The organism is Microbacterium meiriae, assembly GCF_032364335.1.
Classification (GTDB): Bacteria; Actinomycetota; Actinomycetes; order Actinomycetales; family Microbacteriaceae; genus Microbacterium; species Microbacterium meiriae.
Map to the genome: position 1 here is coordinate 1,131,854 of NZ_CP133984.1, position 112,380 is coordinate 1,244,233.

The 112,380-nt window shown below is 70.8% G+C and carries 114 protein-coding genes, 1 tRNA gene and 2 riboswitches (2 of these 117 only partly in view); of the genes, 66 read left to right on the forward strand and 49 right to left on the reverse strand.

Translation table 11 applies throughout. The annotated features are described in order from the left end of the window. Both gdhA and RI211_RS05380 read right to left on the reverse strand, forming a co-directional pair. A protein-coding gene (gene gdhA, locus RI211_RS05375) for an NADP-specific glutamate dehydrogenase (RefSeq protein WP_071328131.1) crosses the window boundary here: on the reverse strand, positions 1-775 show its 5' portion. 596 nt of this gene lie to the left of the window's left edge; 775 of the gene's 1,371 nt are visible here — the first part of the coding sequence; its start codon is at positions 773-775; its stop codon lies beyond the left edge, outside the window. A 132-nt stretch (positions 776-907) separates the two neighbouring features. After that, positions 908-3,538 carry a phosphoenolpyruvate carboxylase gene (locus RI211_RS05380; protein WP_396654935.1) on the reverse strand — a complete coding sequence of 877 codons (2,631 nt, stop codon included), beginning with the start codon at positions 3,536-3,538 and terminating at the stop codon, positions 908-910. 174 nt (positions 3,539-3,712) lie between these two features. Here RI211_RS05380 and nhaA point away from each other — a divergent pair, with 174 nt between their 5' ends. The 4 genes from nhaA to RI211_RS05400 all read left to right on the forward strand — a co-directional run bounded on the left by nhaA (position 3,713) and on the right by RI211_RS05400 (position 7,743). Then, a complete protein-coding gene (gene nhaA, locus RI211_RS05385) occupies positions 3,713-4,879 on the forward strand; it encodes a Na+/H+ antiporter NhaA (protein ID WP_259952122.1) in 1,167 nt (388 codons plus the stop codon). A 19-nt stretch (positions 4,880-4,898) separates the two neighbouring features. Then, the gene (locus RI211_RS05390) at positions 4,899-5,561 is read left to right on the forward strand and encodes a nucleoside triphosphate pyrophosphohydrolase (protein ID WP_315637505.1); all 663 of its coding nucleotides are present in this window, start codon (positions 4,899-4,901) and stop codon (positions 5,559-5,561) included. A gap of 67 nt (positions 5,562-5,628) precedes the next feature. Continuing rightward, entirely contained in the window at positions 5,629-6,879 is a 1,251-nt protein-coding gene (hisS, locus tag RI211_RS05395; protein WP_315637518.1) for a histidine--tRNA ligase, read from the forward strand. Between the two features lie 60 nt (positions 6,880-6,939). Continuing rightward, positions 6,940-7,743, forward strand: coding sequence for an SGNH/GDSL hydrolase family protein (locus RI211_RS05400; RefSeq protein WP_315637506.1), 804 nt, complete (start codon positions 6,940-6,942; stop codon positions 7,741-7,743). On the opposite strand, the gene RI211_RS05405 is transcribed toward RI211_RS05400, so the two are convergent. Further along, a complete protein-coding gene (locus RI211_RS05405) occupies positions 7,712-8,239 on the reverse strand; it encodes a VOC family protein (RefSeq protein ID WP_315637507.1) in 528 nt (175 codons plus the stop codon). The two genes, RI211_RS05400 and RI211_RS05405, sit on opposite strands and share 32 nt — an antisense overlap. Before the next feature lie 93 nt (positions 8,240-8,332). On the opposite strand from RI211_RS05405, the gene RI211_RS05410 reads away from it, so the two are divergent. Further along, on the forward strand, positions 8,333-9,112 hold the full coding sequence (locus RI211_RS05410) for an AraC family transcriptional regulator (RefSeq protein ID WP_268777797.1): 780 nt from the start codon (positions 8,333-8,335) through the stop codon (positions 9,110-9,112). A gap of 6 nt (positions 9,113-9,118) precedes the next feature. Here RI211_RS05410 and RI211_RS05415 read toward each other — a convergent pair whose 3' ends face one another. Beyond that, positions 9,119-10,357, reverse strand: coding sequence for an APC family permease (locus RI211_RS05415; RefSeq protein WP_315637508.1), 1,239 nt, complete (start codon positions 10,355-10,357; stop codon positions 9,119-9,121). A 41-nt stretch (positions 10,358-10,398) separates the two neighbouring features. Further along, entirely contained in the window at positions 10,399-10,869 is a 471-nt protein-coding gene (locus RI211_RS05420; RefSeq protein WP_187663573.1) for a PaaI family thioesterase, read from the reverse strand. A gap of 99 nt (positions 10,870-10,968) precedes the next feature. Between RI211_RS05420 and RI211_RS05425 the strand changes: the two genes are divergently transcribed. From RI211_RS05425 to RI211_RS05475, 11 genes are all read left to right on the forward strand, one after another. Next, the gene (locus RI211_RS05425) at positions 10,969-11,376 is read left to right on the forward strand and encodes a GntR family transcriptional regulator (RefSeq protein WP_187663574.1); all 408 of its coding nucleotides are present in this window, start codon (positions 10,969-10,971) and stop codon (positions 11,374-11,376) included. Beyond that, on the forward strand, positions 11,363-12,418 hold the full coding sequence (locus tag RI211_RS05430; protein WP_315637509.1) for a DUF1648 domain-containing protein: 1,056 nt from the start codon (positions 11,363-11,365) through the stop codon (positions 12,416-12,418). The genes RI211_RS05425 and RI211_RS05430 overlap by 14 nt, the downstream gene beginning before the upstream one ends. Continuing rightward, a complete protein-coding gene (locus RI211_RS05435) occupies positions 12,415-13,383 on the forward strand; it encodes a CPBP family intramembrane glutamic endopeptidase (protein ID WP_315637510.1) in 969 nt (322 codons plus the stop codon). Before RI211_RS05430 ends, RI211_RS05435 begins: the two co-directional genes overlap by 4 nt. A 4-nt stretch (positions 13,384-13,387) precedes the next feature. Then, a complete protein-coding gene (locus tag RI211_RS05440; RefSeq protein ID WP_315637511.1) occupies positions 13,388-14,047 on the forward strand; it encodes an O-methyltransferase in 660 nt (219 codons plus the stop codon). Positions 14,048-14,159: 112 nt separating this feature from the next. After that, positions 14,160-15,440 carry a phosphopyruvate hydratase gene (eno, locus tag RI211_RS05445; protein WP_187663578.1) on the forward strand — a complete coding sequence of 427 codons (1,281 nt, stop codon included), beginning with the start codon at positions 14,160-14,162 and terminating at the stop codon, positions 15,438-15,440. Between the two features lie 182 nt (positions 15,441-15,622). Then, a complete protein-coding gene (locus tag RI211_RS05450; RefSeq protein ID WP_259952142.1) occupies positions 15,623-16,051 on the forward strand; it encodes an FtsB family cell division protein in 429 nt (142 codons plus the stop codon). Positions 16,052-16,099: 48 nt separating this feature from the next. Continuing rightward, the gene (locus tag RI211_RS05455) at positions 16,100-16,642 is read left to right on the forward strand and encodes a DUF501 domain-containing protein (RefSeq protein WP_187663580.1); all 543 of its coding nucleotides are present in this window, start codon (positions 16,100-16,102) and stop codon (positions 16,640-16,642) included. Beyond that, positions 16,639-17,958, forward strand: coding sequence for a S8 family serine peptidase (locus RI211_RS05460; RefSeq protein WP_187663581.1), 1,320 nt, complete (start codon positions 16,639-16,641; stop codon positions 17,956-17,958). Before RI211_RS05455 ends, RI211_RS05460 begins: the two co-directional genes overlap by 4 nt. A gap of 25 nt (positions 17,959-17,983) precedes the next feature. Further along, positions 17,984-19,495, forward strand: coding sequence for an NAD(P)/FAD-dependent oxidoreductase (locus RI211_RS05465; protein WP_315637512.1), 1,512 nt, complete (start codon positions 17,984-17,986; stop codon positions 19,493-19,495). Between the two features lie 163 nt (positions 19,496-19,658). Continuing rightward, a complete protein-coding gene (locus tag RI211_RS05470; RefSeq protein ID WP_313366439.1) occupies positions 19,659-20,741 on the forward strand; it encodes a hypothetical protein in 1,083 nt (360 codons plus the stop codon). A 199-nt stretch (positions 20,742-20,940) separates the two neighbouring features. Then, positions 20,941-21,795 carry a cation-transporting ATPase gene (locus RI211_RS05475; protein ID WP_315647706.1) on the forward strand — a complete coding sequence of 285 codons (855 nt, stop codon included), beginning with the start codon at positions 20,941-20,943 and terminating at the stop codon, positions 21,793-21,795. A 4-nt stretch (positions 21,796-21,799) separates the two neighbouring features. On the opposite strand, the gene RI211_RS05480 is transcribed toward RI211_RS05475, so the two are convergent. Next, positions 21,800-21,872 (reverse strand) — tRNA-Leu (locus RI211_RS05480). A gap of 64 nt (positions 21,873-21,936) precedes the next feature. Here RI211_RS05480 and RI211_RS05485 point away from each other — a divergent pair. The 3 genes from RI211_RS05485 (at position 21,937) to RI211_RS05495 (ending at position 25,146) form a co-directional block, all read left to right on the forward strand. Beyond that, on the forward strand, positions 21,937-23,181 hold the full coding sequence (locus RI211_RS05485) for an alanine racemase (protein ID WP_315638503.1): 1,245 nt from the start codon (positions 21,937-21,939) through the stop codon (positions 23,179-23,181). After that, positions 23,178-24,491 carry an FAD-linked oxidoreductase, L-gulonolactone oxidase family gene (locus tag RI211_RS05490; protein WP_315638502.1) on the forward strand — a complete coding sequence of 438 codons (1,314 nt, stop codon included), beginning with the start codon at positions 23,178-23,180 and terminating at the stop codon, positions 24,489-24,491. Before RI211_RS05485 ends, RI211_RS05490 begins: the two co-directional genes overlap by 4 nt. A gap of 88 nt (positions 24,492-24,579) precedes the next feature. After that, entirely contained in the window at positions 24,580-25,146 is a 567-nt protein-coding gene (locus RI211_RS05495; RefSeq protein WP_136051621.1) for a LemA family protein, read from the forward strand. A gap of 9 nt (positions 25,147-25,155) precedes the next feature. Here the strand turns inward: RI211_RS05495 and RI211_RS05500 are convergent, their stop codons facing one another. Continuing rightward, a complete protein-coding gene (locus tag RI211_RS05500) occupies positions 25,156-26,055 on the reverse strand; it encodes a hypothetical protein (RefSeq protein WP_315638500.1) in 900 nt (299 codons plus the stop codon). Beyond that, positions 26,052-27,311: a winged helix-turn-helix domain-containing protein gene (locus tag RI211_RS05505; protein ID WP_315638499.1), complete on the reverse strand. Its 1,260-nt coding sequence runs from the start codon at positions 27,309-27,311 to the stop codon at positions 26,052-26,054. The genes RI211_RS05500 and RI211_RS05505 overlap by 4 nt, the downstream gene beginning before the upstream one ends. An 85-nt stretch (positions 27,312-27,396) precedes the next feature. Here RI211_RS05505 and RI211_RS05510 point away from each other — a divergent pair, with 85 nt between their 5' ends. Both RI211_RS05510 and ilvA read left to right on the forward strand, forming a co-directional pair. Beyond that, positions 27,397-28,593 (forward strand): AI-2E family transporter, encoded by a 1,197-nt coding sequence (locus RI211_RS05510; RefSeq protein WP_315638498.1) that lies wholly within the window; start codon positions 27,397-27,399, stop codon positions 28,591-28,593. After that, complete coding sequence (ilvA, locus tag RI211_RS05515; protein ID WP_187663590.1) at positions 28,590-29,819, forward strand: threonine ammonia-lyase; 1,230 nt, start codon at positions 28,590-28,592, stop codon at positions 29,817-29,819. Before RI211_RS05510 ends, ilvA begins: the two co-directional genes overlap by 4 nt. A 65-nt stretch (positions 29,820-29,884) precedes the next feature. On the opposite strand, the gene greA is transcribed toward ilvA, so the two are convergent. After that, positions 29,885-30,376, reverse strand: coding sequence for a transcription elongation factor GreA (gene greA / locus RI211_RS05520; RefSeq protein ID WP_136051615.1), 492 nt, complete (start codon positions 30,374-30,376; stop codon positions 29,885-29,887). Positions 30,377-30,473: 97 nt separating this feature from the next. Beyond that, positions 30,474-30,860 carry a DUF4307 domain-containing protein gene (locus RI211_RS05525; protein WP_187663591.1) on the reverse strand — a complete coding sequence of 129 codons (387 nt, stop codon included), beginning with the start codon at positions 30,858-30,860 and terminating at the stop codon, positions 30,474-30,476. Positions 30,861-30,928: 68 nt separating this feature from the next. On the opposite strand from RI211_RS05525, the gene RI211_RS05530 reads away from it, so the two are divergent. Then, a complete protein-coding gene (locus RI211_RS05530; protein ID WP_315638497.1) occupies positions 30,929-31,216 on the forward strand; it encodes a hypothetical protein in 288 nt (95 codons plus the stop codon). A gap of 7 nt (positions 31,217-31,223) precedes the next feature. Here the strand turns inward: RI211_RS05530 and trhA are convergent, their stop codons facing one another. Further along, on the reverse strand, positions 31,224-31,955 hold the full coding sequence (trhA, locus tag RI211_RS05535) for a PAQR family membrane homeostasis protein TrhA (protein WP_268777787.1): 732 nt from the start codon (positions 31,953-31,955) through the stop codon (positions 31,224-31,226). Between the two features lie 96 nt (positions 31,956-32,051). Here trhA and RI211_RS05540 point away from each other — a divergent pair, with 96 nt between their 5' ends. The 3 genes from RI211_RS05540 to phoH2 all read left to right on the forward strand — a co-directional run bounded on the left by RI211_RS05540 (position 32,052) and on the right by phoH2 (position 35,537). Further along, positions 32,052-32,831: an isoprenyl transferase gene (locus RI211_RS05540; RefSeq protein WP_187664116.1), complete on the forward strand. Its 780-nt coding sequence runs from the start codon at positions 32,052-32,054 to the stop codon at positions 32,829-32,831. 34 nt (positions 32,832-32,865) lie between these two features. Then, positions 32,866-33,996 (forward strand): aminotransferase class V-fold PLP-dependent enzyme, encoded by a 1,131-nt coding sequence (locus RI211_RS05545; RefSeq protein WP_280566561.1) that lies wholly within the window; start codon positions 32,866-32,868, stop codon positions 33,994-33,996. Between the two features lie 158 nt (positions 33,997-34,154). Beyond that, entirely contained in the window at positions 34,155-35,537 is a 1,383-nt protein-coding gene (gene phoH2, locus RI211_RS05550) for an RNA 5'-3' helicase PhoH2 (protein ID WP_396654914.1), read from the forward strand. 464 nt (positions 35,538-36,001) lie between these two features. Here phoH2 and RI211_RS05555 read toward each other — a convergent pair whose 3' ends face one another. From RI211_RS05555 to xseA, 6 genes are all read right to left on the reverse strand, one after another. Next, positions 36,002-36,838: a type IV toxin-antitoxin system AbiEi family antitoxin domain-containing protein gene (locus RI211_RS05555; RefSeq protein ID WP_315638496.1), complete on the reverse strand. Its 837-nt coding sequence runs from the start codon at positions 36,836-36,838 to the stop codon at positions 36,002-36,004. Positions 36,839-37,091: 253 nt separating this feature from the next. Beyond that, on the reverse strand, positions 37,092-38,486 hold the full coding sequence (locus RI211_RS05560; protein WP_315638495.1) for a class II fumarate hydratase: 1,395 nt from the start codon (positions 38,484-38,486) through the stop codon (positions 37,092-37,094). Next, on the reverse strand, positions 38,483-39,157 hold the full coding sequence (locus tag RI211_RS05565; protein ID WP_268777783.1) for a carbonic anhydrase: 675 nt from the start codon (positions 39,155-39,157) through the stop codon (positions 38,483-38,485). Before RI211_RS05565 ends, RI211_RS05560 begins: the two co-directional genes overlap by 4 nt. Further along, entirely contained in the window at positions 39,154-39,798 is a 645-nt protein-coding gene (locus tag RI211_RS05570; RefSeq protein WP_315638494.1) for a DUF4245 family protein, read from the reverse strand. Before RI211_RS05570 ends, RI211_RS05565 begins: the two co-directional genes overlap by 4 nt. Then, positions 39,795-40,028: an exodeoxyribonuclease VII small subunit gene (locus tag RI211_RS05575; RefSeq protein ID WP_187663600.1), complete on the reverse strand. Its 234-nt coding sequence runs from the start codon at positions 40,026-40,028 to the stop codon at positions 39,795-39,797. The genes RI211_RS05570 and RI211_RS05575 overlap by 4 nt, the downstream gene beginning before the upstream one ends. Before the next feature lie 36 nt (positions 40,029-40,064). Further along, complete coding sequence (gene xseA, locus RI211_RS05580) at positions 40,065-41,342, reverse strand: exodeoxyribonuclease VII large subunit (protein WP_315638493.1); 1,278 nt, start codon at positions 41,340-41,342, stop codon at positions 40,065-40,067. Positions 41,343-41,442: 100 nt separating this feature from the next. Here xseA and RI211_RS05585 point away from each other — a divergent pair, with 100 nt between their 5' ends. From RI211_RS05585 to RI211_RS05595, 3 genes are all read left to right on the forward strand, one after another. Continuing rightward, positions 41,443-42,489, forward strand: a complete 1,047-nt coding sequence (locus RI211_RS05585; RefSeq protein WP_315638507.1) for a 4-hydroxy-3-methylbut-2-enyl diphosphate reductase — start codon at positions 41,443-41,445, stop codon at positions 42,487-42,489. A 2-nt stretch (positions 42,490-42,491) separates the two neighbouring features. Continuing rightward, positions 42,492-43,283, forward strand: a complete 792-nt coding sequence (locus RI211_RS05590) for an IclR family transcriptional regulator (RefSeq protein WP_315638492.1) — start codon at positions 42,492-42,494, stop codon at positions 43,281-43,283. A 232-nt stretch (positions 43,284-43,515) separates the two neighbouring features. Continuing rightward, positions 43,516-44,049, forward strand: coding sequence for a DUF6264 family protein (locus RI211_RS05595; RefSeq protein ID WP_315638491.1), 534 nt, complete (start codon positions 43,516-43,518; stop codon positions 44,047-44,049). A gap of 64 nt (positions 44,050-44,113) precedes the next feature. Here the strand turns inward: RI211_RS05595 and fbaA are convergent, their stop codons facing one another. Next, the gene (gene fbaA / locus RI211_RS05600) at positions 44,114-45,142 is read right to left on the reverse strand and encodes a class II fructose-bisphosphate aldolase (RefSeq protein WP_187663604.1); all 1,029 of its coding nucleotides are present in this window, start codon (positions 45,140-45,142) and stop codon (positions 44,114-44,116) included. 187 nt (positions 45,143-45,329) lie between these two features. Between fbaA and glpX the strand changes: the two genes are divergently transcribed. Both glpX and RI211_RS05610 read left to right on the forward strand, forming a co-directional pair. Beyond that, entirely contained in the window at positions 45,330-46,316 is a 987-nt protein-coding gene (gene glpX, locus RI211_RS05605; RefSeq protein ID WP_060922697.1) for a class II fructose-bisphosphatase, read from the forward strand. Between the two features lie 171 nt (positions 46,317-46,487). After that, positions 46,488-46,775, forward strand: a complete 288-nt coding sequence (locus RI211_RS05610; protein ID WP_187663605.1) for a hypothetical protein — start codon at positions 46,488-46,490, stop codon at positions 46,773-46,775. 36 nt (positions 46,776-46,811) lie between these two features. On the opposite strand, the gene RI211_RS05615 is transcribed toward RI211_RS05610, so the two are convergent. Both RI211_RS05615 and RI211_RS05620 read right to left on the reverse strand, forming a co-directional pair. After that, the gene (locus RI211_RS05615; protein WP_315638489.1) at positions 46,812-48,080 is read right to left on the reverse strand and encodes a DNA recombination protein RmuC; all 1,269 of its coding nucleotides are present in this window, start codon (positions 48,078-48,080) and stop codon (positions 46,812-46,814) included. 51 nt (positions 48,081-48,131) lie between these two features. Continuing rightward, entirely contained in the window at positions 48,132-48,725 is a 594-nt protein-coding gene (locus tag RI211_RS05620) for an exonuclease domain-containing protein (protein WP_315638487.1), read from the reverse strand. Positions 48,726-48,784: 59 nt separating this feature from the next. Here RI211_RS05620 and RI211_RS05625 point away from each other — a divergent pair, with 59 nt between their 5' ends. Then, positions 48,785-49,525: a class I SAM-dependent methyltransferase gene (locus RI211_RS05625; RefSeq protein WP_315638486.1), complete on the forward strand. Its 741-nt coding sequence runs from the start codon at positions 48,785-48,787 to the stop codon at positions 49,523-49,525. 210 nt (positions 49,526-49,735) lie between these two features. Here RI211_RS05625 and RI211_RS05630 read toward each other — a convergent pair whose 3' ends face one another. Further along, positions 49,736-50,140 (reverse strand): hypothetical protein, encoded by a 405-nt coding sequence (locus tag RI211_RS05630; protein WP_315638484.1) that lies wholly within the window; start codon positions 50,138-50,140, stop codon positions 49,736-49,738. Positions 50,141-50,280: 140 nt separating this feature from the next. Between RI211_RS05630 and ychF the strand changes: the two genes are divergently transcribed. Beyond that, positions 50,281-51,357, forward strand: a complete 1,077-nt coding sequence (gene ychF, locus RI211_RS05635; protein WP_315638483.1) for a redox-regulated ATPase YchF — start codon at positions 50,281-50,283, stop codon at positions 51,355-51,357. A 98-nt stretch (positions 51,358-51,455) separates the two neighbouring features. Here the strand turns inward: ychF and RI211_RS05640 are convergent, their stop codons facing one another. Next, positions 51,456-52,085 (reverse strand): DUF4386 domain-containing protein, encoded by a 630-nt coding sequence (locus RI211_RS05640; protein ID WP_315638482.1) that lies wholly within the window; start codon positions 52,083-52,085, stop codon positions 51,456-51,458. A 69-nt stretch (positions 52,086-52,154) separates the two neighbouring features. On the opposite strand from RI211_RS05640, the gene RI211_RS05645 reads away from it, so the two are divergent. Beyond that, positions 52,155-52,823 (forward strand): TetR/AcrR family transcriptional regulator C-terminal domain-containing protein, encoded by a 669-nt coding sequence (locus RI211_RS05645; RefSeq protein ID WP_315638481.1) that lies wholly within the window; start codon positions 52,155-52,157, stop codon positions 52,821-52,823. A gap of 8 nt (positions 52,824-52,831) precedes the next feature. On the opposite strand, the gene RI211_RS05650 is transcribed toward RI211_RS05645, so the two are convergent. The 6 genes from RI211_RS05650 to RI211_RS05675 all read right to left on the reverse strand — a co-directional run bounded on the left by RI211_RS05650 (position 52,832) and on the right by RI211_RS05675 (position 58,387). After that, positions 52,832-53,116: a hypothetical protein gene (locus tag RI211_RS05650; RefSeq protein ID WP_315638480.1), complete on the reverse strand. Its 285-nt coding sequence runs from the start codon at positions 53,114-53,116 to the stop codon at positions 52,832-52,834. Further along, positions 53,113-53,595 (reverse strand): BLUF domain-containing protein, encoded by a 483-nt coding sequence (locus tag RI211_RS05655; protein ID WP_315638479.1) that lies wholly within the window; start codon positions 53,593-53,595, stop codon positions 53,113-53,115. Before RI211_RS05655 ends, RI211_RS05650 begins: the two co-directional genes overlap by 4 nt. A gap of 8 nt (positions 53,596-53,603) precedes the next feature. Then, positions 53,604-53,861: a hypothetical protein gene (locus RI211_RS05660; protein ID WP_315638478.1), complete on the reverse strand. Its 258-nt coding sequence runs from the start codon at positions 53,859-53,861 to the stop codon at positions 53,604-53,606. An 84-nt stretch (positions 53,862-53,945) separates the two neighbouring features. Continuing rightward, on the reverse strand, positions 53,946-56,306 hold the full coding sequence (locus RI211_RS05665) for a glycoside hydrolase family 65 protein (RefSeq protein WP_315638477.1): 2,361 nt from the start codon (positions 56,304-56,306) through the stop codon (positions 53,946-53,948). Between the two features lie 157 nt (positions 56,307-56,463). Further along, positions 56,464-57,504 carry an SDR family oxidoreductase gene (locus RI211_RS05670; protein ID WP_315638475.1) on the reverse strand — a complete coding sequence of 347 codons (1,041 nt, stop codon included), beginning with the start codon at positions 57,502-57,504 and terminating at the stop codon, positions 56,464-56,466. A 1-nt stretch (position 57,505) separates the two neighbouring features. Then, on the reverse strand, positions 57,506-58,387 hold the full coding sequence (locus tag RI211_RS05675) for a manganese catalase (protein ID WP_315638474.1): 882 nt from the start codon (positions 58,385-58,387) through the stop codon (positions 57,506-57,508). 201 nt (positions 58,388-58,588) lie between these two features. Here RI211_RS05675 and RI211_RS05680 point away from each other — a divergent pair, with 201 nt between their 5' ends. Together RI211_RS05680 and RI211_RS05685 are read left to right on the forward strand one after the other, a co-directional pair. Further along, positions 58,589-59,986 (forward strand): M20/M25/M40 family metallo-hydrolase, encoded by a 1,398-nt coding sequence (locus tag RI211_RS05680; protein WP_315638473.1) that lies wholly within the window; start codon positions 58,589-58,591, stop codon positions 59,984-59,986. A 144-nt stretch (positions 59,987-60,130) separates the two neighbouring features. Then, the gene (locus RI211_RS05685; protein ID WP_315638472.1) at positions 60,131-60,700 is read left to right on the forward strand and encodes an alpha/beta fold hydrolase; all 570 of its coding nucleotides are present in this window, start codon (positions 60,131-60,133) and stop codon (positions 60,698-60,700) included. Positions 60,701-60,764: 64 nt separating this feature from the next. Here RI211_RS05685 and RI211_RS05690 read toward each other — a convergent pair whose 3' ends face one another. After that, complete coding sequence (locus RI211_RS05690; RefSeq protein ID WP_060921362.1) at positions 60,765-61,064, reverse strand: hypothetical protein; 300 nt, start codon at positions 61,062-61,064, stop codon at positions 60,765-60,767. A 107-nt stretch (positions 61,065-61,171) separates the two neighbouring features. After that, positions 61,172-61,660, reverse strand: a complete 489-nt coding sequence (locus tag RI211_RS05695) for a GNAT family N-acetyltransferase (protein WP_187663617.1) — start codon at positions 61,658-61,660, stop codon at positions 61,172-61,174. Between the two features lie 119 nt (positions 61,661-61,779). On the opposite strand from RI211_RS05695, the gene RI211_RS05700 reads away from it, so the two are divergent. Next, complete coding sequence (locus tag RI211_RS05700) at positions 61,780-62,340, forward strand: Dps family protein (protein WP_187663618.1); 561 nt, start codon at positions 61,780-61,782, stop codon at positions 62,338-62,340. Positions 62,341-62,374: 34 nt separating this feature from the next. On the opposite strand, the gene RI211_RS05705 is transcribed toward RI211_RS05700, so the two are convergent. Continuing rightward, on the reverse strand, positions 62,375-62,920 hold the full coding sequence (locus tag RI211_RS05705) for a DUF6328 family protein (RefSeq protein WP_315638471.1): 546 nt from the start codon (positions 62,918-62,920) through the stop codon (positions 62,375-62,377). 81 nt (positions 62,921-63,001) lie between these two features. On the opposite strand from RI211_RS05705, the gene RI211_RS05710 reads away from it, so the two are divergent. Continuing rightward, entirely contained in the window at positions 63,002-63,205 is a 204-nt protein-coding gene (locus RI211_RS05710; RefSeq protein WP_187663620.1) for a hypothetical protein, read from the forward strand. 4 nt (positions 63,206-63,209) lie between these two features. Here RI211_RS05710 and RI211_RS05715 read toward each other — a convergent pair whose 3' ends face one another. After that, positions 63,210-63,794, reverse strand: coding sequence for a 1-acyl-sn-glycerol-3-phosphate acyltransferase (locus RI211_RS05715; RefSeq protein WP_187663621.1), 585 nt, complete (start codon positions 63,792-63,794; stop codon positions 63,210-63,212). Positions 63,795-63,817: 23 nt separating this feature from the next. Beyond that, entirely contained in the window at positions 63,818-64,411 is a 594-nt protein-coding gene (locus RI211_RS05720; RefSeq protein WP_315638470.1) for a carboxymuconolactone decarboxylase family protein, read from the reverse strand. Between the two features lie 126 nt (positions 64,412-64,537). Between RI211_RS05720 and RI211_RS05725 the strand changes: the two genes are divergently transcribed. Beyond that, a complete protein-coding gene (locus RI211_RS05725) occupies positions 64,538-64,684 on the forward strand; it encodes a hypothetical protein (RefSeq protein ID WP_187663623.1) in 147 nt (48 codons plus the stop codon). Positions 64,685-64,714: 30 nt separating this feature from the next. Here RI211_RS05725 and RI211_RS05730 read toward each other — a convergent pair whose 3' ends face one another. Beyond that, a complete protein-coding gene (locus tag RI211_RS05730) occupies positions 64,715-66,190 on the reverse strand; it encodes an MDR family MFS transporter (protein WP_187663624.1) in 1,476 nt (491 codons plus the stop codon). A 167-nt stretch (positions 66,191-66,357) separates the two neighbouring features. On the opposite strand from RI211_RS05730, the gene RI211_RS05735 reads away from it, so the two are divergent. Then, entirely contained in the window at positions 66,358-68,433 is a 2,076-nt protein-coding gene (locus RI211_RS05735) for an ABC transporter ATP-binding protein (RefSeq protein ID WP_315638506.1), read from the forward strand. Between the two features lie 12 nt (positions 68,434-68,445). Here the strand turns inward: RI211_RS05735 and RI211_RS05740 are convergent, their stop codons facing one another. The 7 genes from RI211_RS05740 to RI211_RS05770 are packed head-to-tail and all read right to left on the reverse strand — an operon-like array spanning position 68,446 to position 75,787. Beyond that, the gene (locus RI211_RS05740) at positions 68,446-69,219 is read right to left on the reverse strand and encodes an SDR family NAD(P)-dependent oxidoreductase (protein ID WP_136050923.1); all 774 of its coding nucleotides are present in this window, start codon (positions 69,217-69,219) and stop codon (positions 68,446-68,448) included. Positions 69,220-69,241: 22 nt separating this feature from the next. Beyond that, the gene (locus RI211_RS05745; protein WP_315638469.1) at positions 69,242-70,189 is read right to left on the reverse strand and encodes a glycosyltransferase family 2 protein; all 948 of its coding nucleotides are present in this window, start codon (positions 70,187-70,189) and stop codon (positions 69,242-69,244) included. A gap of 23 nt (positions 70,190-70,212) precedes the next feature. After that, positions 70,213-71,349, reverse strand: coding sequence for a cysteine desulfurase family protein (locus RI211_RS05750; RefSeq protein ID WP_315638468.1), 1,137 nt, complete (start codon positions 71,347-71,349; stop codon positions 70,213-70,215). A 4-nt stretch (positions 71,350-71,353) separates the two neighbouring features. Then, positions 71,354-72,205, reverse strand: a complete 852-nt coding sequence (nadC, locus tag RI211_RS05755) for a carboxylating nicotinate-nucleotide diphosphorylase (RefSeq protein ID WP_315638467.1) — start codon at positions 72,203-72,205, stop codon at positions 71,354-71,356. Beyond that, on the reverse strand, positions 72,205-73,740 hold the full coding sequence (gene nadB, locus RI211_RS05760; protein WP_315638466.1) for an L-aspartate oxidase: 1,536 nt from the start codon (positions 73,738-73,740) through the stop codon (positions 72,205-72,207). Before nadB ends, nadC begins: the two co-directional genes overlap by 1 nt. Further along, positions 73,737-75,074 (reverse strand): quinolinate synthase NadA, encoded by a 1,338-nt coding sequence (gene nadA / locus RI211_RS05765; protein WP_315638465.1) that lies wholly within the window; start codon positions 75,072-75,074, stop codon positions 73,737-73,739. Before nadA ends, nadB begins: the two co-directional genes overlap by 4 nt. After that, positions 75,071-75,787 carry an NUDIX hydrolase gene (locus tag RI211_RS05770; protein ID WP_187663631.1) on the reverse strand — a complete coding sequence of 239 codons (717 nt, stop codon included), beginning with the start codon at positions 75,785-75,787 and terminating at the stop codon, positions 75,071-75,073. The genes nadA and RI211_RS05770 overlap by 4 nt, the downstream gene beginning before the upstream one ends. A gap of 266 nt (positions 75,788-76,053) precedes the next feature. Between RI211_RS05770 and RI211_RS05775 the strand changes: the two genes are divergently transcribed. From RI211_RS05775 to RI211_RS05835, 13 genes are all read left to right on the forward strand, one after another. Next, the gene (locus RI211_RS05775) at positions 76,054-77,754 is read left to right on the forward strand and encodes an ABC transporter substrate-binding protein (RefSeq protein WP_315638464.1); all 1,701 of its coding nucleotides are present in this window, start codon (positions 76,054-76,056) and stop codon (positions 77,752-77,754) included. 43 nt (positions 77,755-77,797) lie between these two features. Further along, on the forward strand, positions 77,798-78,793 hold the full coding sequence (locus RI211_RS05780) for an ABC transporter permease (protein ID WP_280568520.1): 996 nt from the start codon (positions 77,798-77,800) through the stop codon (positions 78,791-78,793). After that, a complete protein-coding gene (locus RI211_RS05785; protein WP_259962736.1) occupies positions 78,786-79,766 on the forward strand; it encodes an ABC transporter permease in 981 nt (326 codons plus the stop codon). Before RI211_RS05780 ends, RI211_RS05785 begins: the two co-directional genes overlap by 8 nt. Next, a complete protein-coding gene (locus tag RI211_RS05790; RefSeq protein WP_268777760.1) occupies positions 79,763-80,617 on the forward strand; it encodes an ABC transporter ATP-binding protein in 855 nt (284 codons plus the stop codon). Before RI211_RS05785 ends, RI211_RS05790 begins: the two co-directional genes overlap by 4 nt. Next, on the forward strand, positions 80,614-81,471 hold the full coding sequence (locus tag RI211_RS05795) for an ABC transporter ATP-binding protein (RefSeq protein WP_187663636.1): 858 nt from the start codon (positions 80,614-80,616) through the stop codon (positions 81,469-81,471). Before RI211_RS05790 ends, RI211_RS05795 begins: the two co-directional genes overlap by 4 nt. A gap of 49 nt (positions 81,472-81,520) precedes the next feature. Continuing rightward, positions 81,521-81,615: riboswitch (glycine riboswitch) on the forward strand. A gap of 1 nt (position 81,616) precedes the next feature. After that, positions 81,617-81,715, forward strand: a riboswitch (glycine riboswitch). 51 nt (positions 81,716-81,766) lie between these two features. Continuing rightward, a complete protein-coding gene (gcvT, locus tag RI211_RS05800; RefSeq protein ID WP_315638463.1) occupies positions 81,767-82,882 on the forward strand; it encodes a glycine cleavage system aminomethyltransferase GcvT in 1,116 nt (371 codons plus the stop codon). Further along, positions 82,879-83,256, forward strand: coding sequence for a glycine cleavage system protein GcvH (gcvH, locus tag RI211_RS05805; RefSeq protein WP_060923660.1), 378 nt, complete (start codon positions 82,879-82,881; stop codon positions 83,254-83,256). Before gcvT ends, gcvH begins: the two co-directional genes overlap by 4 nt. Positions 83,257-83,317: 61 nt before the next feature. Next, the gene (gcvP, locus tag RI211_RS05810) at positions 83,318-86,158 is read left to right on the forward strand and encodes an aminomethyl-transferring glycine dehydrogenase (protein WP_396654933.1); all 2,841 of its coding nucleotides are present in this window, start codon (positions 83,318-83,320) and stop codon (positions 86,156-86,158) included. Positions 86,159-86,373: 215 nt separating this feature from the next. Then, positions 86,374-88,008: a peptide ABC transporter substrate-binding protein gene (locus tag RI211_RS05815; RefSeq protein WP_315638461.1), complete on the forward strand. Its 1,635-nt coding sequence runs from the start codon at positions 86,374-86,376 to the stop codon at positions 88,006-88,008. 101 nt (positions 88,009-88,109) lie between these two features. After that, positions 88,110-89,036 (forward strand): ABC transporter permease, encoded by a 927-nt coding sequence (locus RI211_RS05820; RefSeq protein ID WP_312673215.1) that lies wholly within the window; start codon positions 88,110-88,112, stop codon positions 89,034-89,036. After that, positions 89,029-89,973 carry an ABC transporter permease gene (locus RI211_RS05825; protein WP_312673214.1) on the forward strand — a complete coding sequence of 315 codons (945 nt, stop codon included), beginning with the start codon at positions 89,029-89,031 and terminating at the stop codon, positions 89,971-89,973. The genes RI211_RS05820 and RI211_RS05825 overlap by 8 nt, the downstream gene beginning before the upstream one ends. Continuing rightward, positions 89,970-91,643: a dipeptide ABC transporter ATP-binding protein gene (locus RI211_RS05830; RefSeq protein ID WP_315638459.1), complete on the forward strand. Its 1,674-nt coding sequence runs from the start codon at positions 89,970-89,972 to the stop codon at positions 91,641-91,643. Before RI211_RS05825 ends, RI211_RS05830 begins: the two co-directional genes overlap by 4 nt. A gap of 1 nt (position 91,644) precedes the next feature. Continuing rightward, positions 91,645-92,211 (forward strand): PH domain-containing protein, encoded by a 567-nt coding sequence (locus RI211_RS05835; protein ID WP_315638458.1) that lies wholly within the window; start codon positions 91,645-91,647, stop codon positions 92,209-92,211. Positions 92,212-92,218: 7 nt separating this feature from the next. On the opposite strand, the gene RI211_RS05840 is transcribed toward RI211_RS05835, so the two are convergent. Then, positions 92,219-93,052 (reverse strand): CPBP family intramembrane glutamic endopeptidase, encoded by an 834-nt coding sequence (locus tag RI211_RS05840; RefSeq protein WP_396654913.1) that lies wholly within the window; start codon positions 93,050-93,052, stop codon positions 92,219-92,221. A 101-nt stretch (positions 93,053-93,153) separates the two neighbouring features. On the opposite strand from RI211_RS05840, the gene typA reads away from it, so the two are divergent. The 4 genes from typA (at position 93,154) to RI211_RS05860 (ending at position 98,914) form a co-directional block, all read left to right on the forward strand. Next, the gene (gene typA / locus RI211_RS05845; protein WP_315638457.1) at positions 93,154-95,067 is read left to right on the forward strand and encodes a translational GTPase TypA; all 1,914 of its coding nucleotides are present in this window, start codon (positions 93,154-93,156) and stop codon (positions 95,065-95,067) included. 186 nt (positions 95,068-95,253) lie between these two features. Then, positions 95,254-96,138 carry an aggregation-promoting factor C-terminal-like domain-containing protein gene (locus RI211_RS05850; protein ID WP_315638456.1) on the forward strand — a complete coding sequence of 295 codons (885 nt, stop codon included), beginning with the start codon at positions 95,254-95,256 and terminating at the stop codon, positions 96,136-96,138. Between the two features lie 107 nt (positions 96,139-96,245). Then, positions 96,246-97,292 (forward strand): glutaminase A, encoded by a 1,047-nt coding sequence (gene glsA, locus RI211_RS05855; protein ID WP_315638455.1) that lies wholly within the window; start codon positions 96,246-96,248, stop codon positions 97,290-97,292. After that, positions 97,289-98,914 (forward strand): MFS transporter, encoded by a 1,626-nt coding sequence (locus RI211_RS05860; protein WP_315638454.1) that lies wholly within the window; start codon positions 97,289-97,291, stop codon positions 98,912-98,914. Before glsA ends, RI211_RS05860 begins: the two co-directional genes overlap by 4 nt. A gap of 3 nt (positions 98,915-98,917) precedes the next feature. Here the strand turns inward: RI211_RS05860 and RI211_RS05865 are convergent, their stop codons facing one another. Continuing rightward, complete coding sequence (locus tag RI211_RS05865; protein ID WP_187663649.1) at positions 98,918-99,466, reverse strand: type II toxin-antitoxin system RelB family anti-toxin; 549 nt, start codon at positions 99,464-99,466, stop codon at positions 98,918-98,920. 105 nt (positions 99,467-99,571) lie between these two features. On the opposite strand from RI211_RS05865, the gene RI211_RS05870 reads away from it, so the two are divergent. From RI211_RS05870 to RI211_RS05895, 6 genes are all read left to right on the forward strand, one after another. After that, the gene (locus tag RI211_RS05870) at positions 99,572-100,282 is read left to right on the forward strand and encodes an AzlC family ABC transporter permease (protein ID WP_315638504.1); all 711 of its coding nucleotides are present in this window, start codon (positions 99,572-99,574) and stop codon (positions 100,280-100,282) included. Beyond that, positions 100,279-100,593: an AzlD domain-containing protein gene (locus tag RI211_RS05875; protein ID WP_315638453.1), complete on the forward strand. Its 315-nt coding sequence runs from the start codon at positions 100,279-100,281 to the stop codon at positions 100,591-100,593. The genes RI211_RS05870 and RI211_RS05875 overlap by 4 nt, the downstream gene beginning before the upstream one ends. A gap of 40 nt (positions 100,594-100,633) precedes the next feature. Further along, positions 100,634-101,044 (forward strand): histidinol dehydrogenase, encoded by a 411-nt coding sequence (locus RI211_RS05880; RefSeq protein WP_232089204.1) that lies wholly within the window; start codon positions 100,634-100,636, stop codon positions 101,042-101,044. A gap of 9 nt (positions 101,045-101,053) precedes the next feature. Next, positions 101,054-101,374 (forward strand): ferredoxin, encoded by a 321-nt coding sequence (fdxA, locus tag RI211_RS05885; RefSeq protein WP_017203330.1) that lies wholly within the window; start codon positions 101,054-101,056, stop codon positions 101,372-101,374. A gap of 9 nt (positions 101,375-101,383) precedes the next feature. Further along, entirely contained in the window at positions 101,384-102,496 is a 1,113-nt protein-coding gene (gene dapC / locus RI211_RS05890) for a succinyldiaminopimelate transaminase (RefSeq protein ID WP_280568564.1), read from the forward strand. A gap of 190 nt (positions 102,497-102,686) precedes the next feature. After that, positions 102,687-103,976: a citrate synthase gene (locus RI211_RS05895; protein ID WP_259953090.1), complete on the forward strand. Its 1,290-nt coding sequence runs from the start codon at positions 102,687-102,689 to the stop codon at positions 103,974-103,976. 79 nt (positions 103,977-104,055) lie between these two features. Here the strand turns inward: RI211_RS05895 and RI211_RS05900 are convergent, their stop codons facing one another. Together RI211_RS05900 and dapD are read right to left on the reverse strand one after the other, a co-directional pair. Further along, a complete protein-coding gene (locus RI211_RS05900; protein WP_315638452.1) occupies positions 104,056-105,429 on the reverse strand; it encodes a DEAD/DEAH box helicase in 1,374 nt (457 codons plus the stop codon). Positions 105,430-105,666: 237 nt separating this feature from the next. After that, positions 105,667-106,620, reverse strand: coding sequence for a 2,3,4,5-tetrahydropyridine-2,6-dicarboxylate N-succinyltransferase (gene dapD, locus RI211_RS05905; RefSeq protein ID WP_315638451.1), 954 nt, complete (start codon positions 106,618-106,620; stop codon positions 105,667-105,669). Positions 106,621-106,686: 66 nt separating this feature from the next. On the opposite strand from dapD, the gene dapE reads away from it, so the two are divergent. From dapE to RI211_RS05920, 3 genes are all read left to right on the forward strand, one after another. Beyond that, a complete protein-coding gene (gene dapE, locus RI211_RS05910; protein ID WP_315638450.1) occupies positions 106,687-107,760 on the forward strand; it encodes a succinyl-diaminopimelate desuccinylase in 1,074 nt (357 codons plus the stop codon). After that, positions 107,742-108,959 carry a hypothetical protein gene (locus RI211_RS05915; RefSeq protein WP_315638449.1) on the forward strand — a complete coding sequence of 406 codons (1,218 nt, stop codon included), beginning with the start codon at positions 107,742-107,744 and terminating at the stop codon, positions 108,957-108,959. The genes dapE and RI211_RS05915 overlap by 19 nt, the downstream gene beginning before the upstream one ends. Before the next feature lie 92 nt (positions 108,960-109,051). Next, complete coding sequence (locus RI211_RS05920) at positions 109,052-109,225, forward strand: DUF3117 domain-containing protein (RefSeq protein ID WP_071328210.1); 174 nt, start codon at positions 109,052-109,054, stop codon at positions 109,223-109,225. An 81-nt stretch (positions 109,226-109,306) separates the two neighbouring features. On the opposite strand, the gene RI211_RS05925 is transcribed toward RI211_RS05920, so the two are convergent. Then, positions 109,307-109,945 carry an O-methyltransferase gene (locus RI211_RS05925; protein WP_315638448.1) on the reverse strand — a complete coding sequence of 213 codons (639 nt, stop codon included), beginning with the start codon at positions 109,943-109,945 and terminating at the stop codon, positions 109,307-109,309. An 89-nt stretch (positions 109,946-110,034) separates the two neighbouring features. Between RI211_RS05925 and RI211_RS05930 the strand changes: the two genes are divergently transcribed. Beyond that, positions 110,035-110,409 (forward strand): twin-arginine translocase TatA/TatE family subunit, encoded by a 375-nt coding sequence (locus tag RI211_RS05930; RefSeq protein ID WP_268777749.1) that lies wholly within the window; start codon positions 110,035-110,037, stop codon positions 110,407-110,409. A gap of 10 nt (positions 110,410-110,419) precedes the next feature. Here the strand turns inward: RI211_RS05930 and RI211_RS05935 are convergent, their stop codons facing one another. The 3 genes in view from RI211_RS05935 to RI211_RS05945 are tightly spaced (at most 22 nt apart) and all read right to left on the reverse strand, a layout consistent with a single transcriptional unit that may run on beyond the window. Continuing rightward, positions 110,420-110,914, reverse strand: coding sequence for a YcxB family protein (locus RI211_RS05935; RefSeq protein ID WP_187663658.1), 495 nt, complete (start codon positions 110,912-110,914; stop codon positions 110,420-110,422). A 22-nt stretch (positions 110,915-110,936) separates the two neighbouring features. Further along, entirely contained in the window at positions 110,937-112,058 is a 1,122-nt protein-coding gene (locus RI211_RS05940; protein WP_315638447.1) for an Mrp/NBP35 family ATP-binding protein, read from the reverse strand. Next, a protein-coding gene (locus RI211_RS05945) for a DUF1003 domain-containing protein (RefSeq protein WP_315638446.1) crosses the window boundary here: on the reverse strand, positions 112,055-112,380 show its 3' portion. The gene runs 196 nt beyond the window's last position; only the last 326 of its 522 coding nucleotides appear in the window; its start codon lies off the right edge, out of view; it ends in the stop codon at positions 112,055-112,057. Before RI211_RS05945 ends, RI211_RS05940 begins: the two co-directional genes overlap by 4 nt.

The following is a 112,380-nucleotide window of genomic DNA, read 5'->3' on the forward strand; positions in this document are numbered from 1 at the left end:
GGATCGCGTAGATCGCCACGTTGCCGGAGCCAGAGATGCCGACCCGCTTGCCGTCGAGGGAGTCGCCGTGCACGCCGAGCATCTCCTGCGCGAAGAACACCGCGCCGTAGCCCGTGGCCTCCGTCCGCACCTCGGCGCCGCCCCAGCCGGTGCCCTTGCCCGTGAACATGCCGGACTCGTGGCGGTTGGTGACCTTGCGGTACTGGCCGAAGAGGTAGCCGATCTCGCGGCCGCCGACGCCGATGTCACCCGCGGGGACGTCGGTGTGCTCGCCGAGGTGCCGGTAGAGCTCGTTCATGAAGGACTGGCAGAACCGCATGACCTCGGCGTCGGACTTCCCGTGCGGGTCGAAGTCGGAGCCGCCCTTGCCGCCGCCGATGCCCTGACCGGTGAGCGCGTTCTTGAAGATCTGCTCGAAGCCGAGGAACTTGATGATCGAGAGGTTGACCGACGGGTGGAACCGCAGGCCGCCCTTGTACGGGCCGAGCACGGAGGAGAACTGGATGCGGTACCCGCGGTTGACCTGCAGCTTTCCGGCATCGTCGACCCACGGCACGCGGAACATGATCTGCCGCTCCGGCTCGACCAGGCGCTCCAGGATCCCGCCGTCCACGTATTCCGGGTGGCGCTCCAGCACCGGGGCGATGGAGTGCAGCACCTCGTGGACGGCCTGGTGGAACTCCGGCTCGTGCGGGCTGCGTGCCAGCACCGTGTCGAAGACGGGCTGCACGGAGTCGGCGAGCGGGTGGAAGTCGGTGGGGGTGGTGACGGTCACGCGGGAGGGCTTTCTGATGGGGGATGGGGTGCGGGCGATCGTGTCGCGCGCGAAAGCAGAGCCGGGTGAGGCGGAGGTTTCACTCTAGCGTCGGCGACGAGGGCCTCCGCGCACGCGGCGGGAGGGCTCGGGTCACCCGGTGTTCTGCAGGCCGGCGGCGACCCCGCTGACGGACAGGAGGAGCAGGCGCTGCTGTTCGGCGTCGGCCCCCGATCCCTCCGGCTGCTCCGGCGCCGACCGGAGAGCGCGGAGCGCCCGCAGCTGCAGGAGCGAGAGGGCGTCGACGTACGGGCTGCGCAGCTGCACGGCCCGCTGCAGCACGGGCTTGTTCTCCAGCAGGCCCTCGCCACCGGTGAGGCGGATGACCCAGCGGCGGGTGAGCGCGAGCTCGTCGAGCACCAGGGCGGCGAGGTCGTCGCGGTCGCCGAGGGCGAGGTACTGCCGGGCGATGCGCTCGTCGGTCTTGGCGAGGCTCATCGCGACGTTGTCGACCATCGTGCGCAGCAGCGGCCACTCGCGGTAGGCCTCCGCCAGCAGCTCCTCGTCGCCGACGGCCTCGAGCGCGGTGCCGAGCCCGAACCAGCCCGCGAGGTTGATGCGGGCCTGCGTCCACGCGAACACCCAGGGGATGGCCCGGAGGTCCTCCAGCGACTCGACCGAGAGGCCGCGGCGGGCGGGTCGCGAGCCGAGCGCGAGCAGGCCGATCTCCTCCATCGGGGTCACGGTGGCGAACCACGGGGCGAAGCCCTCGGCCTTGACGAGCGCGAAGAACCGCTCGCGCGAGGCGGCGTCCATGGTCGCGGCGACATCGGCGTAGCGGGCTGCTGCGCTGCTGGTGCGTTCCTCGACCGTGGGGGACGAGGCGAGCAGCGTCGCCGCGGCGACCTGGTCGATGTGCCGCATCGCGATCGCGGGCTCGCCGTAGCGGGCGAAGATGACCTCGCCCTGCTCGGTGAGCTTGAACCGGCCGTCGACCGAGTGCGGGGGCTGCGCGAGGATCGCCGAGTTCGCGGGACCGCCGCCGCGGCCGAGCGCACCGCCGCGGCCGTGGAAGAGGGTCAGTTCGATGCCGGACTCCTGCGCCCAGCGGGCGATCTTCTCCTGCGCCGTGTACAGCGCCAGGTTCGCGGCGACGGGCCCGACGTCCTTGGAGGAGTCGGAGTAGCCGAGCATGACCTCCAGCCGGTTCCCTGTTGCGGCCATCCGCTCGCGGAACTCGGGGAAGGTGACGGCCTCGGCGAGGATCTCCGGGGCGGCCTGGAGGTCGGCGAAGGTCTCGAACAGGGGCACGACGTCGAGCACCGGGGCGTCGTCGCCGAGCGCGTGGCGGGCGAGGCGGTGCACGTTCGCGAGGTCGGAGGCCGCCTGTGTGAAGGAGACGACGTAGCGGCCCGCGGCGCGAAGCCCCCGGTCGCGCTGGATGTCCGCGATCGCGCGGAACACCTCCAGCACCTCCTCCGTCTGCGTGCTGATCGCCCCGCCGGCCTCCAACTCGGCCAGAGCCTTCGCGTGCACCTGGGAGTGCTGGCGCACCTCGAGCTCCGTGAGGTGGAAGCCGTAGGTCTCGACCTGCCAGATCAGGTGCTGCACGCCCCCGAAGGCGTGGCGGCGGGCTCCGGCGGCGACGAGGGAGGACTGCACGGCGCTCAGCTCCGCGAGCAGCTCTTCCGGACCGGTGTAGCCCTCGTCGTCTCCGCGGCGGGTGGCCGCCACGCGGCGGGCCATGACGAGGACGACGCGGCGGTGCGGCTCGTCGGGCGAGCGGGCTGCGAGTTCGTCGGCGACCGCCGGCTCTGCGGCCGCGAAACGCTCCCAGAGCGCGATGACGTCGGTGCTGGGCGGGGTGTCGTCGGCGGCGAGCGTGAGGGTGCGGCCGATCCGGTCGAGTGCCCGCTCGAGCCCACGGAGCACGTGGTCGGAGGCGATCTGCGACGCCTCACGGGTCACGGCGGCCGTGACGAACGGGTTGCCGTCGCGGTCGCCGCCGACCCAGGAGCCGATACGCACGAACGCGGGGACGACCGGAGCGCTGGCGCCGGACTCCTCACCGCGGAGGGCGTCGTCGATGCGGCGGTAGACATGCGGGACCGTGGTGAACAGCGTCTCGTCGAAGACGCCCATGACGGTGCGCACCTCGTCGGTCGGGGAGGGCTTCTGTGCCCGCAGCGGCGCCGTCCGCCAGAGGGTGTCGATCTCCTCGAGCATCCGGCGGCGGGCCCGGTGCTCCTCGGAGCCGCCGACGCTCGCCGCGTCGTGCTGGGTGAGCAGCTCGGAGAGGCGGCGGATGCTCGACGATACGGCGCGTCGACGGGCCTCGGTCGGGTGCGCCGTGAAGACCGGGTGGAAGCGCAGGCCGTCCAGACGCCGGCGGGCCTCGTCGTCGCCGACCTCCTCGCGCAACCGCGCGTACGCCCCCGCGACCGTGTCCGTCGCCTGGGTCCCTGAGCCTGTCGAAGGGCCCGAGCCTGTCGAAGGGCTCGGCTGTCCCGCCCGCTCCCGGAGCACGCGCACGCGCTGGTGCTCCTCGGCGAGGTTCACGAGGTGGAAGTAGCAGGTGAACGCCCTGGCGACCTCGTCGGCGCGGGCGATCGTGAAGGAGTCGGCGATCGCCGCGGCGCGGTCGAACGCGTCGGAGCTGTGGTCCTCGTAGGCCTGGATCGTCGCGAGGCGCAGGCGCTCGACGTCCTCGAAGAGGTCGTCGCCGCCGGCTTCGCGGAGCACCTGGCCGAGGAGCTGGCCCAGCATCCGCACGTCGGAGCGCATGGCATCGGGGATGCCGCGACCGGCTTCGAAACGACCGATCACGCGGATGGCCTCGGTGGGCGTCGGCTCGGAGAAAGCGGGGGAATCGGGGGTCACCCTCCGAGAGTAGCCGGGTGGATCGGGGTGTCCCGCACGCATGACGACCGTGTGACATCCCGGCCTACGATGGACGGGATGCGCATCACAGCGAACCCCCTCCGCGGGCAGCAGTTCCCCGCCGTCCTCCTGCTCGTGGCCGCCGGCCTCGGCCTCCTCTTCGCGAACCTGCCCACGCACGACGCGATCGCCGGACTGCTGGAGACGCATCTCGCGGTCCCGGGGACGGCGCTGGACCTCTCGATCGCGCACTGGGTGTCGGACGGCCTGCTCGCGATCTTCTTCCTCGTCGTGGCGATCGAGCTGCGGCACGAGCTCACCCACGGCGAGCTCGACTCCCCGCGGAAGGCTGTGCAGCCGGCCATCGCGGCGACCGGCGGCGTGCTCGTGCCGATCCTCGTGTACCTGCTGATCGCGGGCGGGCCGGAGACGGCGTCGGGCTGGCCGATCCCGACCGCCACCGACATCGCCTTCGCACTCGGCGTGCTGGCGATGTTCGGTCGCGGACTGCCCTCCCGGGTGCGGGTGTTCCTGCTGGCCCTTGCGATCCTCGACGACATCATCGGCATCATCTTCATCGCGGTGCTCTTCGCGCACGACGTGCAGTGGCTCCTCTTCGGTCTCGCGATCGTCGGGGTGGCCGTGTTCTGGTTGCTGAGCCGCCTGCTGCATGCCACCGGCCACACACTCGTCGCGGTCGCGATGGCCGTCGTCGGCGTCGTCACGTGGGGCCTCGTCGCCTCGTCCGGCATCCACGCGACCATCGCCGGCGTGATGCTCGGCCTCGTCATGGCGCCGGTACCCGCCGGACGCACCCGGCATGCGCTGGAGCCGACCGTGAACGGGGCGATCCTGCCGCTGTTCGCGTTCGTGGCGGCGTTCGTCGTGATCCCGGCGGTCTCGCCGACGGCTCTGTCCCCGGCGTTCTGGGCGATCGTCGTAGCGCTGCCGGTCGGGAAGATCATCGGCATCTCCCTGTTCGGCTGGCTCGCCATGCGCATCCGGCCGAAGGGCGCCGACCCGGCGCTGCCCTTCGCGGACATCGTCGCCGCTGGCGCCCTGGGCGGTATCGGATTCACCGTCTCGCTCCTGCTCGCGAATCTCGCGTTCGAGGGCGATGCGGTCATCCGGGACCAGGCGATCCTCGGCGTCCTCGTGGGCTCGCTGCTCGCGCTCATCCTGTCCGGCATCGTCGTCACCCTGCGCGCCCGGTGGTACCGTCGCGCTGCGCCCATCCCCGCGTGAGCCGGAGTCCGGAGGAAGCATGACCAGCGAGCAGCGAGGACCCGAGGGCATCGATGATCCCCTGCGTGCGGCCGCGGAGACCATGCGCACGGTGCGGGAGCGGTGCGTGTGGTCGCAGCGCATCACGCATCGCGATCTCGTGCCGTACCTCATCGAGGAGTCCCACGAGGTGATCGACGCGGTCGAGGACGGGTCTCGCGCCGACCTCCGCGAGGAACTCGGCGATCTGCTGTGGCAGGTGCTCTTCCACGCCGCCATCGCGGCGCAGGATCCGGACGACCCCTTCGACATCGACGATGTGGCCCGCACGCTCACCGAGAAGATGGTGCGGCGGCACCCGCACGTGTTCGGCGACGAGGTCGCGGAGACGCCGGAGGAGGTGCTCGTGCACTGGAACGCCGCCAAAGCGGCGGAGAAGCGCACCCGCCGCAGCGTGCTCGACGGGATCCCGCGCGCGATGCCGGCCCTCGCCCGCGCCCAGAAGATGTCGGGCCGTGCCGCCGGTGCCGGCGTGGTGCCCACGCATCCGTCCGCCATGCGCCCGTCTTCGGAGGAGGAACTCGGCGATGCCCTGCTCGCACTCGTGGACACCGCCAGGGCCGAGGGCTGGGACGCGGAGCGCGCGCTCCGGGAACGGCTGACGCGCCTGGAGGACGAGGTCCGCGCCGCCGAGGCCGGCTGACGCGACGCGGACACCGCCGCCGACCTGGGAAGATGGACGGGTGGCTACCGTGAACGCGCCGCGCGGTATGCGCGACTTCCTCCCCGCCGACAAGGCCCGCCGTGAGCGGGTGCTCTCCGTCATCCGCGACCGCTATCGCGCGCACGGATTCGATGAGATCGAGACCCCCGTGGTCGAGGAGTACGACCGGCTGCATGCCGGCATCGGCGGCGACAACGAGAAGCTGTCGTTCAACATCCTGCGCCGCGGCCTGGATGCGGAGGCCATCCGCGCCGCTGCCGATGACCCCGCCGAGCTCTCCGATCTCGGCCTGCGCTACGACCTGACGGTGCCGCTCGCCCGCTTCTACGCGAGCAACCGCGGGCAGCTCCCCGGTGTCTTCCGGTCCATCCAGATCGGGCCCGTGTGGCGGGCCGAGCGCCCGCAGAAGGGGCGCTACCGCCAGTTCGTCCAGTGCGACATCGACATCATCGGCGACGCGTCGGCGCGCGCGGAGGCCGAGCTGCTGGCGGCCTCGCTCGACGCCGTCGACGCGCTGGGTCTGGAGGGCGCGAGCGTGCGGATCAACGACCGCCGCGTCCTGGAGTGGATGCTCGAGCACTTCGGCTTCACCGAGGACGAGCGCCCGCAGGTGCTGATCACGATCGACAAGCTCGACAAGATCGGACCGGAGGGCGTGGCCGCCGAGCTCCGCGAGCGGGGGGCGACGGCCACGGCGGTCGACGCGTTCCAGGCCTTCCTCGGTCGCCCGCAGACGCTCGAGTACCACCCGTTCGGCGACAGCCAGATCCGCAAGGCGCTCCCGGACGGCGCGCCGGACGAGCTCGTCGCCCACCTCGTCGGCATCGGCGAGGCGGTCGCGGCGGGGCGCGGGCAGGACGACATCCCTCTCGTGTTCGACCCCTTCCTCGTGCGGGGCATGGGCTATTACACGGGGACCATCTTCGAGCTCGCGCACCCCTCCGTGACGTACTCGCTCGGCGGCGGTGGACGGTACGACGGCATGATCGGCCGGTTCCTGCAGCAGGAGGTCCCCGCGGTGGGCTTCTCCCTCGGCTTCGAGCGCCTGGTCGACCTCGTCTCGACGGATCCGGCGACCGCCGCGCAGGCCATCGTGCTCGTCCACGACGCCGCCGTCCCCGTGGCGGAGCTCGTGGCGCACAAGACGGCTCTCGTCGCCAAGGGCGCGCGGGTGCGACTCGAGCAGCGGACGAAGAACCTCAAGGCGCTGCTGGAACGGTCGGCGGCGGACGGGTACACGCACTTCGCGAGCGTGCGACCGGGAGACGACGAGCTCGAGGTCAAGACGCTGGCCTGAGTCGCCCCCGTCGGAAGACGCGTTCACCGGGCGTTCACGACGGTCGGCTCGAATCGGGCCGTGCGCCGCCTGCCTCTCCTCACCGTCATCGCGCTCGCCGCGGTCCTGCTCGTGGGCGCCCGCGCGGTCCTCGACCGGCAGGCCGCCGTCGCGCGCCGGCGCATCGGGAAGCCGCTGCGGGAGCAGTCGCTCGACGCCGACCGGGTCTGGCGCCCAGGGCTCGAGGGCGAGCCGCTCGACCTCCTGCTGCTGGGCGACTCCCTCGCCGCCGGGCTGGGAGCGGCACGGCGGAAGGAGACCCTCGGGGCGCGGCTCGCGAAGGCGACGGCACGCCGACTCGGGCGTCCGGTGCGGCTGCGCACCGCCGCGGTCGTGGGCGCGGAGTCGCGGGATCTCGCCGGGCAGATCTCCCGGCTCCCCACGGACTATCGCCCCGACGTCGCCGTGATCGTGGTCGGCGGAAACGACGTCACCCACCGCCTCCCGCCCGCGGAGTCGGCACGGCATCTGCGCGAGGCCATCGTCCGCCTGCACGCGCTCGGCGCCCGCGTCGTCGTCGGCACCTGCCCCGACCTCGGCGCCCTGCGTGCCGTGCCCCAGCCGCTGCGCCGCATCGCCTCCGGTCTGTCCCGGCGGCTGGCCGAGGTGCAGGCGGAGGCGGCAGGCCGAGAGGGCGCGGAGACGGTCGACCTGCGGCGCGCCGTGGGGCCGATGTTCTTCGACGAGCCCGAGGAGATGTTCAGCCTCGACCGCTTCCATCCGAGCGCCCTCGGCTACCGCCGCACCGCGGAGGCGCTGCTGCCCGCGGTCGAGCGCTCCGCCGTGGCCGCTTTCAGCTCTCGGCGCCCTCCGGTGCCGCAGTGAAGGAGGCAGCCCACGCGGCCACCCGTCGGGCGCTCTCCTCGTCGGACAGATCCTCCACGCGCGTCATGATCGACCACCGCACGCCGAACGGGTCGCGGATGCTCGCGTAGCGGTCGCCGGAGACGAACAGGGACGGCGCCTCGCGGACGGTCGCCCCCGCCGCGACGGCGCGCGCGACGACGGCGTCCACATCCGGGACGTAGAGGCCCATCGAATAGCAGTCGTCGTCGCCGGAGGGGGCGGGCACGAGGTGGTACTCGGGACTGGGTTCGCCGAGCTGCAGCCGGCCGAGTCCGAAGTCGAGGTCGGCGTGCGCGACGGTGCCGCCGAACTCCGTGACGTCGACCACGCGGGCGCCGAAGACGTCCCGGTAGAACTCGACGGCGCGGGCGGCGTCGGGGATCGCGAGGAAGGGGGTCAGCGAGGTCGCGCTGTGGGGGCGGCCGTCGGTCGTGTGCGCGCCGGTCACGCCGGCCGGAGGTGTCTGATCCGTCATGTCGCCACGGTAGGACGGGGAGGGCGACAGCCGCTTGAAGATCCGCGACACGTCCTCGACGACACGTCGGTGGCGCGCTCTACGCTGGGGGCCATGGTGGACCGGACGCGCGGAGTGCTCTACCCCGCGCGGCTGCCCGCGTTCCATCGGCTGCCCCCGCCCGAAGACGCCGCCGCGCTCGTCGCCTGGTTCTGGATCCCGGAGTGGAGCCTTCCGGAGGGCGAGGTGTCCCGGCAGGAGATCGTCGCGTATCCGGCCGTCAACCTCGTCGTCGCCCCCGAGGGCGTGTCGATCTCGGGCGCCACGACACGGGCGTCGACCAGGGAGCTGCGGGGGTCGGGGTGGGCTGTCGGCGCTCTCCTGCGCCCGGCGGCCGTCGTGGCCCTCACCGACGACCCGCCGGGTCTGATCGACGCGGAGCGGTCCTTCGACGCCCCCGATCTGCACGAGGGGGTGACGGCGGCGATGCGGTCACAGCCCGGGCGACGGGAGCGCGCCGTCGCGGTCTTCTCCGCGTGGCTGTCTCAGCGCGTCGGCCCGGTCGGCGCGGTGGGGCGGCAGGCCAACGCGATGCTCGACGTGCTGCTGGGGGAGGGGGCGGCGCTGACTCCGGAGGAGGCGGCGACCCGACTCGCGGTCTCGGTGCGCACGCTGCAGCGGCTCACGCACCGCACCGTCGGGCTCTCGCCGGGCGCGATCATCCGCCGCCGCCGGTTGCAGGAGGCGGCACAGCGTCTCCGCGAGGAGCCGGAGACGGATCTCACGTCGCTCGCCGCCGCGCTGGGGTACGCCGACCACGCCCATCTCACGCGCGACTTCGCGGCCGTCCTCGGTCTGCCACCCCGCGACTATCGCGCGGGTGTCTCCGGCTGAGACCGATCAGGGCCGCCCGCGCTGCGGCCACCGCATCCGCAGGGCCCGTCCGGCGATGCCGAGCAGCACGACGCCTGTGCCGAGGAGCGAGGCGAGGACGGGGAGCGTGCTCACCAGCACGAGACAGCCGAGCGCTCCTCCCACCTGCAGCATCCGCGGGTAGCGTCGGGCGGCCCCCTGCTGGCGGAACGCGGCGGCGTTCGCGATGAGGTAGTACAGCAGCACGCCGAAGGACGAGAACCCGATCACCTCCCGGAGGTCTCCCACGAGCACCAGCCCGATCACGATGACGGCGAGGGTGATCTCGGCACGGCGCGGCACCTGGTGCCGGTCGTCGATACGGGCGAGGACCCGAGGGAGATCGCCTTCCCGCGCCATGGCGAGCGTCGTGCGGCCGATGCCGGTGAGCAGGGCGAGCAGCGCGCCGAGGGAAGCGGCCGCCGCGGCGATCCGCACCACGGGGGCGAACGCCGACCAGCCGGCCGCGGTCAGGACGTCGGCCAGGGGCGCGGCCGCTCCCCGCGCGTCGCCGCCGAGGACGAGGAGCACCACGAGGCCCACGAGCGCGTAGACGACGACGGCACCGCCGAGAGCGAGCACGATCGCGCGCGGGATCGTCCGCGCGGGGTCCACCACCTCCTCACCCATCGTCGCGATCCGGGCGTAGCCCGCGAAGGCGAAGAAGAGCAGTCCGGCGCCCTGCAGCACCCCGTAGACGGTCGCGTCAGGCAGCGGTGCGGGCGAGGCGGTCGGGGCGGCGCCGAAGCCGACCGCCACCACGACCGCGAGCCCGAGGAGGGAGCACGCCACGAGGATGCGGGTCGCCAGCGCCGTCCGGGTCACGCCCAGGCAGTTCACGACCGCGAGGGCGGCGACGGCGATCACGGCGACGGGGGTCTGCCATCCCGCCGGCGCGGCGTAGGCGGCGAAGGTCATGGCCATGGCGGCGCAGCTCGCGATCTTGCCGATCACGAAGCTCCATCCGGCGACGAAGCCCCACCACGGTCCGATCTCCGCCCGCGCATAGGCGTACGTGCCGCCGGCGACCGGGTGCACGGCGGCGAGCTGCGCGGAGGCGGTGGCGTTCGCGTAGGCGACCGCGGCGGCGATCGCGAGGGCGACGAGCGTCGCGTTTCCGGCGACGTCGACGGCCGGACCCCAGACCGCGAACACGCCGGCGCCGATCATCGATCCGAGGCCGATCGCTACGGCGTCCGGCAGCGTCAGGCGGCGGGCGAGGGGCATCCGGTCATCGTCCCACGCCGGGGTGAACGGCGGGTGACGGGTCATCCCCGCGCGGCGGTGACGCGCTTCTTCTCGCGGATGTAGACCTCGCGGCGCACCTTCGCCACGACGTCCCCGTGGCGATCGGTGATGACGGTCTCGAACCACTCGAGCACCTTGGCCCCGCCGTGGGCGCGCTGTCGCAACTCCTCGGCCTTCTCCCGCGTCACCTCGAACTCCGCGGTCAGCACCCCACGCCCCGGCTTGAGGAACTCGATCTCGCCGCGCGTGTCCCATACGACGTAGTCCCGCCCGAGCTGGTGCATGACGAGCATGAAGAAGTAGGGGTCGGTCATCGCCGACATCGACCCGCCGAACGCGGTCTTCACATAGTTGCGGGTGAGGAGGTTCACGTGCAGCTCCACGGTCGCGCGCGTCCAGTCGTCGCTGAACCGGCGGACACGGATGCCGCTGCACAGGTTGGGGATCCAGAGGCTCATGCCGAGGGCGAGGCGGCGGGGCGTGATGCGCATGAGGTCAGTGTGGAGGATGCGCGCGGCTGCGACGAAGACGACTGGAGGGTTGGCACAGTTGTTCTAGTTCACATAGAATAACTAGAGAAGGGAGGCGCCATGCTCATCCGCGTCGATGTCGACAGTCCGCACGCGCTCTACGACCAGGTGGCCGCTTCGGTGCGCGCGGACATCCTCTCCGGCGCCCTCGCGCCCGGCGATCGTCTGCCGGCCGCCCGCGACGTGGCGGCCGCGCTCGACATCAACCAGCACACCGTCCTGCACGCCTACCAGCGCCTGCGCGACGAGGGCCTGGTCGACCTCCGGCGGGGCAGGGGCGCCGTGATCGCCGCCTCCGCCGCGCCCCTCGCGGAGCTCTCGCACGAGATCGACGGGCTGATCCGACGGGCCGCCGCCCTGGGGGTCTCCGCCGACACTCTCGCCGGAATCGTCCGCACGCACCGCGCAGAAGCCGAACCGCCCACTCCCGCCGCGACTCCCCAGGAGGCCCCCGATGACGACGCCTGACCCCACTCGCACCCCTCCGGCCACCCTGCGCCGCGCGCGACGGGCCTTCGTCCTCGTGGCGTCGGTCCTCCCCGTGCTCATCGTCGCGATCTCCGCTCTCGTGCTGATGACCTGGCTGCCGTCATTCCCCGCCGACGTCGCGATCCACTGGGGCGTCGACGGGGCGGACGGGTTCGGCCCGGCAACCATCTACCTCTGGGTGCTCCTCGGGGTCGGTCTCGGCATCCCGGTGCTCCTGACCATCACGACGCTCGTCGCCGTCGGGGCGCACTGGGGCGCCACCGCCCGGCTGCTCGGGGCGACCGCAGCCGGCATGTCGGCGTTCGCGGCCGTGATCTGCCTGGGTTCCCTCGCGATCCAGCGCGACCTGCCGCCCGCCGGTGACGTCCCTGGCATCGCGGGGGTGATGGGGCTGGCCTTCGCGGCCCTGCTCGGCGTGGGCGCGATGGCGTGGTTCGTGCAGCCGCGCGTCCGTGCGATCCCCGGCGCCGCCCTCACGCCGCGACACGACGTGCGGGTCGGCGAGGGGGAGCGCGTCGTGTGGGTGGGGACGACGACCATGCCCACCGGTGCTCTCGTCTTCCTGCTGCTCGTGCTGCTCGGGCTCGTGGCGCTCGCCGTGATCATGGTCGTCACCCGAACCCCGATGGCCTGGGTCTCGGCCCTGGTGGCGCTCGTCGTCGGATTCGCGCTGGCGGCGACCACGTCGTTCCGGGTGCGTGTCACGCCGGACGGCATCGACGCCCGCGCCGTGATCGGGTGGCCTCGCAGGACCATCCCGGTGGCGGAGATCGTCTCGGTCCGGGCCGTGCGCATCTCGCCCTTCGGGGAGTTCGGCGGCTGGGGCTGGCGTCTCGCCCCGGACGGCCGCAGCGGGATCGTGATGCGGCAGGGGCCGGCGATCGAGGTGCATCGCCGCGACCACGGTCCCTTCGTCATCACGATCGACGGCGCGGAGGAGGCGGCAGCGCTCCTGCAGACGTACGTGGACCGGTCTGCGGGGCCTGCAGTCTCCGGGGAGACGGAGAGGACGGAGCGATGACCACCACGACACCGACGCGTGTCCCGTGGCGCGCCGTCCTCATCTTCACCCTCACGGCCTGCGGGCTCGCCGCTCTCGTCTGCCTGCCCCTCTGGCTCGGCGACGGCCTCGCCGAGCCCTTCGCGGGGGCGATCCTTCCCGTGATGATGTTCACCCCGGCGGCCGCGGTGCTCGTCGTCATGCTCACCACGGGCGTGCCGGAGAAGGGCGTCCGCGCGCGCTTCCTCGGGATGTGGCCCCTGCGGCCCGCGAAGCGCGTCGTCGGGCTGCTGGTCGCGGCCTGGCTCGTGCCGCCGGTGCTCGTCGCCCTCGGCATCCTCCTCGCGGCCGTGCTCGGGTGGGTGCGGCTCGACCTCACCTTCTCGGCCTTCGCGGATCAGCTCGCCCAGGCTCTTCCCCCGGGGACGCCGGTGCCGCCGGTCGGCGTGGTCGTGTTCGCGCAGCTCGCGGCGATCCCCGTCGGCGCCCTCGTGAACAGCGTGCTCGCCTTCGGGGAGGAGCTCGGGTGGCGCGGCTGGCTGCTCCCGGCGCTTCGTCCGCTCGGCACCTGGCCGGCGCTCCTGCTCACCGGAGCGATCTGGGGGCTGTGGCACAGCCCCGTCATCCTGCTCGGCTACAACTTCGGCCGGACGGACGTCACCGGCGTGCTGTTCATGATCGGCGGCTGCGTGGCGTGGGGGGTGCTGTTCGGCTGGCTCCGGCTGCGCTCCGGCTCGCTGTGGCCGGCGGTCGTGGCGCATGGATCCCTCAACGCCGCCGCGGGCATGATCATGATCGTCGCCGCCGTGCAGCCCGACCTCGCCCTGGCCGGGCCGCTCGGCGTGGCGGGCTGGATCGTCGCCGCCGTCGTGGCCCTCGTCCTGGCGCTCACCGGGCAGTTCCGCCGTCAGCCGGAGCTCGCCGCGCCGCGGACCCCTCCGGCCCCGCCGACGCTTGACGGCCGACCGGCGCCGGGGGTTGGCTGAGCACATGGAATCCACTCCCGCCGCCTGGGCCCGCGCCGACACCTTCCTCGCCGACACGCTCGTGGGCACGGACCCGGCCCTGGAGGCGACGCTCGAGGCGCAGCGGGCCGCGGGGCTCCCCGAGATCGAGGTCGCCCCGGTCGCGGGGAAGCTGCTGAACCTCCTCGTGAGGATGAGCGGTGCGCGCCGCGTGCTGGAGATCGGCACCCTCGGCGGCTACTCGACGATCTGGATGGCGCGAGCGGTGGGACCGGACGGACGAGTGGTGACGATCGAGGCGGAGGCCGACAACGCCGCCGTCGCCCGCGCGAGCATCGATGCCGCCGGGGTGGGGGATCGGGTCGACATCCGGATCGGGCGCGGAGCCGACGTGCTCCCGACCCTCACCGGCGCCTTCGACCTGGTCTTCATCGACGCCGACAAGGAGTCGAACACCGTCTACCTGGACTGGGCCGCGAAGCTCGGTCACCCCGGCACCGTGGTCGTGCTCGACAACATCGGCCGCGACGGCGAGATCGTCCGCGACGACTCGATGGACTCCAAGGTCAACGGCACCCGCGCGGGCCTGCGGATGCTGGGGGAGGACCCGCGCTTCGACGCCACGGCGCTGCAGACGGTCGGGATCAAGGGGTGGGACGGCATCGCGCTCGCCCTCGTCGTGTGACTCCGGTGCATCGCCCCGCTTCATCTCCGGGAGCCGTCCGATGCCGGGGATAGACTGGGCGCGGATCGACGACGCTCCACACACCCTTCCATCCTGAACAAGGAGCACATCAGTGGCACTGATCGAGGCTGTAGGCGCACGCGAGATTCTCGACTCGCGCGGAAACCCGACCGTCGAGGTGGAGGTGCTCCTCGACGACGGCATCGTGCAGCGCGCGGCCGTCCCCTCCGGCGCCTCGACCGGCGCCTTCGAGGCATATGAGCTGCGCGACGGCGACAAGAGCCGCTACTCGGGCAAGGGCGTGCTCAAGGCCGTCGAGGCCGTCATCGACGAGCTCGGCCCGGCCATCGAGGGCGTGGAGGCGAGCGAGCAGCGCATCGTCGACGAGATCCTCATCGAGGTCGACGGCACGGACAACAAGAAGCGCGTCGGCGCCAACGCCATCCTCGGCGTGAGCCTCGCCGTGGCCAAGGCGGCCGCCGACTCCGCCGACCTGCCGCTGTTCCGCTACCTCGGCGGTCCCAACGCGCACGTGCTGCCCGTGCCGCTGTTCAACGTCATCAACGGCGGCGAGCACGCCGACAACGGCATCGACATGCAGGAGTTCTTCCTCGCGCCCATCGGCGCGGAGACCTACTCCGAGTCGCTGCGCTGGGGCGTGGAGACCTACCACGTGCTGCGTGCCGAGCTGAAGGCCGCGGGCTACGCGACCGGTCTCGGCGACGAGGGCGGCTTCGCCCCCGACCTGCCCAGCAACCGCGAGGGCCTCGACTTCCTCGTCAAGGCGATCGAGAAGGCGGGCTTCACCCCCGGCACCGACATCGCGCTCGGCCTCGACGTCGCTGCCACCGAGTTCTTCACCGACGGCGTCTACCGTCTCGACAACAAGGACTGGGACGCCGAGGCGCTCACCGAGTACTACGTCGGTCTCGTCAACGACTTCCCGATCGTCACGATCGAGGACGCCCTCGCGGAGGACGACTGGGACAACTGGAAGCACCTCACCGACGCCCTGGGCTCGAAGGTGCAGCTCGTCGGCGACGACCTGTTCGTCACGAACCCGCAGCGTCTGGCCGACGGCATCACGCGCGGCGTCGCCAACTCGCTCCTGGTGAAGGTCAACCAGATCGGCACGCTCACCGAGACGTTCGACGCGGTGAGCCTCGCGCAGCGCTCGGGCTACACCGCCATGCTCTCGCACCGTTCGGGTGAGACCGAGGACACGACGATCGCGGACCTCGTGGTCGCGACGAACGCCGGCCAGATCAAGGCGGGCGCCCCGGCGCGCAGCGAGCGCGTCGCGAAGTACAACCAGCTGCTGCGCATCGAGGAGGAGCTGGGCGACGCGGCGGTCTTCGCCGGCCGCTCGGCCTTCCCGCGCTACCGGGCCTGAGCGCCCGAGACAGCGACGCCGCTTCCGCGGCACGACCGCGCCGCCCGGAAGGCGGCAGAGACGAAGGAGGAGCCGTGGCACGACGACCGGCTCCTCCTTCGCCGTCTCCCGGGGCGGCCCCTGCCCGCCCCGCATCGTCCAGGTCGCGACGGCCCCGCGAGGCCGCCACGACCGCGCCACGCGTGGACGTGCGCGAGTGGGCATCCGGCATCCGGCTGTCCGCGTTCTCGGTGATCATGCTGTCCCTCGTCGTGCTGGGCGCCTGGGTGCTCGTCCCCACGCTCGGGACCTTCATCGACCAGCGGCAGAAGATCGCCGCGCTGGAGCAGTCCGTGCAGGTGAGCGAAGACGAGATCGCGGCGCTGACCGCGGAGCGGGAGCGGTGGGACGACCCCGCGTACATCACGACGCAGGCCCGTGAGCGGCTCTACTACGTCAAGCCGGGCGAGGTCGTGTACCTCATCGACAACGACCTCGATCCTTCCGCCCTCCCGCGGGAGCAGGAGCCGGTGAGCGACACGCTCGAGGAGAAGCCGGCCGACTGGATGCCGCAGCTGCTGCGCACCCTCGTCTCCGCGGGCCTGAGCGACACCGCTGCCACCGCCGGCTGAGGGTCCGGCTCCGAGCATCCTCCCGGACGGCTCCCCTACGCTGGTGGGGTGACCACTCCGCCGTTCCCCGCGCCCACTTCCGCCGAGCTCGCCGTCGTGTCGACCCAGCTCGGGCGGCCCGCCCGCGGAGTCGTCGGCATCGCGGCCCGTTGCCGGTGCGGCAACCCGACGGTGGTGGCCACCACTCCGCGCCTGCCGGACGGCACGCCGTTCCCCACCTTCTACTACCTGACGCACCCGGCCGCGACGGCGGCGATGTCCACGCTCGAGGCGAACCAGGTCATGCCCGAGCTGGCGGGGCTGCTCGCCGAGGATGAGACCGTGGCCGCGGCCTATCAGGCGGCGCACGAGGCCTATCTCGCGGACCGGGCGCAGTTCGGCGAGGTGCCCGAGATCGACGGGATCTCTGCCGGAGGCATGCCCACGCGGGTGAAGTGCCTGCACGCGCTCGCCGGGCACGCCCTGGCGGCGGGTGCCGGTGTGAACCCGATCGGCGACGCCGCGCTCGCCCGCAGCTCCTGGTCTCCCGAGGTGTGCCGCTGCGAGGAGCCCGGCGCCGCCCTCCGCGACGATCCGGCACGCTCGGCATGACGCGGCGGCGGGTGCTGCGCGGCGCCGTCGCCCTCGTGGCGGTGGCGGCATCCGTCCTGCTCCTCGGGTCGACCGCCACGCCGACCCCCACGCCGCCGCCGGTCGCCGACGACCCCGCCGACCCGATCCGCGCGGCGGAGTACTGGCTGGACGGCGCCGGCATCAGGGAGGCCTGGCAGACCACGCGCGGCGAGGGCGTGACCATCGCCGTCATCGACACGGGCATCGGCAAGGTGCCGCAGGTTTTCGGCGAGGCGGTCGTCGGCGGCACCGACGTGTCCGGAGCCGGCACCCCCGACGGCCGCACGCCGCTCGGTGCGGTGGACGGCAACCACGGATCCTGGGTCGCGTCGCTCGCGGCCGGGCGAGGCAAGCCCGACGGCACCGGGATGATCGGCGTCGCCCCGGAGGCGGACCTGCTCTCGGTCTCGGTCGGCTTCGGCGCCGCGGCGGCCGTGCCGTTCACCGAGCAGGTGGCCAAGGGCATCCGATGGGCGGTCGATCACGGCGCCGACATCATCAACCTGTCGTTCACGACGAACACCCTCGACTGGGACGAGAGCTGGGACGACGCGTTCCTCTACGCCTTCGAGCACGATGTCGTGGTCGTCGTCGCGGCCGGCAACCGGGGGAGCGGCACGAACATCATCGGCGCTCCCGCCACGATCCCCGGCGTGCTCACGGTCGGCGGTGTCGACCAGACCGGAACGGCCAGCATCGAGGCCTCGACCCAGGGCATCACCATCGGCATCTCGGCGCCGAGCGAGGGCCTGCTCGGCGTGTCCGCGGACGGCGAGGTCGTCTCCTGGAGCGGGACCAGCGGCGCTGCCCCCATCGTGGCCGGTGTCGCCGCACTCATCCGCTCGGCGCATCCCGACATCTCGGCCAACGACGTCATCAACCGCATCATCAAGACGGCGATGCCGGTGGCCGATGCGCAGAAGCCACGGGACCCGCTGTACGGTTTCGGGCTCGTGGACGCGGACGCGGCGATCTCGGCGAACATCCCGACCGTCAGCGAGAACCCGATGGGCGACCTGGCCGAATGGGTGCGGCTGTTCCGCCGCGCGGACAGCGCGCCGACCCCCGAGCCCACCCTCGCCCCCGTGGACATCCCGCCGCTGCCGGATGCGGATGCACCGACCGAGCCCGGTTCACCGCTGCTTCCCAGCGCCGATTCCCTGCGCTACGGTACCCTGCCGCTCATCGCCCTCACGGTCCCTGGTATCCTGGTAGCGCTTGGCGTCACCGCAGCTGCCCGGCGCATCCGATCGGCGCGCGTTCCCGTACGCCACAATCCCGACTCCGAGGAGTAGTTCTTCTGTGCCTCAGAACAGCACTGTGCCCAAGATCCTGATCGTCGGCGGAGGGTACGCGGGTTTCTACACCGCGTGGAAGCTCGAGAAGCACCTGCGCAAGGGCGAGGCCGATGTGACCATGGTCGACCCGCTGCCGTACATGACGTACCAGCCGTTCCTCCCCGAGGTCGCCGCCGGATCGATCGAGGCCCGGCATTCGGTCGTCGCGCACCGCCGTCACCTGAAGCGCACGCACGTGCTCACCGCCAAGGTCACGAACATCAACCACGCGCAGAAGGTGGCCACCATCACGCCGCCCGTCGGCGAGCCGTACGAGTTCGCGTACGACCAGATCGTCGTCACCGCGGGCGCCGTCTCGCGCACGTTCCCGATCCCGGGCATCGCCGACAACGCCATCGGGCTCAAGACGATCGAAGAGGCCGTCGCGATCCGCGACAAGGTCATGTCGAACTTCGACAAGGCCGCCTCCCTCCCGGCCGGCCCCGAGCGCGACCGCCTGCTGACCGTCGTCGTCGTCGGCGGTGGCTTCGCGGGTATCGAGGTCTTCGCGGAGCTCCGCTCGCTCGCCTCCTCGCTGGTGAGCAAGTACCCGCAGCTGAGCTTCGAGGACACGCACTTCCACCTCATCGAAGCCATGGGGCGCATCATGCCCGAGGTCTCGCTGAAGACGAGCGAGTGGGTTCTCAAGGACCTCGCCAAGCGCGGCGCGAACGTCCACCTCGACACACAGGTCACCGGTGCCATCGACGGCAACGTCGAACTCTCGACCGGCGAGGTCATCCCGACGGACGTCATCGTCTGGACCGCCGGTGTCATGGCCAACCCGACCGTCGTGCGCGGCGGCGATCTGCCGGTGGAGGAGCGCGGTCGCATCCAGACCCGTGCCGACCTCCGCGTCGGTACGCCCGAGGCGTTCGTCGAGGGCGCCTGGGCCGCCGGTGATGTCTCGGCCGTCCCCGACCTCTCGGGTGGCGGCGTGGGCGGCTTCTGCGTCCCGAACGCCCAGCACGCCGTGCGTCAGGCGAAGCTCCTGGCCAAGAACGTCGTCGCCGTGCTCCGCGGCGAGAGCCCCAAGGAGTACTTCCACAAGAACCTCGGCGCTGTCGCGGGCCTCGGTCTGTACAACGGCGTCTTCCAGTCCGGCAAGATCGCGCTCAAGGGCTTCATCGCCTGGCTCGCGCACCGCGGCTACCACGGCCTCGCGATGCCGACGTGGGAGCGCAAGTGGCGCGTGCTCTGGGGCTGGTGGAACAACCTGTGGCTGGGCCGTGACCTCGTGAACCTGCAGACGGTGCAGAACCCTCGCTACGTCTTCGAGGAGTTCGCCGCCCGCCCGCGTCCCGCCGCACCCGCGGACACTGCTCCGGCGTCTGGTGCCCCGGCGGCGAAGGCTCCGGCCGCCGAGAAGCCGGCCGCTGCCCCCGCGGCCGAGACGCCTGCAGAGATCAAGAAGCCGGCCGCGAAGCGGCCCGCAGCCAAGAAGGCTCCGGCCCCTTCGTCGAAGGACTCCGCGGAGACCGCCGCGGCGAAGTGACCACCCGGTTCTGAGGAGAAGGCCCTGAGCGCGTGAGCGCCGGGGCCTTCTTCCGTTCGCGGGGCGGCGAGAGTTGGCGACGTAACATCTCACATTGTACGCTCGCAGAGTGCTCGGGAAGGGCGTGTGCACGCACCCCCGGACGACGCTGGGAGGAGGTCCGGTGAGCGCGCACGGGGGAGAGTCGCCGACCGTCAGTGTGTCGATCCGGACGGCTGCGGGCGACGAGGAGCGGGCGGAGCGGCTCGCGGAACAGCTCGACGGCGCGCTCGTCCGCATCAGCCGCACGAACACGGAGGCGGGTGTCGGCGCCGAGGCCGGGGCGTGGCAGCCATGGACACGACGAGCCACCCACCATCTGGTACTCGACGCCGCGGTGCGCCCGCACCCGCGTCTCATCGCGCAGGTGCACGAGGCGATCGCCGGACGGCCCGGGGCGGCCCTGAGACTCTTCACCCCCGGAGACGGCTACGCCTCGCACGCCCTCCGGGTGGCGGCGTTCTCCGGCCGCCCGTGGCTCATGCCGCCCGGACCCGACCCGTCGGCGGTCGCCGTGGTGCTCCCGCTCCCCGAGGCCGCGGAGTTCGCGCGTTCCCTCCAGGTCGGCGAGGTCGCCCCTGCGGGAGTGCTGCTGCATCGGTTCGCGAGGGAACGCGGCCTCGCTCTGCTCGCCAGTACCGCCGATCTCGTGCAGCCCGACCGGCCGGGGACGCACGCTCCGGGCACCGCCTTCCTCCCCGCCGCGGTCGCTCCCGCGGACTGGTGGCAGCGCGAGACGCTCCTCGCGCCGCCCTCGATCCCGGTGGTGCATCTGCGGGATGGAGAGCCGCTCTCCTACGAGGCCGTGCCGGGCGCGGCGGACAGCTGGCGCCTTCGCGCGCGGCGAGACGTTCCGACGCCGCATGCCCGCCGATTCGCACGCATGATGCACGACCGCCTTCTCGGCACGGAGGTCGCTCGCAGCCACCTGCGCGCGGCCGCCGTGCTCCTCGGGGTGGCGGGAGTGCTGCGCGACCAGCTCGTCCTGGCATCGGATCGGGGGCGGCCGTCCGACGGCTTCGGCGCGGCGGCGGCACGGGAGGCGGCGGCGACCCTCGCCCTCGGGACGCTGCCGGAGGCGGTACCGGCCGCGGGGCGACCGGATGGCGCTGCGGAGCTCCGGGACGCGTTCCAGACGCTGTATGAGGAGATGACCGGGATCCTCGGCGGCTCCCTCCCCGTGCCGGAGCATGGAGCCGATCCATAGGCCGCCTCGCTAGCGTGTCGAAGGCAAGGGGAGTACTCCCGTCTGCAGCGACGTCGTCATGACGGGCATGTCATCGTGCCCCGGCCCGCTGGCCCGCGAGGGTGGAGGAGACCTTGGCACCCGAATCGCGGGCTGCCCGGAACCCTTGTCGTCGCCCGACGTCGCGGAGAACGGCGGCCCGTCCCACGAAGGGACCCCCATGTCGAAGCTCTCCCGCCTGATCCGCCTCGCCACCGATGCCATCGATGCGAAGGGCGGAAGCCCCGGTGCGCGTGCCGGCGACGGCACTCGCCCCTCGACGGACTGGAGCGGGATGATCCGGGGCGCGGTGGACGCCGTCCGAGCCCAGGACCCCCAGCCGCAGCGCCCGACCACGCCTCCTGCCGCCTCCTCGGCTGCGGACGCCCGTCCCGGTGGCGCACGAGCGTCCACCTCGGGCACGTACGCCCCACCCCCGGCCCCCGGTGCCGCCGGCGGGCGCGACGTCGCCGCGGCGGACCGTGCGGCCATCGCCCGCTACGACTACCTCCTGCAGACGGCCGACCCCCACTGGATCGAGCAGATCCATCGCGAGGCCTTCACGCGCCTCACGCCGACGCAGCGGGAGCACGTCGAGGCCCGCATGCGGGCCGAGCTCCCCACGGAAGAGCGGCCGCGCTCGTCCTCCCCTGACGACCTCGCCCGCGCGGCCGGACGGGCCGAGGCGATGCGACCGGGCCGTCTGCGCGGACTCCTCTCCCGTGTCCGCGGCGGCGGTGCGGGCGGGGCCGCGGTCGCTGCGGGCGGCGCGGCGGTCGGCGTGCTGGGCGTCGTGGCCGGCGGCGCCGTCGTGAGCACCGTGGCCGCACCGCTCCTGGAGCAGGCGGCGGGGCTCGGCGTGGACTTCGAGGCCCTGGCCTCCGGCGCCGACCTCGATGCTCTGGCCGGCGGCGCCGACGAGATCCTCGGCTCGGCCGGCGAGGCCGTGTCGGGGCTCGGCGAGGCGGCGACCGGTTGGGGGGAGCGGCTCGGTGATCTCGGCATCCCCGGGATCGGCGACATCCTCGGACGGTGACGGGTGCCCCCGCTGGGACTCGAACCCAGACTGAAGCGATTTTAAGTCGCCTGCCTCTGCCATTGGGCTACGGGGGCCGCGCGGCCAGCCTATCGTCGGCGGGGTCGTGACCCGGCGGGGCTCAGGCCATAGGGTGGGGGAGTGCTCGACCTCACCGACGAACTGAGCCCCGTCCCGGGCGGCCCCGCGGTCGCCCCCGAATGGGAGGACCCGGGCCGCTACTGGCCGCGCTTGTCGGCGGCGACCGGGCATCTTCCGGCGCCGGTCGCGGTGATCGATCGCGAGGCCCTCCGCTACAACGCGATGGACCTGCTCGTCCGTGCGGGCGGTCTGCCGATCCGGGTGGCGTCGAAGTCGGTGCGGGTGCGTGCGGTCCTCGATGCCGTGCTGCGCCTCCCGGGTTTCCGCGGCATCCTCGCGTTCACGCTGGAGGAGGCCCTCTGGCTCGCGGAGACGCACGACGACATCGTGCTGGGCTACCCGACGGTCGACCGGGCCGCCCTCGAACGGCTCTGCGCCGACGAACAGGCGGCGCAGCGCATCACCCTCATGATCGACGACCCGGTGCACCTCGATCTCGTCGACAGCGTTGCGGCTCCTTCGGCGCGGCCCGAGCTCCGGGTGGCGATCGACGTCGACGCGTCCTGGCGATCGGCGCTGCTCGGACACATCGGCGTCCGCCGCTCGGCCCTCTTCTCGGCCGGTGAGGTCGCGGCGTTCGCTCGGAAGGTCGCGGCGCGCCCCGGCTTCCGCCTCGTGGGGCTGCAGATGTACGACGCGCAGATCGCGGGACAGGGCGACGCCGGCCCCGATGGGCCGCTCATCCGTCGAGTCCAGGCCCGGTCGCGTGATGAGCTGCGGGAGCGGCGAGCGGCGATCGTCGAGGCGGTCGGCGCGGTGACGCCGCTCGAGTTCCTCAACGGCGGGGGGACCGGCTCCCTCGAGTTCAGCGGCAGCGACGAGTCCCTCACCGAGGCCAGCGCGGGCAGCGGCCTGCTCGGGGGACACCTGTTCGACGGGTACCGGTCCTTCCGGCCCGCACCGGCCGCCGCGTTCGCCTTCGACGTCGTGCGCCGTCCCGCGGTGGACATCGCCACCGTGCTGGGCGGCGGCTGGATCGCCTCCGGTCCCGCGGTCGCCTCGCGGCAGCCGCGCCCGGTGTGGCCGGCGAACCTCCGCACGCTTCCGCGGGAGGCGGCCGGAGAGGTGCAGACGCCGGTGCAGGGGCCGACCGCCGCGACCCTGGGCGTCGGCGATCGCGTCTGGTTCCGTCACGCCAAGAGCGGCGAACCGGCAGAGCGCATCGCCGCCTACCACCTCGTCTCCGGCGACGAGGTCGTCGACGAGCTGCCGACGTATCGCGGCGAGGGGAAGGCGTTCCTGTGACGAGGATCGGCGGCACCTGGCAGAACTGGGGCCGATCGGCGTCCGTCCGCCCGGTCCGGGTCGAGCGCCCGCGCAGCCCCGAAGGCGTGCAGCGCGCCGTGCGGGCAGCGGCGCGGCAGGGGCTGACGATCAAAGCGGTCGGCGCCGGTCACAGCTTCACCGGGATCGCCGTCGCGCCCGGTGTGCTCCTCGAACTCGACGATCTCCAGGGCCTCGTCTCGGCGGACGTCGCGAGCGGACACGTCACGCTCCTCGCCGGCACGCGGCTGCATCGCATCCCCGGGCTGCTCGCGCGCTACGGTCTCGCGATGGAGAACCTCGGCGACATCGACCGGCAATCCATCGCGGGCGCGATCTCCACGGGCACGCACGGGACCGGCGCCGGCTTCGGCGGTCTCGCCACGCAGGTGGTGGGGGTGACCCTCATCACCGCGGACGGGGAGTTCCTCCGCATCGATGAGGCGCACAGTCCCGAGCTGCTGCCGGCGGTCGCCCTGGGGCTGGGTGCGCTCGGCATCATCGTCGAGGTGACGCTGCAGTGCGTGCCGACGTTCGTGATGCATGCGATCGACGAGCCGGTGCCCCTGGACGATGTGCTCTCCACGATCGACGAGCGCGTCGCCGCGGCCGACCACTTCGAGTTCTACTGGTTCCCGCACACCGACGTGGCACTGACCAAGCGGCAATCGCGGCTGCCCGAGTCGACGCGGAGAAAGCCTCTGCCGATCGTGGGCCGGTGGGTGGACGAAACCCTTCTCGCCAACGGCGTGTACCGCGTCGTCTGCGCGGCGGGACAGGCCGTCCCGGCGATCACGCCGCCGTTCAACAGGCTCGCCGTGCGGCTCACCGGGGACCGCGAGTACACCGACCTGTCGAACCGCGTGCTCACCCAGAGTCGGACCGTGCGGTTCCGCGAGATGGAGTACGCGCTGCCGGCCGCCGAGGTCGTGCCGGCGTTCCGCGCCCTCCAGGAGCTCATCGCACAGCGCGGCTGGCGCATCGAATTCCCCGTGGAGGTGCGGTTCGCGGCGGCGGACGACCGCTGGCTCTCGACGGCGCACGACCGCGCGACCGCGTACATCGCGGTGCACCGGTACTGGCGGGCGGACCCGACCGTCTACTTCGGCGCGGTGGAGGAGATCATGCTGGCGCACGGCGGCCGCCCGCACTGGGGCAAGCTGCACACGCTGACGCACGAGACCCTGCGTGACCGGTATCCGCGCTTCGACGACTTCGTGGCAGTGCGCGACCGCCTCGATCCGGAGCGCCGGTTCACGAACCGGTACCTGGAGCGGGTTCTGGGCAGCTGATGCGCGGGCCGGCGAGCTGCCGAGTCCCCAGTCCACGTGCAGGCACCGCGTCTAGGATGAGAGAAACACGGGAAAGGGTGGGGCACTGATGGAATGGCTCGTGCCGGTACTGATCGTCGTCGGGGTGATCCTGCTCGTCGGCGTCTATCTCTGGGCGACGTACAACTCGCTGGTGCAGCTGAACGTCCGCGTGGACGAAGCCTGGAGCGGCATCACGGTCCAGCTCAAGCGCCGTGCCGACCTCATCCCGAATCTCATCGAGACGGTCAAGGGCTATGCCTCGCACGAGAAGGCGGTGTTCGAGAACGTCACCCGCGCCCGTGCCGAGACCCTCTCCGCCGGCAGCCCCGGTGAGGCGGGGATCGCCGAAGGGCACCTGCAGCAGGCGCTGCGCAGCCTCTTCGCCGTGGCCGAGGCCTACCCCCAGCTTCAGGCGAGCCAGAACTTCCTGCAGGTGCAGCAGGCCCTCGTCGACACCGAGGACAAGATCCAGGCCGCGCGGCGCTTCTACAACGGCGGGGTGAGGGAGCTGAACACGAAGATCAAGGTGTTCCCCAACAACCTCTTCGCCAAGGGGCTCGGCTTCACGGAGCGCGAGTTCTTCGAGGTCGCCGACAGCGGCGCCATCTCCGAGCCGCCGCGCGTGCAGTTCTGATCCTCGCCCTCACCACACGGTGAGGGCGAGTTCGTCTGCGGTGATCTCGACGCCTCCGCGCACGCTCCATGCGGTACTGCGATAGGTGACCGACCGCGTCGTCCCGTCCTGTCCGGTGCCGGTCACGGTCGCCTCGAGGACGCCGTCGTCGGCGGCGAACGTCGTCGGGGTGAGGGTCACCATCGGGAACCGCTCGACGAGGAAGGCGACATCGGAGACCTCTCGGAACTCCGTGCCCCAGGGGATCCGGATGCCGCAGTTCTCGGGAATCGCGCTTCCACCGGCCGTGCAGGTCTCCAGGTAGGCCTCGAGCTGCGACTGCGCGGCCTCGGTCGCCTCGGGGCGGAGCGCGGCGGTCACTGGCGCCGTGGCGTCGCCTCCGGGCAGCACGACGGCCTCGGTCGTCCCCGTCAGCAGCGCCAGGGGCGCGGCCGCCACGGGATACACGGCAGGCAGCAGCGCCGCATCCTCCGCCTCCGGGAGGACGGCGTCGCCGACCTGCACGGCCGTCCCGACCGTCGTCGTGGCGCGGAGCGTGCCGAGACCGGAGGCGTCGACGACCCAGCGCCCGTCCTCCTGATCCAGCCTCAGCCGTGCCTCGTGCTCGTCACCGTCGAGCCGGAACGTCACGGTCGCTGACACCTCGCCGTCGCGGTCGCGGACCCCCGTGACCTGAGCGTCCTCGATGGTCGAGGCGGCCCCGGCGAACGCGGCGAGGGCGCGGTCGGACACCGCCGTCCCGGTCGCCGTGACCGCCTCCGGATCGCCGGTCTCCAGTGCCCGGACGTAGTCCCGCGCGGCCTCCTCCGGTGTGGGCGAGCGGAGCGTGGAGACGCCCCACCACACCGCTGCGGCCACGGCGACGACCGCGACGAGACCCGCCAGGAGCCACCGGCGACGACGGGTCATGCGACACCCTCGCGTACGTGGATATGACGCTGCACCACGCCCGGCGCGGTCGAGGCGAGCGCCGCGTGGACGGCTGCGGTCGCGTCCCCCCACCCGGAGACCGACACCTGCTCGAGGCCCTGCCACTGCGCGGCCCGCAGGAGCTCCGCGGCGATCGGCTCGGCGTCACCAGGGCGTGCCTGCGGCTCCCACCACGCCGACTGCACCTGGAGGGTCGAGGCGCCGCGGTCCGCCTTGAGGTCGACCCGCGCCCCGATCCGGTCGCCCACGAGCACGGGCAGCGAGTAGTAGCCGTAGCGGCGCTTCGCGGCCGGCACGTAGATCTCGATGCGGTAATCGAGTTCGAACGCGCGCAAGGCGCGTTCCCGGAACCACACCACCGGATCGAACGGGGTCAGCAGGGCGGCGGTCTCGACCCGGCGTGGGAGCACGGCGGCCCGGTGCCGCCAGGCGGGGAGAGGTCTGCCACCACGCTCCCAGCCGCGGACGCTCACCGGCTGCACCTCTCCGGTGTCCACGAGGTCGGCGATCGCCGCCGTCACCGCAGCGCGGTCGCGGAGACGGTAGTAGTCCGCGAGATCGGCCGCGGTGCCGACGCCGCTGGAGCGCGCCGCACGCCGGACGAGCTCGCGGATGGCGTCCTCCCGCGGGATCTCCCGGGACCGGATGCCGTCCGGGATGACCTGCTCGGCGAGGGCGTACGTGCGTTCGAACCCCCGGCGCCCGCTCACGGCCACATCGCCCGTGCGCCACAGATGCTCGAGAGCGAGCTTGACCTCGTCCCAGTCCCACCAGGTGCCGCGCTCGCGCGGGGCATCGGCACGGAGGTCGACGGGGCGCAGGGGTCCGCGCGCGCGAAGCTCGTCCTGGACCCACTCCACCGTCCGGGCATTCGAGCGGAGCCAGGAGTCCTCCGCGGACCAGCGTCGCCGGAAGTCGTCCATGCGGAACCGCCACAGGGGCCAGTCGTCGACGGGGATGAAAGTCGCCTCATGAGCGAGATACTCCACGTAGTGGGTCGTGCGGGACAGGAAGAGGCGGTCGAGGAGCGCGGGATCATAGGCGCCGAGACGGGAGAACAGCGGGAGGTAGTGCGACCGGGCGAACACGTTGACGGAGTCGATCTGCAGCACGCCGAGCCGGTCCATCACGCGGTGCAGATGGCGCCCGGAGACGGTGGCCGGACGTGCGCGGGTGAAGCCCTGGGCGGCGAGGGCGATCCGGCGTGCCTGAGCGGGACTGAGGGTGTCGGTCACGCCGCCAGCGTATCCCCGGTATCCGACATCGTCGCCGCGCGCAAGATGCGTCGAACGGCATACGGCATGACCGTAGACTGAGGCGATGAGCGAGGACCAGCAACCCCGGCTGCGCGATCTGTTCCGTCCGCGCCCCGTGGTGACCGATCGGACCGTGACCACCGAAGCCGACGAAGCGGTGCCGCTGCCTCTGCGCATCACGGCGAGCTACGCCTGGCGCCTGCTGCTCATCGCAGCGGCCATCGGCGTCTTCATCTGGCTGGTGATGCTGCTCAAGCTCCTCGTCATCCCGCTCATGGTCGGGATCCTCATCACCGCCCTGCTGTGGCCGGCGTTCTCCTGGATGCTGCGCCACGGGTTCCCGCGCTGGCTCGCGATCGCCGTCTCGCTCATCGGCACCGCGGCGATCGTCACGGGACTCATGTGGCTCGTGGTGTGGCAGGTGCGCGCCCAGCTCCCCGACGTGCAGCAGCGCACGACCGAGGCCTTGGACCAGTTCCAGGTCTGGCTGCACGAGGGCCCGCTGAGTCTGTCGGACACGCAGATCGCGGACTATCTGCAGCAGGGCCTCGACTTCATCAGCGAGCAGGCACAGGTCCTCTGGACAGGGGCCCTCGCGATCGGGACCACCGTGGGGCACGTCGCCACGGGAGCGCTGCTGTCCCTGTTCATCCTCATCTGCCTCCTCGCGGACGGCGCCGGCATCTGGCGCTGGACGCTCCGGATCTTCCCCCGGAAGGCCCGTCCCGCTGTCGACGGTGCCGCGCGCAACGGCTGGACGACGATCGTCAACTACGCCAGGACGCAGCTGTTCGTGGCGACGATCGACGCGATCGGCATCGGCCTCGGTGCCTTCCTGCTCCAGGTCCCGCTCGCGCTGCCCGTCGCCGTCCTGGTGTTCCTCGGTTCGTTCATCCCGATCGTCGGTGCGGTCGTGACCGGTGCGGTCGCCGTGTTCCTCGCGCTCGTCTACAACGGCCCGTGGATCGCCCTCTGGATGCTCGTGGTCGTGCTGGCCGTGCAGCAGATCGAGGGTCACATCCTGCAGCCGATCATGATGGGCTCCGCCGTCAAGGTGCACCCGCTCGCCGTCGTCCTCGTGGTCGCGGGCGGCGCGATGATCGCGGGGATCCCCGGCGCCCTCTTCGCCGTCCCGCTGGCCGCGTTCGTGAACGTGGCGGCGGTGACCATCAGCTCGGGATCCTGGCGCACCGGCGTCGGGCCGAGCGGAGACCTGATCTGGAGCACAGTTCCGCGCGAGCGGAGACGGAGGAATCGATGAGCGCAGTCCCCAGCCTGACCGAGTTCCAGGACGCGGCTCGAAGTCTGGCTGAGGTGATCTCGCACACCCCGACCCTGCCCTCGCGGGCGCTGTCCGATGCGCTCGGCGCCCCGGTGCTGCTGAAGATGGAGAACCTGCAGCGCACGGGCTCCTTCAAGATCCGCGGTGCGGCCTACCGCCTCTCCCGGCTCAGCGCGGAGGAGCGCTCCCGCGGCGTCGTGGCGGCCTCGGCCGGGAACCACGCACAGGGCGTCGCCCTGGCCGCCCAGGCACTCGGGATCCCCGCGACGATCTTCATGCCGCTCGGGGTCCCGGTTCCGAAGCTCCTCGCCACACGCGGGTACGGCGCGGACGTGGTGCTCGAGGGGGAGACGGTCGCCACCTCGCTGCGCCTGGCCGCCGAGTTCTCGGAGCGCACCGGTGCCGTGCTCATCCATCCCTTCGATCACCGTGACATCGTCATCGGGCAGGGCACGCTCGGCCTGGAACTGCTGGAGGACGCGCCCGAGATCGACACCGTCGTCCTCGGGATCGGCGGCGGCGGGCTGATCGCCGGCGTCGCCGCAGCGGTGAAGGCCAAAGCCGCGGAACTCGGTCGCACGATCCGCGTGATCGGTGTGCAGGCGGAGAACGCGGCCGCCGTCCCGCCGTCGCTGGCGGCCGGGGAGCCGGTCGACATCGTCACGCGCCCCACCATCGCGGACGGCATCCTCGTCGCGCGACCGGGCGCCGTGCCGTTCGAGATCATCAAGGAGCTCGTCGACGAGGTCGTCACGGTCTCCGACGACGACCTCGCGCGCGCGATGCTCGTGCTCCTGGAACAGGCGAAAGTCGTGGTCGAGCCGGCCGGTGCGGCAGGCGTCGCCGCCATCCTCTCCGGACGCGTGTCGGCGACCGGCACGACGATGGCGGTGCTGTCCGGCGGCAACATCGACCCGCTCCTGCTGCAGCGGGTGGTGTCGCACGGCCTCGCGGCCTCCGGGCGGTACCTCACGATCCGCATCCCGCTACCCGACCGTCCGGGTCAGCTCGCCCGCGTGTCCGAGCTCATCGCGGAGGCGGGAGCGAACGTCATCGAGGCCATGCACACCCGTCACGGCCACGGACTCCAGATCAGCGAGGTCATCCTCGAACTGAGCGTGGAGACCCGCGGGGCGGAGCACTCGGCCCACACGCTGGACACCCTCCGTCGCGCCGGGTTCGCGCCCATCGTCGTCCCGGACTGAGTCCGCCCGATACGACGCACCCCCCGACCGTCGCGGTCGAGGGGGTGCGTCGTGAAGAAGAGGCGTCAGCCCGTGTAGGTCTCGACCTTCACGATCTCGACGCTGATCGAGCGGCCGTTCGGCGCCTCGTACGACGAGGACTCACCGACCTTGAGGCCGAGGATCGCCTGGCCCAGCGGGCTGGCCTCGCTGTAGACGTCGAGGTCGCTGCCGGCGGCGGCGATCTCGCGGCTGCCGAGGAGGAAGACCTCCTCGCCGCCCGCGACGACCGCGGTCACGACAGTGCCCGGCTCGACGATGCCGCGGCTGGCGGGAGCCTCGCCCACCTTCGCGGTCTTCAGCAGCGCCTCCAGGGTGCGGATGCGCGCCTCCTGCTTGCCCTGCTCGTCCTTCGCCGCGTGGTAGCCGCCGTTCTCCTTGAGGTCGCCCTCCTCGCGGGCCGCCTCGATGCGCTTGGCGATCTCGTCGCGGCCGACGGTGGAGAGGTGTTCCAGCTCGGCGACGAGCCGGTCGTAGGCTTCCTGCGTGAGGAAGGGGACCTGAGCATCGGTGGACATGACGAAGCTCCTTCTATCGGGATCCCGCCGAGATGCCGCGGGGGATATGCCAAGACGCCCCGGCACGGTGCCGGGGCGTCGTCTGTCTGGCATCAGTCTAGGCGACCCAGCAGGTGTTCACCAAACCTGTCGTGGCCTCCGCGACGGTCGGGATGCGCTCCGCACGGGTGAGCGAGTGGGCGTCTCCGGCCGGGATCTCCACGATCTTCCAGCCCACGACACCGAACTCCTCGTCGAGGGCTTCGAGCACGCAGACGACGTCCTTGCCCTGGACGCCGGTGACCTGGAAGCGGAGGTCGACGGCATGCTCGTCCACGAGTTCGAAGCCCAGATCGTCGGCATCGACGGAGCTCATCGACTGACTCACGGTGGACCAGGCGAGGGCGGCGAGGAGGAGCAGGGCGACGGCCCCGGCGAGGAACCACGGCCACCGGCGGCGGCGGGTGCGGCCATAGCGTTCGTCGAGCTGGAGGGCGGTCGTCACAGGTGGGGTCTTCCGGTCGTTAGGCTGGAGTTACCAGGTTATGCGACCTGCGTACGAAAGGCCGATTCATGCGCTTCCTCTCCGAGACTCCGATGCCGACACCGTCGATGACGGTGGCTCCGGAGTCGGTCACGCCGGGCTTCGCCGGCTTCGCGGTGATCGTCTTCGTGCTCATCGCCGTGATCCTGCTGATCTGGGACATGAACCGCCGGATCCGCCGGGTGCGGTACCGCGAAGAGGTCCGCGAGGAGCTCGACGCCGAAGAGGCCGCCCGCGCCGCCGAGAACGCCGCGGACGACGGTCGCACCGCACCGGAAGGTCCGGCCGCGTCCGATGAGGAGCCGCGCGAGCGCTGACCCCGGCTCAGGGCGCGCCGAGCGACGGCGACAGCGGGTGCAGGGCGATCAGCAGGCACGCCGTCCAGTGGCACAGGAACGCCAGAACAGTGCACACGTGGAAGATCTCGTGGAAGCCGAAGTGTCCGGGCCAGGGGTTCGGCTTCTTCAGCGCGTAGACGATGGCGCCGCCCGTGTAGAGCAGACCGCCGACGATCACGAGGACCATCATGGCGACGTTGGCGTCGAGCAGGTCGACGATGTACATCACCGCGGCCCAGCCGAGCAGCAGGTACAGCGCGACGTAGAGCCAGCGCGGCGCGTGGATCCAGAACACCCGGAAGAGGATGCCGAGCAGGGCTCCGCTCCAGACCAGCGTCAGCAGCAGGACGCCCTTCGCCGGCGGCAGCGCCAGGGTCGCGAGCGGCGTGTACGTGCCGGCGATGAGCAGCAGGATGTTCGCATGGTCGATCCGCTTGAGGATGCCCTTGACCCGCGGCCGCCAGTTGAAGCGGTGGTACACGGCCGAGTTCCCGAACAGCAGCAGCGAGGTGGCCATGAAGACCACCGCGGCCCACTTCGCCGCGGCGCCCTGCGACACGGCGACGAGGACGATGCCGGCGACGAGCGCGACGGGGAACGTGCCGGCGTGGATCCAGCCGCGCCATGTCGGTTTGATCTCGGTCGCCGCATCGGCGGCCGCCGCTTCGAGCAGCGGCAGCTGTGGGACGTCGGCGCCGGTCTGGTCGGAAGTGCTCACGTGCTCACTCTAAGCGGCTGCGCATGCCCCGCCCCGTACATGTCCCCAGGTTCTGCACCGGCGCGGAAGACCGGGGCAGGGTAGCGTAGGTGGGTGATGTCACGCGAGAGCCCGGGGCGGGGACCGCTGTACCGGCTGTACACCAGCCGGCTGCGTCGTCAGCTCGATCCGGCCTCCGTTCCGCACCATGTCGCGATGATGATCGACGGCAATCGCCGGTGGGCGCGGCAGCTCGGATTCGACACCCCGGCCGAAGGGCACCGTGCGGGGGCGGCCAAGATGCAGGAGTTCCTCGGCTGGTGCGATGAGCTCGGGGTACGGGTCGTCTCGCTCTACCTCCTGTCCAGCGACAACCTCCGCAAACGGGACTCGGCCGAGCTCGCCGACCTCATCGAGATCATCGCGGAACTCGCGGAGGCCCTCTCGCAGAAGGGGAACTGGCGGGTCAAGCACGTCGGCCGCTCCGACATCCTCCCCGTCGAACTGGCACGGGTGCTCGCCGACGCGGAGGAGCGGACGAAGGACCACACCGGACTGCACGTGAACCTCGCGGTCGGCTACGGCGGCCGGAACGAGATCGTCGACGCGGTGCGCAGCATCATCACGAAGCATGAGGCATCGGGTGGCACGCTGGAAGACCTCGCGGCGCACCTCACTCCGGAGATGATCGGGGAGCACCTCTACACGGGCGGCCAGCCCGACCCCGACCTCGTGATCCGCACGAGCGGCGAGCAGCGGCTGAGCGACTTCCTGCTGTGGCAGAGCGCGCACAGCGAGTTCTACTTCGTCGAGGCCCTGGGGCCGGACCTCCGCCAGGTCGACTTCCTCCGCGCGATCCGCGACTACGCCGACCGCGACCGCCGATTCGGACGCTGATCCGGGAACCGCGCGCGCGTGTCACAATGACGCAGTGAGCTCCTTCGACGACTACATCGGAACGTTCGACGCCGAGCCCGGGTACCTGAACTGGGCGGCGTTCGGCCCCGTGTCACCCTCGGTCCGTGCCGAGGTGTTCGCGGACGCGGACCTGCTCGGCAGCGGGCGGCCGTCGTCGCTGGCCCTCGTGGGAGAGCGGATCGGGCAGGCGCAGGAGGTCATCGCCGAACTCCTCGGCGCCGACGCCGCGGAGGTCACGCTGCAGCCGTCGTCGACGCACGGCCTCATGCACGCGCTCTACGGGGTCTCCGGCGCGGTCGTCGCGAGCACGGCGGAGTTCCCGAGTGTGAGCCTCACTCTGGAGCGCGCGGCGACCGCGTCCGGCCGCGCGGTCACACCACGGTGGATCACGCCCGAGGACGGACGGGTCACTCCCGACGCCGTCAGTGCTGTCCTCGACGACGAGGTCGTCGCCCTCGCCGTCAGCCACGTCGACTTCCGCACCGGCTACCGTGCCGACCTCGCCGCGCTGCGTGACGTCCTCGGCCCGGACCGCCTCCTCATCGTCGACGCCGTGCAGTCCTTCGGTGTGATCGACGCCGACTACAGCGTCGCGGACGTCGTCGTCGGGCACGGGTACAAGTGGCTGCGCGCGGGCCGGGGCACCGGGTTCGCCTGGTTCTCGCCGCAGGCGCGCGAGCGCATCGCGCCCGTGCTCTCCGGCATCACCGGGACGACGGCGAGCGGACTCTTCGTCGACGAGCTGCCCGCCCCGGCACCGGACGCGAAGGCGTACACGATCAGCGTGCCGGACACGCTCGCCGCCGGCCGGCTCTCAACCGGCGCACGTGATGTCAGGGACGCCGGCGTCGCGGCCATCGAAGAGCGGGTCTCCGCGCAGGTGGACGCGGTGATCGAGACCGCCGACCGCCATGGGATCGCCGTCGTCTCCCCGCGCGACCGCACCGAGCGCGCGGGGATCGTCGCCCTCGCACCGGAGGAACCCGCTCGGCTCGCGGCGGCCCTCGCGAACGCCGGACTGGTCGTCACGGCGCGTGGCGAGTCGATCCGCGTCGCACCGCACGCGGGCACCGACGCCGAGACCCTCGCACTGCTCGATGAGACCCTCGGCGCGTTCGGCAAGGAATCGTTCATCGTCCCGTAACGAATCGCTGGCGTGTCTTGTCCGTGGAAAACGCCCGGGCGGTCGTACCTTCAAGGCATCGGGCAAGGCGCCCGGTCGGGTCGGCCTCAGGTTCGCGACTCGTGACCCCCTGGTCGACTCGTTCGAATAGCCGGGAATCCCCGGGTCGGGAGTGGGTCGTGACCACACGTTCAGCGCAGCAGTCCACCAGCACCGCGCAGCAGTCCACCCGTCAGACGACGAGACAGGCCGCGGCCGTAGAACCCGATCAGGATCTGCGCACCTACGTCCTCGACACCTCGGTCCTGCTGAGCGATCCGCAGGCGCTCTTCCGCTTCGCGGAGCATTCCGTGGTGCTCCCGGTGGTCGTCATCACCGAACTCGAGGGCAAGCGGCACGACCCGGAGATCGGCTACTTCGCCCGCCAGGCGCTGCGTCACCTCGACGACCTCCGCGTCGAGCACGGCCGCCTCGACTTCCCGGTGGAGGTCGGCGAGGGCGGCACCCTCCGCGTGGAGCTCGGCAACGCCGACCTCTCGGTGCTCCCGGCCGGCATCCGCCTCAGTGACAACGACAGCCGCATCCTCTCCGTGGCGATGCACCTCGCGCAGGACGGCCAGGACGTGACCATCGTGTCGAAGGATCTCCCGATGCGGGTGAAGGCGGCGTCCCTCGGGCTGCGTGCCGAGGAGTATCTCGCGGAGCAGGCCGTCGACTCGGGCTGGACCGGCATCGCCACCCTCGACCTCTCCGGCGATGACATCAGCGACCTCTACGAGAGCGAGGTCGGGATCAGTGAGGACGTGCACGGGCTCCCCGTCAACACCGGCCTCATCATCCACTCCGAGCGCGGATCGGCCCTCGGCCGGGTCACCGGCGACGGCGAGTTCCGGCTCGTCCGCGGGGACCGGGACATCTTCGGCATGCACGGGCGCTCCGCCGAACAGCGCATCGCGATCGACCTGCTCCTCGACCCCGAGGTGGGCATCGTGTCGCTGGGCGGACGCGCGGGCACCGGCAAGTCCGCGCTGGCGCTGTGCGCGGGTCTGGAGGCCGTGCTGGAGAGGCAGCAGCAGAAGAAGATCATCGTGTTCCGTCCGCTGTTCGCCGTCGGAGGCCAGGAGCTCGGATACCTCCCGGGCGACCAGGGGGAGAAGATGAACCCCTGGGGCCAGGCGGTGTACGACACCCTCGGCTCCGTCGTCTCCGGGAACGTCATCGACGAGGTCGTGGAGCGCGGGTTGCTGGAGGTCATGCCGCTCACCCACATCCGCGGACGGTCCCTGCACGACGCCTTCGTGATCGTGGATGAGGCGCAGTCCCTGGAACGGAACGTGCTGCTCACGGTGCTCAGCCGGATGGGCCAGAACTCCCGAGTGATCCTCACCCACGACGTCGGGCAGCGCGACAACCTCCGGGTCGGTCGGCACGACGGCATCGCGAGCGTCATCGAGACCCTCAAGGGACACGGCCTCTTCGGACACGTCACGCTGACCCGCTCGGAGCGCTCCGCCATCGCCGCCCTCGTCACGGACCTCCTGGAGGGCGGCGAGCTCAGCTGACCCGATCCGTGCGGGCGGGCTCTGCACGACCCGGGCCCGCCCGCACGATCGCGTCCCGGCCGCACGATCTCGTCCCGCCTGTTGGCCCCACCGGCCTCTTCGATCGTGCACCCATGTCGGGCTCGTGCACCTGGAGGTCCAGACCCCACGTCACACGAGCCGGTGGATACACGGTCCCGTCGGGATACACGATCTCCCGGATGCACGATCGACGACAGTGGTGGGTCGATCAGGGGTGTTCCGTCGTGCAGGCGTACCCAGCTCGTGCATCCGTCCCGCGGGCCCTCGGACGTCGGTAGCGACACCTGCACGATCCTGCACCGTCGGCCGGCTGCCGGGGCCAGAGGGGTCGTGCACGCGGAACGGGGTCGTGCAGGTGGAACGGGGTCGTGCACGCGGAACGGGGTCGTGCAGGTGGAACGGGGCCGTACGGGCGGAACGGGGCCGTGCGGGCGGAACCGCGGTCAGACGCGGTCGCGGGCCCGGCGCAGAGCCCCTTCGATCGCAGCCTGAACCATGGGCCAGTCGTGCACGACCTGGGCGTAGTCGAAGCGCAGCGTCTCGTACCCGAGTCGCGATGCCGCAGCATCGCGGGAGAGATCGCGGTGACGCATCTCGGGAGCACCGTGGTGCTCGCGGCCGTCGACCTCGATGATGAGGCGACCGTCGACAACGAAATCGACGCGGCCGACACCGGGGATCGAGACCTGCGTCGCGAGGTGGACGCCGAGGATGTGGAGACGGAGGCGCAGGAGGGATTCCAGACCGCTGTCCGCGTCGGAACGGGCGAAGTCCACGAGCCAACGCGCGGACCGGGGCAGCGCGGCGCGGATCCGGGCTCGTGCGGTCCGCCCGATCAGTCCCTGCCGCCAGGCCGACTCGAAGGACACGAAGAAAGCCTCGTCACCCTCGCACACGTGCAGGTGCCGGAGCGCGTCCTCGACAGCCACGATGCCGAACCGGGTGCGCCCCTTGAAATGATGCGGGATGCACCTGCACTCGATGTGCGGGTGCGCGCGGCCGTTGCGACCGAGCCAGACGTGCGGCGCATCGCTCTCCGATAGCACCCAGACTCCGTGGGCACGTAGCGCGGGGCCGCAGCTGATGGCCCCTCCGTGGGCAGCCGCCGTGAGCACCGTCGCGTCGAGGTCGTGGGTTGCGAACACCCCCGCGCGGACCCGATGGATCCGGCCGGCGCGCACCGCGCGGGACAAGGCGGAGCGAGAGATTCCGAAAGCCCCGAGGTCGCGACCGCGGGCGATGCCTCCGAGACGGTGAAGGGTCGAGACGGGATCGAGCATTCGCCGATTCTGCGTCCTCCGGCGTCACGGCGGGGCCCGAAGGACGTCGTGGGGACGAGTCGGGGTGTCCGCGGATCCGTGGAGGAAGAGTCACCTGCACGATCCGGAGCCGCGGGTAGTCCTGATCCGGGGATTCCGTCGTGCAGACGGAACGTGGTCGTGCATCCGAGGTGGGAACGGGGCCGGGACGGGGCCGGAAACGACGGATGCCGCGGGGACCGAGGTCCTCGCGGCATCCGTCGTCGAGCGTGGATCAGCCCGGGTGGGTCATCGATAGCAGGTCGAGCTTCTCGTCCAGCTGCTCGAGGGTGAGCTCGCCGCGCTCGACGTAGCCGAGGTCGATCACGGCGTCGCGCACCGTGATGCCCTTGGCGACCGAGTGCTTGGCGATCTTCGCCGCGGCTTCGTAGCCGATGAGCTTGTTCAGGGGCGTCACGATCGACGGGCTCATACCCGCGAAGGCCGCGGCGCGGTCCAGGTTCGCCTGCAGGCCGTCGATCGTCTTGTCCGCGAGCACCCGCGAGGCGTTCGACAGCAGACGGATCGACTCGAGCACCGCGGTGCCCATGACCGGGATGGCGACGTTCAGCTCGAACGAGCCGGAGGCGCCGGCCCAGGCGACCGTGGCGTCGTTGCCGATGACCCGCGCGCACACCATGAGCACGGCCTCGGGCACGACGGGGTTGACCTTGCCCGGCATGATCGACGACCCCGGCTGGAGGTCGGGGATGTGCAGCTCGCCGAGACCGGTGTTGGGGCCGGAGCCCATCCAGCGCAGGTCGTTGTTGATCTTCGTGAGCGACACGGCGATCGTGCGGAGCGTGCCGGAGGCCTCGACGAGACCGTCGCGGTTCGCCTGCGCCTCGAAGTGGTCCTTCGCCTCGGTGATCGGCAGCTCGGTCTCGGCCGCGAGCAGCTCGATGACCTTCTGCGGGAATCCGAGGGGAGTGTTGATCCCGGTGCCGACGGCGGTGCCGCCCAGGGGCACCTCGGCCACGCGGGGGAGCGCCGACTGCACGCGCTCGATGCCCAGACGGATCTGGCGGGCGTAACCGCCGAACTCCTGGCCGAGCGTGACGGGCGTCGCGTCCATGAGGTGCGTGCGACCGGACTTGACCGCGTCCTTCCAGAGCTCCGCCTTGGCCTCGAGCGCGACCGCGAGGTGGTCGAGCGCGGGGATCAGGGTGTCGATGAGCGCCTGGGTGACGGCGATGTGCACCGAGGTCGGGAACACGTCGTTCGACGACTGCGAGGCGTTCACGTGGTCGTTGGGGTGCACGGTCGAGCCGAGGATGCGGCTCGCGAGCGTCGCCAGGACCTCGTTCATGTTCATGTTCGACGAGGTGCCGGAGCCGGTCTGGTAGGTGTCGACCGGGAACTCGCCGTCGTGTGCGCCGGATGCGACCTGGTCGGCGGCCTGCGCGATGGCATCGGCGATGGCGCCGTCGAGGGTGCCGAGCTCCTTGTTGGCCAGGGCGGCGGCCTTCTTGATACGCGCGAGTGCGGCGATCTGCGTCGACTCCAGGCCCTTGCCGGAGATCGGGAAGTTCTCCACGGCGCGCTGCGTCTGCGCCCCGTAGAGCGCGTTCACGGGCACTCGCACCTCACCCATGGTGTCGTGTTCGATGCGGTACTCGGTGTCGGTCATTCCGAACCCTCCTTGGTTGCGGGGTCGATCCCCTCGGCTTCGATGCCGACCGTGACGACGGGCGCTGCCTCGCCCTCGGCCAGACGATAGTTGGCGCCGACGATGCCGAGACGGCCTTCGGCGACGGCGTTGCTGATGATCTCGGACGACTGCAGCAGGTCGTTGACGGTGTTGCGCAGGTGCTCGCGGCCGACGAGCTCCGCATCGATGTCGGCCACCGTGCCGCCGCCGCTCTCCGCGAGGACCTTGCGGGCGGCAGGGACGATCGGCGCGATGAGCTTCCAGATGTGCGGGGGGAGCGGCTCGGCGTCGATGGCCGTGCCGTCGATGGCGGCACGCACCGCACCGCAGGAGTCGTGCGCGAGGACCACGATGAGCGGCACCTCGAGAACGGCGACCGCGTACTCCAGGCTCGCCACGATCGACTCGCCGATCACCTGTCCGGCGTTGCGCACGACGAACAGGTCGCCGAGGCCGAGGTCGAAGATGATCTCGGCGGCGAGACGGGAGTCCGAGCAGCCGAACAGCGTCGCGACGGGGTGCTGGGCCGCGGTGAGGTCCTTGCGACGGTCGACGTTCTGGTTCGGGTGCTGGGGCTCGTCGCGGACGAAGCGACGGTTGCCGTCCTGCATCTGCTTCCAGGCGGCGGCGGGGGTCAGCGGGTGGGTCATCGGGCCTCCGAGACGGTGCGGATCTGGGGGATGAGCGACTCCGCGAGATCGGCGGTGGAGTCCGCCGACCGGGAGCCGTAGAGGAGCACGTAGTCGTCGCCGGCCTGGGTGCCGAGGGCATAGGTGACGTTCGCTTCTGCGCCGGCGGAGCCGGGCTGGTAGACGTCCCACTCCCGGCCGCCGATGCGCACGGTGTCGGTCGGGGCGACGCCGTTCAGCCGCTGCGGGGCCCAGGAGGCATCGGCGTCGAACGCCTGGGCGAGCTTGATGAATCCGCGCTCATCCTGCGCCGCGGGCGCGAGGGTGACCTCCCAGACCACGGGGGCTCCGCTCTGGAGTTCCGCCGCGTTCACCCGCCAGAACTCGTCCGTCTCGGGAACGATCGCCGGGCTGCCCATGGACGACTCGACGTCGGCGGCGATGGCGGCCACGTCGATCGGCTTCGCCGCGACCGGCTCGCCGCGGGGAACGAGCGCGATGATCACGACGACGACCGCGAGGGTCACCACGAGGGCGGCGACGAGATTGCGGACCGTCTGGCTCGACCGATAGGCCTTGCTCGACGCGGCCTTGCGCGCGGCGGTCTCGTCAGGTGTCTCCGGCCGACCGAGGTCGGCGTTGATCGCGGGGCCCTTGCTCATGACGCGTCGCTCTCGTCGGCGGTGGCGGTGCGAGCGGCCTCGAGCCGGCGCTTCGCGCCGAGCAGCCACTCCTCACAACGGGCGGCCAGGGCCTCGCCGCGCTCCCAGAGTGCGAGCGAGTGCTCGAGGGTCGGTGCCCCCTGTTCGAGCTCGGCGACGACCCGCACGAGCTCGTCACGGGCCGCCTCGAACGACAGCGTGTCCACGGGGGTGTCGTTCACGGCGCTCACTCCTCCATCCTACGTCGTGCCTCGGACACCTCCCGCTCAGGCGTCCTCCGCGATCTCGCCCTCCGAGCGCACCGCCAACGACCCTCGGTCCACCGTGAGCGTCAGCGCACTGCCCGCGGGCGCATCGGCTGCATCGCGGAGGATGACACCGCCCTCGAGGTGTGCGATCGCGTAGCCGCGGGCCAGGGTCGCGGCGGGGGACAGGGCGCGCAGTGAGGCGCGCAACTCGCTGGTCCGGCGACCGGCGTCATCGAGCTGCCGGGTGACCGCGTCGCGGCCACGGGCGAGGAGCAGGAAGGTCTCCTGCGCGCGCGTGTCGATGATCGGAGCGGGCGAGCGCAGCACGGGACGGGACCGCAGCTGCTCCAGCTGGGCGATGTCGTGCGAGAGGCGCTGGGTGAGGCGCGTCGTGGCGCGGGACCGGAGCTGCGCGATGAGCGCGCGCTGCTCCCCGACGTCCGGAACGACGCGCTTGGCGGCGTCGGTCGGCGTCGACGCGCGCAGATCGGCGACGTCGTCGAGGAGGGGATGGTCGTTCTCATGGCCGATGGCGCTGACCACCGGCGTGGAGGCCGCCGCGACGGCGCGGACCAGGCGCTCGTCGCTGAAGCCGAGGAGGGTCTGCGGGTCGCCGCCGCCGCGCGCGATGATGATGACGTCGACCTCGGGGTCTGCGTCGAGACGGGCCAACGCGGCCAGGGTGTCCGGCACGCAGCGGTCGCCCTGCACGGCGGCGTACGCGGTCTTGAACCGTACCTGCGGCCAGCGCAGCTCGGCGTTGCGGTGCACGTCCTTCTCGGCGTCGGAGCGCTCGCCGGTGATGAGGCCGATGACGTGGGGGAGGAACGGCAGGCGCTTCTTGCGGGCGGGGTCGAAGAGGCCCTCCTGGCGGAGCTGCACGCGCAGCCGCTCCAGGCGTTCGAGCTGGTCGCCGAGCCCGACGTGCTTCATGGCGGAGACCGCGAAGCTGAAGTCGCCGGAGCGGACGAAGTAGTCGGCCTTGACGGCGGCGACGACGTGATCGCCCACACCCAGGTCGGCGGGGATGCGGCCGCGCACGCTCGACCAGACGCGGATGGAGATCTGCGCGTCGGAGCGGGTGTCCTTGAGGCGGGCGAAGACGTTCCCGGCGCGGACGTTCCACGAGGTGATCTCGCCCTCGACCCAGACCGTGTTCCAGCGGGCCACGAAGTCGCGGATGGTGGCGTTCAGTCGGGCCACGGACGTCGGCGCCTGGGCGGTGGAGTCGCGCGGGGCCACGGCATCCGCCGGCGGCGTCTCGCCCGGTCCTGTCGCCGCTTCGAAGACTGTCATCTGCTCCCGTTCCTGCCCGCGCGCTCACCGGCCCCGTCCAGCCGCGCGACGGTAGAATCGAGGGGTGACTTCGACTGCCGTTCATCTTCCCGCTCCTCGCATCCCACGAGTGCGCGCCGCGGCCGGGCGGCTTCAGGATAACCCGGTGCCCGGACACAAGCGCGTCCTGCTCGCCGCCCCCCGCGGATACTGTGCAGGGGTGGACCGCGCGGTGGTCGCTGTGGAGAAGGCGCTCGAGCGCTACGGCGCCCCCGTGTACGTCCGCAAGCAGATCGTGCACAACATCCACGTCGTGACGGAGCTGGAGGCCAAGGGGGCCGTCTTCGTCGAAGAGGTCGACGAGGTGCCCGAGGGGGCGCACGTCGTCTTCAGCGCGCACGGCGTCTCCCCGGCCGTCGTCAATGCCGCATCGGACCGCGGCCTGCACGCGATCGACGCGACCTGTCCGCTCGTCACCAAGGTCCACCGCGAGGCCGTGCGCTTCGCCCGGGACGACTTCGAGATCCTGCTCATCGGCCACGACGGCCACGAGGAGGTCGAGGGAACCGCGGGGGAGGCCCCGGACCACGTCACCGTCGTGAACTCGCCGGAAGAGGCCGACACCGTGCAGGTGAAGGACCCGTCGAAGGTCGTGTGGCTGTCGCAGACGACGCTCTCGGTCGACGAGACGATGGAGACGGTGAACAGGCTCCGCACCCGCTTCCCCGAGCTACACAACCCGCCGTCCGACGACATCTGCTACGCCACGCAGAACCGGCAGGTCGCCATCAAGAAGGTCGCCCAGGGCGCCGATCTCGTGATCGTGGTCGGATCGGCCAACTCGTCCAACAGCGTCCGGCTCGTCGAGGTCGCCCTCGAGTATGGCGCCAAGGCCGCCTACCGCGTGGACTACGCCGAGGAGATCCGCCAGGAGTGGCTCGACGGGGTGGAGACCGTGGGCGTCACCAGCGGTGCGTCGGTGCCCGAGGTTCTCGTGCGCGAGGTGCTCGACGCGATCGGCGATGCCGGGTACCGCGACGTGGAAGAGGTCAAGACGGCGGAGGAGGACCTCATGTTCTCGCTGCCGAAGGAGCTCCGTCAGGATGCCGCGGGTCAGCGCGACGCGCGCGCCCTCGGCGGCCGCGCCTCCGCTGGAGGGGGTGCGTAGCGGTGAACGCCGCGGAGGCGGAGCCGACCCTCATCGGGTCCGTGCAACGCGCGCTCCGCCTCGTCGACATCGTCGCCAACTCCCCACGGCCTCTTCCGGCCAAGATACTCTCGTCGATCACGGGACTCACGCCGGGAACGACCTACAACCTCGTGCGCACGCTGGTGCATGAGGGGTATCTGAGCGCAGAGCCGGACGGACTCGTGCTGGGAGGCCGATTTCCGTCGTTCCAGCAGCAGATCGACTCGCGCGGGGTGTTCCTGGCGCGGGTGCGCGCCGCGCTGCGCGCAGTGACGGAGGACGTCGGCGCCACGGCCTACCTCTCCCGATACGCGGACGGGGAGATGCACCTCGTCGACATCGTGGACTCCGTGCGGAATCCGCGCATCGAGCTCTGGGTGGGACTGCACGCCAGTGCCCACGCCACCGCGCTCGGCAAACAGATCCTCGCGGCGCTCTCCGAGGAGGATCGCCTGGACTACCTCTCCCGGCACCGGCTCGAAGAGCTCACGCCGCGGACGATCAGCGATCGGCGGACCCTCCTCACCCAGCTCGAGCAGACGCCGGGGTGGGTGGTCGACCGGGAGGAGTACGCGATCGGCGCGACGTGCGTCGCGGTGCCCGTCATCGCGCCCGGTGTCACGGCGTCGCTGGCGGTCTCCCTGCCCGCCGACCGGGCCGTCGTCAACCGCCGACTGGTGTCGAACCTGCAACGCACGGCGCGGCGGCTCTCGCTGCAGCTGGGGGCGGATGCCCTCGACACCGACGGGCCGGACGCGGAGTTCACCATCTGAATTCCGGGGCCTGGTGCGGGCATCGCGGGTTCCCTATGATCGAAGACGTAGTGGCTGACAACGCCCTACTGATCGCCTACGGCGTCCCCAGCGCCGGCGACCAACGGGATGAGGAGCGTCCCCAGCGCTCCACGTCCGCGGCCCCGAGAAGTCCCCACTTCTCCGGGGCCGCTATCGGTTGGGGCCCGGTTTCCTGAACGGCCCGCTGAGCCCCTGCCGATACCATGGCGGGATGACCGACCAGCGCCCCCGCTACGGGGAACTCGCCACGCCAGAGGAGCAGCGGAGGGCCGCGGGTCTTCCACCCCTGGCGGAGGTGGTCGCACCGACGGCGCCGTCCCCGGCGCCGGCGCCGTCGGCCGCACCGCAGACGTCCGCTCCGGCGCGCCCCCACCCTGTGGACCGGTTCGCGACGATCGCACTCCTCGCCTACGGCCTCGTCAACGTCGTGGTGACCGGTCTGTCCTACCTCGACATCGTTCCCGTCATGAACCAGACCATGGGCATGCTGGGCATCGAGGGCGAGTTCACGAATTACGCCGCGGGCCGCATGTGGGGGACCATGGCCGCCGTGGTGCTCGCTGTCGGCTGGTGCGTCACCGCGGCGCTGTCCATCCGCCGCCTGCGCCGTGGCCGCGTCACATGGTGGCTCCCGGTCGTCGGGGCGGTGGTCACGGTGGGCATCGCCGCCTTCTGTCTCGTCGTACCGATGATGGGCGATCCGGCCTTCATCGCCTACCTCGACCAGGCGACCGGGACCCGCTGACGCCGCGCGCAGACACGAAAGGGGCCCGGCATGATGCCGGGCCCCTTCGTGTGCGTGCGGACGGTCAGCTCTTCGACTGGCCGTACGAGCCGAGCTGACGGGTCGACTCGACCACGCGGGCGGCCATGGCCGTCTCGGCGATCTTGCCCCAGGCGCGCGGGTCGTACTGCTTCTTGTTGCCGACCTCGCCGTCGACCTTCAGCACGCCGTCGTAGTTCTTGAACATGTAGTCGGCGATGGCACGGGTGTAGGCGTACTGCGTGTCGGTGTCGATGTTCATCTTGATGACACCGTTGGCGACCGCGAGCGCGATCTCCTCGTCGGTCGAACCGGAGCCGCCGTGGAAGACGAGGTCGAGGGGCTTGGCGCCGGTGTTGTACTTCGCGGCGACCTCGGCCTGGATCTCGCCGAGCAGCTCGGGCCGCAGCTTCACGCCGCCCGGCTTGTACACGCCGTGCACGTTTCCGAAGGTGAGGGCGGCGATGTACCGGCCCTGCTCGCCGAGGCCCAGTGCCTGCACGGCCTGGTCCACGTCGGCGAAGGTCGTGTAGAGGGCCTCGTTCGAGCCCTCGTGCTGCACGCCGTCCTCCTCGCCGCCGACGACGCCGATCTCGACCTCGAGGATGGCGTTGATGGCCTTCATGCGGGGGAGCAGCTCCTTGGCGATCTCGATGTTCTCGGCGAGCGGGACCGCCGAGCCGTCCCACATGTGGGACTGGAAGATCGGGTTGCGGCCGGCCTTGACCTCTTCCTCCGAGGCGGCGATGAGCGGCTCGACGAAGCCCGCGAGGGCGTCCTTCGGGCAGTGGTCGGTGTGCAGGGCGACGGTGACCGGGTAGTTCTTGGCGACCTCGGTGGCGTAGCGGGCGAAGGCGAGGGCGCCGGTCGCGCGCGCCTTGACCGTGTGGCCGGCGAAGTAGTCGGCGCCACCGGTGGTGACCTGGATGATGCCGTCGGAGCCGGCCTCGGTCAGGCCCTGGAGGACGGCGTTGATCGTCTGCGAGCTCGAGACGTTGAACGCGGGGTACGCGAAGCCGCCTGCCTTCGCGCGGTCGAGCATGTCGGCGTACTGATCCGGGGTGGCGACGGGCATGAGAACTCCTGCGGTAGGTGAAGCCGGGACAGCTGCCACTCTATCGGGGCGGGTGTGCGGCGTCGGCAGGGCGAGGCACGCCGTGGCGGTGGGTCTCCTTCGTCGGTGTTAAGAACCGCGATTTCTTCATAGCCTGCGAGCGGAAAACGAGCCGATCGGTGCCCTCCTCGCGGCTAGGCTGGGAATCATGGTGAGTCTGACTGCCGACCTGAGTCCGCTGCGTCCCGACCGCAACCTCGCGATGGAGTTGGTGCGCGCGACCGAGGCGGCGGCGATCCGAGCCGTGCCGTTCATCGGCCGCGGTGCGAAGGAGGCCGCTGACGGTGCGGCCGTCGACGCCATGCGAGCCTTCCTCGGGACGGTCGACTTCCAGGGCCGCGTGGTGATCGGCGAGGGCGAGAAGGACAACGCCCCGATGCTCTTCAACGGCGAGGTCGTCGGGACCGGTCGCGGACCCCTCTGCGACATCGCGGTGGACCCCATCGACGGCACGTCGCTGACCGCCGCCGGGCGGCAGAACGCCCTCTCGGTGATCGCCGTGTCCGACCGCGACACGATGCTCGACGCCTCCAGCGTCTTCTACATGGACAAGCTCGTCACGGGGCCCGCCGGTGTCGGTGTGGTGGACATCCGTCTCCCCATCGGCGAGAACATCCGCAAGCTCGCCGGTGCGCTGGACAAGCCGGTGGACGAGATCGTCGTGTCGGTGCTCAACCGCCCCCGGCACGAGCAGCTCATCCAGGAGATCCGCGATGCCGGGGCCGGGACCCGCCTCATGAGCGACGGCGATGTCGCCGGCGGCATCAACGCCGCCCGGCACGACGCCCGTACCGACATGTGCGTGGGGGTCGGCGGCAGCCCCGAGGGCATCGTCACCGCGTGTGCGATCAAGGCCCTCGGCGGTCATATCCAGGGTCGGCTCTGGCCGCGGGACGACGACGAGCGCCAGCGCGGCATCGACGCGGGGCTCGACATGGACAAGGTCTACGAAGCCGACGACCTGGTGCAGGGGAACAACACGATCTTCGTCGCAACGGGTGTCACGGACGGCCAGCTCGTGGCCGGTGTGCGGCGCGAGCGCGGCTACGTCTACACCGAGAGCGTGGTCCTGCGAGGAGCCTCCGGAACTCTGCGCCGCATCGCGTCGGAGCACCTCGTCTCGAAGTGGCTGTGAGGCCTCTCCCGCGGTGATGATCGTGGGCAGGATTCCCGCCATCGTTACCGACCCGGTATCGCCTCCTCCACGGGTCGGCCCCGGTTCGGCGAGCCGTCGTGTCACAATTGTCACTGGGTTTGTCGCCGTCGACGGAGCCGCCAGGCACCGCAGGCACAGGAGGGCGAACGCATGACAACGCAGCACACGAGCGGCTCGAAGAGCGCCGCGCCGACCAAGATCATCACGACGAACACCGGACGCATCCTCCGGGTGAGCGCCGATGCCGAAGCGGCGGCCGTGGCCCCGCCGGCACCCGTCGCGCAGCCGGCCGTCGACCCGGCTCGGCGCGCCGACGTGCTGTTCCGCGTCCGCCGTGCCGAGGGGCACGAGGTCAGTGCCTGGTGGATGATCGGCGCCTTCCTCGCTACGAGCGGCCTCGTCATCCTGCTGCTCAGCGGCGTTCCCGGCGTCGCCTGACGCCCTCGCGGCCGGTCGATCCGGTCGCTCCCGCTGTCAGTCCTCCCGGTCGGGAAGCGCGGCGGCATGATCCAGACGCGCGCGGACCTCGCCGACATCAGCCTGCATCGCGTCGGCGGCGTCTTCGGCCTCGGTCGGGACCAGGAGCTCCGGCGCGGTGAAGCGCCGTCCGTCCGCGGTGATCGCCGGCACCGGTGCCAAGGCCTCCGCATCGACGCCGGGGAACTGGCGGGCGGTGACGAGAACCCGGGACTCCAGCGATCCGGCGAAGCGGTTGTAGCTGTCGACCGTGCGCTCGATCGCCCGACGGAGGTCGTCGGCATGACCCGCGAGCGTGCCGAGGCGCTCGTACAGCTGTGTGCCGAGTGCCAGCAGTGACCGGGCCTCGGTGGACACCTCCTGTTGGGTCCACGTGTAGGCGACCGTCTTGAGGACCGCCCAGAGGTTCACGGGGGAGGCGAGCGCCACGCGGCGGCTGAAGGCGTAGTCGAGCAGCGTCGGGTCCTCGTCGATGGCGGCGGCCAGCAGCGACTCGCTCGGCAGGAAGCAGATGACGAACTCCGGGCTCGCGTCGAGGCCTGACCAGTAGGCCTTCTTGGCGAGGGCGTCGACGTGCGCGCGGACCGCACGGACGTGTTTCTGCATGTGGGCACGACGCTGCGGTTCGTGGGCGTCGCCTGCGGGCAGCGCCGACGCCTCGAGATAGGCGTCGAGCGGCACCTTCGCGTCCACGGCGATCGACGTGCCGCCCGGCAGGCGGACCACCATGTCGGGGCGCCCCTGGCCGCGGTCGGAGGTGATCGTCGCCTGCAGGTCGAAGTCGACGTGCCTGGTCAGCCCCGCGGCCTCGACGACGCGTCGCAGCTGGGTCTCGCCCCAGACGCCGCGCGTGGAGGTGGATCGCAGCGCGCCGGCGAGCGACTCGGTGGTGGCACGGAGCGCTTCATCGGACTCCTGGGCGCGCCGGAGCTGCTCGGCGAGCGTGCCGAACTGCGCCTGCCGCTCGCTCTCGATCGCGGCGACCTTGGACTGCATCTGCTGGAGGCTCTCGCGCACCGGCGCCAGAGCCTGCAGCACGGCGTTCTGCTGCTGGACGCGCTGCGCTTCCGCGCGCTGCTCCGAGCGGGCGTGTTCGACCGCGTCCCGGTAGAGGTCGTACTGGCGGTCGCGGTCGTCTCGCGCGGCCGCGAGCTCAGCCTGCATGCGCGCGATGTCGGCGGCGCTCCGTCCGGCTCGGAGGAACCAGCCGAGAGCGACACCCGCGGCGAGGGCCACGAGCAGGAGAACGATCGACAGGGCATCCATGGCTCCATGATGCCGAGGGCCTCCGACATCGCCGGGAGGCGGCGAGGCGCGTCAGGCGACGGCGCGCTCCAGCGCCGGCACGGCGGGCTCGGTGACGCGCAGACCGAGGGCGTCGGCGAGCCCGAAGACGTCGAAGGCGCCGGCGCGGGCGGCCGCGTCGACGATGATCTGTGCGCAAGCGAGCGCATCCGCGAGCGCGTCGTGATGCGAGAACTCCGCGTACCCGGCCGCCGCGGCGGCGAGCGGAAGGCGGTACGAGTCGAGCTGATAGGTCTTCCGCGCCACCTGAAGGCTGCACAGCGAACGGTACGGCGGGCAGATCTGGCCCGTGACCTCCGTCGCCCGACGCAACACGTTGAGGTCGAAGCCGGCGTTGTGGGCCACGAGCACGTCGGCTCCGGCGAAGGCGCAGAGCCGGTCGAACTGGTCGACCCACGTGGCCGCCGAGAGCACGTGCTCGGGGCGGATGCCGTGGATGCGGACGTTCCACTCCTGGAACTCGTCGTGCCCGGGCGGAGGCTGGATCAGCCAGTTCGCGGTGGCGACGACCTTCCCGTCCCGCACCCGCACGAGTCCCACGGAACACGCGGATGCCGGGCTGGAGTTCGCGGTCTCGAAGTCGATCGCAGTGAAGTCCAGTGGCACGTCCTCACTCTCTCCCGGGCCTCCGACGTCGCTGTGCAGGCTCGCCGTATGCTGGCCACATGGCGGACGAACTGGCGAGGTCCTTCGGTGCGGCGGCCGGAAGCTACGAGGCCGGACGGCCCGAGTACCCGTTCGAGGCGGTCGCCTGGATGTTGGAACCGATGGCGGACGGTGCGCGTCGGGTCGCCGACGTCGGCGCCGGGACCGGCAAGCTCACGCGGGCGCTCGTCGCGGCTGCGGACGCCGAGGTCGTGGCGATCGACCCGGACCCCGCGATGCTCGCCGCGCTTCGCGAGGCCGTACCAGGGGTCCCCACGTTCGTCGGGACCGCCGAGGAGCTCCCACTGCCGGACGCGAGCGTGGACGCCGTGGTGCTCGGCCAGGCATGGCACTGGGTCGAGCCCGTCGCCGCATCCGCGGAGATCGGTCGTGCGGTGCGGCCGGGCGGTGTACTGGGACTCGTCTGGAATCTCCGCGACGAGCGCGTGGACTGGGTGCGGCGGCTCACCGACATCATGCATGGCAGCAATGCCGAGATCATGCTCGCGGCCGGCGACCCCGTGGTGGCGGAGCCGTTCGGCTCCTTGGCCCAGGAACGCTGGGAGTGGTCGCGCCCCATGACGCGGGAGCTCCTGCACCGCATGGCCGCGTCACGCAGCGCCGTGATCACCGCCGACGAGGCCGAGAAGGACCGGATCCGTGGCGAGATGGACGCGCTGTTCGACGAGCTCGGCCTGCACGGGGACGACACGGTCGAGGTGCCGTACGTGACGAGGGCGTTCCGCGCGACCCGCGGCTGAACAGGCACCCGCGCCGCATCAGGCGCTTTTCGCGCACTCCCGCCTGATCCCGCGTGAGCGCTTGCCCTCCGCGGGGGTGAGGCGGGGGAGGGCGGCGTAGGTAGACTCATACCCCGTGGCTCTCACTATCGGAATCGTCCGTGGCGGCAACGTCTAAGTGGGGCAAACGGCCATCTGATTCAGGCGCTCGCGGTTACGCCGCCAGAATGCTCACTCCTCGATGGAGCAGCGAGTGCCGGTGCCAAACCACCCATCTGTGTTCCAGTGCCACTCGTCAGGTGTATAGCTGTCGAAGTGGATCTTTACCGATGCGAAGACGGACGCACCGATGACGAGCGAGTCCCAATCTTGAGCAGGCGGGGCGAAGTGCACCACGGCGCCCTCGGAGGAGGCGGCGAGGGCCTCGGTCGGCTGCAACTCGATGGCCTCGTCTTCGTCTTCGGAGGCATAGAAGTAGGCGTCCCAGTCATCCGCGTCCGGCCTGCAGGTGACGTAGTCTAGTGAGCCATCCGAGTTGACTCGCACAGCGGAGGCATCCGTGACAGTGCAGCCCGCGAGGGCGAGCGCACCACTGACCGCGCCGGATGCAACGGCGAGTCCTCTGCGCTTTTGCATGAAGATCACGGTACCCGGGCCGACGTCACCTCCCGTCTGCCGATGCTCGATCGTTACGACGTAAGGCCAGTCGGCGCTCAGTGCTTGTCCCGCGAACCCGTCAGAGACCCGCGGCATGACCTCGTAAACTGAGGATCACCATGCCAAACTTATCGATCGGTATCGTCGGCCTGCCCAACGTCGGCAAGTCCACCCTCTTCAACGCCCTCACCAAGAACGACGTGCTCGCGGCGAACTACCCGTTCGCGACGATCGAGCCGAACGTCGGCGTGGTGAACCTGCCCGACCCGCGGCTCGAGAAGCTCGCCGAGATCTTCGGGAGCGAGCGCATCCTGCCCGCCGCCGTGTCGTTCGTCGACATCGCGGGCATCGTCCGAGGGGCGAGTGAGGGGGAGGGGCTGGGCAACCAGTTCCTCGCGAACATCCGGGAGGCCGACGCGATCGCCCAGGTCGTGCGTGGGTTCTCCGACGACGACGTCGTGCACGTCGACGGTGCCGTGAACCCGGCGTCGGACATGGAGACCATCAACGCGGAGCTCATGCTCGCCGACCTGCAGACCGTCGAGAAGGCCATCACGCGGTACGAGAAGGAGGTGCGGGGCAAGAAGATCGACCCGTCGGTTCTCGAAGCCGCGAAGGCCGCCAAGGAAGCGCTGGAGCGCGGGATTCTGCTCTCCACCAGCGGCCTCGATCTCGAGCCGATCCGCGAACTCGGACTCCTGACGGTCAAGCCCGTCATCTTCGTCTTCAATGTCGACGAGTCCGTGCTGACCGACGACGCGCGCAAGGCCGAGCTCGCCGCCCTCGTCGCGCCGGCGCAGGCGATCTTCCTCGACGCGAAGATCGAGTCCGAACTCAAGGACCTCGACCCCGAGGACGCCGCCGAGCTCCTCGCTTCGACGGGGCAGGACGAGTCGGGCCTCGACCAGCTCGCCCGCATCGGCTTCGACACGCTCGGCCTGCAGACCTACCTCACCGCAGGTCCGAAGGAAGCCCGCGCCTGGACCATCCCCAAGGGGTCGAAGGCTCCGCAGGCCGCCGGCGTCATCCACACCGACTTCGAGAAGGGCTTCATCAAGGCCGAGATCGTGTCGTTCGACGACCTCGTCGAGACCGGTTCCGTGCAGGAGGCCCGTGCCAAGGGCAAGGCGCGCCTGGAGGGCAAGGACTACGTCATGCAGGACGGCGACGTCGTGGAGTTCCGCTTCAACAACTGAGGCAGCCGGGCCGGGCGAACACCGCTCAGCCATCGAACCGCCCCGGCGAGCGGCTCGAGCTGTCAGCAGCGGACCGGGACGCGGCGAGGCGCCCAGGGTCAGAGGGCTGATCGGGAGAGAGCACGGACCGACGCGCGCGGTCGGAGGCCCACCGTGATGAGGTGGATCGCGAACCAGATCTCGAAGGCGAAGATCGGCAGGGCGCAGAGCCCGGCGACCGTCCCACCCTGCGGGATCATGTCGAACAGCTGTGCGGAGTTGCTCGCGAGTACCAGTGTGCCGCCGATGAGACCGAGCGCCGCCAGCGCGCGCGGGACGAGGCCGGTGGTGAACAGCAGCCACCCCAGGATGATCGTGTTCGCGCTGATCACCAGCCCCTGACCGACGAGGAAGGCGGCAGTGTGGAGCGCGACGAGTGTCTCCGCCATCGGTCCGGTCGCGGTCGTCGCCTGCAGCGCGAGCATCGGGAGTGTACCTGCCGCGATGAGGGCGGCTTCGAGGGCTCGCAGCGCAGCGAAGGCGGCCGCCCGGGCGGTACCGACCTGGCCCAGCAGGAGCCACAGGAGGATGCCGGTTCCGAGACATCCGCCGGCGAGGAGGAGCTCCACAGCGACGCCTCCGGTCAGTGCGCCCCCCGCGTATGCCGCGACCGCTGCGATCGAGGTGGCGTGGGTAACGAGGTAAAGGATGCCCGCGATGCGAGCGTATGTGCGGGAGCGGTCGGGCATGACATTCCTTGAGCTAGAGGTATACGCCGTACACCGACGCGCTCCTCACCCTAGGTATACGCTGTAGACGTGTCAAGTTCTCCCGTCCGCCGCCCGCTCGACCGCGAGCAGGTCCTGGCTGCGGCCGCCGCCCTGGCGGACGAAATCGGTCTCGAGCGCACGAGCATGAGGCGGGTCGCGGACGAGCTCGGGGTCACCGCGATGGCGCTCTACAAGCACGTCGCGAATCGCGAGGAGCTGATCGACGGCATGCTCGACAGGCTCGTGGCGAGCATCGGCGTCCCGGCGGGTGGTCTTCCATGGCAGGACGCGCTCCGGGAGCGCATCGGCTCGGCCCGCATGGTGATGGGCGCGCACCCATGGGCGCAGGCGGCGATCGAGACCAGGGCGGCGGCGACACCGACGGTGCTGGGGTACATGGACTCGCTCATGAACATCATGTTCGACGGGGGGCTGTCCGCGGACCTCGTGCATCACGCCATGCATGCGTTGAGCACGCGGATGTGGGGGATCACGCGGGACGTGCTGCCCACCCCCGAGGTCCCGGCGGATCCTGCGGTGCGTGCCCGGGCTCTTTCGGAGTTCGCCGTCTCATACCCCGCGATCGTGAGGATGGCGACGACCGCCCCGCACGCCGGCGCCGCGTGTGACGACGACGCGGAGTTCGCCTTCGCGCTGGACCTCCTGATCGACGGATTCGCGCGACTGCATGAGCAGGGGTGGAGTTCCGCTCGCTGAACGCCCCGCTAGTGCCGGACCCCGGCTCCGGGCCCGTGGCGATCCTCGAACTCACGGAGCGCGCGCCTTGCGCGGCGGGTCTCGACGATACCGACGATGATCCCCGCGGTGAACACGATGATGCTGAGAACGCGCCACAACCCGGCGGGCGCGTCGAGGAGGAAAGCGACCGTCCAGCCGACCGTCATCACCGAGGAGAACACGATCGCGTAGACGCCCCAGTTCCGCCGCCGCTCCAGCGCCATGCGCTGCTGGATGAGCGACGGCTCCGGTCCGCCCGCGGGCCGGCTCATACCCGGAGCGAGGCGCCCTCGCCGCTGCCGGCAGGGATCGGGACCGCAGCGCCGGAGCGGGTGCGGAACCACAGGGTGAGTTCGAACAAGGCGCGCTCCATGGTGGAGGAGTCCGCGCCGTCGACGAGGTCGTCGAAGGAGTCGCGGAAGCCTGTGGGGGCGGCCGCGCTCCCACCGCGGAACGACCGGTAGCCCATCGACCAGTCGGAGAAGAGCCGGGTGGTGATCGGCGTCTCCAGGAGGATGCGCATCGCGCGGTGACGCGGATCGTCCGCGATCGTGTCGACGAGTCGGCGTACGGCCTCGACCGGTCCTTCGAGGACCTGGAGGAAGCGTCCCTGACGGAACAGGAGGAGACCGGTGATGTCGCGGGCCGCATTCGACCGACGGCACTGCTCCAGAAGCTGCTCCAGGGCGGTCTCACGGAACGGCTGCGCCGCCGTGCTGGTGTAGACGAGGCGGAGCAACCCGTCGGTCATGGCCGCCGTCACCCCTGCACCAGCTCCGGGGTTCCGAGGGCGGCATCGCCCTCCGAGGGGCCGGCGTGGGCGACGACCTCCGTGGTCGCGTCGCTCAACGTGGAGTGCAGGCCGAGCGGCTGCGCGGACGCGGAGAACGCGGCGAAGCGGCCGTCCGGCTGACGGTCGACGTAGCCGAGGAAGTCTCCGCCGCGGCTTCCGACGTGGAAGCCGTCCTCGACGCACGCCCAGAGGACATCCGATGCGGGGTGGGGGGAATCAGGCACGGCTCCACCCTACGGTGGACGGCCGACATCGCCGCGGGCCTTGCGCGCACCCGCCTCGATATGGCACACGGACCCGGCGCGGCCTCAGTCGCCGGCGCGCGGGCGTCCCGGTTCCCGCCAGCGCGGCGGCACAGGTGCCGGGGTGAGCGGCTCGACGCGGTCCGGCGTCGGCAGGCACACGGGAACCCCGGCGTGCAGGACGAGCTCCTCGTCGGCGTGCCGGATCGTCACCGGCTCCCCGGCGCTCAGTCGATAGGTCGTCTCCGTCGGTGCGATGTCGACGTGCAGGATGCAGCCGTGCAGCCGGACTCCGAACGCGAGGCGGGTGACGCCGTCCGGAAGCTGCGGCCGGAAGGACAGGCCGTGGTCTCCCTCCCGCATACCCCCGTAGCCGGCCGTCACGCACGTCCAGATGCCGGCGAGTGCCGCGATGTGCAGCCCCTCGTCGGTGTTGCCGTGGAGGTCGTCCAGGTCGAGGGCCGCGAGCTCGGCCAGATAGGCCGATGCCAGTTCGAGATGCCCGACCTCGGCGGCGATCACGGCCTGAGCGGCCGCGGAGAGCGAGGAGTCTCGCACGGTCAGGGCGTCGTAATAGGCGAACGCCCTGGCCTTCTCCTCCCAGGTGAACTCCTCGTGGGAGGTGTAGAGCGCCAGCACGAGGTCGGCCTGCTTCAGCACCTGCTTGCGGTAGATGTCGAAATACGGGAAGTGGCTGTGCAGCGGATACTCGTCGGGCGCCGTGGCGTCGAAGTCCCACCGGGCGTGCGCGGTAAAGCCCGCCGACTGCGGGTGCACCTGTCGCTCTTCGTCGTAGAGCACGGTCATGGCGGCGGCCGCGGCCTCCCAGGCAGCGACCTCCTCCTCGTCCGCTCCCAGCGCCGCGGCGACCTCCGGGTGCCGTCGGGCGGCAGCCGCCGCCCCGCGGAGGTTCCGGCGCGCCGAGAGGTTCGTGTAGACGTTGTCGTCGACGACGGCGGTGTACTCGTCCGGGCCGGTGACGCCGTCGATGTGGAAGCCGCCGTCGTCGCCCCAGCGCCCGAGGGACAGCCAGAGGCGCGCCGTCTCGACGAGGATCTCCGTGCCCGCCTCCCGCTCGAAGTCCTGGTCACCCGTCGTGCGGACGTAGTGCATCACGGCACCTGCGACGGCGGCGTTGATGTGGAAGGCCGCCGTGCTCGCGGGCCAGTAGCCGGAGCTCTCCCGGCCGTCGATCGTGCGCCAGGCGAAGGACGCGCCGCGCACGCCGAGCGTGCGCGCCCGCTCCCTGGCGTGATCGAGCGTCGCATGACGCCAGCGCAGTGCCTGGAGCGCGGCATCGGGAGCGGTCGAGGTGAGCACGGGGAGCACGAACGCCTCGAAGTCCCAGAACGTGTGGCCCTCGTAACCGGAGCCGGTGAGGCCCTTGCCCGGCACGGATCGGGCTTCGGCTCTCGCCGACGCCTGGAACACCTGGAACAGCGCGAAGCGCACGGCCTGCTGCAGCCGCGCATCGCCATCGATACGGACATCACCGCACTCCCAGTACCGATCGAGGACCGCGCGCTGACCCGCCATCAGCGCCTCCCAGCCCAGACGAGCGGCTTCCTCCACGGCCTCCTCCGCGCGGTCCCGCAGCGTCTGCGGCGCGAGGGTGGCCGACCACTCGTGTCCGATGAGCTTGACGACCTCGAGCTCCTCGCCGGGCGCGAGGTCCACGCGGATGCGCGTGCGTGCCAGGTCGTCGTCGACCTCGGTCGTCACCTCCGGAGCGCCCTCTCCGGAGACGCGCACGATGTGGTCAGCGCTCACCGCGACGCGCAGGCCGCTGCGCCGGGTGCGATGCAGCAGCGTGCTCCGCGCGCCGCGCTCCGACCCCGCGACGGCTTCCAGCGGACGTGCGAGGAGCTCCTGCACGCGCGGGTCGTCGTGGGTCGTGGGAAGCGGTTCGTTCGCGAGCAGCTCGGACAGCACGGTGATCGCGAGGGCGCCGTCGACCGCTGTCACGCGGTAGCGCACGGCGGCCAGCGACCGGTGCTCGAGGGAGACCAGACGGGTCGAGGTGATGTGCACGCGACGGCCCTCCGCCGATTCCCAGTCGACCTCCCGGTGCAGGGTGCCGTCGCGGAGGTCGAGGCGGCGGGTGTGCGTGCGCACCGTCCCGTGCTCGACGTCGAACGGCTCGTCGCCGACCAGCAGGCGGATGAGCTGCCCGTTCGGGACATTGATCACCGTCTGTCCGGTCTCGGGGTACCCGTACCCGTCCTCGGCATACGGCATCGGGTGCTCTTCGAACACGCCGTTGAGGTAGCTTCCCGCGACGCCTCGCGGGTCACCCTCGTCGAGGTTCCCGCGCCAGCCGACGTGGCCGTTGGAGAGACCGAAGACGGACTCCTCCTGCGCGAGATGGGCGGTGTCGACGCTCTCGATGCCGACGGCCCACGGTTCGATGGTGAAGCGCGCCGTCATCGGCGCGCCCGACCCTCGGGGCGCCCGTCCGAGGAGGAGGTGAGGATGCCGAGGAGCATGGAGTTCCCTTCTGCCGGAGACCGTGTGCCTCGACGGTATCCGTGCCCACGCGCCGGCACGAGGGAGTTGCGCGGCGCCGAGCCGGTCGGGTAGGTGCTCAGCGGCGCGAGCGGCGCCAGGGCACCAGTACCGCGCCGAGGACGCCCGCGACCGCCACGGTCCGCCACCCGGGGTGCACACGCAGCCAGGTCGTGATGCTGCCCCTTCCGCGGTGCGGCAGCCCGCCCCGCTGATCGGTGTCGCGGAGCGGACCGACGAGGTTCCCGAACTGCGCAGGGGCGGTCTCGTTCGTGCGCATCATCCGGGACCCGAACCGGCCGAGCGCCGCATCGAGAAGACCGGGCGCGATCCGCTGGACCCCGGTGAGCAGCAGGGCGCCACCGCCGACGTGGATCGTGCGGGCCGGATGGACGGCGGCGTAGACGATCGCCCGCGCGACGGACCGGGCGCGGTAGTGCGGATGCGGTCCGCTCGGGCGATACGTCATGCGGCTGCGGGCGTGGCGGTAGATCGGGGTGTCGATGACGGCGGGACGGACGACGGTGATCGTGACGGGCGCGCGCTCGGCGCGCAGTTCGCGGCGGAGGGCGTCGACCGCTCCTTCCACCGCATGCTTCGAGGCGGCGTAGGCCCCGTGCAGCGGCATCGCCGCCACCGCCTCGGCCGAGCTCACCACGACGATGGTCCCGCGCGAGTGCCGGAGCGCCGGCAGCGCCGCCTGGAGGCCGTTGAGCTGTCCGACGACGTTGATGTCGAGGACCCTTCGGAGCTCCTCGGGGGTGGTGTCGGCGACGGGGGCGTAGAGGAGCACCCCCGCGTTGCCCACCCAGGTATCGATCCGGCCGAACGCATGCGTGATCTGGTCGACTGCGTCCTGCACCGCCCGGCGGTCGGAGACGTCGCACACGACGCCGCGGACGTCCCCGCCCTCCGCGGCGATCTCCTCGACCGTCTCGGTCAGCGCCTGCTCACCGCGGGCGAGCAGGACGACGGATGCCCCCGCTCGGGCGAAGCCGAAGGCCGCCTCCCGGCCGATGCCGCGGGAGCCGCCGGTGACCACCACCACCTGGGCGTCGAGCGGCGGCCGCCGTGCGCGTGTGCGCGGCGACCGCCCCTTCCGCAAGACCGAGGACGGCATCTCACTCCTTGTGGAGCGCGTCCTGCGCCGCGCCGGCGACCTTCTCCACCAGGTTGGGCAGCTCGGTGGTGCCGTAGAAACGTGCGTCCGGGTGGGTGGGCGGAGGCATCTCCGCCGTGGTCGTCGGGCCCTCGTGGTAGCTGAACTCGCCGTGTCCGTCCGGCGTGGGGCCGGATGCCCAGGTGCCTTCCGCGGCGGCAGGGCCGTCGCTGAAGTTGAGGTACTGGTACGACACGTCGCGGTGCTCCTTGGAGAGCGGGAAGTTGCTCGGCACGGGGAGCTTCTCGGCGCCCTCGGCCTTCAGCTCCTCGGCCGCGGCGAGCCACTGGTTCTGGTGCATCGTGTCGCGCGCCAGCAGGAAGCTCAGCAGATCCCGCACGCCGTGGTCGTCGGTCATGTGGTAGAGCCGGGCGACCTGCACCCTGCCCTGCATCTCGGCGTTCGCGTTGGCCATGAAGTCGGCGAGGAGGTTGCCGCTGGCGGTGATGTACGAGCCCTGCCAGGGGTTGCCGTTGCTGTCGACCGGACGCGCGCCGGCACCGGCGACGATGCCCTGCTGCACATCCGTGCCGCCCACGATGGCGGCGACCGTCGGGTCATCCTGCACGGCGTCCTCCGTGATGCCGAGCGGGGACTTCTCGAGGAGCTGCGCGATCATGACCGCGAGCATCTCGACGTGCCCCATCTCCTCGGCGCCGATGCCGAAGACGAGGTCGCGGTACTTGCCGGGGATGTGCATGTTCCACGCCTGGAACTGGTACTGCAGCGCGACGGTGATCTCGCCGTACTGCCCGCCGAGGACCTCTTGCAGCTTGCGGGCGTAGACGGCGTCCGGGGCCTCGGGCGTCGCGGAGAATTGGAGCTCCTGTCGATGGAAGAACATATCGAGCCTTTCTCTTCTGGGGATGGGCTGGCCATGCAACGCCCGGTCGGCCGATCCACGCAGGGCCTTTCCAAACCCCGACGCGCCTGGGACAATCACTCTCGGCCCGCGTGAGATCGGACCTCGCCGCGGTGTTAGCCGGTCGGCGCCGACGCCGTCAACCCCCGCCCGTATCCCCGGTCCTCCGGGCAGTCTGTTCCCATGACGGAGGAGACGGCGGCAGCGCAGGACGCGATCGACGCCTTCCTCGAGTCCCACCTCGATGAGATGGTCGAGCGGCTGTCGGCCTGGGTCGAGATCCCCTCCGTCTCGGCGGACCCCGAGCGTCGGATGGACGGGGTGCGATCCGCGCATTGGATCGCCGCAGAGCTGCGCGACGCGGGCTTCACGACGTCGCTGCTCCCGGCGGGCGATGCGGTGACCGTGTTCGCCGAGCGCGAGGGCGCGCCGGGGTCACCCACGGTCCTCGTCTACACGCACCACGACGTCCGCCACGCCAAGCCGGAGGAGTGGAACGAGACGGCGCCGTTCGCGCCGGTGCTCCGAGAAGGGCGGCTCTACGGGCGCGGCGCGTCGGACGCGAAGGGCCAGGCCCTCGCGCACGTCTGGGCGCACCGGGCGGTCGAGGCCGTGGACGGCGTCGGAGCCGGGGTGCACCTCAAGCTGCTCATCGACGGCGAGGAGGAGATCGGCTCCCCGCACCTCAAGGACCTCCTGGAGGCCGACCCCGACCGGTTCGCGTGCGACCTCGTCGTCTTCTCGGACACCCTGCAGTGGGAGGTCGACTCCCCGGCTCCGGTCACCTCGATGCGGGGGACGCTCACCGCGACGCTCACGGTGCAGGGGCCCGACCGGGACGTGCACAGCGGTGCCGCCTCCGGCGTGACGGTGAATCCCGCCCTCGTGCTCTCCCGCGTGCTCGCGCAGCTGCACGACGAGGACGGGGGGATCGCCATCCCCGGATTCCATGACGGCGTGGCCCCGCTCAGCGACGAGCGCGCTGCGGAACTGGACGCGTTGCCGTTCGACCCCGAGGACTGGACGCGGCGTACCGAGACCAGGGTCATCGTGGGGGAGGAGGGCTTCACCCCGAAGGAGCGCCTCTGGGTGCGCCCGGCCATCGAGGTGATCTCGCTGCTCGCCGGAGACCCGGAGGGCATCGAGCGCTCCGTGATCCCGCGGGAGGCCATGGCCTCGCTGAGCATCCGAACCGTCGCCGATCAGCGCAACCACGACGTCGCCGACGCGCTCCGCGCCTTCATCGCCGACGTCATGCCCTCCGAGGCGACGTATCGCCTCGAGGTCGACGAGGACATCGCGCAGGAACCGTATGTCTCTCCTCCCGGACCCTATCGGGACGCCCTGGAGCGGGCCCTCGCCCGCGGTTACGGTCGCGCGGTGCGGGGGAGGATGGGCAACGCCGGGGGAGGGCCGGCCGAGCTGCTGTCCCGGGAACTCGGCGCCCCGGTCGTCTTCCTCGGCACGGGGCTGCCCGAGGACCACTGGCATGCGAGCGACGAGAGCATCGATCTGCGCATGCTGGTCCGCGGCGCTGCGACCCTCGCGCATCTGTGGCGCGAGCTGGCCGCCGCCTCATGACTCCGCCGGGGGATGCGAGGAGGAGGCTCGTCCCCCGGCGGGCTACGCTGGACCCAGGCGCCACCGCCCGGTGCCCGGTCGCAGGAGCCCGGCGCGGACGGCGCCTGCGAACCTGACACCGACGGCTTGAGGAGAACGACGCCGATGACCGACACCCAGATCTTCGAGCCCGAGGGCCGCGCCATCCCCTTCGTCGACGAAGGCGATGGTCCGGTCAAGCTGGTGCTCATCCAGGAGCGCGGCCTGGCCGCCGACGTGCTCGGAGTGGTCGGTCACTACCTTGCGGAGGAGGCCGGATTCCACGTGGTGCGGATCGGCCATCGCGCGGATGACGGAGAGGCCTCGGTCGAGGACCGCGTCGCGGACGCGCTCGCCGTCATCGACCACATCGGCCTCGGCGACACGTGGATCGGCGGGCACGGCTTCGGCGGCACGATCGCGCGGTCGTTCGCGCTCGTTCACCCGGAGCGCGTGAACGGTCTGGCCCTCCTCGGCGTGGAGGACGTGGACACCCCCCTCGCCCCGGTCATCCCGGTGCTGCTGATCCAGGGGACGGCCGACGAGGTCACCCCGCCCGCGAACGCCGAGAGCCTGCGCGCCACGGCTCCGGAACGCGCCAGCATCAAGGTCGTCGAGGGCGGGGATCACCTCTTCCCGATGACGCACCCCATCGAGACGGCTGTCGTGCTCGAGGAGTATCTCGACTGGGACTGAGCCCGACCCTGTACACACGCGAACGCCGCGGCCGGATCGGCCGCGGCGTTCGAAGTCTGAGCTCTCAGGCGACCTGAGGGAGCACGGCGAAGGAGACGGAGCCCTCGTCGTCCACGCCCGCGTCGAGCACCTTGTCGTCCAGGGCGGAGGCGGCGGCCTCGTCGAGGAACAGGCGGGTGCCCGACAGCTCGACGACCTGATCGGCGGGCTCCGGGTCGGCGGTCACGGCGACGGCGAGACGGGCCGCGCCCGTGTCGTCCTGCGCCTCGGCGGTATGGATGCGCAGCCCAGCGGCCGGCGCGTCGTTCTGACGACTCACGAGGGTCGACACGATGGCGGTGGCGTTGTCGGTGAGGGTGAGCATGAGCTCTCCTTTCCGGTTGGGGCATGACGCGGTCGCGACATGTCCGGACTACGATTCCGCATCGTCCGGATCCGCTCGACCCCCTTGCGCCTGCGGGGGTGGTGCCTTTAGCCTCGCAGCCGCTTGCGGAGGAACACCTGAGCGGTGCCGTCGCCCTGCGGCACCCGCTCGCGCTCCTCGTAGCCGCAGGACTCGTACAGCCGGATGTTCGCCTCGCTGAGGCTTCCGGTGAAGAGCTCGGACTCGCGGGCGTCCGAGGCCTTCTCCGCCGCGTCGAGGAGCTTCCTCCCGATGCCCTCGCCCTGCATGTCGGGGGCGATCGCGATCCGCCCGATCAGGAGCAGGTCGTCGTCCTCGACGAACCGGATCGCGCCGACCAGGCGGCCGTCGATCCGGGCGCCGAGTCCGCTCTCCGAGGTGAGCTCTGCCTCCATCTCGGCGAGCGTCTGCGTCAGCGGCGGCATGTCGACGCTGCCGTAGATCGCCGCCTCGGACACGAAGGCCGCCCGCTGGATCGTGAGCACCTCTCCGGCATCCGCCGCGGTGAGAGGCGCGATGACCACCTCGGGACGATCCTCCTGTGCTGCTGTTCCCACTGTTCCGCCTCTCTCGATGGCCCTGTCGCCTCCCTCACGTTCGGGGGTCCGCCCGGTGGGTGTCAACCCCCTCGAATCGGCTGTGCCGCGGGGTTACCGTGACAGCAGGAGGTCACACCATGGCAGACACGAAGACCAAGAAGACCGGCAGCTCCAGCAGCAAGAGCGGAGCGACGAAGGCGGGCGTCAAGACCACGCGCCAGCAGAACGCGGAGAAGGGGTTCACCGCATCCCCGACCCTCGCGGCGAACCTGCAGGCGGTGCTCGTCGACCTTCTCGAACTCTCGCTGCAGGGCAAGCAGGCCCACTGGAACGTCGTCGGACGGAACTTCCGCGACACCCATCGTCAGCTCGACGAGATCATCGAGGACGCCCGGACGTTCAGCGACACCATCGCGGAGCGCATGCGCGCCCTGCACGCCGTGCCTGACGGGCGCAGCGCCACGATCGCGAAGACGACGACGCTCCCCGAGTTCCCGACCGGTGAGGTGTCGACGACGGAGACCATCGACCTCGTCACCGCGCGCCTCGAAGCCGCAGTCGGGACGATGCGCGATGTGCATGACGCCGTCGACGAGGAAGACCCCACGTCCGCGGATCTGCTGCACGCCGTGATCGAGCGCCTGGAGCAGTTCGCGTGGATGGTGAGCGCGGAGAACCGCAGCCCCGCCGGCCGCTGATCAGCCCGCTGTCCGACCGCCGCCCCCGTCGCGCTCATGCCGACGAGGGTGGCGGTCCTTCGTCTGCTCCGACCCGCGCGCGGGCGCGCCGCAGCAGGCCGGGCAGCGCCATCCACAGCCCGACCACGAGCACGAGCGAGGCGATCAGCGCGACGATCCCGGCGGTGCGGCTGACCGTGAAGTCCACGATGAGGGTGGTGACCCCGATCGTGAGGGCGCCGATCACGAAGAGGTCGATCTTCACCAGGCGCGCCGCCGTCCGGACGAGCTCAGGCTTCAGCCGGCTGCCGAACAGGGCACGATGGATGCCGACGGGGGCGAGGGCGAGGATGGTGGCGACCGCCGCGAGGGCCACGAGCACGACATACAGGTCGCGCTGGAATTCGTCCATATCGGTGAAGCGCGGCTGGAACGCCACCGCGAGGAGGAAGCCGGTGAGGATCTGCGTGCCGGTCTGCATCACCCGCAGCTCCTGCAGCAGCTCCTCCCAGTTGCGGTCCGCGCGCTCGTTCGGGGTCTCGTCGCGGCCGTCATCGCGGTCGTCGCGCTCGTCGGCGCCGCCACGGGGTTCTGCTGTCATGGCGATAGTCTCGTGGGCACGATCCGCCGCTGTCCAGAACCTTGCGCGGCCGGATGGACAGGCCTCAGGAAAGGACCCGAGATGACCCTTCCCCCGATCGACGAATGGTGGCCCGAGCTGTCCGACGATGCGCGTCGCGCGGTCATCGACAGCGGGTCGCGGCATCTCGACGAGGACGTCCGTGAGGAGATCCGGGAGATCACCGGAGCGGTGGTGGGGATGATCGAGTCGCTGTCCGACGACGACCTCGCGTACGCCCGAGACCACGCACCCGACGAGGACTGAGACGTCAGCCCTCCGGCTGCTCGGCGGTCTCCTCGCGCAGCCGCGGCTCCGTGCGACGCTCGGGGCGCACGCCGTGCTTGTCGGCGTAGAACGCGCGGATCCGGTCCATGTCGGCGGCCACGTCGCCCGTGAGGTCGATCGTCGGCCCGAGGCCCGTCGTCATCGTGTGGCGGTCGACGAAGCCGAGAGTGACCGGCATGCCAGTGGCTCGCGCGATCCGGTAGAAGCCGCTCTTCCAGTACTCGTTGCCGCCCCGTGTGCCGTCGGGGGTGACGACGAGGCCGAACACCGTCCCGGCGTGCACCTGGTCCACGACCTCGCCGACGACGCGCGCCGGATCCGTGCGATCGACGGCGATGCCCCCGAGACCGCGCATGATCGGCCCCCGCCAGCCGCGGAACAGGCTCTTCTTGCCCAGCCAGTGCACGTCGATGCCGAGGCGCCACGCGATCGCGAGCATGAGCACGAAATCCCAGTTCGAGGTGTGCGGGGCGCCGATGAGGACGGTCGGTCGCGTGGGCGCGGCGTCGGCGACGAGGGTCCATCGGCTGACGGCCCAGTACACGCGGGCGAGGAATCGTCGGAGCATCCGTCCAGATTAGGCGGAACGGCCTATCGATCGCCTGGCGGCGGCGCCCCGGTGGTCCGCACGAGAGCCGCGGTGAGCGCCGGGTCCAGCCCAGGGACGTCCTCGACGGGAACGGCCAGCGCGAGCAGAGCCCTGCTGAAGTAGTTGCGCGCCGCCGCCGCCAGGGTGATGTCCACGATCTGCCGGTCGCTGAACCCCCGGTCTCGCAGCTCCTGCGCATCGGCGTCGGTCATCGCCCCCGGATCGGTCGACAGCCGCGTGGCGAAGCGGATCACGGCCTGCTCCTGCTCCGTGAAACCGCGGTCGTCTCCCGCGGCGAAGGCGGCGAGTCCTTCCTCGTCGACGACGCCGGCGCGCAGGGAACGGCGGCCGTGGGCGAGCAGACAGTGCGCGGATCCGAGGGCCCGCGCCGCCCCCAAGGTCGCGGCCTCGTAGATCGGCACGCCGATCGACGGGACGACCGCGCGGACGAGGGCTTCGAAGGCGGCGTGGGCGTCGGGGTTCACGGCCATGGCCTTGGTGTGAGCGAACACGATGCCGTCGTCGGCGAGGTCGCTCTCGTACATCGCGGCGACGTGGCCGGTCGCGGTGGCCCGTTCGGGAGGGTGGATGATCATGGCGCCTCCTCGGCTCCGGGGCGCGCGGCGAGGGCGCGCACCCCTCGCCGGGAACGATACGCCGCTCTCAGGCCGCAGAGAAGAGCGTGCGGCGCCCGGAGCTCCTGGCAGGCGTACGATCGAGGGATGACCGAATCGAAGCAGGAGAACACCGGGCAGGACGCGCCGCTCGGGCTGCAGCCGCTGCCGGGTGCGATCGAGCTGCTCGAGGGCGATGCCGCCGGCTACTGCAGCAACGGCGTCTGCCACATCCCCGCCCCCAAGGAGCGGTGAGCAGCAGACGCCGTCGGTGTGGCTGCGCGGTCAGTGACCGCCGTGCGCCGCGTCGCCGATGTCGTCGGCGGGCTTGCGCACCAGCGGGCTGAGCGCGACCGCCGCGAGCGAGATGATCGCCGCGATGAGGAAGGCCGTCCGCGCTCCGGGGGCACCGGCCACGGCCCGCGACAGGCCCTCGTCCTCGCCGGCGTGCAGGATCGCCGAGTACGTGACCGTGAGCAGGGCGACGCCGGCCGCCCCGCCGACCTGCTGCAGCGTGTTGAGCACCGCCGAGCCGTGCGAGTACAGCGAGCGGTGCAACGACCCGAGCGACGAGGAGAACAGCGGCGTGAACGACATCGCGAGGCCGACCGACATGGCCGCCTGCACGATGATCAGCAGCCACCACACGGTGTGCTCTCCGACCGTCGAATAGAAGAACAGCGCCGCCGAGACGAGGATCGTCCCGGGGATGAGCAGCGGACGGGTGCCCTTCGCGTCGTAGACGCGGCCCATGATCGGACCGAGCAGGCCCATCAGCACCGAACCGGGGAGCAGGATGAGGCCCGACTCCAGCGCGGTCAGTCCGGCCACGTTCTGCAGGTACTGCGGCAGCAGCGTCAGGGTGCCGAACATCGACAACGCCAGGATCGTCATGATGATGACGGCCAGCGAGAAGTTCGCCGAGCGGAACACGCGCAGGTCGAGCAGGGCGTCGTCGACGCGCTGCAGCACGATCTGACGCCAGACGAACAGGGCGAGCGAGACGGCGCCGACGACCAGAGCGATGACGCCGGTCGTGCCGCCCGATCCGCCCTCGCCGCCGAACTGGCTGAGGCCGAAGACGATGCCGCCGAAGCCGAGCGCCGCGAGCGGGATGGACAGCACGTCGAGCGGAGCCTTGCGGGTCTCGCCGAGGTTGGTCATCCACTTCGCGCCCATGGCGAGCGAGATCAGGGCGATGGGCAGCACGATGGCGAACAGCGCGCGCCAGTTGAACGCGTCGAGCACGGCCCCCGCGAGCGTCGGACCGATCGCGGGCGCGAGCGAGATGACGAGACCGACGCGGCCCATCATGCGACCGCGGGACTGCGCGGGCACGACGTTCATGATCGTCGTCATCAGCAGCGGCATCATGATCCCCGTGCCGGCGGCCTGGATCACGCGGCCCACGAGCAGCACCGAGAAGCCGGGCGCGACGAAAGCCACGAGCGTGCCGAGCGAGAACGCCGTCATCGCGGCGATGAAGACCTGCCGGGTCGTGAAGCGCTGCAGGATGAAGCCGGTGGTCGGGATGACCACCGCCATCGTGAGCATGAACGCGCTCGTCAGCCACTGGCCGAGCTCGGGCGGGATGCCGAGATCGGTGTTCAGGTGCGGGATCGCGATGCCCATCGTCGTCTCGTTGAGGATGGCGACGAAGGCGGCGACGAGCAGCAGCCAGATGACCCGCATGTCCTTGCGCGGGATCTCCCCGTGCGATGCGGGGGGCGTCGTGATGGAGCCGGTATCGACGGCAGACATGGGCGGCCTCCAGGGCATCGGAAGAAAAAGAGATGTGCGAGAGTTCGCGAGAGTCATTCAGCGTAACGGGTCGGTGGGACATTTCATTCCGATCCCTGCGATATCCGCCCTGAGCGGAGACGGCGGCCCGCGGTGTCCGCCGTCCTGAGTACGCTGGCGCCATGAGCATGGGCGGGATGGGCGGTGGTCCGCGGGGCGGTTTCCGCGGCGTGGACGAGGACGCCCAGCGTCGGCTCAACGCGGAGGCCCCGAAGATCGACGGGCTCGGCACCCGGGTCGTCGCTCTGTTCAGCGCCTACCGATGGCGCATCCTCTTCACCGGTGTCCTCGTCGTCGTCGGCGCGGGTATCGCGGTCATCCCGCCGCTCCTCGTGCAGCGCATCTTCGACGACGCCCTGTTCCCCGTCGACGGCGGCGGTCCGCACCTCTCGCTCCTCGGCGTCCTCGTCGGGGTGATGGTCGGCCTCTTCCTCTTCTCCGCGGTGCTCGGCGTCGCGCAGACCTGGCTCACGGCCACGGTCGGCAACAGCGTCACGGGCGATCTCCGGGTGCGGCTGTTCGAGCACCTGCAGGCCATGGAGCTCGGCTTCTTCACCCGGACGAAGACCGGGGTGATCCAGTCCCGGCTCCAGAACGACGTCGGCGGCGTCTCCGGCGTGCTCACGAACACCGTCACCAGCATCCTCGGCAACGCCGTCACGGTGATCGCCTCCCTCGTCGCGATGATCCTCATCGACTGGCGCCTCACCCTCATCGCGGTCGTGCTGATGCCCTTCCTCGTGCTCGTGCAGCGACGCGTGGGGCAGGTGCGGGCGCGCATCGCGGGGGAGACCCAGGAGTCGCTGTCCGAGTTGACCTCCATCACCCAGGAGACCCTGAGCGTCTCGGGCATGCTGCTGTCCAAGGCGTTCAACCGCCAGCGCACCGAGTCCGAGCGCTACCAGCAGGAGAACCGCAACCAGGTCCGGCTGCAGGTGCGCCGGGCCATGAGCGGTCAGGGTTTCTTCGCGGTCGTGCAGGTCATCATGGCGAGCGTGCCGGCCGTCATCTATCTGGTGTCCGGCTACCTCATCGCGGGCGGAACGGGAGCGATCACCGCGGGTACGGTCGTGGCCTTCACGACGGTCCAGGCGCGGCTGCTCATGCCGCTCATGGGGCTCATGCGGGTCTCGCTCGATCTGCAGACCTCGTCCGCGCTGTTCGCCCGCATCTTCGAGTACCTCGACCTCGTACCGGAGATCACCGACGCCCCCGACGCGATCACCGTCGCCCAGGCCCCTGGGCCGCGCGGACGCGTCGAGTTCCAGGACGTCGTGTTCCGCTATCCGGATGCCGCGGCCGACTCGCGCCCCACGCTGCACGGCGTCTCGTTCGTGGCGGAGCCCGGGCAGCACATCGCCTTCGTCGGCCCGTCCGGCGCCGGCAAGACCACGATCCTCTACCTTGCGCCTCGGCTGTACGAGGCGAAGGGCGGCGCGGTGCTGTTCGCAGGGGCGGACGTGCGCACGCTCACGCAGGAGTCGATCATCGACGACGTGGGCATCGTCTCCCAGGAGACCTACCTGTTCCACGCGACGATCCGGGAGAACCTCCGCTATGCAAAGCCCGATGCGACCGACGACGAACTGGTCGCCGCCTGCACCGCGGCCAACATCCACCACATCATCGCGGGCTTCGAGAAGGGCTACGACACGGTCGTGGGGGAGCGCGGATACCGGCTCTCCGGCGGAGAGAAACAGCGGATCGCGATCGCCCGCGTGCTCCTGAAGGACCCGCCGGTGCTCCTGCTCGACGAGGCGACCTCCGCCCTGGACACCGTGTCCGAGCGCGTGGTGCAGGAAGCCCTCGACGAGGCGGCCAAGGGGCGCACGACCCTGTCGATTGCGCACCGCCTCTCGACGGTCATGGGGGCGGACGTCATCCATGTGCTGGAGGCCGGTCGCATCGTGGAGTCCGGCACCCACGCGGAGCTCCTCGCGCAGGGCGGCCTCTACGCCGAGCTGGCGGCACAGCAGGTGGCCGCGTCGCGTGTGCTGAACGCCGAGATCGAAGCAGAAGCCGAGGAGGAGGCCGCGATCCGTGGCGGTGTCGAGGAGGGCGTCGATGCGGCGCTCGCCGGGCGCCGTGCGGACCGCGAGCCGGAGGACTCCGCGGCGGCCGACGCCGTCGTGGCGCTCACGACCGGCGTACCGCTGCCGACGGCATCCAGCGCCGACGCCCGACCGCGCCCGACCGACGGCTGACGGCTTCGCGGGTCAGTGGACGGAGAGCCCGCCGTCGACGAACAGCGACTGGCCGGTGACGTACGCCGAGCCGGGACCCGCGAGGAAGACCGCGGCCGCGGCGAAGTCCTCCGGGAGGCCGTTGCGTCCGACCATCGTCCGGGCCGCGAGGGCCGCGATCGTGGCGGGATCCTCCTGCAGGCGGGCGTTCAGGGGAGTGAGGACGAATCCCGGGACGAGGGTGTTGCTCGTCACGCCGGTACCACCCCAGGCCTCGGCCTCCGAGCGCATGAGCGACTCGACCGCGCCCTTGGAGGCGCCGTACACCCCGCTGCCCACGAATGCCCGGTGCGCCTGCTGCGAGCTGATGTGGATGAGCCGCCCGTACCCGCGCGCAGCCATGCCCTGCGCCCAGCGCTGACCGAGGAGGAACGGGGCGAGCGCGTTGACGGTCATCGTCGCGTCCCAGTCCGCCTCGGTGATCTCGGCGTAGGGCGGACGGATGTTGATGCCGGCGGAGTTGACGAGGATGTCCGGCTCGCCGAAGGGGACGGCCGCGGCCTCCGCGACCGCGTGGATGCCGTCGCGGGAGCCCAGATCGCCGACGACGCCCGCGGCCCGGCACCCCTGCGCGTTCAGCTCCTCGACGGTCTCCGCGATGCGCTCCGCGCCGCGGGCGACGATCACCGTGGCCGCGCCGGCGCGGGCGAGCGCCGTCGCGATGCCGCGACCGATGCCCGAGCTGCCGCCGGTCACGACGGCGGTGCGGCCGTCGAGCGCGAAGAGCGAGGAGAGGTAGTCGGTCATGCGGGGGTCCTTCCGGCGGGGCTCACCACGCGAGCCCGTCGGCGAGGGTGGGGTCGGGGCGGGCGTCGGCGAATTCGGGAAGGGCGCGCAGTTCGGCCAGGAACGCGGACACCTCCGCCGCGTAGGCGGGATCCGGGTGCGTGTCCGCGATCTCCCGGAGCGGAGCGACGTCCATCGCGAGGATGAGGTCGAGTCGAGCGGTCACGGCGGCGTGCGCGCCCGCCGCCTGCAGGACACGGATGCCGCCGCGGAGCGCAGCGAGGTAGTCGCGGAGCACGGGCAGCTGCGCCTTGCTCTGGGTGATCGAGGTGCCGTCCGCTCGGACGCGCCAGCGCACCACGACGTCAGGCAGCACGTCGAAGGCGCGCGCCCGGGTGTACATCGTCTGCGCGACGACCTGGTCCTCGTAGGCGACCCCCTCGGGGAACCGCAGGTCGGACCACATCTCGGTGCGGCTCACCTTGGACCACGCGACGATGTTCGACACGGCCTGCGGGTGCTCCGCGAGGGTGGTGCCGAGACGGCGAGGAGAGGTCGCCGCGGCCACCCACGGCTGTACGCGGCCGGGCACGTACCCTCGCCCCTGGGGACGCAGCCGCACGTAGGCACCGGCGGCGAAGTCGCTCTCCGTGCGTTCGAGCGTGCCCACGAGCGTCGAGAGAGCGTCCGGCATCAGCTCGTCATCCGCATCGAGGAAGCCCGTGAAGGGCGTGTCGACCCGTGCGAGGCCGACATTGCGCGCGGCGCCGAGCCCGACGGAAGCCTCATGCCGGATCAGGGTGAAGCGGGGATCCGTCGCGGCGGCGTCGGCGAAGATCGCTCCCGTGTCGTCGGTGGAGCCGTCGTCGATGAGAATCGCACGCCACCGCTCGTCCGTCTGCGCACGGAGGGAGTCGAGGGCGGCGGGGGCGAACGCGGCGATGTCGCGTGCGGGCACGATCAGCGTCACGATCGGGGCGGGGGCGGTCACTCCGCCGAGTCTAGGGCCGTCCGTCAGCCGCGGACCGCGTCGACCGCTTCCGCGACGAGTGCGGCGAGACGCTCCGGAGCGTCCGCAGGGAGGGCCGAGCGCCCGAAGGTGAAGCGCACGGCCGTCTGGGCGACCTCCGGGGCGATGCCGCACGCGAGCAGCACGGGGGAGGGCTCGTCGCTGCCGGCGGCGCAGGCGGAGCCGCTGGACGAGATCACCCCGCGGCGCTCCAGCTCCAGCAGCACCGCCTCGCCGCTCACGCCGGCGATCGTGAAGCTCGCCGTCGCGGGGAGCCGCTGCGTGGGATGCCCCGTGAGTGCGGCCACGGGCACGCGGCGCTGCACCTCGGCGATGAAACGCGCCGTCGCGGCCTCCACCAGGGTCGCGGTGTCTTCGCGCTCCCGCTCGGCGAGCTCGAGTGCCGTCGCCAGCCCCACCGCTCCCGCGACGTCGACGGTGCCGGATCGCCGTCCGCGCTCCTGGCCGCCGCCGTGCAGGAGCGGTTCCAGAGGGAGGCGTCCGCGGACGACGAGCGCCCCGGTGCCCTTGGGAGCGCCGAGCTTGTGCCCGGCGATCGACACCGCGTCGGCATGCAGCTCGTGCAGCGGCAGCCAGCCGGCCGACTGCACGGCGTCGACGTGGAGGGGCACGCGGCGGGCGTGGACGACCTCGCGGAGCGCCGCGATGTCCTGGACGGTGCCGATCTCGTTGTTCGCGTGTCCGAGGGACACGACGGCCGTGTCGTCGGTGAGCGCCGTGTCGAGGGCGTCCGGCGTGATCCGTCCGGTGCCGTCGACGGCGGGCATCGCGACCGTCACCCCGTGGAACCGCGCGAGGTACGCCGCCGACTCCCGGATCGACTCGTGCTCGATGGGGGACACGACGACGCGCCGCCGGCCGGAGGCGAGCGCTCCCAGGGCGAGTCCCTTCACAGCGAGGTTGTTCGCCTCCGTGCCGCCGCCGGTGAAGACGACATCCCCTGCCCGCGTCCCGAACACGCGGGCCACCCGGGCGCGGGCGTCCTCCAGCGCGCGCGCCGCGGTCTCGCCCGCGGTGTGGTGACTGGCGGGGTTGCCGAACACCTCGGTGAGGAAGGGCTCCATGGCCGCCCGCACCTCGGGGCGTACCGGAGACGTCGCGGCGTGGTCGAGGTACAGCACGGACTCAGTCGATCCGGAGGTCGAGTCCGAGGTCCAGCGCCCGCGCGGAGTGCGTGAGGGCTCCGACCGAGATCACATCCACCCCGGTCTCGGCGATGGCGCGGACGGTGGTCAACTCGACGCCGCCCGAGGCCTCCACGATGGCGCGCTCGCCGATGAGCGCCACGCCGGCGCGCAGATCGTCGAGGGAGAAATTGTCCAGGAGCACGGTATGGGCGCCGCCGTCGAGCACCGCAGGGATCTGGTCGAGACGGTCGACCTCGACGACGACGTGGGCGGTGTGCGGCAGCCGCGAGAGTGCCTCGCGGAGAGCCGTCGCGAGATCGAGCCCGGACCTCTGGAGCACTGCGAGGTGGTTGTCCTTCGCCATGACCGCGTCGGAGAGCGAGTACCGATGGTTCCGCCCGCCGCCGGACACGACCGCGTGCCGCTCGAACGCCCGCAGACCGGGCGTGGTCTTGCGGGTGTCGGCGATGCGCGCCCGCGTTCCCTCGACTTCGCGGACGTAGGCGGCGGTGAGCGTCGCGATGCCCGACATCCGCTGCGCGAAGTTCAACGCGACGCGTTCGGCGGTGAGCACAGCGCGGGCCGGCCCTGTCACGGTGGCCAGCACGTCGGAAGCCGTGAAGGCATCGCCGTCGCCCACGTGCAGGTCGACCGTGACGTCCGGGTCGGTGAGGAGGAACGCGGCGGCGAACACCTCGCCGCCGCTGAAGACCCCGTCCTCGCGGGCGACGAGGTCGGCCGTGGCCGTCGTCTCCGCGGGGAGCAGGGTGGTGCTGGTGAGGTCGCCCCAGGGGGCGTCCTCCTCGAGCGCGGCTCCGACGACGCGGTGCAGGGTGGCGTGGGTGAGCATCAGGCGGTCTCCAGGATCGACGGGCGTGCCATGGTCGGTGCGTCGGGGGCGGGATCGTCGCGGTGATGGGCGCCGACCGAGACCGGGCGTGCCAGGGCGGCACGGAGGGTGGCGTCGGCGACCAGCAGCAGATTCCGGTCCTCGTGCGTGCGGACGTCGACCGCAGGAGGCAACCCGACGGCCCACCCGCGCACGATGCGGAGAGCGCGCTGCAGGCCGGATCCGTTCCGGCGCAGGCCGACCTCGTCCCACAGCAGCCGCTGCAGAGCCGCGCGGTCGAACGGGGGGAGGGGCTCCGGTGCGACATCCGCGTCCGCCGCGTCTGTCGCGTCCGTCGGTGACGGACACGGGGTGATGTCGACGGCAGCGGTGGGCCATGGCTCGTCCAGCGCGGCGGCGGCCCTGGCCCCGAACACGGCTCCTTCGAGAAGCGAGTTGGAGGCGAGCCGGTTGGCTCCGTGCACTCCTGTCCGGGCGGTCTCGCCGACGGCGTACAGCCCCGGGATCGTGGTGCGTCCGTGCCGGTCGGTGACGACGCCGCCCATGAGGTAGTGCGCGGCGGGGGTCACCGGCAGCGGCTCCCGGGACCAGTCGAAACCGCGGTCGCGCGTCACACGGTCGATGGTCGGGAAGCGGCGGGCGAGTGCGTCGGCCCCCAGCCCGGTGGCATCGAGGTGCACGGGCGTCCCCTGCCGGGCTGCCTGACCGGCGATGGCCCGGGCGACGACGTCGCGCGGGGCGAGCTCCCCGTCGGGGTGGCTGTCGAACACGAACCGTCGTCCGTCGCTGTCGCGGAGCACGGCCCCCTCACCGCGGACGGCTTCGGACAGGAGGAAGACCGGGACGCCGGGGAGGGTGGTCGGGTGGAACTGCACGAACTCCAGGTCGGCGATGGCGGCGCCGGCGCGCAGAGCCGCCGCGATGCCGTCGCCGGTCGTCTCGATCGGATTGGTCGTGTGCGCGTAGAGCTGCCCTGCCCCGCCCGTGGCGAGGATCACGGCGTCGGCCCGGATCTCGACCGCGCCGCCGTCGCGGAGGACCGTGATCCCGCGGATCCGTCCCGCCTCGACGATCAGATCGAGGAGCATCGTCCGCTCGCGGACGGAGATCGGCGTGCGCTGGACGGCCGCGCACAGCGCCACGGAGATCGCGGCCCCGGTCGCGTCGCCCCCGGCGTGGAGGACGCGGGCATGGGTGTGCGCCGCCTCCCGCCCACGGGCGAGGGCACCATCCGGCGCCCGGTCGAAGGCGACGCCGCGGGCCAGGAGCTCGGCGATCCGGGCGGCGCCGTCCGCCACGAGGGCGTCGACGGCGGCCGGATCGCACAGACCCGCTCCGGCGCTGATCGTGTCGGCGGCATGCGCCGCCGGTCCGTCGCCCGGCCCGTAGCCGCCGGCCACACCGCCCTGCGCGAGCGGCGTGCATCCGCCCCCGAGCGCGCTCTTCGTCACGAGCGTCACGGCATGCCCGAGCTCGTGCGCGTGCAGCGCGGCGGTGAGTCCGGCGATCCCGGAGCCGACGACGACGACGTTCATCGTGCCCCGGCGGCCACCGGCGGCTTGGCGGCGAGCATCCGCTCGAGCGCGAGGCGAGCCGGGGCGGCGACGTCGGGGGAGACCGTGATGCGGTTCGGGGTGCGGCCGGCGACCAGCTCCTCCAGGACCCACGCGAGGTAGCCGGGGTGGATGCGGTACATGGTCGAGCACGGGCAGACGACCGGGTCGAGGCAGAAGATCCGGTGCTGCGGGTACTGCGCGGCCAGGCGGCGCACGAGGTTGATCTCGGTCCCGACCGCGAACGTCGTCGGCTCCGTGGCCTCCGCGATGGCGCGGCGGATGTACTCCGTGGAGCCGGCCTCGTCGGCCGCGTCGACGACCTCCATCGGGCACTCCGGGTGCACGATCACGCGGACTCCGGGGTGCTCGGCGCGGGCCTGGTCGATCTGCGCCACGGTGAAGCGTCGATGCACGGAGCAGAAGCCGTGCCAGAGGATCACCTGCGCGTCGACCAGGTCCTCCGGGGTCGAGCCGCCGAGCGCCCGCCGCGGGTTCCACATCGGCATCCGGTCGAGCGGCACGCCCATGGCCTTCGCGGTGTTCCGACCCAGATGCTGGTCGGGGAAGAAGAGCACGCGACGGCCGCGGGCGAAGGCCCACTCCAGCACGGTGGCGGCGTTGGATGAGGTGCACACGATGCCGCCGTGCCGACCGACGAAGCCCTTGATCGCCGCGGAGGAGTTCATGTAGGTGACGGGGATCACCGGCACGCGGCCGTCGGCGTCCGGGGTGTCGAGGTCGCCCAGCACGTCGGCGAGCTGCTCCCAGCACTCCTCCACCTGGTCGATGTCGGCCATGTCCGCCATCGAGCACCCGGCGGCGAGGTTCGGCAGGATCACGGCCTGGTCGGGCCGCGACAGGAGGTCGGCGGTCTCGGCCATGAAGTGCACGCCGCAGAAGACGATCGCCTCCGCATCCGGCCGCATCGTGGCGGCGGTGGCGAGCTGGAACGAGTCACCCACCTCGTCCGCATGGGTCACGACCTCCTCGCGCTGGTAGAAGTGGCCGAGGATCACCACCCGGTCTCCGAGGGTCGCCTTGGCCGCCTCGATGCGCCGGTGGAGCTCGGCTTCGTCCGCCTCGCGGTAGGCGGCGGGGAGCTCCCCCTGCCGGGGAGCCCCGGTCGGGATGACGTCGCCCATGGAGGATCCGGGCCCGTACCCGGGGCGCGTGTCGAAGTCCCACGGGCCGACGGCGAGGTCGGTGGTGCAGGTGGCGTCGGTGGAGGTCCCGCCGACGATGGCCTGGATCGCGTGATCGACGGACGGGTCGGCCGCAGGGACCACGGGGGTCGGGACGAAGGTGATGCTCATCGGGTTCTCGTTTCCTCGGGGCGGAGCGGGCCGCGGTCGGCCAGCTCGACGTCGGTGTCGTCGCGGTACAGGCGGGCCGGGCGGTGGCTGCCCGTGCGGAAGCGGTCGGTGCGGGTGAGGTTGCCCGCGGCCTCGACCTGCCGCCGGAAGTTCGCAGGGTCCAGTGGGCGCCCGAGGATCGACTCGTACGCCTCCCGCAGCTCGGCGAGCGTGAACTCGGCGGGCAGGAAGCCCTGGGCCACGCGGCTGTAGCCGACCTTGTTGCGGAGGCGCCAGAGCGCGTATTCGATGATCTCGTGATGATCGAAGGCGAGTGCGGGCAGGCCGTCGACATCGAACCACTCCACGTTCTCCGGCGCGCGACCGGATGCCCGATGCGCGGTGATCTGGGCTTCGACGTCGTCCTGACGCAGCAGTGCCCAGTACACGATCGAGACGACCCGCGTGGGGGAGCGGTCGACGGCGCCGAAGGCGTAGAGCTGCTCCAGGTAGGTGGGCGCAAGGCCCGTCGTCTCGGCGAGGGTGCGGGCCGCGGCGTCGACCGGCGACTCCTCGGGGGTGAGCCACCCGCCGGGAAGCGCCCATCGCTCTGCGAACGGCTCGCGGGTACGGCGGACGAGGGGGAGTGCGAGAACGGGAGGACCGTCGTCACCGCGGCGCAGCGTGAGGATCACCGTCGAGACGGCGACGCGGATGTCCGCACTTCGAGTCATATGCACCTTAACCTCCGTAGACGATCTTAGTGTCACGACGACCTTTAGTGCGCGCGCATGACGCGGAAAGGTGTCGAGTCCGAAACGTTATCTCCTGCCCGCAGGAAGGCTTGTTCCCCCGGAGCGGGTTTGTTAGGTTACTGTCCTAACAAACCCCTTCGAGGGCGGCCCGCAGGCCACCTCCCGGGGTTCCCGTGAACCCCGCCCGGGGTTCGGCTCCAACCGGAGAATCCCTCCTGCAGTGCAGCACCGAGAGGAAATGAAGAATGATCCGTAACGGAAAGCGCAAGATCGCGCTCACGGCGGTCGCGGGGGCCTCGGTCCTCGCCCTGGGCCTGACGGCCTGTGGTGGCGGCGGCGGTGACGGCGACGAGGGCGGCAACGCGTCCAGCGACCGTGCCCTCCGCGTCTGGGCTGGCAGCACGACGCCGATCACGACGAACTACAACCCGTTCGCCCCGAACGTGCTCCACGGCGCACTCGGCCCGATCTACGAGCCGCTGTTCTTCTACAACAAGACCAAGGACGAGGAGCCCATCGGCCTCATCGGCGAGTCCTTCGAGTACAACGAAGACGGCACGCAGATCACGGTAAAGATCAAGCCCGACCTGAAGTGGAGCGACGGCGAGCCGCTCACGGCCGCGGACGTGGCCTTCACCTTCCTGTACGAGGCGAACAACCCCGAGGGCAACCAGCTGGTCTCCGCCGAGGCCACCGACGACACCACGGTCGTGCTCACCTACGGCATCGCGCAGTACACCACGGAGTTCCAGCGGATGGGGTCGAGCTACATCCTCCCCGAGCACATCTGGAAGGACGTCGACGACTTCGCGAACTTCACGAACGAGGAGCCGGTCGGGTCGGGCCCGTACGTCGTGGACAAGACCACGAGCGAGTCCTACACGCTGGTCGCCAACGAGAACTACCGCGGCGCCGACGAGCTGGCCATCAAGAAGGTCCAGTACATCGCGGTCGACAACAACCAGACCGCGCAGGATCTCGTGACGGCGGGTGAGCTGGACTGGACCGGCATGTTCATCCCGAACCCGGACGACGCGACCGCCAACGGCAAGATCGAGTGGATCAACACTCCGCAGGACCCGACCGTCCTCTACACCTGCTCGAACGCCGAGCTCGGCTGCACGGGCCCGCAGACGGACGTGGCGGTCCGGCAGGCGCTGAACGTCGCCGTCGACCGCGCCACCATCAAGGATAAGGCGTTCGTCGGTCTCACCGCCGACGTCTCGCCCGCCTACACGCTGCTCCCGCGCGATGAGAAGTGGCTCACCGACGACGCGTACGAGGTCAGCCCGCAGGAGGCCAACGTCGAGGAGGCCGCGTCCATCCTCGAGGCTGCCGGCTACACCAAGGGCTCCTCCGGGATCTACGAGAAGGACGGCGCGCCCGTCGAGCTCAGCCTGATCTCGGTCGACGGCTGGACGGACTACAACGACGCCGCGAAGCTCATCGCCGAGCAGGCCGAGGCCGCGGGCATCAAGATCACCGCGTCGACCGTGCAGTGGCAGGAGTTCGTCGACGCCCGCCAGTCCGGCGAGTTCCAGCTGATCGTCGGCGGCGTGGTCGGCACGACCATCGCCGACCCGTTCCAGATCTACCGCGACTGGTTCGGTGGCACCGAGGTGCAGTCCACCAGCCCCGTCGGCACCGAGATCCCCCCGGGGCGCTGGAACTTCAGCCGCTACAACAACCCGACCGTCGATGCGGCCATCCAGCAGGCCATCAGCACCGAGGACGAGGCGGAGCGCAAGGAGCTCTACGCCACGATCCAGGACGCGATCGTCAATGACGTGCCCTACATCCCGCTCGTGATCAACGCCACGCAGACCTTCTACAACACGAAGGACTACACCGGTTGGCCGACCGAGGAGAACCTCTACGCGTTCCCGCCCTCCTGGGGTGCGATCGCGGCCGGGTACGTGCTGACGCAGATCAAGCCCGCCGGCTGAGTCTCGAGAGGAGCAGGGGAAGCAGGAAGTCAGGACAGGTGACATGAAGTTCTATGCACGAAGGATCGGGTTCTACGCGTTCACGCTGTGGGCCGCGATCTCCATCAACTTCCTGCTTCCCCGGCTCATGCCGGGGGATCCCGCCGACATCATGATCGCGAAGATGCAGCGGGCCGGCGGAGAGGTCTCCGAGACCACCATCCGCAACATCAAGCTCCTGCTCGGCGGTGATGATGCGTCCCTCTGGGAGCAGTACCTCGCCTACTGGGGACGCATGCTCCGCGGCGATCTCGGGGTGTCGGTGACCAAGTTCCCCACCCCGGTGGCGGAGCTGATCGCCGGCGCCCTGCCGTGGACGCTGGTGCTCGTCGGCACCGCCACAGTCATCTCCTTCCTGCTCGGCGTCGTTCTCGGCGCGTGGGCCGGGTGGAAGCGCGGCACCTGGGTCGACCACCTCATCCCGGCGACCACCGTCCTGCAGTCCATCCCGTACTTCTGGCTCGCGCTCGTCCTCATCGCCGTCTTCGCCGTCGGTCTGGGATGGTTCCCGATGTTCGGCGGGTATGACGTCTTCGACTTCCCGGACGGCCCGGAGCCGACCTGGGCGTTCTTCACCGACGCCGTCACCCACTCGCTCCTTCCCGCGATCACGATCGTGATCAGCTCGGTGGGCGGCTGGATGTTCGGCATGCGCAACATGATGGTCTCCACGCTCGCCGAGGACTACGTCCTCACCGCTGAGGCGAAGGGACTGCGGCCGCGGCGCATCATGACGACGTACGCCGCGCGGAACGCCGCCATCCCGTCGATCGCAGGCTTCTCGATCACCCTCGGCTTCGTCGTCGCCGGCTCCATCGTCATGGAGCAGGTGTTCACCTACCCGGGTGTCGGCAAGCTCATGTTCCAGGCCGTCACCAACAACGACTACGCGCTGATGCAGGGGCTGTTCCTCGTGATCACCCTCACGGTGCTCGTCGCCAACTTCTTCATGGACCTCGTCTATGGCTTCATCGACCCGAGGGCTCGCCAGAATGTCTGACACGAAGAACCCGCTCCTCGTGGAGGAGTCGCCCACCGTCGCCCCCGAGGGCACCGTCGCTCTGGCCACCCAGCGTCAGGAACGCAGACGTCGCCGCATCCTGCCCAGCACCTCGCCGAAGTTCATCGTCGGTGCCGTGCTCGTGCTCGCCATCGTGCTCTTCGCGATCATCGCGCCGTTCTTCACGCAGAACCCGCGCAGCACCGACAACCCCGCCCTCGCCGCGCCGTCGGCGGAGCACTGGCTGGGCACGACCAAGCTCGGCAACGACGTGCTCGCGCAGCTCGCGATCGGAGCGCAGGGGTCGCTGCTCATCGGCGTCACGGCCGGCGGCATCGCCATCGTGCTCTCGCTCCTCTTCGGTGTCCTGGCCGGGTACCTCGGCGGCTGGCGGGAGGACGTCCTCGCGCTCCTGACCAACGTCATGATCGTGATCCCCGGACTGCCGCTGGTCATGGTGATCGCGTCGTTCGTGCCGCAGCGCAGCTGGCAGCTCGTCGCCTTCGTCCTCGGCATCACCTCCTGGGCCGGAGCGGCGTACGTGCTGCGGCTGCAGACCCGCTCGCTCCGCACCCGCGACTACGTGTACGCGTCGAAGGTGGCAGGCGAGAAGTCCCTCCGGGTGATCCTCGTCGAGATCATGCCGAACCTGCTCCCGCTGCTGACCGCGCAGTTCCTGTTCGCGATCATCTTCGCCATCCTCGGCGAGGCGGGGCTCTCCTACCTGGGCCTCGGCCCGAACTCCTCGATCACCTGGGGCTCGATCCTCAACGACGCCCAGTCTGGTCAGGCCCTCGGCCGCGGTGCCTGGTGGTGGTTCGTGCCGCCGGGCATCATGATCGCGATCCTCGGCGCGGGACTCGCGCTGATCAACTTCGCCATCGACGAGGTCATCAACCCGAAGCTGCGCAACGCGCCCGATGCGGCCCGTCGTCTGCGCAAGGCCGCGAAGGAGAAGGGGGTCACCGCATGAGCGACGCCGTGCTCACCGCCAGGAACGTCTCGATCGAGTACGAGGTCGATCCGCCCGTCAAGGCGGTCCGGGATGTCTCGCTGACCCTCCACCGGGGCGAGATCCTCGGTCTCGCGGGGGAGTCGGGCTGCGGGAAGACCACTCTCGCGTACGGGATGAACCGGCTGCTCAAGGCGCCGGCCCTGATGACCGACGGCGAGATCGTGTTCCACGACCGCGACGGCCACGACATCGACGTCGTCGGACTCGACGGCGACGGGCTGCGCGCATTCCGCTGGGACAAGATCTCGATGGTCTTCCAGGGGGCGATGAACTCCCTCAACCCCGTCATCTCGGTCCGCGCGCAGATCTTCGACATCTTCGACACCCACCGCCCCGGCATGTCCAAGAAGGCCAAGCAGGAGCGCGCCGAGGAGCTGCTCACGCTCGTCGGCGTCGACCCCGGGCGGCTGACGAGCTTCCCGCACGAGCTCTCCGGCGGCATGCGCCAGCGCATGATGATCGCGATGGCGCTGGCACTCGACCCGCAGGTCATGATCATGGACGAGCCCACCACGGCGCTCGACGTGGTCGTGCAGCGCGGCATCATCCGGGAGATCATGCGTCTGCGGGAGAAGCTCGGGTTCGCCGTGATCTTCATCACCCACGACCTGCCCATGCTCATCGAGATCAGCGACCGCATCGCCGTCATGCTGCAGGGACGGATCGTCGAGCAGGGCACGGCCGAGGAGATCTACCGCAACCCGCAGCACGAGTACACCCAGCGGCTGCTGTCGAGCTTCCCGTCCCTCACGGGCGAGCGGGGCGACTTCGTCCGCAGCGGCGGCGTGAACCAGGAGGTCATCCGATGAGCGTGGACGGGACGAGGCGTGCGGGCACCCTCGAGGCGAGGAACCTCGTCAAGGACTTCCACCTGCGGTCGGGGTTCCGCACGAGTGTGCTGCACGCGGTGAAGGACGTGTCGTTCACCCTGGAGGCGGGGCGGACCACGGCCCTCGTCGGCGAGTCCGGGTCGGGGAAATCCACCATCGCCCGGATGCTGATGAAGCTGGAGACGCCGACCTCGGGGAGCATCCTCCTGGACGGCGAGGAATCCGGCACGCGGGGCTCGGCCCTGGAGCGCTACCGGTCGGACGTGCAGATGGTCTTCCAGGACCCGTTCGCCTCGCTGAATCCCTTCCACACGATCGTGCACCACCTGGAGCGTCCGATCCGGCTGCACCACCCGAAGCTCGACAGCCGCGAGGTGCGGGCGCGGGCGATCGAGCTGCTGGAGCGCGTGCGGCTCACTCCGGGGGAGAGCTTCGCCGAACGGCGCCCGCACGAGCTCTCCGGTGGGCAGCGGCAGCGCGTGGCGATCGCGCGGGCCCTCGCCCCCGGTGCCCGGTTCATCGTGGCGGACGAGCCGGTGTCGATGCTCGACGTGTCGATCCGGCTCGGCGTGCTCAACCTGCTCGCCGAGCTGCAGCGCGAGGAGAACCTCGGCGTCCTCTACATCACACACGATCTGGCGACCGCGCGGCACTTCTCCGACGACATCATGGTGCTCTTCCAGGGCGATGTCGTGGAGCGGGGAACGGCCGACGAGGTGATCCTGAACCCGCAGCACGAGTACACCAAGACGCTTCTGGCGGCGGCACCCGAACCGGAGAACCTCGGCAGGCTCCGTGACGAGGTCAGGGCGGAGCTCGCCCTGGGCTCCTGAGGGGGCGGGGGAGACCGCTAGACTGAACCCACAATCGAAGACAGGCCGAACGACCGACGCGGGAGAGCCCCGGCGCATGCAGCCGGGCACCGAAGGAGCAAGCCTCCCCGCCAATCTCTCAGGTACGCGTACCGCGGAGGTCCGGCCGCTCTGAAAAGCGATCCCGAGCACCGGGGGATCCGCCGACGGTGAAAGCCCTGTGCACGCGCGCGGGCGAAGCTCTCAGGCCCATGACAGAGGGGGAGTTCCCAGGGACGACGTCGTCGTCCCGCCCGACCCAGCCCGGGAGAACTCCATGTCCGACCCCCGCTACACCCCGTTGCGCGAGCGCCATGAGGCGCTCGGCGCCTCCTTCACCGATTTCGGCGGCTGGCAGATGCCGGTGCGCTACACGTCCGACCTCGCCGAACACCACGCGGTGCGGCAGGCGGCGGGCGTCTTCGACATCTCGCATATGGCGGAGTTCACGGTTCGCGGCACCGGTGCCGCGGCGTTCCTCGACTACGCCCTCGCCGGACGGCTGTCCGCGCTCGCGGTCGGCAAGGCGAAGTACTCGCTGCTGCTGACGCCTCAGGGCGGCATCGTCGACGATGTGATCGTCTACCGCCTGGCTGACGACGACTTCCTCATCATCTCCAACGCGGGCAACCGCGAGGCCGTGCGTCAGGCACTCACCGAGCGGGTGGCGGACGCCGACGCGGGCCCCGTGGAGGTCGCGGACGTCTCGGACGACTACGCGCTGATCGCCGTGCAGGGCCCTCGGGCCGAGGAGATCCTCGCGGCGACGGAGGGCATCGCCGACGTCAGCGTCCCGTGGGCGGAGCAGAAGTACTACGCGTGGGCGACCGCGTCATTCGCGGGGGAGCCGCTGCTCCTCGCCCGCACCGGCTACACCGGAGAGGACGGCTTCGAGCTCCTCGTCCCGGCCGCCCACGCGACCGCGCTGTGGGACGCGGTGCTCGACGCCGGTACTCCGCACGGTCTGGTTCCCGCCGGCCTCGCCGCCCGCGACACGCTCCGGCTGGAGGCCGGCATGCCGCTGTACGGCCATGAGCTCAGCCTCGCCACCGCACCCGCCCAGGCCGGCCTCGGCCGCGTCGTGGTCGCCGCGAAGGAGCGTTTCGTCGGCAAGGACGCGCCGGCGCCCGCCGACGACGCCCGTATCCTGGTCGGCCTGACGGCGGAGGGGCGACGCGCCGGCCGTGCCGGCTACGCGGTCGTCGACGCCGACGGCACCCCGATCGGAGAGATCACCAGCGGCGCCCTGAGCCCGACGCTCGGCCACCCCATCGCGATGGCCTTCGTCGACCCTTCTTCCGCAGAGGAGGGAACCGCAGTATTCCTTGATGTGCGGGGGACCCGCATCCCCGCGACCGTGACCGCCCTGCCTTTCTACCGGAGGACAAAATGACCGACCTCAGCGCACTCCGCTACACCGACGAGCACGAGTGGATCGCCGGTGATGGCGACACCGTCACCATCGGCATCACCGACTACGCCGCCGAGAAGTTGGGGGACGTCGTCTTCGTCGAACTCCCCGCCGTCGGCACCGAGCTGACCGCCGGCTCCGTCGTCGGCGAGATCGAGTCCACCAAGTCGGTCGGGGAGCTCTACGCCCCGGTCGCCGGCACGGTCGTCGAGATCAACGACGCCGTCGTCGACGACCCCTCGCTCGTCAACGCCGAGCCGTTCGAGGGCGGCTGGCTGCTCAAGGTGTCCGTCGCCGCCGGCGCGCTGGACGGACTGCTGGACCGCGACGCCTACGTCGCACTCACGGAGGGCTGATCCGGAAGTGGTTGCATTCGCCGATCGTCACATCGGACCGACCGAGGCCGCCCAGCGCACGATGCTCGACGCGCTCGGTCTCGGCTCCGTCGACAGCGGGACGCTGAGCCCGGTCGAGGAGCTCATGCGTCAGGCCGTCCCCGCCTCGATCTACACGGGACCGGAGGACGCGGTCGCCGACTCCCGCATCCCGGTCGCCGCGTCGGAGACCGAGGCGCTGGCCGAGCTGCGTGCCCTCGCCGGGCGCAACACCGTGAACCGCTCGATGATCGGCCTCGGTTACTACGGCACCGTCACGCCGCAGGTCATCCAGCGCAACGTCCTCGAGAACCCGTCCTGGTACACGGCCTACACGCCGTACCAGCCCGAGATCTCGCAGGGGCGCCTGGAAGCGCTGATCAACTTCCAGACGATGGTGGCCGAGCTCACCGGCCTCACCACCGCGAACGCGTCGATGCTCGACGAGTCCACCGCGGTCGTGGAGGCGATGCTGCTCGCGCGCCGGGCATCGAAGACCGCGTCGAACGTGTTCGCAGTGGACGCGGATGCGCTGCCCCAGACGAAGGCCATGCTCGCGTCCCGCGCCGAGGCGCTCGGCATCGAGCTCGTCACGGTCGACTTCGCGGCGGGGGAGGAGCTCCCCGCCGAGCTCTTCGGCGTCTTCGTGCAGTATCCGGGGGCTTCGGGCCGCGTGTGGGATCCGTCCGCGGTGTTTGACGCCGCGCACGTCGCCGGCGCGCTCGCCGTCGCGGCCGCCGACCTGCTCGCGCTGACGCTCCTCACCGCGCCCGGCACCCTCGGGGCCGACGTGGCCGTGGGTACGACGCAGCGCTTCGGTGTGCCGATGGGCTTCGGTGGCCCGCACGCCGGCTACATGGCCGTGCGCGCAGGCCTGGAGCGGCAGCTGCCCGGACGCCTCGTCGGCGTCTCCGTCGACGCCGAAGGCAAGCCGGCCTACCGCCTCTCGCTGCAGACCCGCGAGCAGCACATCCGCCGCGAGAAGGCGACGTCGAACATCTGCACCGCCCAGGTGCTCCTCGCCGTGATGGCGTCGATGTACGCGGTCTACCACGGCCCGGACGGGCTTCGACAGATCGCCCGCGATGTGACCGCCAAGGCGACCCTGCTGCGCGAGTGGCTCGTCGAGGCCGGCGCCGAGGTCGTCCACGAGCACTTCTTCGACACACTGACCGTGCGCGTCCCCGGCCGGGCGGCGGAGTACGCGGACCAGGCACGGGGCGGCTACGGCATCCTCCTGCGGGTCGCCGACGTCGACACGATCGGCATCGCGGTCGACGAGACGACCACGGTGGCCGAGCTGCACCAGGTCGCGCAGGTCTTCGGAGGGAAGCAGGAGCGCGCCTTCGGCTTCGGCCTCGGCGACGCGGACGCGCTGCCGGACGCCCTCCGCCGCGCGGACGAGTACCTCACGCACCCGGTGTTCCGCAGCCACCGCAGCGAGACCGCCATGATGCGGTACCTGAAGAGCCTGTCCGACCGGGACTACGCGCTCGACCGCGGCATGATCCCGCTCGGCTCGTGCACCATGAAGCTCAACGCCGCCACGGAGATGGCCGCCATCACGTGGCCGGAGTTCGCGGGCATCCACCCGTTCGCCCCGGAGGCCGACGTGCGCGGCTACCTGGAGCTCATCGACCAGCTCGAGAGCTGGCTCGCCGAGATCACCGGGTACGACGCGGTGTCGCTGCAGCCGAACGCCGGATCCCAGGGGGAGCTCGCCGGCCTCCTCGCGATCCGCGGCTACCACCGCGCGAACGGCGACGACCACCGCATCGTGTGCCTCATCCCGTCCTCCGCCCACGGCACGAACGCGGCCTCCGCCGTGCTCGCGGGCATGAAGGTCGTCGTGGTGGCGAGCGATGCGCTCGGCAACGTCGACCTGGACGACCTGCGCGCGAAGATCGCCCAGCACGCCGACGACCTGGCGGCGCTGATGATCACGTACCCGTCCACGCACGGCGTGTACGAGGAGCAGGTCGTCGAGATCACCGGGGCGGTGCACGCGGCCGGCGGTCAGGTGTACGTCGACGGCGCGAACCTCAACGCGCTCCTCGGCTACGCCCGCTTCGGCGACCTGGGCGGCGACGTCTCGCACCTCAACCTGCACAAGACGTTCGCCATCCCGCACGGCGGCGGCGGCCCGGGCATCGGTCCGGTCGCGGCGAAGGCGCACCTCGCGCCGCACCTGCCGTCGCACCCGCTCGCGCAGCGCGCCGAGCACTTCGGCGGCCACACGTTCGAGGGCGCCGTGATCTCCGCGGCACCGTACGGCTCCGCGGGCATCCTCCCGATCTCGTGGGCGTACGTGCGCATGATGGGGGCCGAGGGGCTCCGGCGCGCGACCGCCGCGGCGGTCCTCTCGGCGAACTACATCGCCGAGCGCCTCGGCGGCCACTTCCCGGTGCTCTACACGGGGGAGAACGGTCGGGTCGCGCACGAGTGCATCCTCGACCTGCGTCCGCTCAAGGAGGCCACCGGCATCTCCGTCGACGACGTCGCCAAGCGCCTGATCGACTACGGGTTCCACGCCCCGACCATGTCGTTCCCGGTCGCCGGCACCCTCATGGTGGAGCCCACCGAGTCGGAGGACCTCGACGAGATCGAGCGGTTCATCGAGGCGATGATCATGATCAAGGCCGAGGCGGACGCCGTCGCCGCGGGGCGCTGGCCCGCAGACGACAACCCGCTCGTGCACGCCCCGCACACCGCGGTCTCGCTCATCGCGGGAGAGTGGGCGCACGCCTACACCCGCGAGGAGGCCGCCTATCCGGTGCGCTCGCTGGTGGCGGCGAAGTACTGGCCGCCGGTCCGCCGGATCGACCAGGCGTACGGCGACCGCAACCTCGTCTGCGCCTGCCCGCCGATCGAGGCCTTCGCCTGACACGGACCCGCACGACGAACGGCGCCGCGCCCGCCTCCCGGCGGCGCGGCGCCGTTCGCGTTACGCCATGTTTCCGTCATGTGACAGATGGTCACCACTCAGTAACGGTTCGTTAGCCGAACGTCCTGGACGCGCGACCCCCGGGTTACGCTCAGGTATCCCTGCGCGCTCGATGATGAGCCGCGCAGAATTCCCACGTCCACAGGAGGACAAAAGTGAAGCGCAACAAGATCGCCCTCGCGGGCAGCGCACTGTTCGTGATCGGCGCCCTGACTCTCGCCGGCTGCGCGAGCGGCGGCGGCAACGACTCCACGGAGGAGACGCCCTCGGGTGACCCGACCGCGGTGATCTCGGTCAACAACACCGAGCCGCAGAACCCCCTCATCCCGACCAACACGAACGAGGTCGGCGGCGGCCTGGTGCTGCAGAGCATCTTCGCGGGCCTGGTGTACTACGACGCCGAGGGCGCCGTGCACAACGATCTCGCCGAGTCGATCGAGACCGACGACGCGCAGACCTACACGATCAAGATCAAGGCCGACCAGACCTTCGCCAACGGCGACCCGGTCGATGCCGAGTCCTTCGTCAAGGCGTGGAACTACGGTGCCGCTCTCGACAACAAGCAGCTTTCGAGCTACTTCTTCGAGTCCATCGAGGGTTTCTCGTACGACGAGAACGTTCCGGAGCTGTCCGGCCTCGAGGTCGTCGACGACCTGACCTTCACGGTCAAGCTGAAGCAGCCGGAGTCCGACTTCCCGCTGCGCCTGGGTTACACCGCGTTCTTCCCGCTGCCGGCCTCGGCCTGGGACGACCTCGAGGCCTTCGGTGAGAACCCCGTCGGCAACGGCCCGTACGTCTTCGCGGAAGAGGGCGCCTGGAAGCACAACGAGAGCATCGAGCTCGTCAAGAACGAGGACTACACCGGCCCGCGCGAGGCGCAGAACGGTGGCGTCGACATGAAGCTCTACGCCAGCACCGAGGCGGCGTACGCCGACCTGCAGGGTGGCGACCTCGACATCATCCAGGAGATCCCGGACACCGCTCTCCAGACCTTCGAGACCGACTTCCCGGACCGCACGGTGAACCAGCCGGCCGCGGCGAACGCCACCATCACCATCCCGGAGCGCCTCGAGCACTGGAGCGGTGAAGAGGGGCAGCTGCGTCGCGCCGCGATCTCGCACGCGATCAACCGTGAAGAGATCACCGACGTGGTCTTCAGCGGCACGCGCACGCCGATGAAGGACTTCACGTCGCCCGTCATCGACGGCTACTCCGAGGACATCCCCGGCTCCGACGTGCTCGACTTCGATGCCGACAAGGCGAAGGAGCTGTGGGCCGAGGCTGACGCCATCGCACCGTGGACGGGATCCTTCCAGATCCAGTACAACGCTGACGGCCCCAACCAGGGCTGGGTCGACGCGGTTGCGAACCAGATCAAGAACAACCTCGGCATCGAGGCCTCGGGAAACCCGATTCCGACCTTCGCCGAGCACCGGACCCTGATCACGGAGGACAAGACGCAGACCGCGTTCCGGACCGGATGGCAGTTCGACTACCCGTCGATGTTCAACGGCCTTGGCCCGCTCTTCGGCACCGGCGCCGGCTCGAACGACGGCGACTACTCGAACCCGGAGTTCGACAAGCTCCTCGATGAGGGCTCTGCGGCCCCGGACGTCGAGGCGGGCATCGCCAAGTTCCAGGAGGCGCAGGAGATCCTCTTCCAGGACCTCCCCGCCATCCCGCTCTGGTACACCAACGCCATGGGCGCCTGGGGCGACTCGGTCGAGAACGTCGAATTCGGATGGGACACCTGGCCGATCCTCTACCAGGTCACCAAGGACGGCGAGTAAGTCTGACAGCACGAACCTGTGAGGCGGTGACGGTCTTCCGTCGCCGCCTCACAGGCTGTGTTCGTCATACTGACTTCGCCTCCTGATTACAGGACAGACGCATGTTCGGCTATATCGTCAGACGTCTCCTGCAGGTCATTCCGGTCTTCTTCGGAGCGACTCTGCTCATCTACTTCCTCGTGTTCGCCATGCCCGGTGACCCGATCCTCGGCCTCTTCGGTGACCGCACCCCGAACCCTGCGATCGTGGAGCAGCTCCGCGAGCAGTACCACCTGAACGATCCGTTCCTGGTGCAGTACTGGTACTACATCACGGGTGTGTTCCAGGGCGATCTGGGCAACACGTTCTCGGGCCGGTCGGTCTCGGAGGTGCTCGCGGAGACCCTCCCGGTCACCGGCCGTCTCGCCGTCATGGCCATCGCCATCGAGTTCACGCTCGCGATCATCATCGGCACCGTCTCGGCGCTGCGCAAGGGCAAGGTCTTCGACCATACGATGCTCATGGTCGCGCTCATCGCGATCGCGATCCCGATCTTCGTCGTGGCCTTCCTCGCGCAGTACTTCCTCGCCATCAAGCTCGGCTGGTTCAAGCCGACCGTCGGAGCCGACAACGACTGGGGCGGGCTGTGGTTGCCCGCGCTGGTGCTCGGCTTCAGCCTCTATGCCGTGAGCATGCGGCTCATGCGAAGCTCCGTGATCGACACGCTCAACCAGGATTGGGTGCGCACCGCGTACAGCAAGGGCCTTTCGCGAGGCCGAGTGATCCCGGTGCACGTGCTGCGCAACTCGCTGATCCCGGTCATCACGAACTCGGCCACCAACTTCGGTGTGCTGCTCGTCGGTGCCACGGTGACCGAGGGCATCTTCAACGTCCCCGGCGTCGGCAACACCCTCTACCAGGCCGCGATCCGCAATGAGGGCCCCACCGTGGTCTCCTTCGTCACCGTGTTCGTGATCCTCTACGTCCTGGTCAACCTCGTCATCGACCTGCTCTACGGTCTTCTCGACCCAAGGATCCGTTATGCCTGACCCCACAACGCACACTCACTACGTCGCGCCGGTCGAAACGCAGACAATCGACGTCGATGCGGTGCGCGTCGCCGAGAAGCCGCGCAACCTGTGGCGAGACGCGTGGACCGACCTGCGGCGTCGACCCCTGTTCTGGTTCTCGGTCGTGCTCGCGCTCGTCTTCATCCTGATGGCCGCGTGGCCGACGCTGTTCACCTCTGTCCCGCCGGACAGCAACTGCCAGCTCGCGAACAGCAACGGCGGCCCCACGGAGGGACACCCCCTGGGATTCACGTTCCAGGGATGCGACATCTACTCGCGGATCGTCTGGGGTGCGCAGACCTCGCTCTCCGTCGGACTGCTCGCTACGGCGATCGGCTCGATCGTCGGCCTCATCATGGGGGCACTCGCCGGGTTCTACGGCGGATGGCTGGACTCCCTGCTGTCGCGCATCGGCGACATCTTCTTCGCCATCCCCTACATCCTCGCCGCCGTCGTCGTCATGACGGTGTTCTCGCAGTATCGGTCCGTTCCGGTGCTCGCGCTCGCGATCGGTGGTTTCGCGTGGGCGTCCACAGCGCGCGTGGTGAGGGCCGAGGTGTTGAGGGTCCGGCAGGGGGACTTCATCGTGGCCGCGCAAGCGGTCGGGCTGTCGAAGTTCCGCACTCTTCTGGTGCACGTGATCCCGAACTCGCTGGCTCCGCTGCTGGTCGTGTCGACGCTCGCGCTCGCGGCCTCGATCGTCGCGGAGGCGACACTGTCGTTCCTCGGCGTCGGGCTGGGCGGCACGGTCATGTCCTGGGGCAATGACATCAGTGCGGCGCAATCGTCGCTCCGGGTCGCGCCGATGGCGCTCATCTATCCGTCGATCGCGCTCACCCTCGCGGTGCTCGCCTTCGTCACCCTCGGCGAACTCATCCGAGACGCCATCGATCCGAGAGCGAGGGCACGACGATGAACGATCGTGAAACCGCACGCGTCCCGCTGCTGAGCGTTCGCGACCTGAAGGTGGCATTCCGCACACAGGAGGGCGACCGCGAGGTCCTGCACGGAGCGAGCTTCGACATCTTCCCGGGTGAGACCGTCGCCATCGTGGGCGAGTCTGGTTCGGGCAAGTCCACCACGGCGAGCGCCATCGTGAACCTCCTGCCCGGAACCGGTGTCGTCACCGGAGGATCGATCACTCTCGACGGCCGGGAGCTGACGAAGCTCGGTCGCCGGGAGATGGAGGCCGTCCGCGGTCGCGAGATCGGCTTCGTCCCGCAGGACCCGATGTCCAACCTCAATCCGGTGTGGAGCATCGGCTTCCAGGTGAAGGAGGCGATCCGCGCGAACGGCATCGCCCGCGGCCGCGAGGCCGTGAAGGCGCGGACCATCGAGGTGCTGAAGCAGGCAGGGCTGGCCGATGCCGAGAGGCGTCTGCACCAGTACCCTCACCAGTTCTCCGGCGGTATGCGTCAGCGGGCGTTGATCGGGATCGGCCTCGCGGCCGACCCCAAACTGCTCATCGCCGACGAGCCCACCTCGGCGCTGGATGTCACGGTGCAGCGCGTCATCCTCGATCACATGGCGACGCTCACGCGCGACAAGGGCACCTCGGTGCTCCTGATCACGCATGACCTCGGCCTCGCGGCCGAGCGTGCGGAGAAGATCATCGTGATGAGCAACGGCAACATCGTGGAGGCCGGGCCGAGCCGGCAGATCCTGGAGAACCCGCAGCATCCGTACACCCAGCGACTGGTCGGGGCTGCGCCCAGCGTGGCGTCGCAGCGTATCCAGGCGGTCGTGGAGGACCGGGGCATCGAGACGCTCGACGACCTCGCCGCCATCCCGCCGACGGTGCGCGTCGCCGGGCTCACTAAGGACTACAAGATCCGTCAGGGGAACTTCCGCAGCGAAGCCTTCCGGGCGGTCGACGATGTCTCCTTCGAGATCCTGCGGGGGAAGACCCTCGCGCTCGTGGGCGAGTCGGGGTCCGGTAAGTCGACCGTGGCGAAGATGGTGCTGAAGCTCGAGGAGCCCACGAGTGGCACCATCGAGATCGACGGCCAGGATGTGTCACGCCTCTCGAACACGCAGGCGTTCGGGTTGCGTCGTCGCATGCAGCCGGTGTTCCAGGACCCCTACGGCTCGCTCGATCCGCTGCGCAACATCGGGAACACGATCTCGGAGCCGCTGCAGATCCACGGTGTGGGCGACCGCACCGCGCAGCGCGAGCGCGTCGAGGAGCTCCTCGACCAGGTGGCACTGCCCCGTGCGCTGGCCACCCGCTACCCGAACGAGCTGTCGGGCGGTCAGCGGCAGCGCGTCGCGATCGCGCGCGCTCTCGCCCTCAAGCCCGACATCGTCGTGCTCGACGAGGCGGTGTCGGCGCTCGACGTGCTCGTGCAGGATCAGATCCTGAAGCTGCTCGCCGAGCTCCAATCCGAGCTGAACCTCACCTACCTCTTCATCACGCACGACCTCGCGGTCGTCCGGGTCTCCAGCGACCTGGTCTGCGTCATGGAGAAGGGCAAGGTCGTCGAGCAGGGCACGGTCGACGAGATCTTCGCGAACCCGCAGCAGGAGTACACGGACCGCCTTCTCAAGGCGATCCCTGGCGCATCGATCCCGCTCGGCGGCCGCTGAGGTGGCGTCTCCCGGACACCCCGAGGGCGCACGGACCTTCCGTGCGCCCTCGGGCACCGTCGTCTTCGTGCTCAGCATCCTGCTCGTGCTGTTCCTGCTGGGCGACACCGTCGTCAACGGCAGCATCGTGCAGGCGCTGCTCGTGGCGCCCTGGCTGCTGCTCGGCCTGTGGATCGTGTACGAGACGGCCTTCGTCTCCTTCGTCCGCGTGGATCAGGAGGGGGCCGTGGTGCAGAACCTGCTGCGTCGCACGACCTTCGGCTGGGCGCACGTGCAGGACATCGACATGCGGTGGCAGCTCGAGTTCGCGCTGGACGACGGCCGCACCCTGAGCTGCTGGGGCGGACCGGCCAAGGCACGTCCGCCTCGTCGCTCCCGCGAGGAGGACGCCGAGCCGAAGGTGCCGTCCGCGCTCCGGGTGCTCACGGGCATCCGCGATCTGTGGAGCGCGGCGACTCCGACAGCGGACGCACCGATCCGACGCAGCTGGGACGGCCCGGCCCTCATCGCCCTCGCGGTGATCGTGCTGTGGGCCGTCGCGGCGCTCGTCGTCGTCAACCTCGGCTGAGCGGGCCTCAGCCGGGAAGACCGAACAGGGCGGGCCAGGTGGCCGCGGCCCAGGGGTAGCCGACGAAGGCCGCCGCGTCGATGAGGAAGTGCGCCACCAGGAACGGCAGCAGTCGACCGGTGCGGTGGTAGAGCCACCCGAACAGCAGCCCCATCGCGAGGTTGCCGATGAAGGCGCCGGGTCCTTGATAGAGGTGGTACGTCGCGCGGAGCACCGAGGTCGAGACGATGATCGTCCATGGCGACCACCCCAGCTGCCGCAGGCGGGCGAACAGGTACCCGAGCACGACGAACTCCTCCTGCAGCGACGCGCGCGCGGCGGCGAGCAGCAGGATCGGCACGGTCCACCAATGGGCGTCCAGGCCCGCGGGGTTCACGGCGACGAAGAGTCCGAGGGCCCGGCCGCCGAAGTAGAGCGCCAGTCCCGGCACGCCGATCGCGAGGACGAGGAGCGCGCCGCGGCCGATGTCGCCCGCCACCCGGGTGCCGTCGAGTCCCAGCCGCTCCAGGTGGGGGCGGCGGCGCTGCCACAACAGGAAGCAGACGAGGAGCACAGGCACCAGCCCGAAGCCGATCGACAGCACCTGATAGATGAGGTCGAACACCTCCCGGTCGCTGCGGGAGGGGTTGAGGGTGGCCGTCTGATCCGCGAGGGGCGTGCCGTCCGTGAGCCGGTAGGCGAGCTGCACGATCGCGTAGATCGCGGACTGACCGAGACCCATGGCCAGCACGATGGCGATCTCCCACCACAGCCGCCCTGAGCCTTCGCGCGGCTCGTCGCTCCGCCTCGGCGCGGTCGAGGACGTCTGCGGGACCGGGGGAGTCGGGTCGGGAGGGGTCACGGGACGATGGTACGACGTGCGTTCAGGAACCCGATCCGCGCGTACGTTATCCTGGAACGTCGGCTTCCCGGCGCAACCCCACACTCTTTGAGGACCCTTGTATGGCGCACGCCCTCCGCTCTGACCTCCGCAACGTCGCAATCGTCGCCCACGTCGACCACGGCAAGACCACGCTCGTCGACGCGATGCTCCGGCAGACGGGCTCCTTCGGCGACCACTCGCACGTGGAGGAGCGCGCGATGGACTCCAACGACCTGGAGCGCGAGAAGGGCATCACGATCCTCGCCAAGAACACGGCGATCACCTACAAGGGCAAGCACGCCGGCGGCAAGGAGATCACGATCAACGTGATCGACACCCCCGGCCACGCCGACTTCGGTGGTGAGGTCGAGCGCGGCCTGTCGATGGTCGACGGCGTCGTGCTTCTCGTGGATGCGAGCGAGGGCCCGCTGCCGCAGACCCGCTTCGTGCTGCGCAAGGCGCTCGAGGCGAAGCTCCCCGTCATCCTCCTGGTCAACAAGACCGACCGTCCGGACGCCCGGATCGCCGAGGTCGAGGAGGAGGCGCACGACCTGCTGCTGGGTCTCGCCTCCGACCTCGTCGACGACGTGCCGGACCTCGACGTCGACGCACTGCTCGACGTGCCGGTGGTCTACGCGTCCGGTCGCGCCGGCGCTGCGTCGCGGAACCGTCCGGCCGACGGAGCGCTGCCCGACAACGACGACCTCGAGCCCCTGTTCGAAGCGATCCTCGAGCACGTCCCGGCCCCGGCCTACGACGACGAGGCGCCGCTGCAGGCCTGGGTCACGAACCTCGACTCCAGCCCGTTCCTCGGTCGTCTGGCCCTGCTGCGCGTCTTCAACGGCACGCTCAAGAAGGGCCAGACGGTGGCCTGGGTGCGTGCCGACGGCACCACGAGCAACGCCCGCATCACCGAGCTGCTCAAGACCCGCGCTCTCGAGCGCTACCCCGCCGAGTCCGCCGGCCCCGGCGACATCGTCGCGATCGCCGGCTTCGAGAACATCACCATCGGTGAGACCATCGCCGACCCGGAAGACGTGCGACCGCTTCCTGCGATCACGGTCGACGACCCCGCCATCTCCATGACGATCGGGACCAACACCTCGCCGCTCATGGGCAAGGTGAAGGGGCACAAGCTCACGGCGCGCATGGTCAAGGACCGTCTCGACAAGGAGCTCATCGGAAACGTCTCGCTCAAGGTCGTCGACATCGGGCGCCCGGATGCGTGGGAGGTGCAGGGCCGCGGCGAGCTGGCCCTCGCCATCCTCGTCGAGAACATGCGTCGTGAGGGCTTCGAGCTCACCGTGGGCAAGCCGCAGGTGGTCACCAAGAAGATCGACGGCAAGACCTATGAGCCGTTCGAGCACCTGACCATCGACACGCCGGAGGAGCACCTCGGCGCGATCACGCAGCTCCTCGCGAACCGCAAGGGCCGCATGGAGAACATGACCAACCACGGCACCGGCTGGGTGCGCATGGAGTTCATCGTCCCGTCGCGCGGTCTGATCGGCTTCCGCAGCGAGTTCCTCACCACGACCCGCGGCACCGGCATCGCGAACGCGATCTCGCACGGCTACGAGCCGTGGGCCGGTTCCATCACGACGCGCCAGAACGGCTCGATCGTCGCCGACCGCCAGGGTGTCGTCACCCCGTTCGCGATGATCGCCCTGCAGGAGCGCATGTCGTTCTTCGTGCAGCCCACGCAGGAGGTCTACGAGGGCATGGTCATCGGCGAGAACTCCCGCGCCGACGACATGGACGTGAACATCACCAAGGAGAAGAAGCTCACCAACATGCGTGCGGCCAGCTCCGACACGTTCGAGTCGATGACGCCCCCGCGCGTGCTGACCCTCGAGGAGAGCCTCGAGTTCGCCCGTGACGACGAATGCGTCGAGGTCACGCCCGAGGTCGTCCGCATCCGCAAGGTGATCCTCGACCAGACCGTCCGTGGTCGCGAGGCCTCGCGCCTCAAGCGTCAGGACGCGAACGCCTGATCGTCTCGCACTCCTCTCGAGAGGGCCCCACGCCGCCATCTGGCCGCGTGGGGCCCTCTCTCATGAAAATCCCAGGTGAGGGCTAGTTTTCGTTCAGGTTGATGACGCAGACTCGTTCACTTGCGCCCGGGGCGAGCTCCCGATGAGTCCCCTGAAAGGGCGTACGACGACCCGAAAGTCACAGCCTTGCTTCAGAAGACCCGTGCGCTTCGGCGCGCCTCCGACGCGGCAGCCGCCCGCGCCACTGTCACCCGTACACCCCTGATCGCCCTCGGTGCCGCCACGGCCGCGCTCGTCGGCATCACCCTCAGCGTCGGCCTCGCCTCCGCCCCGGCAGCCGGGGCCGAGCGCTCCGACACCGCCTCTGCCGTCACGAGCCAGAACCTGGGCTCCGAGCCGCTCACCCGCATCGCCGACAAGGCCGTCATGACGGTCTCGGACGGAACCGACGCGGTCGCCGCGGCGAAGAGCCTGACCGCGGAGGTCGCCGAGTCGGGCCTCGACGTGAGCGCCGCGGCGCCCGTCGACACCACCGCGCTCGAAGACGACCTGGAGACCCTCGCCGACCGATCCACGCTGCCGCTGGTCCTGATCACCGTGACGGCCGAGCAGGCCGAGGCGGAGACCGAGAAGGTCGTGACCGCCACGGCTGACCTCCAGAAGGCCTTCACTGCCGCGCAGGAGAAGAAGGCGGCCGACGACGCGGCCCGCGCGGCCGAGGAGAAGGCGGCGGCTGCGGCGGCTGCGCTCGCCTCCGCGAACACCCCGGACGGCGCTCGGGCCACGGCGCAGCAGATGATGGCGGACCGCTACGGCTGGGGTGGCGACCAGTTCTCCTGCCTGAACTCGCTGTGGAACAAGGAGTCCGGCTGGAACTACCAGGCGTACAACAACGACGGGGGAGCGACCGGCATCCCGCAGGCGCTGCCCGGCAGCAAGATGGCCACGGCGGGCGCCGACTGGCAGACGAACGCCGCCACCCAGATCGCCTGGGGCCTGAAGTACATCGCCGACGCCTACGGCACCCCGTGCAGCGCCTGGGGACACTCCCAGGCCATGAACTGGTACTGAGCCGCAGAGCCGGCTCCTCGCGGAGGATCTGCCCCTAGCCGTCACCCGACACGGGCGCTACCGTGTCAGGGAGACGGCTGGGGGCGTCGCGATTCCGAGGAGGAGTGGTGCTCGATCCCACCGTCTGGCTCGATGTCCCTCAGGAGGTCTCCACGGGCACGCTGCCCGGGTGGGAGCGGGTGGACGAGCTCGTCCGCGAGGCCCACGCCCGGTACGCGGACGAGGTGTCCGGCCGGGTGGCGGACTACATCCCCGTGCTCGCCGCGGTCGATCCGGAGCTCTTCGGGCTCGCGGTGATCGAGGTGGGCGGCGGCATCCACGACGCCGGAGACGCCCTGCACCCGTTCTCCATCCAGTCGATCTCGAAGATGTTCGTCTATGCGCTGGCCATCCAGGAGCACGGCCACGAGCGGGTCCGCGAGATCGTGGGTGTGAACAACACCGGGCTCGCCTTCAACTCGGTCGTGGCGCTGGAGCTCAACGACGGGCATCCGCGCAACCCGATGGTCAACGCCGGGGCGATCGCCACCACGGCGCTCATGCCGGGCGCCACGGCGGTGGAGCAGTGGGAGCGTGTCCGCGAGGGGCTGTCCGCCTTCGCCGGACGCCCCCTGAGCCTGGACGGCGAGGTCTACGCGTCCGAGGCGGGGTCGAACGAGCGCAACCGGGCCCTGGGCTGGTTGCTGCGCAGCTACGGCCGGCTCGCCGGCGACCCCGATGAGATCGTCGACGTCTACACCCGGCAGTGTGCGCTGGCGGTCACCGCGCACGACCTCGCCGTCATGGGGGCCACGCTCGCCGACGGCGGAGTGAACCCGGTGACGGGGGAGCGGGTGGTCTCCGCGGACGTCTGCCGTGACACACTGGCCGTCGTCGCGGCGAGCGGGCTGTACGAGCGGTCGGGCGACTGGCTGTTCGAGATCGGTCTGCCCGCCAAGTCGGGTGTCGCCGGCGGCCTCGTCGCGGTCTCTCCTGGCAAGGGCGCCGTCGCCGGGTTCTCGCCCCGCCTGGACGAGGCGGGCAACTCGATCCGGTCGCAGATGGCGATCGGACACCTGTCGCGGTCGCTCGGGCTGAACCTCTTCGCCTCCGCGCCCGCGCGTGAGCATGCCGGCGGGGCGGGCGCCTCGTCGTCGGAAGGAGAGCGCTCATGACCCGCACCGCCCCCGCACCCGCGAAGACGTCCTGGCTGCCGATGGTCAGCCTGTTCCTCGCGCAGGTGCTCATGTCCTTCAATGTCGCGGCGCTGCCGATCTCGCTCGGCGGCATGGTGGCCGACTTCGGCGTGCCGCCGACCATCGCGAGCACGACGATCGTGATGTACGGCCTCGCCGTGGCCGCGCTCGTGATGACCGGTGCCAAACTCGGGCAGCGCGTCGGCTGGGTGCTGATCTTCCGCGTCGTCGTCGCGCTCTTCGCCGGGTCCGCCGTGATGATGCTCCTCGCCCCGACCGTCTGGTGGGCCATCGCCGGGCAGGCTGTCGCGGGTGCGGCCGCCGCGATCATCGTCCCCTCGATCGTGGCCCTGATCGCCGAGAACTACCGGGGACCGCAGCAGGCCACCGCGATCGGAGCGATCGGCTCGGCACGCGCGATCTCCGGCGTCAGCGCCTTCCTCATCGGAGGGACGCTCGGCACCCTCGTCGGGTGGCGTCCGCTGTTCGTCATCGTGCTGGCGATCGCCGTGGCGGTCTTCGCCCTGAGCTTCACGCTGCGCGGCGACCGCGGGGACGCGGCGATCCGCATCGATCTCGTCGCCGCCCTCCTCATCGGCGCGGCGATCGTGCTGCTCACCCTCGGGTTCAACAACCTGAACAGCTGGGGAGCACTCGCGGCGGCGCCGTCCGCGCCGTTCTCCGTCCTCGGACTCTCGCCCGCCCCGATCTTCATCGTCCTGGGCATCATCCTGGGCCAGGGGTTCTTCCTGTGGACCCGGCGGAGGATGGCCGAGGGGAAGGTGCCGCTGATCGACCTGACCGTGCTGGGCTCGTCGCGGGAGCGCGCCGCGGTGTACGCCATGTTCATCGTCGTCGCCCTCGAGGCCTGCGTGAACTTCACGGTGCCGATGTACATCCAGATCGTCCAGGGACGCACGCCGTTCGATACGGCCCTGGCGATGATGCCGTTCAACCTCACGGTGTTCATCACGGCGACGCTCGTCGTGCGCTTCTACAAGCGATACCCGCCGCGGACGATCGGCGTGTTCGGGTTCATCCTCACCACGGCGGCGCTCGTCTGGCTGTCGGTCGTCGTGACGAACAACTGGGAGACGGTGCCGACCATCGCCGGGCTCGTCGTGTTCGGCATCGGCCAAGGTGCCCTCGTCACTCTGGTGTTCAACGTGCTGGTGACGGCGGCGCCGCCGGAGCTCGCCGGCGACGTCGGGTCGCTGCGCGGCACCACGCAGAACCTGGCCTCCGCCGTGGGGACCGCGCTCGCCGGGGCGCTGCTGGTGTCCCTGCTCGCGCTCAACGTCGGCCGCGCGGTCGTGGAGCATCCCGAGCTGCCGCCGTCGCTGGTGTCGCAGGTCGATCTGAACGAGGTGAACTTCATCAGCAACGACGAGCTGCGTGCGGTGCTGGAGACCACGGACGCGACGCCGGAACAGGTCGACGCCGCGGTCGCCGTGAACGAGGAGTCGCGGCTGCGCACGCTCAAGCTCGGCCTTCTGATCCTCGCCGCGGTGAGCGCGCTCGCGATCCTGCCCGCGTCGCGCCTGCCGCAGTACCGACCGCACGAGATCCCCGACCCGTCGCCGACGGGCCCAGGGGAGTGAACCTCAGCGCAGCTCGGAGATGAGGACGGCGCTCGTGCCGGGCTCGACCGCCTCGAAGACGTGCGCGACGTCGCCGGCATAGGTCAGATAGTCGCCGGGGTTCAGCACCACGGCATCGTCGGGGGGACCGACCCGTGCCTGCCCGGCGATGAGGATCACGTGCTCGACCGTGCCCGCGTGATGGGGGTCGGACCGGCGGGGGTCGCCGGGCTCCGCCTGGATCAGGTAGACGTCTCTCCGGGCACCCGGAGGGCTCGCGGAGAGCAGGGTGGCGCTGTAAGCCGCGGCGGAGGACGGCACGCCCGCGAGGTCGTCGGCGCGGATGAGGGTCGGGGCGTTGGCCTGCTGGTCGACGAGCACCGCGAAGGGCACGCCGAGCGCGACGCCCAGCGCCCACAGCGTCTCCACGCTCGGATTGCCGGCACCGCTCTCGAGCTGCGAGACCGTGGCCTTCGAGATCCCGGCCCGCCGGGCGAGTTCGGAGACGGACAGGTTCGCGGCCTCGCGCTCGCGGCGGAGCGTGCGGGCGATGCGGGTGCGGAGATCCTCCATGTGTTCATCATGGCAAACGATCGTTCGCTTGACTATACGGATCGCCATGTTCAGAATGATGATCGTGTGTTCAGTGAAGCGAACGTCGCGGTGGAGCGGGACCCCGTGACCGCTGAGCGTGAGGTGTGGCGCGAGGCGCTCGGCGTCGTGCTCGCCACGAGCGCCTACGGCATCTCCTTCGGCGCGCTCGCCGTCGCCGCGGGACTCGACGTCTGGCAGACGTGCGTGCTCAGCCTCCTGATGTTCACCGGGGGATCGCAGTTCGCGTTCGTGGGGGTGTTCGCCGCCGGTGGCCTGGCCGCCCTGCCTTCGGCGATCGCATCGGCGGCACTCCTCGGCGTGCGCAACGTCGCCTACGGGATGCGCATGTCGCCGCTCATCGGGGGCGGACCGGCACGGCGAGCGGCCGCCGCGCACTTCACCATCGACGAGTCCACCGCCGTGGCGATCGCGCAGGACGATCCGCGCCTGCGCCGGGTGGGCTTCTGGGTCACGGGGGTCGGCATCTTCCTCGGCTGGAACCTCACCACCCTCGTCGGCGCGCTGGTCGGCGACGTGCTCGGCGACCCGAAGGCCTGGGGGCTGGATGCCGCGGCGGCTGCGGCCTTCCTCGCCCTGCTGTGGCCGCGTCTGCGTCAGCGGCAGGCCGTCGCCGTCGGGATCGCGGCCGCCGTGATCGCGGCAGCCCTCACGCCGTTCCTCATGCCGGGGCTCCCGGTGCTCGTCGCCGCTGTCGTCGCGATCGTCGTCGGGTGGTTCAACTGGCTCGGGACACCGCGTCCCGCGAGCGTCGGCGAAGGGGAGGGGGGCGCATGAGCCTCTGGAGCGCCATCCTCCTCGCCGCCCTGATCTGCCTCGCGCTGAAGGCCGTGGGCTATCTCGTGCCGCCGAAGGTGCTCGAGGCGCCGCGCCCCGCCCGCACCTCCGACCTCCTCACCGTCGCGCTGCTCGCCGCCCTCGTCGCGGTGCAGTCCCTCGGTGACGGGCAGGCGATCACCGTGGACGCGCGCGTGCCCGCCCTGCTCGTCGCGGCGGGACTGCTCTGGCTGCGGCAGTCGTTCCTCGTGGTGGTGGCGTCCGCCGCCCTCGTCGCCGCGCTGCTGCGGCTGTCCGGTCTCGCCGCCTGAGCCGTCGTCTCGCCGGGCACGGCCCGGGTAGGATCGGGGGGTGCGCGGGAAGTGGTTGTCGAGGGTGCTGTCCTGGGTGGCCGCTGCCCTGGTGGGCGGGGTCTACGGCGTCGCGGGAACCATCGCGCACAGCGTCATGTGGGGGCCGATCCCGATCGGCCTGATCGTCGCCGCTGTCGCATGTGCCGCGATCCTCATCGCCGTGCGGGCGCTCACCCACGACCGGGGGGCCGCGGTCGCCGCCGGTCTCGGGATGCTGGCCATGATCGTGCTCATCTCGGGCGTCGGTCCCGGTGGCTCCGTCGTCGTGCAGGACACCCTCGCCGGGCGCATCTGGACCTATCTCGCCGCCGGCATCGTGCTGCTCGTCATCGCGTGGCCGTCGTTCTCCCGGCAGCCGGTCCGCCCCGCCACGCCCTCCGCGGAGGAACCCGAGGTCCACGGGTCGTAGACTGAGGGGGTGACGTATGTGATCGCCCTCCCGTGCGTCGATGTCAAGGATCGCGCCTGCATCGACGAGTGCCCCGTTGACTGCATCTACGAGGGCGAACGGTCGCTCTACATCCACCCGGACGAGTGCGTGGACTGCGGGGCGTGCGAGCCGGTGTGCCCCGTCGAGGCGATCTACTACGAGGACGACCTCCCCGACGAGTGGCAGGACTACTACAAGGCCAACGTCGAGTTCTTCGACGAGATCGGCTCGCCCGGCGGCGCCGCCAAGGTCGGCGTCTACCCGTTCGACCACCCGATCATCGCCGCGCTCCCGCCGCAGGGCGAGTAGGCACGCTCCGTGAGCGTCCGCGACCTCGCCGACTACCCCTGGGACGCCGTGGTCCCCTACCGCGAGCGCGCCGCCCGGTACCCGGACGGTCTCGTCGACCTCTCCGTCGGCTCGCCGGTCGATCCCACGCCGGAGGTCGTCCGTCAGGCACTCGCCGAGGCGACCGACGCCCATGCATATCCGCAGACCGTCGGCACCCCCGCGCTCCGGGAGGCGATCGTCGACTGGTACGCCCGCCGCCGCGGCGTCCCGGACCTCCGGGTCGACAACGTGCTGCCGACGATCGGCTCCAAGGAGCTCGTCGCGCTCCTGCCCACGCTGCTGGGGCTCGGTGCCGGAGACATCGTCGTGCATCCCCGCGTCGCCTACCCGACGTACGAGGTCGGCGCGCGGGTGGCGGGGGCGACGCCCCTCGCGGCCGACGACCCGGCGGAGTGGCCGGAGGGCGCCAAGCTCATCTGGATCAACACCCCCGGCAACCCGGACGGCCGCACGTGGACCGTCGACGAGCTCGCCGTGGCCGTGCAGCGGGCGCGGGAGCTCGGCGCCGTGCTGGCGAGCGACGAGTGCTATGCCGAGCTCGGCTGGGACGGCCCCTGGGCGGACGAGCCCATCCCGTCCGTGCTCGACCCCCGGGTGACCGGCGGCACACGGGCGAACCTCCTCAGCGTCTATTCGTTGAGCAAGCAGTCCAACCTCGCGGGATACCGCGCGGCCTTCGTCGCCGGATGCGCCCGCGTGGTCGGCGAGCTCCTCACCGCGCGCAAGCATCTCGGCCTCATGCCGCCTGCGCCCGTCCAGCAGGCGATGGTCGTCGCCCTCGGTGACGAGGCGCACGTCGTGGCGCAGAAGGAGCTCTACCGTGAGCGACGCGCCCTGCTGCTCCCCGCCGTCGAGGCGGCCGGCTTCCGCATCGACGGGTCGCAGGCCGGGCTCTATCTCTGGGCGACGGAGGGACGCGACGCCTGGGAGTCGATGGCGCGTCTCGCCGACCTCGGGATCCTCGCCGGACCAGGGCACTTCTACGGAGCGTCGTCCCCCGAGCATGTGCGACTGTCGCTGACGGCGCCGACGGACCTCGTCGCCGAGGCGGCTCGGCGTCTGCGCGGAGCGGATCTGTAGGAACCCTCCCTGCTGTGCCGATCCCTTTGGCGGTTGTCACAGTAGGCCTGTGTGACGACTAGGCTGTAAAGGCGATTCGGTCGGCACCCGGCCAGGCGCTCAGCGCCCGAGAGATCGCCAGTTCCGGCTTGATCAAGAACTTGCTGACGCCCGCGACGCCGGGGCGATCAGACAGAAGGAGGAGGTCCGCGTGAGCGCTGCGGCAGACCAGACGGCGAAGCTGACGATCGGCGACACCACCGCCGAATTCCCCCTGGTCCGCGGCACCGCGGGCCACGACAGCATCGACTTCTCGACGCTGACCCGTCAGACCGGCCTCACGGGGCTCGACTACGGCTTCGTCAACACGGCCTCCACCAAGTCGGACATCACGTTCATCGACGGTGACAAGGGCATCCTGCGGTACCGCGGCTATCCGATCGAGCAGCTCGCCGGCAGCACCAGCTACCTCGAGGTCGCCTGGCTGCTCATCTACGGAGAGCTGCCGTCCGCCACGGAGCTGGCCGAGTTCGACGAGAAGATCCGTCGCCACACACTGCTGCACGAAGATCTCAAGCGCTTCTTCTCCGCGCTGCCGCACACCGCGCACCCCATGTCGGTGCTGTCGTCCGCCGTCGCCGCTCTGTCGACGTACTACGAGGGCCAGACCGACCCGCACAACCCCGAGCACGTCGAGCTGAACACCATCCGCATGCTCGCCAAGCTCCCGGTGATCGCCGCCTACGCGCACAAGAAGAGCGTCGGCCAGGCGTTCCTCTACCCGGACAACTCGCTCGGCTTCGTGGAGAACTTCCTGAAGCTGAACTTCGGCGTGAACTCCGAGCCGTACGAGATCAACCCGACCATGGTGAAGGCCCTCGAACTGCTGCTCATCCTGCACGAGGACCACGAGCAGAACGCCTCGACCTCCACCGTCCGTCTCGTCGGCTCGACCGGTGCCAACCAGTTCGCCTCCGTCTCGGCCGGCATCCAGGCCCTGTCCGGACCCCTGCACGGCGGTGCGAACGAGGCCGTCCTCACCATGCTCGGGCAGATCCGCGACTCGGGTCAGAGTGTCTCCCGGTTCGTCGAGCGGGTGAAGAACAAGGAAGAGGGCGTGAAGCTGATGGGCTTCGGGCACCGGGTCTACAAGAACTACGACCCGCGCGCCAAGCTCGTCAAGGAGGCCGCAGACGAGGTGCTGAGCTCGCTCGGCGTCACGGATCCGCTCCTGGACCTCGCGAAGGAGCTCGAGGAGATCGCCCTCGCCGACGACTACTTCCGTGAGCGGCGCCTGTATCCGAACGTCGACTTCTACACCGGCGTGATCTACAAGGCGATGGGATTCCCCACGCGCATGTTCACCGTCCTCTTCGCGATCGGCCGTCTTCCCGGCTGGCTCGCCCAGTGGCGCGAGCTGCAGCTCGACCCGCAGACCAAGATCGGCCGCCCGCAGCAGCTCTACACCGGGTCGCCGGAGCGCGCGTTCCCGACGCGCTGAGCGCTGCGCCGCAGACGCTGAAGGCCCCCTCGCACCGGAGTGCGAGGGGGCCTTCGCTGTTGTCAGGCACGAGCCGGGATCAGCGTCCCTGGGCTCCACGCGTGCCCTGACGGCCCTGGCCGCCCTGACGCTGCGAGCCCGACGCGCCGCCCTGGCCCGCGGCGCGGGGACGACGACGGCGGCGGGACGGCGGGGTGGTCGCGGTGCTTCTCTCGCCACCCGCCGGCCGCTGCTTCGCGGAGCGCTGCTGCTGCTGCGGCTGCGGGGGCGCGGGCCGCACGTGCGGTGCCCGCTCCGGGACGAGCTCGGTGACGGCATCGGTGGTGAGGTTCTCCAGCGGTGCCGTGATCGCGGCCTTGCGCAGGAGATCCTTCACGTCGCGGCGCTGCTCGGGCAGGACGACGGTGACGACGGTGCCGGCCGCGCCGGCCCGAGCCGTGCGTCCGGAACGGTGCAGGTACGCCTTGTGCTCGACGGGCGGGTCGACATGGACGACGAGGTCGACGTTGTCGACGTGCACACCGCGGGCCGCGACGTCGGTCGCGACGAGGACGCGGACGCCGCCGTCCTCAGGAGCGGCGGAGAAGGCGCCGAGGTTGCGCTCGCGCGCGTTCTGGGAGAGGTTGCCGTGCAGGTCGACGGCCGGGATGCCGGCGGCGGTGAGCTGCTTGGCGAGCTTCTTCGCCTGGTGCTTGGTGCGCGTGAAGAGGATGCGGCGGCCCGTGCCGGAGGCGAGGTCGCGCACCAGCACGGTCTTGTTCTCCGGGGAGTCGACGACGAGCACCCGGTGGGTCATCTCGCCGACGGGCACGCTCGCCTCGTCGACCTCGTGGCTGACGGCGTTCGTCAGGAAGCGACGGGCGAGGGTGTCGATGCCGCGATCCAGCGTCGCGCTGAACAGCAGGCGCTGACCGTCGGCGGGGGTCGCCGAGAGGATGCGGGTGACGCCGGGGAGGAAGCCGAGGTCGGCCATGTGGTCGGCCTCGTCGAGCACGGTGACCTCGATCGCGCTGAGACGCACGATCTGCTGCTTCATGAGGTCTTCCAGACGGCCGGGGCAGGCGACGACGATGTCGACGCCGCCCTGCAGCGCCTGCTCCTGCGGACGCTGGCTGACGCCGCCGAACACGGTGGTGACGCGCAGCCCGACGGCCTCGGCCAGGGGGGCGACGGTCGCGGCGATCTGGGTGGCCAGCTCGCGGGTGGGGGCGAGCACGAGGCCGCGCGGCAGGCCGGAGCGGCGCTTGTGGCCGGAGGCAGCCAGGCGGGCGACGAGCGGGAGCGCGAAGGCGATGGTCTTGCCGCTGCCCGTGCGTCCGCGGCCGAGGAGGTCACGGCCGGCGAGCGAATCGGGCAGGGTGTCGCGCTGGATGGCGAACGCCTCGGTCTTTCCGGAGGCGGCGAGAACGGTGGCGAGCTCGGCGGGAACGCCGAGATCGAGGAAGGAAGACATGCAGAGAACTCCGTCAGCGCACGAGAACGGCGCGGGATAGTGGGGTGAGGTGGGCGAAGACGCAGCGAGTGCGCGTCCGTTCGCCGTGCGAATGGCCAGTTCGGGCTGGAGAGGGGAGCGCGGGCGCTCGCTTCGGTCCTCGGAGACCCCTAGACGACGACGATGCTGACCGGCCGGCGGCGCGGGCAACGGACCCAGCCTACCAGCGCGGACCGGCCGAAGGCTGCAGGTGAGCTGTCAGGCGTGGAGGGCTTCGTTGAGCGTGACGCCGACGCCGCTCCGCCGGACCGCCTCGACAGCCCCGGAGAGCGAATTGCGGCGGAAGAGGAGCCCGTCCTGGCCGGAGAGCTCCGCGCCCTTGACGGTCTTCCGCCCGCCGTCCGCCGTCACAGGGCCGTCGGCGAGCACGATCTTCGTGCCGGCGGTGACGTAGAGCCCCGCCTCCACGACGCAGTCGTCGCCGAGGGAGATGCCGATGCCGGCGTTCGCGCCGAGCAGCGTGCGGGCGCCGATTGACACGCGGTGCGACCCGCCGCCGGAGAGCGTGCCCATGATCGAGGCACCGCCGCCGATGTCGCTGCCGTCGCCGACAACGACGCCCTGCGAGATGCGACCCTCCACCATCGAGGCGCCGAGGGTGCCGGCGTTGAAGTTCACGAAGCCCTCGTGCATGACGGTGGTGCCCGGGGAGAGGTGGGCGCCCAGCCGCACGCGCGAGGCGTCGGCGATGCGCACCCCGGCGGGCTGCACGTAGTCGGTGAGGCGGGGGAACTTGTCCAGGCCCTGGATCTGGATCCCGGCGCGCTGGAGCTGCGGGCGCAGGCGCGCCGCGTCGTCGGGGCGCATCGGGCCGGCATTCGTCCAGGCGACGTTCGGCAGATGACCGAAGATGCCGTCGAGAGTGAGGTCGTTCGGGCGCACGACAAGGTGCGACAGGGCGTGCAGGCGCAGATACGCGTCCGCGGTGGAGGCCGGGGTCGCGTCCAGATCGATCGTGAGCTCGACGACCGCGAGGGTGACGTCGCGGCGCTCGTCCCGTCCGGCGTACGCGTCGAGCGCGGTGCGGGCGGTGGCGATCTCGGCCGGGGACGGCGCGGACGAGCGGACCTCCGGGTACCACGCGTCGAGGACCGTGCCGTCGTTCGCGGTGGTCGTCAGGCCGAGTCCCCAGACAGATCGTGCGTCGCTCATGCCTCCACGGTAGCGCGCCGGCGACGGTGACCACGCCCGCATGACGGGCATCAGTAGGCTGGGGGCATGGTGCTCGATCTGACCGCGTCCTCCGCCGACATCACCCGCGCGATCTGCGATGTCCCGAGCGTCTCCGGCGATGAGAAGACCCTGGCCGACCTGATCGAGGAGGCCGTGTCCGGTCTGCCGCACCTGGACGTCATCCGCCACGGCAACACGGTGGTCGCCCGCACGGATCTCGGCCGAGCGCAGCGCGTGGCGATCGCCGGGCACATCGACACCGTGCCCCTCAACGACAACCTGCCCACGCGCGACGTCGAGATCGACGGCGTGCCGCATCTGTGGGGAAGGGGCACCGTCGACATGAAAGCCGGGGTCGCGGTGCAGCTCAAGCTCGCCGCCGAGCTCACCGACCCCGCGATCGACGTGACCTGGATGTGGTACGACAACGAGGAGGTCGCGGCCTCCCTGAACGGCCTCGGGCTTCTCGCCGCGGCACGGCCCGACCTGTTCCAGGCCGACTTCGCCATCCTCGGGGAGCCGTCGAACGGACAGGTCGAGGGTGGGTGCAACGGCACGCTGCGGGCGATCGTGCGGACCACGGGCGTCCGCGCCCACAGTGCCAGGGCCTGGATCGGCGAGAACGCGATCCATCGCGCGGCCCCCATCCTCACTCGGCTGTCCGAGTACCGGGCGCGCGAGGTGATGGTCGAGGGCCTGCTCTACCGGGAGGGGCTCAGCGCGGTCCGCATCGCAGGAGGGGTCGCGGGCAACGTCATCCCGGACGCCTGCGAGGTCGAGGTCAACTACCGCTTCGCGCCGAACAAGTCCGCGGCCGACGCCGAGGCCCACGTCCGGGCGGTCCTCGCCGGATTCGACGTCGAGATCACGGATGCCGCCGAGGGCGCGCGCCCCGGTCTGGACGCCGACATCGCGCGTCGCTTCGTCGCGGCCGTCGGCGCGGAGCCGCAGCCGAAGTACGGGTGGACCGACGTGGCCCGCTTCTCGGCCCTCGGCATCCCGGCCGTGAACTACGGGCCCGGTGACCCGCATCTCGCCCATCACGACGAGGAGCGCGTGCCGCTCGCCCAGATCGACGCCGTCGAGCGGGGTCTGCGCGCATGGCTCACGTCGCACTGACGCTCACGCGTCGCTGGGCGCGGATGCCGCTCGCCCTGCGCATCGGCATCGTCTACGTCCTCGCACGGGTCGTGACGACCGGATTCCTCATCGCCGCGGCCTCCCTGTCCACGGTGTTCTCCCGCTTCGGCGACGACGCCGGACTCGTCGACTTCGTCCTCGGATGGGATGCGCAGTGGTACTGGCAGGTGGCCGTGCACGGCTATCCCTCGGACCTCCCGCTGACCGACGACGGGCAGGTGGCCGAGAATGCCTGGGCGTTCATGCCGGTGTTCGCGTACGCCGCGAAGGCGTTGGGCTTCGTGCTGGGTTCCTGGGCGGCCGGCGCCCTCGTGCTCTCGCTCGGAGCCGGCTACCTGGCCTGTCTCGCCCTGCATCGGCTGCTCCGCGACCGCGTCGGGAACGCGGCCGCGTTGTGGGCCGTCGTCTTCTTCGCATCCGGTCCGCTCGCCGCCCTGTTCCAGGTCGGTTACGCCGAGACGCTCTTCCTGCTGCTGCTGTTCCTCGCCCTGGACGCGACGATCCGGCGGAACTACGCCTGGCTGTACGTGCTGATCCCCGTTCTGGGGTTCACCCGTCCCGGCGTGCTCGCCTTCGCGCTGTACCTCGGCCTGCACGGGATCCTTCGCTGGAGGCACCGCCGCACCGATCCGCTGGGCGCCAGGGAAGTGGTGCACATCGTGACCCTCGGCGCGCTGGCGACGGCCACCGGATTCGCCTGGCAGCTGATCGCGGGCGTCGTGACCGGCGACCCCGGCGCCTACCTCGCCACGGAGCTCGCGTGGCGTCGGCACTGGATCGTCGGCGGCGTCGAGGGCTTCGTGCCCTTCGAGGGATGGGTGCAGGCGTCGCACTTCTGGTTCGAGCTCTGGGGTCTGCCATCGGGATGGGGGCCGGTCGCCCTCGTCGTGCTCGTGGTCGCCGCGGCCGCTGCGCTGCTGATGTCCCCGCAGGTGCGCGCGCTCGGCCCCGATCTGCGTCTCTGGAGCGCGAGCTATCTGCTCTACCTGCTCGCGGTGTTCTTCCCGCAGTCGAGCACGTTCCGGCTGCTGCTGCCGCTCAGCCCGGCGTGGGGAGCGGTCGCGGTACCGCGCTCCCGTGCCTGGCGGCTCGGCGTACTCGCGCTGTGCTTGCTGGGTCAGTGGGTCTGGATCTATCACGTGTATGCCCTCGGCAGTACGTTCTGGCAGGTGCCCTGACGACGCGGCGACGCGGATTGTGTCCGGTGACGTCCACGGCGCGGCCGCACCCGATAAACTCGTCCCATACCACCGGAGGAAAGGGAGCCACGATGGCAGCGATGAAGCCGAGGACCGGAGACGGACCCATGGAGGCCGTGAAAGAGGGACGACTCATCATCGTGCGTGTTCCGCTCGAAGGAGGAGGCCGCCTGGTCGTCTCCGTGAACGACGCCGAGGCCAAGGAGCTTCACGACGTGCTCGGTGCCGTCGTGGCCCCGGCCTGATCGAATCTGGTCCGCTGCGGCGGAACCGAGAGGGCGATGGATCCGCGGATCCCTCGCCCTCTTCGCGTGAGCGGCGTCCGATCAGGCGCGGTCGTCGAGGCGGATCAGCTGCAGCAGACCCTCGCCCGCGGGGGAGACGGTCGCCAGCACCGCAGACGACTCCTGGGTCTCCTGCACGAGCGACCGGTAGGCGGATGTGATGTCGTCGCGCTGGACGGGGTCGGCCACGCGGCCCCCGGCGAGGATGCGGGGCACGAGCACCAGGCCGCCCGTGCGGGCGAGGCGGAGGCCGTGCGAGACGTACTCGATGACGTTCTCGGGGTCGGCGTCCACGAAGACGATGTCGTACGACGCCTCGTTCATCCGGGGGAGCACGTCGATCGCGCGACCGGCGATGAACCGGGCACGAGTGGCGGGCACCTTCGCGTCCGCGAACGCCTGGCGGGCGGCGGCGAGGTGCTCGGGCTCGTTGTCGATCGAGGTCAGCACCGCGGTCGGCGCGCCGCGCAGCAGCCAGAGTCCGGAGACGCCGGCGCCGGTGCCGATCTCGACGATGGAGCGGGCGGTGCCTGCGGCGGCGAGCACGGCGATCTGCGAGCCGACGACCGCGCTGATCGGGGAAGCCCCCAGCTCCACGGCGTGGGCGCGAGCGCGGGCGATGGTCTCCGGCTCGACGATGGACTCCCGAAGGAAGCGCGCGTTGGCGTCGTGCTCGCTCATGACCTGCCTCTCCTGCGTGCATGGCTGATGTGTCCAGGGTATTCGCTCACCGCGCGCAGAGCCTGCAGGCGCGGCGGTAGCCTGGTCACATGACGTTCGGCCTCACCTTCGAGAAGCTGCTGCTCATCGGCCTGATCGCCGTGCTGATCATCGGCCCCGAGCGTCTGCCGCGTGCCGCGGAGGGCTTCGCGCGCATCGTGCGCAAGGCCGGTGAATACCTCCGCGACACGAAGTCCCGCGTGCGCGAGGAGATGGGTCCGGAGCTCGACGACGTGGACTGGCGCAAGCTCGACCCGCGGCAGTACGACCCTCGGCGCATCATCCGCGACGCTCTCCTAGAGGAGCCGGAGCCCGCGACCCCCGCGCAGGCGACGGCGACGATCGCGGAGCCGGTGGCCCCGCGCACGGCGCCGCCGACCTTCAGCGCGGAGAACCGTCCGCCGTTCGACACCGAGGCGACCTGAGCCGCCCGGGTCACGAGATCCGCGTCCGCAGCGTCGCCAACTCCTCGTCGCTGAAGAGGGAACGCGGAATGGCGGTGGCGACGGAGGCGTCGCGGACTTTGAAGATCACCGCGTCCCGGCCGACGCGCAGGCTCTGGAACGTGCGGTAGGGGATCTCGGAACGGCGGCGATCGCTGCCCAGCTGCAGACGATCCTCGTCGAGCGCGACCCACACCACGCTCTCCACCGGCATCGCGGCGCGCACGGCCCGACGGGCGCTCGAGGTGGTGAGGATCACCGCATACGCTCCCAGAGCGATGGTCACCGCGGGCATCCAGGCGACGAGCGCGCTCACCTCCTCTCCGGCGGCGAGACGGTCGTTGAGGGTGAGGACGGAGAGCACGAGGCCCGCCGCCAGCGCGACCCACATCACGATCGCGACAGGCCTGGTCAGCGCGTAGACGGCCGCGTCTCTGGCCATCCTCCGCAGAAGCCCTTCATCCACGGTCACGGAGCGATGCGGCATCCGTCCATCCTCCCACGCGCCCTCACCCGATCGACATGGGCAGCGTTCGGCCGGCCAGGCCTCGCCCTCGACGCGCGAGCGCCTCCGCCAGCGCGCGGATCGCCCCCGCGGCGGCATCGTCCGGCGCAGAGGTGACGACCGGAACGCCCTCGTCCCCGCCCTGGCGGAGGGCCGGGCTGAGCGGGATGGAGGCCAGCAGCGGCACCGCAGCGTCGGGCACGGACAGGGCCTCCGCGACAGATGCGCCGCCGCCGGCCCCGAAGAGATCGACGACGGTGCCGTCGGGGAGCGTGTATGCGGCCATGTTCTCGACCACGCCGATCACGCGCTGTCCGGTCTGGCGTGCCACGAGCCCGCTGCGGATGGCCACGTCGGAGGCCGCCGCCTGGGGTGTGGTGACCACGAGCACCTCGGCGTGGGGGAGGAGCTGCCCGATCGAGATGGCGATGTCCCCGGTGCCAGGGGGCATGTCGATGAGCAGGACGTCGAGGTCGCCGAAGAAGACGTCGGTGAGGAACTGCGAGACCGTGCGGTGCAGCATCGGTCCGCGCCAGGCCACCACGGACTCCCCGTCGCGCAGGAACATCCCGATCGAGATGGTCTTCACCCCGTGGGCCACCGGCGGCAGCATGAGGTCGTCGATGCGCGTCGGCTGCGTGCCGGAGGGGATCCCGAGCAGTCCGGGGATCGAGAAGCCGTGCACGTCCGCATCCACCAGGCCGACGGCGAGGCCCTGGTCGGCGAGGGCGACCGCGAGGTTCGCGGTGACCGTCGACTTGCCGACGCCGCCCTTCCCGCTGGAGACGAGGATCACGCGGGTGAGCGAGTCGGGCCCGAACGGCATGTGCCGCGCCGGGCGGCCGGCGCGGAGCCGTTCGGTGAGGGCCTTGCGCTCGGCAGGCGTCATCACGCCCACCTCGACCGCGACGTCCGTGATGCCGGGGACCGCGGCGGCGGCGCCGCGCACGTCGCGCTCGATGCGGTCGGCGGCGGGGCATCCGACGATCGTCAGCACGATGCCCACACGCGCGACCCCGTCCTCGACCGAGATGTCGCGCACCATGTCGAGGTCGCCGATCGGTCGCCGCAGCTCCGGGTCGGTCACCGCCGCCACTGCGGCTCTGACGTTCTCGGCCGCGGTCATGAGGCGGTGCCGCCCGCGGACTTCTCCTCGGTGTCGCCCAGCTCAGCCAGCAGGGCACGGAGCTCCTGCCGCAGCACGTCGCGGGTGACCACCTGCGCGTTGCGCTCCTCCAGCGACATCCGCAGCGCGACGATCTCGCGGGCCAGGTACTCGGTGTCCGCGAGGTTCCGCTCGGCGCGCTGCCGGTCCTGCTCGATCTGCACGCGGTCGCGGTCGTCCTGGCGGTTCTGCGCGAGGAGGATGAGCGGCGCGGCGTACGACGCCTGCAGCGACAGCATGAGGGTGAGCGCGGTGAAGCCGAGCGCGGCGTCGTCGAAGCGGA

Coding starts and splice junctions, on each gene's coding strand:
- xseA (WP_315638493.1), bottom strand. CDS start 41,342: ATGACAGTCTTCGAAGCGGCGACAGGACCGGGCGAGACGCCGCCGGCG.
- RI211_RS05920 (WP_071328210.1), top strand. CDS start 109,052: ATGGCAGCGATGAAGCCGAGGACCGGAGACGGACCCATGGAGGCCGTG.
- RI211_RS05770 (WP_187663631.1), bottom strand. CDS start 75,787: ATGACTCGAAGTGCGGACATCCGCGTCGCCGTCTCGACGGTGATCCTC.
- RI211_RS05560 (WP_315638495.1), bottom strand. CDS start 38,486: ATGACCGACACCGAGTACCGCATCGAACACGACACCATGGGTGAGGTG.
- RI211_RS05710 (WP_187663620.1), top strand. CDS start 63,002: ATGACCCTTCCCCCGATCGACGAATGGTGGCCCGAGCTGTCCGACGAT.
- greA (WP_136051615.1), bottom strand. CDS start 30,376: ATGTCCACCGATGCTCAGGTCCCCTTCCTCACGCAGGAAGCCTACGAC.
- RI211_RS05680 (WP_315638473.1), top strand. CDS start 58,589: ATGACGGAGGAGACGGCGGCAGCGCAGGACGCGATCGACGCCTTCCTC.
- RI211_RS05705 (WP_315638471.1), bottom strand. CDS start 62,920: ATGACAGCAGAACCCCGTGGCGGCGCCGACGAGCGCGACGACCGCGAT.
- RI211_RS05425 (WP_187663574.1), top strand. CDS start 10,969: ATGCTCATCCGCGTCGATGTCGACAGTCCGCACGCGCTCTACGACCAG.
- RI211_RS05930 (WP_268777749.1), top strand. CDS start 110,035: ATGACGTTCGGCCTCACCTTCGAGAAGCTGCTGCTCATCGGCCTGATC.
- nadB (WP_315638466.1), bottom strand. CDS start 73,740: ATGAACGTCGTCGTCGTCGGCTCCGGGATCGCCGGACTCACCGCCGCG.
- gcvH (WP_060923660.1), top strand. CDS start 82,879: ATGACCGACCTCAGCGCACTCCGCTACACCGACGAGCACGAGTGGATC.
- RI211_RS05565 (WP_268777783.1), bottom strand. CDS start 39,157: ATGACCCACCCGCTGACCCCCGCCGCCGCCTGGAAGCAGATGCAGGAC.
- RI211_RS05500 (WP_315638500.1), bottom strand. CDS start 26,055: ATGACCCGTCGTCGCCGGTGGCTCCTGGCGGGTCTCGTCGCGGTCGTC.
- ychF (WP_315638483.1), top strand. CDS start 50,281: ATGCCAAACTTATCGATCGGTATCGTCGGCCTGCCCAACGTCGGCAAG.
- RI211_RS05865 (WP_187663649.1), bottom strand. CDS start 99,466: ATGGAGGATCTCCGCACCCGCATCGCCCGCACGCTCCGCCGCGAGCGC.
- RI211_RS05675 (WP_315638474.1), bottom strand. CDS start 58,387: ATGTTCTTCCATCGACAGGAGCTCCAATTCTCCGCGACGCCCGAGGCC.
- RI211_RS05780 (WP_280568520.1), top strand. CDS start 77,798: ATGAAGTTCTATGCACGAAGGATCGGGTTCTACGCGTTCACGCTGTGG.
- RI211_RS05595 (WP_315638491.1), top strand. CDS start 43,516: ATGACCGACCAGCGCCCCCGCTACGGGGAACTCGCCACGCCAGAGGAG.
- RI211_RS05860 (WP_315638454.1), top strand. CDS start 97,289: ATGACCCGCACCGCCCCCGCACCCGCGAAGACGTCCTGGCTGCCGATG.
- RI211_RS05510 (WP_315638498.1), top strand. CDS start 27,397: ATGAGCGAGGACCAGCAACCCCGGCTGCGCGATCTGTTCCGTCCGCGC.
- RI211_RS05915 (WP_315638449.1), top strand. CDS start 107,742: ATGGCTCACGTCGCACTGACGCTCACGCGTCGCTGGGCGCGGATGCCG.
- RI211_RS05475 (WP_315647706.1), top strand. CDS start 20,941: ATGTCGAAGCTCTCCCGCCTGATCCGCCTCGCCACCGATGCCATCGAT.
- RI211_RS05610 (WP_187663605.1), top strand. CDS start 46,488: ATGACAACGCAGCACACGAGCGGCTCGAAGAGCGCCGCGCCGACCAAG.
- RI211_RS05390 (WP_315637505.1), top strand. CDS start 4,899: ATGACCAGCGAGCAGCGAGGACCCGAGGGCATCGATGATCCCCTGCGT.
- nadC (WP_315638467.1), bottom strand. CDS start 72,205: ATGCTCACCCACGCCACCCTGCACCGCGTCGTCGGAGCCGCGCTCGAG.
- RI211_RS05900 (WP_315638452.1), bottom strand. CDS start 105,429: ATGTCTTCCTTCCTCGATCTCGGCGTTCCCGCCGAGCTCGCCACCGTT.
- RI211_RS05740 (WP_136050923.1), bottom strand. CDS start 69,219: ATGACCGACTACCTCTCCTCGCTCTTCGCGCTCGACGGCCGCACCGCC.
- RI211_RS05875 (WP_315638453.1), top strand. CDS start 100,279: ATGAGCCTCTGGAGCGCCATCCTCCTCGCCGCCCTGATCTGCCTCGCG.
- RI211_RS05625 (WP_315638486.1), top strand. CDS start 48,785: ATGGCGGACGAACTGGCGAGGTCCTTCGGTGCGGCGGCCGGAAGCTAC.
- RI211_RS05420 (WP_187663573.1), bottom strand. CDS start 10,869: ATGCGCATCACGCCCCGCCGCCTCGCCCTCGGCATGAGCCTCTGGATC.
- RI211_RS05735 (WP_315638506.1), top strand. CDS start 66,358: ATGGGCGGGATGGGCGGTGGTCCGCGGGGCGGTTTCCGCGGCGTGGAC.
- RI211_RS05430 (WP_315637509.1), top strand. CDS start 11,363: ATGACGACGCCTGACCCCACTCGCACCCCTCCGGCCACCCTGCGCCGC.
- RI211_RS05785 (WP_259962736.1), top strand. CDS start 78,786: ATGTCTGACACGAAGAACCCGCTCCTCGTGGAGGAGTCGCCCACCGTC.
- RI211_RS05665 (WP_315638477.1), bottom strand. CDS start 56,306: ATGACGGCGCGCTTCACCATCGAACCGTGGGCCGTCGGCATCGAGAGC.
- RI211_RS05435 (WP_315637510.1), top strand. CDS start 12,415: ATGACCACCACGACACCGACGCGTGTCCCGTGGCGCGCCGTCCTCATC.
- RI211_RS05700 (WP_187663618.1), top strand. CDS start 61,780: ATGGCAGACACGAAGACCAAGAAGACCGGCAGCTCCAGCAGCAAGAGC.
- RI211_RS05940 (WP_315638447.1), bottom strand. CDS start 112,058: ATGACCGCGGCCGAGAACGTCAGAGCCGCAGTGGCGGCGGTGACCGAC.
- RI211_RS05630 (WP_315638484.1), bottom strand. CDS start 50,140: ATGCAAAAGCGCAGAGGACTCGCCGTTGCATCCGGCGCGGTCAGTGGT.
- typA (WP_315638457.1), top strand. CDS start 93,154: ATGGCGCACGCCCTCCGCTCTGACCTCCGCAACGTCGCAATCGTCGCC.
- RI211_RS05820 (WP_312673215.1), top strand. CDS start 88,110: ATGTTCGGCTATATCGTCAGACGTCTCCTGCAGGTCATTCCGGTCTTC.
- RI211_RS05530 (WP_315638497.1), top strand. CDS start 30,929: ATGCGCTTCCTCTCCGAGACTCCGATGCCGACACCGTCGATGACGGTG.
- RI211_RS05730 (WP_187663624.1), bottom strand. CDS start 66,190: ATGTCTGCCGTCGATACCGGCTCCATCACGACGCCCCCCGCATCGCAC.
- RI211_RS05495 (WP_136051621.1), top strand. CDS start 24,580: ATGGAATGGCTCGTGCCGGTACTGATCGTCGTCGGGGTGATCCTGCTC.
- RI211_RS05460 (WP_187663581.1), top strand. CDS start 16,639: ATGACGCGGCGGCGGGTGCTGCGCGGCGCCGTCGCCCTCGTGGCGGTG.
- RI211_RS05925 (WP_315638448.1), bottom strand. CDS start 109,945: ATGAGCGAGCACGACGCCAACGCGCGCTTCCTTCGGGAGTCCATCGTC.
- RI211_RS05685 (WP_315638472.1), top strand. CDS start 60,131: ATGACCGACACCCAGATCTTCGAGCCCGAGGGCCGCGCCATCCCCTTC.
- RI211_RS05540 (WP_187664116.1), top strand. CDS start 32,052: ATGTCACGCGAGAGCCCGGGGCGGGGACCGCTGTACCGGCTGTACACC.
- RI211_RS05570 (WP_315638494.1), bottom strand. CDS start 39,798: ATGAGCAAGGGCCCCGCGATCAACGCCGACCTCGGTCGGCCGGAGACA.
- RI211_RS05640 (WP_315638482.1), bottom strand. CDS start 52,085: ATGCCCGACCGCTCCCGCACATACGCTCGCATCGCGGGCATCCTTTAC.
- RI211_RS05825 (WP_312673214.1), top strand. CDS start 89,029: ATGCCTGACCCCACAACGCACACTCACTACGTCGCGCCGGTCGAAACG.
- gcvP (WP_396654933.1), top strand. CDS start 83,318: ATGCTCGACGCGCTCGGTCTCGGCTCCGTCGACAGCGGGACGCTGAGC.
- RI211_RS05715 (WP_187663621.1), bottom strand. CDS start 63,794: ATGCTCCGACGATTCCTCGCCCGCGTGTACTGGGCCGTCAGCCGATGG.
- ilvA (WP_187663590.1), top strand. CDS start 28,590: ATGAGCGCAGTCCCCAGCCTGACCGAGTTCCAGGACGCGGCTCGAAGT.
- glpX (WP_060922697.1), top strand. CDS start 45,330: ATGGTGAGTCTGACTGCCGACCTGAGTCCGCTGCGTCCCGACCGCAAC.
- RI211_RS05655 (WP_315638479.1), bottom strand. CDS start 53,595: ATGACCGACGGGTTGCTCCGCCTCGTCTACACCAGCACGGCGGCGCAG.
- RI211_RS05720 (WP_315638470.1), bottom strand. CDS start 64,411: ATGATCATCCACCCTCCCGAACGGGCCACCGCGACCGGCCACGTCGCC.
- nadA (WP_315638465.1), bottom strand. CDS start 75,074: ATGAGCATCACCTTCGTCCCGACCCCCGTGGTCCCTGCGGCCGACCCG.
- RI211_RS05935 (WP_187663658.1), bottom strand. CDS start 110,914: ATGCCGCATCGCTCCGTGACCGTGGATGAAGGGCTTCTGCGGAGGATG.
- RI211_RS05790 (WP_268777760.1), top strand. CDS start 79,763: ATGAGCGACGCCGTGCTCACCGCCAGGAACGTCTCGATCGAGTACGAG.
- RI211_RS05410 (WP_268777797.1), top strand. CDS start 8,333: ATGGTGGACCGGACGCGCGGAGTGCTCTACCCCGCGCGGCTGCCCGCG.
- dapE (WP_315638450.1), top strand. CDS start 106,687: ATGGTGCTCGATCTGACCGCGTCCTCCGCCGACATCACCCGCGCGATC.
- nhaA (WP_259952122.1), top strand. CDS start 3,713: ATGCGCATCACAGCGAACCCCCTCCGCGGGCAGCAGTTCCCCGCCGTC.
- RI211_RS05380 (WP_396654935.1), bottom strand. CDS start 3,538: ATGCGCTCCGACGTGCGGATGCTGGGCCAGCTCCTCGGCCAGGTGCTC.
- gcvT (WP_315638463.1), top strand. CDS start 81,767: ATGTCCGACCCCCGCTACACCCCGTTGCGCGAGCGCCATGAGGCGCTC.
- fbaA (WP_187663604.1), bottom strand. CDS start 45,142: ATGCCCGTCGCCACCCCGGATCAGTACGCCGACATGCTCGACCGCGCG.
- RI211_RS05405 (WP_315637507.1), bottom strand. CDS start 8,239: ATGACGGATCAGACACCTCCGGCCGGCGTGACCGGCGCGCACACGACC.
- RI211_RS05650 (WP_315638480.1), bottom strand. CDS start 53,116: ATGAGCCGGCCCGCGGGCGGACCGGAGCCGTCGCTCATCCAGCAGCGC.
- hisS (WP_315637518.1), top strand. CDS start 5,629: ATGCGCGACTTCCTCCCCGCCGACAAGGCCCGCCGTGAGCGGGTGCTC.
- RI211_RS05555 (WP_315638496.1), bottom strand. CDS start 36,838: ATGCTCGATCCCGTCTCGACCCTTCACCGTCTCGGAGGCATCGCCCGC.
- RI211_RS05830 (WP_315638459.1), top strand. CDS start 89,970: ATGAACGATCGTGAAACCGCACGCGTCCCGCTGCTGAGCGTTCGCGAC.
- RI211_RS05795 (WP_187663636.1), top strand. CDS start 80,614: ATGAGCGTGGACGGGACGAGGCGTGCGGGCACCCTCGAGGCGAGGAAC.
- dapD (WP_315638451.1), bottom strand. CDS start 106,620: ATGAGCGACGCACGATCTGTCTGGGGACTCGGCCTGACGACCACCGCG.
- RI211_RS05415 (WP_315637508.1), bottom strand. CDS start 10,357: ATGCCCCTCGCCCGCCGCCTGACGCTGCCGGACGCCGTAGCGATCGGC.
- RI211_RS05670 (WP_315638475.1), bottom strand. CDS start 57,504: ATGCCGTCCTCGGTCTTGCGGAAGGGGCGGTCGCCGCGCACACGCGCA.
- RI211_RS05725 (WP_187663623.1), top strand. CDS start 64,538: ATGACCGAATCGAAGCAGGAGAACACCGGGCAGGACGCGCCGCTCGGG.
- RI211_RS05775 (WP_315638464.1), top strand. CDS start 76,054: ATGATCCGTAACGGAAAGCGCAAGATCGCGCTCACGGCGGTCGCGGGG.
- RI211_RS05440 (WP_315637511.1), top strand. CDS start 13,388: ATGGAATCCACTCCCGCCGCCTGGGCCCGCGCCGACACCTTCCTCGCC.
- RI211_RS05615 (WP_315638489.1), bottom strand. CDS start 48,080: ATGGATGCCCTGTCGATCGTTCTCCTGCTCGTGGCCCTCGCCGCGGGT.
- RI211_RS05690 (WP_060921362.1), bottom strand. CDS start 61,064: ATGCTCACCCTCACCGACAACGCCACCGCCATCGTGTCGACCCTCGTG.